The following is a 115,343-nucleotide window of genomic DNA, read 5'->3' on the forward strand; positions in this document are numbered from 1 at the left end:
CGGAACAAACGGCGAAAACGCGCACGAGGCGCCGCCGAGAAAGCGCCGTCGCCGTCGTCGTAGCAAAAGTTCGAACGGCGCGAATCCCGGCACGCCGCCGGCACCGGAAACAACCTGAGCGTTCGACGGCCAGCGAGCGTCGCCCGATTATCTGGCGAGCTCGTCGAGGAGGTGACTCACCGCTTCAACGGAGCTGAACTCAGTCACCTCTCTCTTGGCCAGCGCCGAATCCGGCTTGGAGATGGCGAAGATATGCGCGATGCCGTGCTTCTGCGCGGCTCGCAGCACCGAGTGACTGTCATCGACAAATAACGTCCGCCGCGGATCGAACGCCAGCGCCGTCTGGAGCTGCTGCCAGAACGACGGATGTTCCTTCGGCACGCCGAAACTATGCGAGCTGAACACCACGTCGAAGTAGTTCAGCAAGCCGGTCTGCGTCGCCTTCACTTTGAGCGAATCACGATGCGCGTTGGTTACCAATGCGACGCGCACGCCCTTGTCTCGTAACGCGCGCAGAAACTCCTCGGCGCCCGGAAGGAAACGCACGTGCTCGCGCACCTCGTGCTTCATTCCCGCGATGTCCAGCGACAGCGCACGGGTCCAGAAGTCGATGCAGTACCAGTCCAGCGTGCCCTGCCGATCCGCGAACATCGGCCGCAACACCTCTCGCGCGTCGGCCAGAGTCAGCCCGTGTTTGGCCGCGTAGCGCTCCGGAACCAGTTCCAGCCAGAAATAATTGTCAAATCGCAGATCGAGCAACGTGCCGTCCATGTCCAGTAACACAGTATCGATAGCCTGCCACTGCGGCAGGGGAGCCCCGGACCGGGCTGCGGAAATCATGGACGAGCTCAAGCGAAATTCTCGGTTCGTGGCGGCGGCGGGTGGCCGTATGATAGGGCAACCTTTCGCTCAGCTTGAGTCGGCAATGTCGGGGGATGTGGGTTAATGGAATTGGGTTGGGGCACCTTGGTGCTGATCGTGCTGGCGGCCGCCGGATTCTGGTTCCTGCGAGACAGCCTGGCCGCCCGTGAGCGCGCCAATGCCGCGGCCATGGAAGCCTGCCAGCGCCTGAGCCTGCAATTTCTGGATGGCACTGTCGCATTCGCGCGACTGTCGTTCGCCCGCGAGCTGGGTCAGCTCAACATCCGTAGAACGTACGTGTTCGATTACACCGCCAACAGTATCGAGCGGCGTCAAGGATTCGTCATTCTGTTCGGCCGGCGCGTGGAGTCAGTAGGTTACGCACCGGGCGAGGAGCGTCGCCGCCAGCCCGAGCCGGTGACGCCGACGCTGTCCCTGTCCGCGACGTATACTCCGCCGCCGCCTGCTGAACCTCCGGCGCCTGCGCCGGTCGAAACCGCCCAGGTATTTGATCTCGCGGATTGGCGTGCGCGCCGGCGCGGGGCCGAACAACAGCAATCACCCTCACAGCGGCGCACGGGTGTCACTGACCATGGCAATGGTCAGGATCACCATCACTAGCGCGGCTTGCGCTAAAGTACGCGCCGATGAGCGAAGCGGAAAACAACGTCGAGACTGAAACTTTCCGTCGCCTGGAGCGGCTGCGGGAGTTACGCATCGAGCATCGCGACCTGGACGATGTGATCCACCGGTTGCAGATGGACCTGTACGTCAACGAAGTGCAACTGCGGCGCCTCAAGAAACGAAAACTGATGCTGAAGGACCAGATCGCCCGCTTGGAAAGCGAGCTGATCCCCGATCTCAACGCTTGATCCCCTGACTCATGCAGGAATTGCTGCATAACGCAGGCCTGGCTCTGGAGGCTCTGCTCACTCCTACATCGCTTCTGCAACTGGCAGCGATCGTCCTGGCCATTCTGGTGGCCTGGTGGTTCGGCCGTCAGGTGCGCAATACCGAGCGAGGCAAGCTCGCGCTCGTTCAAACCGGCTTCCAGGCACGCCTGACCGAAGCGCTGCTGATCACCGCTCCGCACCTCGCGGCCTTGGTACTGATCGCCGCGTTTGGCGGCGCCCTGCATGCGCTGAAGGCCGACAGCAGGCTGGTCGATCTGGCGATCACGCTGTCCGGTCTGCTGCTGCTGATTCGCTTCGCGGTGTACGTCGTGCGCGTGTCCCTCGGCAACCGGACCAAGGGCTGGGGCAACATCATTACGTTCGCGATCTGGAGCGTGCTGGCGCTCCACGTGCTGGGCTGGTTCGATCCACTGGTGCAGGCGTTTGACAGTGTCGGCATAAACGCCGGCACCCGCCGTATCACGCTCTGGTCGGTGATCAAGATCCTGTTCACCGTCGGCGCGTTCATCCTGGTCGCAGTGTGGATCGCGCGCTGGTTCGAGCGGCGGCTCATGTCCATGCAGGGCCTCGCGCTCAGCATGCGCATCGGCATCGCCAAGTTCACGCAGGCGTTCCTGATCGGTTTGTCGATTCTGCTCGGCCTGAACGCCGCCGGCCTCGATCTCACCACGCTGAATATTTTCACCGGTGCCATCGGTATCGGCCTGGGCTTCGGCCTGCAAGCCATCACGGCGAACTTCGTCAGCGGCTTCGTGCTGCTGATGGACCGTTCCATCAAACCCGGCGACGTCATCAGCTTCACCGGCACCACCGGCACCAGCACCGAAGGCTTCGGCTGGGTGCAGGAGTTGCGAGGTCGTTACGTGGTCGTGCGCGATCGCGACGGCGTCGAGACGCTGGTGCCGAACCAGAATCTGATTACCAGTCCGGTGATCAACTGGAGCTACACCGACCCGCGCGTGCGACTCAAGCTGCCGGTGCGTGTGAGTTACAAATGCGATCCGGAGAAGGCGCTGGAGCTGTTGCTCAAAGCGGCCGACGATCAGCCTCGCATCCTGCGCGATCCCAAGCCGGTGTCGCGCATGATGGGCTTCAACGATTACGGCTTCGATCTCGAGCTGCGCTTCTGGATCGCGGACCCTCAGGAAGGCGTGAACAACATCCGCTCCGAGGTGAACCGCTCGATCTGGCGCCTGTTCAAAGCGAACAACATCATCATTCCGGTCGCCCAGCGCGAAGTCATTCTCGAAATGCGCGAGCGCGGCCCGGTCGTCGCGCGCGACGATTAGCCATGGCACTCGAGAACGAGCTGGGCATTCCGGACGAAGCCATCGACCTGCGCTTCATCCGCTCCGGCGGCCCCGGCGGACAAAACGTCAACAAGGTCGCCACCGCCGCGCAACTGCGTTGTGATTTGAAGCTGTGGCCGGCGCTACCCGAGCGCGTCCGCGTTCGCCTTCGCACGCTGGCGGGACGCCGGCTCACCAGCGACGACGTGATCGTCCTGAGCGCGCAGCGCTTCCGGACGCAGGAACATAACAAGCGCGATGCGCTGGAGCGCCTGGGCGAGATGATCGCTCAAGCCCGCATCGAGCCTCGCATCCGCAAGGCGACCAAGCCGACCCGCGCGTCGAAGGAACGGCGGCTGGAAGGCAAACAGAAACGCAGCGATGTGAAGAAAGGACGCAAGGTCAGCCACGACTGGTGACCTTTCCTAGAAGCGCTCGAACTTGCCGCGGCGATAAACAAACAAACGATCGGTGAGCGAATACGGACCGTCGGCATGCGCCTTCCTGGCCACTTCGCGAAGTTTCTTCACCCCTTCCTTGTTGTTCGAGCCGGTGAACAACAGAACGTCGCGCGTCGGAACGGCGATGACGATTTCGCCCTCGACTTTGAGCTTGTCGCCGCTCCAGATCTCATCGAGTAACAGCAGGCTGGGCACATAGTCGCTGCCCGCCGTGAGCATGGAAAAGAGCGGGCCGTTCACCGCCTCCGCTGGTGGCAGAATCCGACGCAGGTTTTCGACCGCCAGTGCGCGCAGCTTTTCTTTCTGCACGCCCGCGTCCTGCAAATCGTCGGGACCGAAGTAACGAATGTTCTGCGGCGTGTCTTCCGCATAGACGATCACCAGATCCTGGTTCAAGTCCTCAATCACCTGCAGCGCCGGGCCGTCGACACCCCGCGCCTTAGCAGCCCGCTGCATCTCTTTCGACCAGGCGCGATCCTTGATCACTGGCACGATCTGTTGCGGATTCAGCGGCCCCGATCCTTTCGTGCTCTCCGCGAAGGATGCGACGTAGCGCGCAATCAAGTCCGCCTTGGCTTTGGGATTCCCTGAATACTCGCTATAGGCGTTATCCAGAAACGCCCGCGCCGCCTCTCTTTCCGGCACCTTGATCGTGAGATGCAACGGCTCGGCGACTGTAACCGTCGCATTCGGAATCGCTGCGGCCAGCGCGGCTCGGAACTCTTCCGTGAATTGCTCGGGAGACAACACGTCCGCCGCCGCATGTACGGCCAGCGCCACCAGCAAGCCCACGAGTGCCAGGATCTGTTTCATCGCCCGTTCCTCGATTTGCCAAACATGCCCCACCTCGAGCCCGCGTCCTGAGATACTTTCCCGGCTGAACATGCCACGGACGACCCACCTTGAGGCAGCTCATCCAATCATTATCGCCCCGCGCCGAGTTCATCATGGTGATGTTGGGCGCGTTCGGCTACTTCGTGGTCGCCAGCGTCACGGCGGTCTTTTCTCCTGACATTTCGTCCGCTGCCGCCGCCCCGGTTTCCGACGCGGAGCTGCTGGGCCTGGTCACCTATGAAATCTTCCTGCTCGCCCTCATCGGTCCGTTCCTGGTCATGCGCGGCTGGCGCTGGTCGGACGTGGGGATGGCACCGACGCTTCAGGACACTGGCATGGGCCTGGTGCTCACGGCGGCCGGCTATATGGGCTACATCGCCGCATGGTCGGTCTACAGCGTCTTCATCTCACAGGATGGCGACGCCGTCCCGATAGAAACCGGCGTGCAGGCATCGACCGCAGTGCTGCTCTCGGTCGTGAACGGATTCTTCGAGGAACTGTTCGTCTGCGGTTACCTGATCAATGCGCTCAAAAAACGTCGCAGCGTGGTCTTCGCGATCAACGTGAGTGTCGCCATCCGACTGGCGTATCACTTGTATCAGGGCCCGATCGCCGTGCCGAGCATCCTTCCCATGGCGCTGATCTTCGGTTACTGGTTCGCGAAAACCGGACGACTCTGGCCGCTGGTGGTGGCGCATGCACTGATGGATTTCCTGGCACTCTCGCCCTATATCGAATGAGCGCGGCCTACAACGCCACCGCGATCCCCAGCCGTAGTTGCGAATCCAGCTTACGATTGTAATCGAGCAGGCTCTCGCCATAGCCGTTGAAGTACTGCAGGGTCAGCCAGCCGGTGAGATCGCCGCCGCTCAGCTTGGACAGCGGATAGGAAACATTCATTTCGACGCTGCCGTAGTTACTGCGCTCGCCCTTGCGGATGGTGGTCCAGAAATCCAGACCGCCCTTGGCGCCGAACCCCAGCACCCAGTCGACGTAGCCGCGATAGTTCTTGATATCGGGATTCTCGTTGTCCGCGATGTAGTTATGAATCAGCGGCGCGGCATAGAAACGCAGCCCGGCGGGATCGCCGAAGGTCAGGATGGGGCGCACGTAGAACATGTTGAAGCTGCGCGAGTCCTCGCCTTCCTTGCCGTTGGACTCGTGGCCGAAGCCGGTCTCGACGCCGAGTCGCAATTGCCCGTCGAACAAGCGCGTCAGATCGGGATTGGAATAAAACAGCCGCGGCCGATAGCTCGAGTCCTTGAAGGGCTTGGACAGATCGCCCAGATCCCACAGCGAGGTCTGCGAATACGAAAGATACAGATCGTCGATCCAGGGCAGGCGCTTCGCCAGCGGCCCGTTACCGTCGAACAACTGGTAACGCAGGCTGATTTGAAACTTCGCGTTCAGACCGCCGTCGCCGCCGACGATGAAATAGACCGGCTCGTACACCGACACGGACAGCGGCGGCGGCTTGTCGACCAGCGCCGTCGTGTACGTCTGCCTCTCAGGCTTGACCGTTTGGGCACTCTCGTTAGCCGCGACCTGCCCCGCATTGGCCGCGGGCGGCAGAATTTGCAAAGCCACTGAGTTCGACGCCAGGCCGGTCGGCACCAGCGTCGCAACCCCTTCGACCTTCGGCGGCAGCGCCCCCTGCAACTTGATGCGGGTGAAGCCGCCGGAGGCGACTTCAATGTGACCGCTGCGCTCCGGCGTCATCTCGATGACCGACAGCCCGGTGGGCGTTTCAAAGCGCACATGCAATTGGGCCGGCAAATCCACGACCAGCGGCTCCGGGTCGCTGTTGGTAATCGTCAGCTCGAGCTGCAGCGGCGTGCCGGAAACCACCTGAGCATGCGGCGTGGAGAGAATGATGTCGGCGTGCGCGCCCGCACCGATGAGCACAGCGAGCGGGAGCAACAGCTTGGAAATATTCATGACACCGGGACCGCCAACGACAGACCCGGCGAAGCCTACCGGGCCTCGACCGATCCGGCCAGGGCCGGCTCAGCGATGCGTCACCTGCAGGACGCTGTTCCGGATCTGCTCATGCAACACCAGCTGCGCATCATCGGCGACCGCCGGCAGCATGTCCGTATAGGTCAGACGACCTTCCGCGTTCACGCCGAGCACATTGCGAGCGCGTAACAGGTCGATGAAGTTCTTGAACAGCGTCTTGTCGTGGAACTCCGGCGAGTTGAGCTCGTACAGCAGCGACATCCGCTGCGCCATGAGCTGGCATTGCGACTCGAGCGCGTCCTGACTGATGCGGCCGCTGCCATGTTTCAACAGCACGGCGATGACCAGGTAGTAGCGCTCGATGATCTGCACCGTCACCTGCGCAAGGTTCGACAGCTGCACCGCTTCGGCCGAACCTGTCGGCGGACGCCGCCATTGCGCACCGGCCTCCACCGATTCAAGCAAGCCGTGATTCGCGAGGTCGTCGAGCGTATCCAGCGTCACGGCGGTCATCTCCGCCTCCGTCCAGCGCAGGAACAGCTCATCTCTCACGTACGGATAAATGCGCCACATCAGACGCTGAATGTCTTCGGTGCGCATGGTGCGATTGTTCAGGAAACAGCACGCAATCAGCGACGGCATCGCCATCAGATGCAGCACGTTGTTCCGGAAGTAGGTCATGAGCACGGAATTCTCTTCCGTCATCTGCATGACATCGCCGAGCTGATGTTTCAGGCGCTGAATCACCCCCATCCGCTCGCCATGGCGCACGATCGACGCGCCATCGCTCTCCGTGACCCAGACCAGCGGCGAATACGGCGCCTGCCTCAGCAGCGACGCGTACAACTCGAATTGCCGCGCCAGATCGCTTTCCAGCATCGACTGCTTCGGGGTCGCCAGCAACGCCGTCGCAATCAAATTCATCGGCGCCACGCAGGCGGCGCTGTTGATGTTGATCATGATGCGCGTCGACAGCTCATCCACCGCCTGAGACAGCCACGCCGGCCGCTCCTGCTTCTCGACGATGTGACGATTCTCCGGATCGTGACGTTTCAGGATCTCGTTGAGATGAATCGCCTCGCCGAAGCTCACATGCACCTTGCCGAAACGTTTTCGCAGCGCCGGCAAGGTCCGCAACATGGTGAAGATCGATTCCTTCTCCTTCGGCTTGCCGAGCATCTCATTGACGTAGGTCTTGCCTTCGATCAAGCGTTCGTAGCCGAAGTACACGGGCAGGAACACGATGGGCCGCCGTGGATCGCGCAGGTAACTGCGCAACGTCATCGACAGCATGCCGGTCTTGGGCTGTAACAAGCGGCCGGTGCGGCTGCGTCCACCTTCGATGAAATATTCGATGGAGTGGCCGCGCGCCATCATCAGGCCCAGGTATTTCATGAAGACCATGGTGTACAGCGCGTTGCCCTTGAAACTGCGACGCATGAAGAACGCGCCGCCCTTGCGCAGGAAGCGGCCGACGCCGGCCATGTTCAAGTTGATGCCGGCCGCGATGTGCGGGATCGCATAACCCTTGTAGTAGATGACGTAGGACAGCAGCAGATAATCGATGTGACTGCGGTGACACGGCACGTAGATCACTTCGTTACCGTCGACCACCTTCTGCAGCTGTTCGACATGATGCAGCTCGACGCCGTCGTAGAGCCGCGTCCAGAACCAGCTCAGCCCCTTCGCCATGAACGCGACGAAGATGTGCGAATAGTTGGCGGCGATCTCCCAAACGTAGTCCTGCGCCAGTTTCAACGCTTCGCGCCGGGAGATTTTCTTCGACCGCATCTCGTCAGCCATCGCGCGACGCACAGCGCCGGCTCGCAAGACCTGTGTCGCCATGGTCCGTCGATGCGAAAGATCCGGCCCGATCGTGGCGGCACGCTGCCGTGCCAGCATCAGACGCAAGGTGCGCGTGAGCCGTCGAACCGCGCGCTCTTTATCGGTGCCTTCATTCACAGCCGCGCGTAACGACACCGGCTCGCCAAACTGAACGAACAGATTGCGGCCGTTCACCATCAGCGACAGCATGCGACGGAAGCGCCCGACGCGCTCCCAGTTCTCCGACAGCAGAATGCGCAGCCACGAGTCCTTGCGATTCGGCGCACGGCCCCACAGGACGGTGACCGGAATCAAATCGACATCGAGTGTGGGATCGTCGAACGCCGCGGCGACCAGCGAGCGCATCGAATCGGAAATTCGATAGTCGGTGCGGTCGCCCCAGAAGCCGGCGCGACGCTCCAGGAACAGCACCGATTCGGACGGCAGCGGCTTCTTCAACGCTTGTGACGGCGCCGGCAAGCCATGCGCGGCACAGACCTTTTCGAGCACCACGAGGTCGGCGCCCGCGGACTCGTTCAAGACATAGCAAATCGGCCGCTCACGCTGCGCGTAGCGGGCACGTAAGTCTTCCGGCAGGACATGCGGTCGCGCCCACATCGAAACGGGTGCGCGCAACAAGCCCAGCCAGAGTCCACTGAGTCCGGAAAAATCAGCCATTCGTTAGCTTCGTGCCGCGTTACTGAGCGGTCGAATTCTCGTTCTGCTCGAGCGTGCGATCGAGCGCTTCCTTGTGTTCCTGCACCTGGCCCTCGACAGCCCGCGCCTTATCGACGGCACCGGCCATGTCGCCGAACGCCGTGTCCTTCACCGGCGGCGGCTCGGTGGGTTTCTGCTCCGACCCGCAGGCGGCGAGGAATGACGTGATGAACACCAGCGCCAGCACGCTGCCATTCCTGCTGTGATTGGTCATGGGGAAACTCCTGTCCGTTCGACTCCGCCACGATGCGGAGCGAATAGTAGCAGGAGGCGCAGGCTCAAGCGTTGACCAGCACCCGCCGCAGGAAGTTATCCAGCAACGCGCAGACATCGGGCACGTTGGCCGACAGCCGGTGATCGGAATCGAGAATATGCAGCGCGCTCTTGTACTGGCGCGCGTAGCGGATACTGTTCTCCACCGGGACGATGTCGTCGTTCCAGCCATGCACGATGTCCACCGGACAGGCCGGCGGCGCCGGCGTGTATTTTTCGTAGCCCGGCATGAAGAACGCCGGCGCCAGCAGGAACAAGCCCCGCGTCATGACCTGAGTCGATACCGCCGTGCATACATGCGCGCCGAGACTCGAGCCCACCAGCAGCAACTCGCCGGGCAGCTTTTTGCAAACCTCGAGCAGCCTGGTCACGCGCACGGCCGGATCGGCCATGCCGCGATAATCCACCGACTCCACCGTCAGGCCATGTTTCTTCGCGACCTCGGCCATGGCGACGATCTTCGTGCCCCAAGGCTCGCCGTCCTGACCGTGCGAGAACACGATGTATTGCTGGCTCACTCAAACAGCTCCCTGGGATCGTTCGTGACCCCGTCTTTCGGGATCGGTCGCTCGTTGAAGTCGTGACGCGTCGGATCGGCGAGGTGCGAGGGCACCACGTTACGCAGGCTGGAGAAGATCGTTTCGGTGCGACCCGGATACTGACGCTCCCATTCGCGCAGCATCTTCTTGATCTCGACCCGCTGCATGTTCTCCTGCGAGCCGCACAGCGAGCACGGAATCAACGGAAACTCACGGGCGCGGGCATAGCGCTCGATATCGGCCTCGGGAATGTAAGCCAGCGGACGAATCACGATGTGACGTCCATCTTCCGAGTGCAGCTTGGGCGGCATGGCCTTCAGCTTGCCGCCGAAGAACATGTTCAGGAACAACGTTTCGACGATGTCGTCACGATGATGGCCGAGCGCGATCTTGGTGACGCCGTTCTCCGCCGCGAATCGATACAACGCGCCACGACGCAGCCGCGAGCACAGGCCGCACATGGTCTTGCCTTCAGGAATGACGCGTTTGACGACGCTGTAAGTGTCCTGCTCGATGATGTGAAACGGCACGCCCAGCGCTTTCAAATAGTCCGGCAGCACATGCTCGGGAAAGCCCGGCTGTTTCTGATCCAGATTCACCGCGAGCAGGCTGAACTCGACCGGCGCGCTGCGCTGGAGCGACATCAGGATATCCAGCAAGGTGTAGGAGTCCTTGCCGCCCGACAGGCACACCATCACCTTGTCGCCCGCCTCGATCATGCGGAAATCTTCGATGGCCTTGCCGGCCTGGCTGCGCAGCCGGGCCTGCAGGCGCTTGAAGTTGTTCGAATAGTCGGGGGCGGCCCACATGCTCACAGTTCCAGGTACTTGCCTTCGATATAACGCAGCCAGGCGGCGGCGGACAGCGGCTTGCCGGTGGCGTTGCGGATCAGGTCGGGGGTGCTGACGCTCGCGGCCAGCGAATGTACATTCTGCCGCAACCAGTCGAACAATCCCCCGAATTGGCCTGCGGCGATTTCCTCATCGAGCTGCGGACGCTCGGAGCGCAGGCTCTCATACAACTGACCGGCGATCACTGCGCCGATGGCGTACGACGGGAAATATCCAAACGAGCCCACCGCCCAGTGCACGTCCTGCAGACAGCCTTCGGCATCGTTCGCGGGCTTCACGCCGAGCCGGTCGCCCATGCGCGTGTTCCAGGCTTCCGGCAGGTCGCGAATCTTCAGCTCGCCCTTCAGGATCTCCTGCTCCAATTCATAACGCAGCAGGATGTGCACCGGATAGGTGACCTCGTCGGCGTCGACGCGGATCAGGCTGCGACGGACGCGGGTCAGCAGTCGATACAGATTCTCGACTTCCCATTCCGGCCCGGCGACCCCGAAGGCCTTTTCCATCAACGGCTTCATATATCGCAGGAACGGCCGGTTCCTGCAGATGAGCATCTCCAGCAGCAGCGACTGACTCTCCTGCATGGCCATGCCGCGATCGCGCCCCACCGGCTGACCGCGCCACTGTTCCGGCAAACCGACGTCGTACATCGCATGACCGGTCTCATGCAGCACGCCCATCAGACCGGTCAGCGGATCGGTGGGATTGAACCGGGTCGTGATGCGGATATCGCCGGGAATGCCGCCGGTGAACGGATGCTCGCTTTCATCGAGCCGGCCGCGATCGAACGGAAAGCCCATGGTCTTCATCAGCTCGGTCGCGAGGTGCCGCTGCTTGCTGGCCGAGAACTTGCCGGTGATTTCCAGCGGCGCGTGCTTGGCCTGGGTGTCGATGGCCTCTTGAATCAGGCTCGGCAGCCGCCGACCCAGCGTAGTGAAAATGGCGTCGATCTCGGCGCTGGTCATGCCCGGGCTGAATTCATCGAGCAGGGCGTCGTAGGGATCGAGCTTGAGCGCTTTGCCCAGCAGGTCGGCCTTGTTCCGCACCAGGACCGCCACTTCTTCCAGATGCGGCGCGAACAGCGAGAAGTCGCTCTTCTGTCGGGCCTCGATCCATTTGATCTCGGCTCGCGCCGTCGCTTTGGCCAGCCGCGACACCAGGTTCTGCGGAGTGGCAATGGCGTGGTCGCGCTCCCGACGCATCTCCTTGAGGTTGGCTTGTTGCCAATCCTCCAACCCCTGCAGGTTGGCCTCCGCTCGATCAAGCAGCCGCGAGACCCGCGGCGAGGTCACCAGCGAGTGGCTTTCAGTCTCCAGTGCGGCGAGCTGTTCACCCCGCAGCTCGGAGCTGCCCCGGGGCATCATCACCGCGGAATCCCAGCGCAAAAGACTGGCAGCGCTGCGAAAGGCGTGCAGACGCCGGAATTCCTGTTCGAGTTGTTGATAAGGCGTCAAAGCCATGGCGCGATCCGAGTTTCAGGCCGCCCGCGGGGGCCAACCGACGAAAGCCGCCATTCTAGCAATGCCTGCCCCGCGCCCGGCGCGGATGGGCCACACCCGATCGGTTAATTTTCCTAATTAATGCGACAAGACACTGTCCAAATCTCGCCACGTCCATTCCAAAAATGTATTTCCGAATTACAAAATATTTAGGGAACGCGGGCTATCTGCCGTGGTCTCATACACCGTCCTCCTGCGAGAGTGGTTGTGAGCCACTCTGGGACACCGAGCCGGTATGTGTTGCAGCCTACCGGCTCCTTCTTTTTTTCGGGCGAGTGATCCGGGCATCCTGCCCGGCCCCTCGCGCGAGTACGCAAAAAGGCGTGACTTTTTGCTGCTCGCCGCCGCAGACGGCGGCGGGCACATCCATGTGCCTGGAGGCGGGTTACCGCCGCGTTCACCTCACTCCGGAGCGAGTGCCTGGAGGCGGGTTACCGCGGCGTTCACTTCACTCCGGAGCGAGTGCCTGGAGGCGGGTTACCGCCGCGTTCACTTCATCCCTCGGCTGGGCTGTACTAAGTTACGTTTGATTCGGTTGTTGCCGGAGGCGCGGCGGGCTTGGTGGCGCGCAGCTTGTCGATCATGTGGCTGATGTATTCCGGCGACTTGGTGTTTCGGGCGACGAACGCGTAGACGACCGGCACCACATACAGCGTCAACAACAACGAGAACGTGACGCCGTAGACGATCACCGAGCCGATGGTGCTGCGGCTTTCGGCACCGGCGCCCGAGGCGATCAACAACGGGACCGCGCCGAACACGGTACACAAGCTGGTCATCAGCACCGGGCGCAACCGGATCGCTGACGATTCGATGATCGAGTCGAGGAACTCGACGCCGCGGTCGCGCAGCTGGTTGGCGAACTCCACGATCAAAATACCGTTCTTGGCCGCAAGTCCAATCAGCATGATGCAGCCGATCTGGCTGTACACGTTGATCGATCGATCCGTTAACCAGAGCCCCAACAACGCGCCCGCCACCGCGAGCGGCACGGTCATCATGATGATCAGCGGATGACGGAAGCTTTCGAACTGCGCGGCCAGCACCAGGAACACGATCAGCAGCGCCAGCATGAACGTGACATACAACGCATCGCCGGAGCGCTTGAACTCACGCGACTCGCCGTCGTACTTGATGACGGCATGCGCCGGCAGCTCGGTGCGAATCAAGCTTTCCATGTAATCGAGCGCCTCGCCCAACGAATAGCCCGGCATGAGGTTGGCCGAGATCGTGATCGAGCGCAGTCGATCGAAGCGCTTCAACTCCGTCGGGCCGGCCGTCTCCTCGATGGTCACGAGATTGGACAGCGGCACCAGCTGACGCGTCGTCGCCGAACGCACATAAATATTCGTGAGATCGCTGGTCGTCGCGCGGTCCGAGTCCTTGGCCTGCAGGATCACGTTGTATTGCTCGCCGCGATCCAGATACGTCGTGACGATGCGCGAGCCCATCATCGTTTCCAACGTACGACCCACCGCCGTCAGCGACACGCCGAGGTCGCCGGCACGATTGCGATCGACCATCACGCGAATCTGCGGCTTGCGCGCGTAGAAGTCCGAATCGAGATTGGTGAGCCCGGGATTCTCAGAAGCCTTGGCGAGAATGATGTCGCGCCACTTGGCCAGCTCCTCATAGTCGCTGCCACCCAGCACCACCTGCACCGGAATGCCTGAACCGCGAATACCCAGTCCGCCCGGCATGCCGACGTTGACGCGCACGCCGATCAGATTGGACAACCGTTTGCGCATGCGAGCGGCGATCTCCTGCGCCGACTCCTCACGCTCACCCCATTCGCTCAAGTTCAGCGACACGAAGCCCGAGTTCATGTCGGTGCCACCGCCGAAGCCCGGTGCGCGCGAGTTGAAGCGACGCACGGTGCCGCGCTCCACCTCCTCCAGCACCACTTCTTCCACCTGCCGCAAGTAACGATCGAGATACTGCAGACTCGCGCCCTCGGGCGCGGTGAGCCGGATGAACACGCGCTGGCGATCTTCGCTGGGCGTGTATTCGGACGGCAGATCTTTGAACAACACAAAGGCGAGCCCGAACGCGAGCGCGCCCGCCACGACCACCACCAGCGGCGCCGCGAGCGCGCGTCGCAGACTGCGCTCATACATTCTCGACAACCATTGGAAGAAGCGATCGACCGCATGCGCCACCCGGCCGCGTACGATGCCGTTGGCGAAAATCTTCGAGCACAACATCGGCACCAACGTCAGCGAGACCAGTGCAGAGATGCCGATGGCCGCGGCAATAGTGATACCGAACTCGCCGAACAAACGGCCGACGTTGCCGGGAATGAACGAGATCGGCAGGAACACCGCCATCAACACCAGCGTGGTGGCAATGACCGCGAAGCCGATCTCGCGGCTACCGTCCACGGACGCGAGCAAGGGCGCTTCGCCCAACTCCATGCGACGCACGATGTTTTCGAGCACCACGATGGCGTCGTCGACCACCAGACCGATGGCAAGCACGGCGCCGAGCAGAGTCAGAACGTTGACCGAGAAGCCGGCGATCGCCATCACGATACAGGCGGCGATGATGGACACCGGAATCGTCACCACTGGAATGATGGTGGCACGCAAGGTGCCGAGGAACAAATAGATCACGACCAGCACCAGCAACAAGGCGGTGACCAGCGCGTGCTCCACTTCGTAGATCGATTTGCTGACGAAGATCGAGTCGTCGATGCTGATGTCGAGCTTCAGATCTTTCGGGAGTGTCTTCTGCACCTCAGCCATTTCCGCGTACACGCCCTTGGAAACATCGAGCACGTTGGCGGTGGATTGAGGAACGATGCCGAGGCTCACGCCCGGCTTGCCGTCGGTGCGGGCAATCGAGCGTAAATCTTCGGCTGCGACTTCGACGTTCGCGACTTCGCCGAGTCGCACGAGATATCCGTCGCCGCCGCGACCGACCACGAGCTGGCGGAAATCCTCCGGCGTGCGGAAGCCGGTGTCGGTACGTAACGTGAACTCGCGCTCCAGCGACTCGATACGGCCGGCGGGCAGCTCGACGTTTTCCTGTCGCAACGAATCTTCGATGTCCTGCACGGTCATCTGACGCGCGGCCAACGCCTTGCGGTCCAGCCACACGCGCATCGCGTAGCGACGTTCACCGCCGATGCGAATGGACGCAACGCCGGGCACCACCGACAACCGATCGACGAGATAACGATCGGCGTAGTCGGTCAGCTCCAGCTGTGTGCGCGTGAGACTGGTCAATGCCAGCCACATCACCGGCTCGGAAGACGTGTCGACCTTCGAGACTTGCGGCTGATCGGCCTCTTGAGGCAACTGTTGTACGACGCGCGAGACGCGGTCGCGCACGTCGTTCGCAGCCGATTCGATATCGCGATCCAATGCGAACTCGATGGTGATTCGCGATCGCTCGTCGAAGCTGGAGGAGCGCAGCGTCTCGACCCCTTCCAGGCCGGCGATCTGGTTCTCGATCATCTGCGTGATCTTCGATTCGATGACCGCAGCGGACGCGCCTCGATACACCGTATCGATACTGACGACCGGAGGCTGCACGTTCGGCGTCTCGCGCACCGTGAGCCGGCTCAGCGCCATCAAGCCGATGATGGTCAGCAGCAGGCTCACCACCATCGCGAATACGGGGCGGCGAACTGAGATTTCCGAAAGGATCATGACGCGGCCTGGGGCTGAGCTTCGGAGCGCGCGACCACCGGCGTGCCGTTGTGCACGTTCAAGGTGCCGTCGATGACCACCACGTCTTTGTCGGTCACGCCTTTGAGAATTTCGACTTCGCCCGGGCGACGGCGACCGATGGTGATTTCACGTTGCTGAGCCCGACCATCCGCGACCACGAACACGAAGTGCTTGCTGTCTTCGGGCACGATGGCCGTCTCGGGCAGCATCAGCGCCTTGCCTTCGGAACGCACCAGCCGAAGTGTCATGAACATACCGGGCCGCAGACGACTGTCGCGGTTGTCGATCAAGGCGCGCACGACGACCGCGCGCGTGGTGGGATCGACGCGCGTATCGACGCTGTCGACGCGCCCTTTGAACGTGGCATTCGGATAAGCGTTGCTCTGTGCCTCGACCGTCAGGCCGGGCTTCAGGCTCGAAAGAAACAACTCGGGCACGGCGAAGTCGAGCTTCACGATACTTAGATCGTCGAGCGTCGTGATGACACCGCCGGGGCTCACCAGTCCGCCCAAGCTCACATTGCGCAAACCGACCCGACCGTTGAACGGCGCAGTGATGAGGCGATCCTTGACCCGCGAACGGGCGGCGGCCACTTTGGCTTGATTCGACAGCATCGTCGCTTCGAGCTGATCGAGTTGCGCTTCGGACAGCGCCTTGGTCTGGAACAGCTCCTGACTGCGCTTGAACTGGCTGCGGCTGTCGCGCTCGGCGGCTTCGGCAGCGGCCAGATCGGCGAGGGCTTCGGCATTGTCGAGCTCGACCAGCACGTCGCCCTTGCTGACTTGTTTGCCTTCCTCGAAGCGGATCGCGGTGACGCGGTCGGCGATCTTGGCGGTGATGTCGACCGATTCCTTGGCGCGCACGGTGCCGAGCGCTTCGACTTCGAGCGCGAAGTCCTTGAGCTTGGGTTGAGCCGTCATAACCGGCACTTCACGCGCGCCGGCCGGGCGACCGCCCGCAGGCCCCTGGCCCGAGCCGGAGTCGGAGTCGGAGCGGCCGAAGTAATACCAAGCGCCAGCGCCGAGCACTACGGCCAGTGCCACCGCCACAATGCTATTGCGATTCACAAAGTCCGCCACGAGGTCAGCTGAAGGAAGGGCGAGCCATTCTCCCAGCTGCGCTGCAGCTTGTCTGCGCAACGTTCATGCGAAATGGAGCCGACTCGTCGCGGCCGTTGCAAAGATTCGCCAAAGTTACATGGCTACGCCCGCGACTCAGAAATTTGAACCGCGGGGCGGGCTCTGGCTGACAGAAACGTAATGTTTCAGCAGGCTCGAATCAGATCGTCGGCTCGGCGTCGGAAGCGTCGGGGATGCCTTCGAACAGTGCCGTCGACAGGTAGCGCTCGGCGGTGTCTGGCAGCATCGCCAGGATGACCGAGCCCTGCGGCGCCTTCTGTGCCACCTTCAAGGCTGCCGCAATCGTGCCGCCGGCGGAAATGCCGCAGAAGATGCCTTCCTTCGCCGCGAGCTGACGCGAGGTCTGAATGGCCTCGTCATCGGTCACCGTCAGAATCTCGTCGGCCACCTGGCGATTCAGCACGCCCGGCACAAAGTCCGGCGTCCAGCCCTGGATCTTGTGAGGCTTGAACTCGGCGCCCGCGAGCAGCGAAGCCGACGCCGGTTCAGCTGCGATGACGCGCACGTCGGGACGGGCCTTCTTGATCATTTCGCCGGCACCCGTGAGCGTGCCGCCCGTGCCCCAGCCCGTGACCCAGAAATCCAGCCGGCGGCCGGCGAAGTCGCTGAGGATTTCGGGACCGGTGGTGCTGCGGTGATAGGCGGGATTGGCCTCGTTCTCAAACTGGCGGGCCAGGAACCAGCCGTGCTTCTCGGCCAGCTCCTTCGCCTTGCGCACCATGCCCGAGCCCCGCTCGGCGGCGGGCGTGAGAATGACCTTCGCGCCGAGCAGACGCATGATCTTGCGACGCTCGACCGAGAACGTCTCGGCCATGACCGCGACAAACGGATAACCCTTGGCGGCGCACACCATCGCCAGCGCGATGCCGGTGTTGCCGGACGTGGCTTCGACGACGGTCTGGCCTGGCTTCAGCGTGCCTCGACGCTCCGCGTCCTCGATGATGGCGATGGCCAGACGATCCTTGACCGACGACATCGGATTGAAGAACTCGCACTTGGCGTACAGCGTGACATTCGCCGGCGCGAGGCGGTTGATTTTGACGATGGGGGTGCGGCCGATGGTGCCGAGAATGTTGTCGTAGATCATGGCGAGGAACTACTTGGTATTGGGGAGGAGCGGCAGATTGCGCGCGGCCCGAGTGGCCGTCAACAACCCTTTGGCATGTGACAATGCGCTTACTTTAGTTGGCCCGTCGTGCCACGCCGCCTTCGGCGGCGGGCACAGTGATGTTGCTACAACCACGCGCTTGCTTCAGTTGGCGCGGCTAAGCGCGGTCGCGCTCTCTCAGCCAGCCGGCGATCTTGTCCGGGATCTGGCGCTGCGCGGTGCCGCTCACATAAATCCCGATATGGCCGCCTTGGAACTCGTGCGTGCTGTAGTCGGTGCTGCCGGTCAACTCGCCCAGCGGCTTGCTGCTCGAGGGCGGCACCAGGTGATCCTGCATGGCGTAGATATTCAGCAGCGGCATGGTGATCTGTTTCAGATCCACGGTGCGGCCGCCCACTTCCAGCGTGCCGAGCTTCAGCCGGTTCTGTTTGACGAACAGCGTCAGGAATTGACGGAACATTTCGCCGGCCTGATCGGGGCTGTCGAAGATCCATTTCTCCATGCGCAGGAAATTCTCCAGCGCCGCGGCGCTGGTGTTGGGATCGTTGAGCTGATGCAACAGGTCGACATACTTCTGACTGTTGAGCCGGAACGGCATCAGGCTCACGAACAAGGCATTGAGCGCATCGCCCGAAACATTGCCGGTGGCCGCGACCAGCGCGTCGACATCCACATGTTTCGCCCACTTGGTCAGTAGATTCTCCGGTGTATGAAAATCCACCGGCGTCACCATCGTGATCAGATTGCGCAGCCGCCGCGGATGCAGCGCCGCGTAACACAAACTCATCGTGCCGCCCTGACAGACGCCGAGCAGATTAACCTTGTCCTGCTTGCTCGCCTTGCGCACGAAATCCACACAGTGCGGCAGATAGCGCAACACATAGTCTTCCAGCGCGAGATAACGATCCGCGCCGTCGGGATAACCCCAGTCGATGAGATAAACATCGACGCCCCGCTGCAACAGACCGCGAATCAACGAACGATCGGTCTGCAGATCCATCATGTAGGGCCGGTTGACCAGCGCGTAGCTGATCAGCAGCGGTGTGCGCACACGGTTATCGGGCGCCACGACTTCGGAGGGCCGATAGCGATACAACGTCACTTTGTCTTCAGTGAAGACGGCGTCTTTCGCGGAGCTGCCAATAGTCACATCACCCGCGTTCGCGAGTGCCGCGAGGCCTTGCGACATGCGTCGCATGAAATCGCTGGTGACAGCCGCAAGCTCCGCCGAGCCCGGCGTGGACTCGCTCATGATCGTTCCTCCCCACGCGCCGCAGCCAATTGAGCTTCCAGCGTGGCGATGCGCTCGCGCATGTCTCGCATCTGTTTATGAACCGTGTTCAACTCGGAGCGCGTCGGCAAGTCGAAATGTTTCAACGCGCGTTCCAGCACGTCCTGCTGACGCAGCTTCAAACGAATGGCTGCATTGCCGAGCTGCGCTTGCAGCTTGCAATAGGACTCGCTGTGCGCCACCTGCCCGAACACTTTCTCTCCGCACTCCACCCACAAGTTGTACAGCTCGCGATAGTCCTCGATGCCGGGCACGGCGCTTTGCTTCTCGCGGCGCTCGCGAATCGCAGCTTCGAGCATGGTCAGCGCATCGGTCTGCACCTTCGCCCACACCGTGCGCAGCTCTTGCTCCAAGTGTTGATACTCGGCCTGAGCGGCCAGCAGTTCACGCCAGGCTTCGGTTTGCTCACGCGCCAGACCCAGCGCGGGCAAGCGCGAGATCAGGTCGGCGAATTGACGAGTGGCACCTTCGCCCGCCGATGCGGCGCCGGCCCAAGTGCCTTGCCACGCATTGAGCATTTCCTCACCAAACTTCATCGGCGTTTCGCCAGTAGAGGCGCCGGCTGCGCTTCGTTGCGCGAACTGCTGCCATCCCTGCAAATACGCCTGACCCGCTTCCAGCCAGCGCATGCCCAGATCGCGATACTGATCCGTGCCCGAGGTTTTTTCGCCACTTGCTGCGCCCGCGCCCGGCATGCCGGCACGGCGCAATTGCTCGCGCTGCTGCTCGATCCAGGCCTGGATCCAGTCGGATCCGTCGTTCTTCGACTCGGTCATTGCCGCTTCCCGTCGCTCATCGACAGGGCATTATCAATGGTCTCGCCGCGAATTGCCCATATCGGCGGATGTCTGTTGCACCGCCAAATGCGCGTCGTTACAGTAGCCGGCCTCCATCCCATGCCGGAGCGCGCCGTAAGCCTGTCGAGCTGAGCATGAGCGAAGAACGACTGATCAAAAAATATGCGAACCGGCGTCTCTACGACGCCGCGCAGAGTCGTCATATCACGATCGACGACATCCGCGACATGGTGATCGCCGGTACGCGCGTCAAGGTGATCGAGGACAAGACCAACGAGGACATCACGCGCCTCGTGCTGTTGCAGGTGATTGCCGACCAGGAACAATTCGGCCGCCCCATCCTTTCGACGTCGTTGCTCGAATCGATGATCCGTTTTTATGGCAACTCCATGCAGAGCTACTTCAGCAGCTACCTCGAGAAGAGTGTCGAGACGTTCATCCGACAGCAGGAAGTCATGCAGCAGCAGATGAATCGCACTATGGGCCCGGCCAACGGCGCGCCCAATCCGCTCGCCGAGCTCGCTCGACAGAACCTGGAGCTGTGGGCCAAGATGCAGGAAACGTTACTGTCGACGTTCGCGCCGCCTCGCGAACCCAGTCGCGACACCCCGCCCACCAACAACACGAAGGGCAAGACCGGTGGCAAAGCGCCCGATAGCGACGCCGACAAGTCCTGACGCATGCCGCTGAAGATCTGTTTCGTTGCCTCGGAAATCACCCCGCTGGCCAAGACCGGTGGGCTCGCCGACGTCGCCGGCGTTCTGCCTCGTCATCTGCACGCGTTAGGTCACGACGTGCGGGTGTTCATGCCGCTGTACTCGAGCATGAGTCACGGCGCGTTAAGAGACGCGCCACCGATGGCCACAGCGCGCGACGTGTCGTTGTCGCTCGGTACGCATCGTTATACGTTCACGATTCTCGAATCGCGGCTGCCGAACTCCTCGGTGCCGTTGTATCTGGTGCACTGTCCGGAAGTTTTCGATCGACCGTCGATTTATACGTTGAGCCCCGACGAGCATTTGCGCTTCCTGGTCTTGCAACGCGCGACGCTCGATGCATGCCAGCGCATGCAGTTCGCGCCGGACATCCTGCACTGTAACGACTGGCACACGGCCCTCATGCCGATGATGCTCAAGAGCGTGTATGCCTGGGACAGCTTGTTCGCGGCGACCCGTTCGGTGCTGTCGATTCATAACATCGGCTATCAGGGCATTTTCCCGGCGGGCTCGACGTTCGATATCGGCGGCGATGTGAGTTATCTGGTGTCGCCGGAAACCTTGGCCGGCGGCGCATTCAACTGGCTGCGCGAAGGCGTGCGTCATGCACATCGGGTCACGACAGTGAGCCCGACTTACGCGAAGGAAATTTGCACGCCGCTCGGCGGCCACGGCCTCGATGGCGTACTTCGCTCACGCCCCGAGGGCGTCGTCGGCATTTTGAACGGCGTCGACTACAACGAGTGGAATCCCGCCACCGACCGCTATTTGAAACATCATTTTTCGCCGGAGAACCTGTCGGGCAAGCGTTTCACCAAGCGCTCGCTGCTCGACTGGTTGAATCTGTCGGTCGGCGACAGTACGCCCTTGATGGGCGTGATCTCGCGCATGACCGTGCAAAAAGGGTTCGACTTGTTATTCGACTCGCTGCCCCAGATTCTCGAGACGCGCGACATGAGCCTGGTGGCGCTCGGCAGCGGCGAGGCGCACTACGAAAATTTCTTCGTTCAATTGCAACAACGATTCCCGGACCGCGTGGTGTTCCATCGCGGCTACAACGAAGAACTGTCGCATCTGATCGAAGCGGCGAGCGACATGTTTCTGATGCCGTCGCAGTACGAGCCCTGCGGGCTCAATCAGATGTATAGCTTGAAGTACGGCACTGCGCCCATCGTCCGTCGCACCGGCGGCCTGGCGGATTCAGTGCAGATGTGGGACCCGGCGACGCGCCAGGGCACGGGCATCGTGTTCAACGATTTCGATGTGCCGGCGGTGGAATGGGCCATTCACACCGCGCTCGACTTCTTCAAGGATCAGGACGGCTGGACTCAGCTCATGCGCAACGGCATGGCTCAGGACTTCTCCTGGGACCGCCAGACCGGCGAGTACGTGAAGCTGTATCGCGAACTCACCGGCAAGTGGGATTAGTTCGGGCGCATCGTCGCCAGATTGACGCTACCCGTCTCCGAGAACGGAATCTTCTTCAGGAACCGGATGTCGGTCAGCAGGTCGCCCTCGATCGAGTAGTTCACCTGCGTGCGACCGTTCAGCCGCGACAGCAGGCGCCCGACGCCGCTGACGAAATTGGTCTTCACCGTCATGTCGAAGTCGATCTCACCCTTGGCCGGCACCACGAACGGCTTGTTCAACTTGCCCTCGGCGAAGCCGTCGCCTTCCAGGAACACCTTGTAGTCGAGTCCCTTGATCGGCAGCTCGCGATCGTTCGGGTTCTCGACGTTCATGCGGATCAGGAACTGCTGATTGAAAACGTCCCCGGACGTCATCGCCACCGCAATCAATGCGAGCCGCGGCGCCTCGAGCTTCGGGCGCAAGGCGCTGCAGCCATTGATGCTTACGGCCAGCGCGACAATCAGCAGGCAACGAGCGACGAGCTTATTCATCGGGTCCCCCAGGAGGATGGGGGCGAAGAATAGCAGACGGCGACGGCCAGATTATGTGACGCAGCCCGACCCTCAACCGCCTGGAGCTACGCCAGTCTCGCCAGCATGTCCCGGGTCACCAGCGCCACCCCTTGTTCGCTCATATAGAAGCGCCGGGCATCGGCCTCGCGATCGACGCCGATCTGCGTGCCGGGGGGCACGACGCCGCCGGTGTCGACGATGGCGCGCTTGATGACACTGCCAGCCCCGACCTTCACGTCGGGGAAGATCACCGAGCGCTCGATGTAGCTGCGCTCGTCGATGCGTACGTTCGAAAACAGCAGCGACTGATTCACAGTGGCACCGGAGATGATGCAGCCGCCGGACACCATGGAATTGATGGCCATGCCCTGGCGGCCCGGCTCGTCGAGCACGAACTTCGCAGGTGGATACTGGCGCTGATAGGTCCAGATCGGCCACTGCTCGTCGTAAATATTCAGCTCGGGATTGACGTAGATGAGCTCCATGTTGGCGTCATAGAAGGCATCCACGGTGCCGACATCGCGCCAATAATGTTGAACGCGCGTCTCGTTGTCCGTGAATGGATAGGCCATCACCTTGTGCGTGTGGAGCGCGCCCGGAATGACGTTCTTGCCGAAGTCGTGGGACGTGCCGGGACGCTGAGCCTGTTCCTCGAGCAATCGATACAACAAGCTGGCCTTGAAAACATAGATGCCCATGGACCCGAGCGCCATGTGCTCACGCCCCGGAATGCCTTCCGGCTCCTTGGGCTTCTCGGAAAACTTGGTGATCCGATATTCCGGATCGACGCTCATCACGCCGAACGCCGTCGCTTGCTCGCGCGGCACCTCGACCACGCCGACCGTGATATCGGCGCGCTTCGCCACATGCGACGCGAGCATCACGCCGTAATCCATCTTGTAGATGTGATCGCCGGCCAGTACCAGGATGTGCTTGGGATTGTGCAGCTTGATGATCTGCAGGTTCTGATACAGCGAGTCGGCGGTGCCGCGATACCAGGAATCGCCCATCTGCTGCTGCGCCGGAATGATTTCGACGAACTCGCCGAATTCGCCGCGCAAGTAGCCCCAGCCGCGCTGGATGTGCTGAATCAACGAATGCGATTTGTACTGGGTCATCACCTGGATGCGGCGAATGCCCGAGTTCACGCAGTTCGACAGCACGAAGTCGATGATGCGGAACTTGCCGCCGAACGGCGTGGCCGGCTTGCAGCGGAAATCGGTGAGATGCTTCAGACGCTCGCCGCGTCCGCCGGCCATGATCACGGCCAGCGTATTGCGCGTGATGCGGCTGACGTAACGCCGGGTCCGTGCCTGGGAATCGGCGCGGCGACGCGCCACTTCTTCTGTCGATCGAGCGGGCTCTGCTCTATCGTCCATATCACGAATTCTCGCTTCGCGTCGGGCAGTCCCGTCGGCACGGGAACCATCCGTTGAGTTAACCGACTTCAGTGTCGGCGACGACCGCGGCCGCTTGCCTCGCAGGCGCGGCTTCGGCATTGTTGGTTGCTCGCCATCCTCATCCTCGTCGGATCCAGGACGGTGAGGCTCCGGCGCCACAGTCTGCCGGAACCCCGCATCCAGAGTAAGCATACCGGCATGCTGCAACGGTTTTATAACGACGTCGTCCTCGCGCTTGGACATGGCTGCGGCTCCTCGCACCTTGCGGGCTGGCGTCGCTGCCTGCCCGCAATAACGATCATCTGTGGGTTAACGTTGGGACTGTCCTGCAAGGTCCATGCTCAGCCGCCCGCGGGCGCCGCTGACAACGCTAACAAGCCGGTGGCCGCAGTGGCCTGCCTGCCAGACGGGCGCGGCTCGCTGAAGGCCAGGCTGTCCGGCGCGGTGCAAGCAGAGCTCGTTTGGGGCAACGACGGCACCGAATGCACCGGGGCCGTGCGGCCGGATGGCGGCATCCGCATGCGGTTTAGTCACAAAGACGGCGTAGCAGGCGGCCGATTGGTGCTGGTCTTCGGCGCCGCCGGGTTACGCGAAGGTCAGACTGCCAGGGCACTGCCGGTCAACGTGACTGTCATACGAGAAGGCCTGGGCGAGTTTTACAGTACCCAGGGAGATAACAAATGCACGCTGGATGAGGTGCGACAGGAGCCGCTGGTCGGGATACCGCACCGCTCCCGCTCGTATCGAGTCACTGCACGGGGCTTTTGTACACATCCCGCGCGAGCCGTCCGCGGCGACGGTGTCATCCTGTTGTCACGATTCGACTATGTAGGCCGGATCGACTTCGACAGCGAGGATAAAGATGAAACGCTCGAAGGCGGACCGATGACGGCACAACGCCGAATGGAACAGCAATGATCACAATGTATGCAATCCGCCGGTTGCTTCCGGCTTTGTTGGTGGGCGTGCTCCTGGGCGGCGCGGCCCAAGGCGCCGATGCGCCGGCCAGACCGGCGGCCGCGCCCGAAGTCACCGCCAAGGACCTGGACCAGGTCTTCCGCCGCTCGACCATACAAATCGCCACGCCGGACGCGCGCCTGCATCGTTTCAACAGCTGGATCGCCGATGACGACCAGCGGCGTGCGCGCGGCTTGATGTTTATCAAGCAGCTGCGCCCCGATGACTCCATGCTGTTCATCTATCCGCAGGCCCAGCCGGTGGCCATGTGGATGAAGAACACCTACGTGCCGCTGGACATGCTGTTCGTCGCCCCCGACGGCAAGGTGATCAAGGTCGTGCAGAACACTGAACCGCTGTCGCTGAAGACCATCGAATCCGGCGGTATAGTGCTCGGCGTGGTCGAATTGCCCGCGGGCACGGCGGCGCGGCTGAAAATCGCGGCCGGGGCCCAGGTGATTCAGGCCGAACCCGCAGCGTCCCAACATTAACAAGGCGTCAAGGAAGTCTCATGCGTGCAGCCCCCGGTTTATCGATGTATTTGGGTTTATCTGTCTGCCTGTTCACCTTGATCGGATGCGCTTCGCCGAAGCCAGCGGCACCCGAAGCGGGCCCGGCGGTCGCCGCCAAAGAAACGGACGATCAGAAGGCGCAACGGCTGATCAAGTATTCCGTCGAAAGCGGCGAGCCCATCAATACCGCGGACGGCAAGAAGCTGGTCTGCAAGCAGGAATCGGTGACCAACACCCGCCTGAAAAACAAAAAGATCTGCCTGACCCCGGAACAGTGGCAGGCGCGCACCGATAACGCGAAAGAAGGCGTGCAGGATGCGACGAGATCGGGCGAGTACCTGCCGCCCAAGGGTAACTGACCAGAGCCATGCTCGACCTCCCCGGCCATCCCGTCATCGACAAAACCGCTTTGGTGGGCGGCTGCTTGCGCCTGCCAGTACGGATCGATGCGCGGCGGCTGGCGGATGAGGTCGCGGCATTACCGACGGCACTATGGGGTTCCACCGGCGGGCGCGTCGGCGTTCATAGGAACGCCGAGGCTTTGTTTCTTCGGGGTTACGCTCCAGCGCAGGGAGCGTTACCCATCGAGGATCGCGAGCCGCTGGCGTTAGTGCCGTACGCGCGCGAGATCATCGAGAAACTGATACCGGCTCCGCCGCAGCGATGTTTGCTCGCGCGTCTACCCGGCGGTGTATCCATCGACCCGCATATCGATCGCGCGCCGTATTTCGCCAAGACCCTGCGGCTGCATTTTCCGATCGAGTCGCACGAGCACGTGCATATGATCGCGGGCGAGCTCACTTATCTGATGCGGCCCGGCGAGAGCTGGGTATTGAACAACAGCTCGCCGCACGCCGTGTGGAACGCCGATCCGGAACGATCGCGCACTCACATGATCTGTGACTTCCTGCCCACGCCCGAGCTGCTACAACTCCTGGCCGCGGGCGACCGGAATCTTGGCCGATATGACGAAACCGTCGATCGGCATTTCGCCACGCACGCCGCGGGATGATCGTCACCCCTCGATTCGTCTTTCTGCACTTACATAAGTCCGGCGGCACCTTCGTCAACGCCGGCTTGGTAAGTCACATCGCGGACGCTCGGCAGATCGGATATCACCTGCCGCGATCCATGCTTCCCGCGCAGTACTCGACGCTGCCGCTGTTAGGCCTGGTGCGGAATCCCTGGAGCTACTACGTTTCGTGGTACAGCTTTCAGCGCTCGCGACCGCGACCCAACGCGTTGTTTCAAGCGCTCAGCAATGGCGGCACGCTGGACTTCGCGCCGACGATTCGAAACATGCTGAACCTGGATCGCGACCCGGCACTGCTGGATCGCGTGCTCGCGGCGTTGCCGGCAGCGTATATCAATCAAGGCCTGAATTTGCCGAACTTCGCGCTGGCACCGATTCGTGGCAGCGGCCTGGGCTTCTATTCGTTTCTGTATCGATACATGTATGGGCCAGACATCGCGGCCGTGAAGCTGGCTCGCATGGAGCAGTTGCGGACTGAAGTGCCACCACTACTGGCGTCGGTGGGCGGGCCCGTCACATCGGCGCTGCGCGATTACATGAGCACCGCGCCGGCGCTGAACACTTCAGAGCACGCACCTCATGGCCAGCTCTACGATGCTGAACTGGCGCAATTGGTTGCCGAGCGTGACGGGCTGGTCATCGAACGTCACGGCTACTCGTTCGAGCAGCCGTAACATCTCTTTACTGCGGGCCTGTGCGCGGCCGACGCTCCAGCGATTTGAGCTGGAGTTTGTTCTCTTCCTGCAACTGTTCCCATTCCCGCGCAGTCATGCATGAAGTCTTGGGACGCAGGCGCGAACCGGTCTGAGCATCGCGCCGGCACAGCAGAGTCTTGCCGTTCTCGTTCTTGATCTGATAGCCCGCCTTCTGCATGGCCATGATCTTGTCGGCGTCGATCTCACCTTCCGTCAGCGAATTCGCTTTTGCGTCGGCCGGAGCCGCGGCGGTCACGGGTGCTGTCTCACTGATTGCTTTAGCGTCCGGCGGCGGCGGCGCTGGCGTCGCGGCCTGAGGTGCGGCCGGCTTTGCGGGCTCGGCAGGCGTCACTTCCTGTGCGAACAACGGATTCGTCGCGCCAGCGATGACAGCAATCATCAACAACTTACGAAACATGACCAACTCCTTGAGCCGCACCCGATACTCGCAATCTATCCCAGGTCGCCTGAACCGACGGTAACACCGGCGCGATCTCCGCCTCGTTGGCCCGCCACTTGTCCGACGCTGGCGCGGTCAACGTATATCGAGACGGCGGCAGCGGCGCGGACAAACGTTCGGCGAGCGCTGAATCTACCTGCATTCGCAGGAACTCGCATAGCCTGGCGATGGCACCGGCCGGATCACGGAGCAATTCGTCATATTCCAGCACCGTCCAACGCTCACGACCCAACGATTGCAGGTCGTCGAGAATCTGGACATTGGTTTGTTCCCACTGCCACGCGGCGATCTCAGCCAGCGGCCGGCCGTTCATGTCGCGCCAGCCCGGCGGCAACAACATCGACCACGGTCCGTCAAAACCTTCCAGCTTGGGATAAGTGCGCCACTTACCCGAACGCCACGCCTCCATGATGCTGCTGATGTTCTCGCGCGGATCGCGCCACAGGAACACGAAGCGCGCATCGGGAAAAATATGATTGAAGAACGGAATACGCAGCGAGTTCTTCGGCGTCTTCTCCAGGAAACGACGGCTGCCCGGCTCGTGCAGCGGCTGACCGGTCTGGTCCTGGAGCCGAGACAGGATCTGTTTGCGAATGTCGTTCGCGATGACATCGGTTGCGTGCCTGGCGGTCAGCCGATTGGAATCGATGCCGGGCGCGCCGGGACGTAGCGCTTCGATGCCTTCCACCAGCCAATGCGCTTCGCCGCCGACCGTGCACAGCTGCGAACTGGCCGCCAATGTTTCAAACAGTAAGGTACTGCCCGAGCGGGGCGCGGACACGATGAAAATCGGCTCCTCGATGTTCGAGGCACGAGCGCGCGAACGTTGCACCGGCGGCGGTGCGGCCGCCGTCTGTTCGGGCAGCGACAGCATGGCGCGTAACACGCGGCCTTCGAGCACTTGATGAGCGGCAACGCGATTCGTGCGCATCATCAACCCTTGCGACAACTCCCGCGAAGCGTTGCGGACGCTGTCACGGAGTCGAACGAATTCGGGCCAGCCCTGCGGCTCATCGCCATACAGTGCATACAGCTGACGCCAATCCTTGCAGAACGCTTCCAGCACGCCGTGATATCGAATCGCCAGCGCACGCCCGTCCGGAACGTTCTCTTGAGGCACCAGCTCCGAGCGCAGATCGAGAATCAGGAAATCCACTTCGCCCGGCGTCATCACGGTCGCCAGCCTGGCGCGCTCCATGAGCGGCGTCAGCTGACGATCCGCGATGTATGGAACCTGGCGCACTTGCGCCGCCGGATTCTCACTTTGCGCGACCAGTTGCCAGAAGTTGGCACTCCCCGACGTGTCCGCGACCAGATGAATACGTTCGTCCGGCGTGAAGTTTTCGACCCGATGCGAGCGCCAGTTGTCGAACACCCACGCCTCGCCCGCCGCCATGTGCACGGATTGGTCCGCGCAATAGAAACGAACTTCCGGCCGCGTCACGATGGGAATGTGCAGACGGACGCGCGTGAACCAGTGATAGTTGATATCGGCGTGTTCGGGCACCGTCGCGCCGGGCGCGAGACGCAACAGACGCGAACGACTCCACACCACGCCCAGGCCCGCCAGAATCTGCCGAATGTAGGGAGACTGTTCGAGATGCGATGTGGCTTGCATGCGGCCGTTGACATCGTCGTTCTCACCGCCGTCGACGCTGATCAGGCGAGCCGCGCTGTTGCCCTCGATAGCATTGGGGTGTCGCACCCAGGCCTGCGCGGGTAGCGCCGCTACCTCAGCCCGCAGCCGCGCAACGTCGAAACGTAGCGGCAATCGATAGAAAGGCTTGGGCAGGCGCATTACGTAGCCTCCGACGCCTTCCGGAAATCGCCGATGGCCGGCACCAGCAATTCAATCGCGGCGCGCTCGGCTTCGGTGAGATACGGATTCCAGATGTCGAAAATCAACACCACGCGCGTGCGATCGCTGCGGTTCCAGGCTTCGTGCTCGTAGGTGTCGTCGAAAATCACCGCCCGGCCTTCGCGCCATTCGTGCACTTCACCGCCGACATTCAAAGCGCAGTCGGGCGGCACGAGCAATGGCAGGTGGCCGACCAACCGCGTGTTGGTGACGCCACGATGGGGCAACAAATGCGTGCCGGCCGTAAACACGGAGAACAAGACTTCCGGGCCATGCTCCCGCACGTGAGACAACGGCAGGAAATCGAGCGTGCTCGCGGTCGCCGGACAAGCGGCGCAGTTGTCGGCGCGACGCTCGCCGTGACGATAAAAGTAATAACCGTTCCAGCTCGGCGGTGCTTGCAAGCCGCGCAGGTTCTGTTGCTCGATGGCGTCGTTCGTGAACACGCGCTCGCGCCCGGCGCCGCTCGGCAAAAGCTGTAACAACTCCTGACGAATCGCATCGGTCTGCGCTTCGAGCCGCTCGATCCACGGGAACAACGCTCGATCCAGATAAGGCGCGGCCGGGATATCCGGAACATACAGAAACGTCGGCCGTTGCCGCGGGTCTGCATACACCGCTGCCTCCTCCTGGGAGTAGATGCGCAGGCCGCGTTCGATGCGCTGGAGCGAGTCGCCGCCGAATCGTTGTTTCAAGGGTTCGAGCAAGCGAGCGAAGGCCGCTTTGCTGTTCGCCCTCACCACGCTCACTCCATGTTCCACCATGGGCCGCAAAGCAGGTGCCGTCGTCTCGGGCCCGAGCCAGCGGCCTTGCGCCTGCGCGTCGTTGCTGGCACGAAAATACTGAAGCGCCGCCTGCTCGATCTGACCGGAGCGCTCCAGCGCGACCGCATAGTGCAGCCGGATGATGAACATGCCCGGCGCCAGTTTGAGCGCGGCACCGTGAGCGGCCATCGCCCCCTCCACGTTGCCGGCCGCATCGTGCACCCGGCCGAGATAGTGCCGGCTGAGGGCATCGTTGGGATTGGACTCGATGGCCGATTCCAGCAGCTGTTGCGCGCGTGGCAGCTGCCCACGGCGCAGAGCGATCAAGCCGAGCGCATTGAGCGCGTCCAAATCGCCTGGCCGCTGCTGCAACGACTGGCGCGCCAGCCGCTCCGCCTCATCGAGCCGGCCTTGTTGCAACAGGGTTTGCACGTCTGGTGAATTCATTTCCGCGTTACTATAGCTGCCTATGAGCCACGCAGACCTGCGCCGCTACATTCGCACCTACGATCAGGACCTGGATCCGCAGCTGTGTCAGCAGATGATCGGGTCGTTCGCCGGCCTGGAGCGCTTCCAGCTGCGCAACGGCCGCGGCGTGCGTAGAGGATTGGAGGACTCGGCCTGGACCGAGCTGAACGTCAGCCGGCTGTCGGACGAGGCCTTCCAGGGCATGTTCCGCCGGCAGATCGACCGGGCGCTGGAGCGTTACAACCGCGACATCGAGCTGGCCCTGCCCATCCCCAACTCGCCGGTGTTCTCCAACCTGACCTTGAAGCGTTACCGCGCCGGGCAACAGGAGCAGTTTCAGCTGCATTTCGATTCCATCAACCATGTGGCGAATCGTTATCTGGTGCTGCTGTGGTATTTGAACGATGTCGAGCAAGGCGGCGAAACGCGCTTCCCGCAACTGGACGTGACCATTCCGGCGCGAGCCGGCCGGCTGCTGATGTTTCCTCCGTACTGGATGTACCAGCACGAAGGCTGCCCGCCGGTCTCGGGCGACAAGTACATCATTTCCACGTACCTGCTGTTCATCGATCCGAGTAATCCCACCGGCGTAAATAAGTCTGTAGCTGAGGGATGACCGGCGCGAGGTGCCGCTCGTAAGCACGCCAGCGCCCCACCGCCTTTTGATTCACCGGCTGCACGACCTGCGAATAACTCGGCGTGCTGATGTAACCCTTGGCCCGCGCGTGCTCGGCCGGTGCCAGCATGCCGTCGTGCCAAGGCAAGCGCAGAAACTCCGCAATCTGGCGCACGCCGCGCTCGAAGTCGGCAACGAAAGTTTCGTAACGCACTTCCAGAACGGTCGGCGACAGCAGGGCCGACTGCTCGTACCAGAAGTCGAACGAGCGGCGATAGCCATCCGCCAGCGTCTGCAGATCGGAGCACAACATCACGAAATGCGGCGCGCGGAAGTGTTGCATGAAACAACTCAGCACCACGTCGCACGGATGACGGATCGCGAGAATGATGGGTGCGTTCGGAAACAAACGCTTGATGACCGGCAGCCGGAGCATGTTCAGCGGATTCTTGTCGACGACGCGCTGGCCGGGCTCGATCTTCACCTTCGACGCCGCGCGCTCGAAATATCGGGCACGAACCGCCGCCACCTGCTGTGCTGTGAGTTTCCCCATCTCCTCGGGATAGCGCACACCAGCGGCAACGATGTCGTCGAGCGCCGCCTGCACGATGGGCTGTTCGTCCATGGATTTCAGCCGGGGATGTGCATCGAGCGTTTGCTCCAGCAGCGTCGTGCCGGAACGCGGAAAGGCGACGACAAACACCGGACTGTCTTCGAGCGACGGCGCGCCGCTGTGATCCCATTGCGCGATATCGGCAGGATCGCAACCCCAGCGCGTGATGTCCCAAGTCGGCAGGCCCCGCGCGACCGCCATCGGCGCGGTCAATTCCAGATGCGCGACCTGCGATGCATGCGCTTCGGTCATCGCGGCGAACGCCTCGTCGTAACGCTTCAATGCGTCCAACGTCTTCACCAAGGGGAACAGCACGAAATGCCGGTCGTGAAATTGGGTCACGTCCGCCAGCGCCTGTTGAAACAACTCGCGGGCGCGCTCGTGATCGCCAGCTCTCTGCGCCAGTTGCGCGCGAGTGACGAGTAAATCCATGCCGAGCGATTCGGCACGGGCATCGGTGGATAGACGCTCGACCAGACGCTGCGCCTGTTCCAATCGATTGGTCCGTTCCATGATCTGCGCCAGAGTGAGCATGGCGCGTGGCTCGAGCTCGTTGGCGCCGAGCTGTGACAAGGCCCGCTCGGCGCGTTCGGTCTCGCCGAGATTCATCATTCGCTGTCCGGCTTCCGCCAGCTGCTCGGGCGTCAACCCGGAGAACTCCGTCCAGCCCTGCAACGCTGCGAGAGCTTCCTCCGTCTGCAAGGTCTCGTAACAGGCGCGGATGTATTCGGAGCGGATCAGCGCATCGGCAGGCGCGAGCTCCAACGCTTTTTTCAGTACCGCGCGAGCGGATTCAAAGTCGCGTCGATCCAGATGCGTGAGACCGACGTTGAAATAAAAATCGGCGGTGGCGCAGCCCAGCTCGGAGGCGCGCAGGTAGGCGCGCAAGGCTTCTTCGAATTTGCCTGCGCCGCGCCGGGCGGTCGCGAGATTCATCCAATGCAGGGCCGTATCGGGATCGGCTTGCACCAGCTCGCCGAACACAGTCTCGGCCTCGGCGTAGCGCTCCTGCGCGTGCAGGACGGCCCCATAGACCCCGAGCGCTCGCAAATGTCCCGGGACGCGGGCCAGCACTCGCTCGCAGAGTCGTGCCGCGGCTTCGAGCTGACCGGCATTGAATGCGGCCACCGCTTCGCGCAGCGACGCCTGCAACTCCGGGGGCAACGGTGAACGGGGACTGACAGCCATGCCTGCAAGCTAAACAGAAAAGGGCCGCGAGGTAAAAACCTCGCGGCCCTTGAAGTTACACCTGGACCTGCGCAGGGCTGTCCCCGCGCAGGCCCGGTCGATCAGAACTTCTGCGACACGCTGACGTACCAGCGACGACCCAGCAGGTCGTAGGTGGACACGTCGGTGTTCGCGTTGGTCACGTTGTTCTGATACAGCAGCGGCGGCTGCTTGTCGGTCAGGTTGATGCCGCCGACCTGCACCTTCGTGTCGGTCGGGAACGTGTAACCCACGGTCGCATCGACGTAGGTCATCGAACCGATCTCCAGCGGCGGCTCATCCGACAGACCGCCATCCGGGCCGATGATCTTGAAGCTGTGGATGTAACGCAGCGACAGCAAGCCGTCGAAGCCGCCCATCGCCCAGCCCACGCCCATCAGACCGCGCCACTTGGCGTAGTTGCCGAACTGACGATCGAACGTGCCCGCGATCTCCACCGGAGCGGCACCCGGCGACGGGGTGTTCTCGTAGCTGTTGATCTTGGTCATGTCCAACGTGATGTTGAACGAGCCGATCGGAGTGTCGCGCAGCGAGTACTTCACGCCGACGTCGAAGCCGTCGGTTTCCAGCACGCCGAGGTTGACGATGGGTTCCTGGAAGACCTGGAACTCGCCGGCGTTCGGGCTGCTGGACGGATAGCGATACAGCAGATCGCAGTAGGTTCCCGTGTCGACGCACTGCTCGACCGCGAAGTTCGGATCGAGCGGCGTGATCAGGTCTTCGATCTTGTACTTCCAGTAGTCCAACGACACCGACAGACCTTCGACGAAGTTCGGGTCGTACACCACGCCGAACGTGGTCACATCGCCGGTTTCCGGCTTCAGGTTCGGATTGCCGATGATCAGACCGGTGATCTGGCTGTTCGGCTGCTTGAAGTTGCCATTGGTCGGCACGCCCACGCAGGCACGCGCCAGGCCCGGATTGGCCGCGAGCGCCGCCGGAGTGAGCTGCGTGCAAGGATCGTTGAACGTCGGCGAGTCCTGCGACGGCGCCTTCGACAGATCGAGGATGGTCGGTGCACGGAACACCTGAGCGTACGAGCCGCGGACCAACAGATCGGAGATCGGGCGATACTCGACCTTGAACTGCGCGTTGGTGTCGTCGCCGATGCTGTCGATCGAGTAATCGGAGTAGCGCACGCCGACAGTGACGTTCAACGACTGCACGCCCGGCAGATCCTTCAGCAGGGGCACGAAGAACTCGGTGTAGATTTCGCGCACGTTGTATTCGGCCGAGGAGTTGCCGGTACAGGTTTCCTGCGCCAGCAAGCACGACAGATACAACGGTGCCTCGCCGCGCGTCAGCACGTCGGTCTCGAACACACCGCGCTGGGTGCGATATTCCGCGCCCACCGCCATCAGCACCGAGCCGGCGCCGATGTCGAACAACTCGCCGTTGGTGTTCAACGAGAAGCCGCTGCTGTCGTAGTTGTAGTCGCTACGATAGTTGGTGGAGATATCGCGCAACGCCTGGATCTGTGCCGGATCCGAGAGGTTGAAGATATTGATGGGCGTACAGCCGGCGATCAGGTTGGCCGCGTCGCTGCCGCAACGGAGCACGCCATTGCTATCGACGAAGGTCGGGCCCAGCGCGCTCTGCAGTTGCGGCTTGAGCAGATAGCCGGTGATGTTCTGATCCTGGTTCATGCGACCGAGCTGCGCGCCCAGGTCCCATTCCCAGGTGCTCTGGCCGAACTTGCCGCGCACACCGGCGGTGGCAATGATCGAATCGGTATCGACATCGCTGCGACGATTGCCCAGCGCTTCCAGACGGGTCAGGAAGTTCGGGTTCAAGCCGTCGACGCCGCCGAAGTCATTGCCGAACGGGTTGTAGGCGTTCGCGGAGGACAACACGATATCGTCGGCGTTCGCATCGAACGGCAACGGCGCGAGCTGGAAGCCCGAGCGGGTGCGGTTGTAGACCACTTCGCCGTAGGCCTCGACATCGTCGCTGATCTTGTAGTTCAGCATGGTGAAGAAGCTGGTGCGCTCGGTCGGCGTGATCAGCAGGTTGAACGGCTGATAGTTGTACGCGTCGGCACCGCCGAAGCAGTGATAGTTGGCCGGGTTGACGACATCGCCGGCAGCACCCGCGTTACGAGTGACCGACTGCGTGCCCGCGCAGTTCGGGAACAGCTCGGCGAGCGTGCCCGGAACCGGGATCTGATCCGCGTCCGGATCGTCCGGATGCGCCGGATCGTCCATCCAGTCCAGCAGGCCGATACGACCGTTCGGTGTACGGCTGGAACCGCCGACGCTCACGCCGCCGCCGTACAGATACAGCGCGCTGGAGGAGAACTGGCGATTGGCGGCGGACACCGCCTTCTGCTTGTTGTAGTTCACGCCGAACATCACGCTCATCTTGTCGCCGGTGCTACCGAGCGTCAGGCTGGCGGATTCGTGCTCGCCGTCGTTCTCGCCGGTACGGCCGTACTCGACGTTCACTTCGGCGCCGTCGAAATTCTTCTTGGTGATGAAGTTCACCACGCCGGCGATCGCGTCGGAGCCATACACGGCGCCCGCGCCTTCCTTCAGCACTTCGACACGCTCGATCATGTTGATCGGGATCATGTTGATGTCGACGGCCGAGGTCGTGCCGTTCGCGCCCAGCACGTTGATACGGCGGCCGTTCAACAGCACCAGGGTACGCTGCGCACCGAGGCCGCGCAGTTCGACGTTGGATTCACCGGTGCCGCCGCCGTTGTTGACTTGCGGGTTGGTGGCCGCGCCGGAGATCGCCGGCACGCGCATCATCAGATCGCCCATCGTCTGCACGCCGGTGTTGGCGATGGTGCTCTGATCCATGACGAACACAGGGCTCGCGGTCTCTTCGTCGACGCGACGAATGCGCGAACCGGTGATCACCACTTCTTCAATGGGGCGGGCGGCCGAGTCGGTTTCCTGGGCCAAGGCCGGCAAGGCCGGCAGCGCGGTGGCTGCACTGGCCAACAGCACGCAGTGAACTGCGTACCTCAGCGAGTTACTGGTCGATTTCATTTCTACTCCTCCTGCAAGAGGTTAAATTTGTGTCGGCATTCAGCCGCGTGAATGAGGCTATCTCGTGATCGATGCGCAACAGTCGGTGGCTTCCTCGCCGACAACGCTGGACCGAAGTGTGCGGAGCATACAACTGTTGGTTTCGCGGCAACAAGCGGATTTCTCAGAAGTTCCCGGGACCTGTCAGTTGTAAATCACTTACTTAAGTAAGGGATCTCGAGCACAAAGCGATACGCCAGGGGCGCGCGTTGTAGCGAGGCAACGCACGTTTAGCAAGTTCATTCGTGCTTTTTTGATCACCACGACCTGTAAGATTTACGCGTACAACACAAGACATGCACGAGCCGATCAAATTGAGCCCGCGACTGGACCGCCGGGCGATCGCCGGTATCTTCAAAACCCTGGGCCGCGTCCACATACCAGACGTACTGACGGCTTCGAGTGCGGACACTCTGTTCACGCAACTCGACACCCGCACGCCCTGGCAGCTGTCTCTCAATGTAGGACACAGGCACGTCGACATCGCGCATCAACAGCTGATGCTGATGCCGCCAGAGCAGAGAGAGACGATGACGCAAAAAATGCTCGAACAGTCCCGGCGCGGCTTTCAATATGTGTTCGAGAACTATCCGCTGTATGACCTTTATCAGTCAGGCGAACGGGTGCACCCGCTGCTCGCCATGCATGAGTTTCTGAATTCGGAAGAGTTTCTGCAGTTCGCGCGCGAAGTCACGGGGCTCCCGTCAATTGCCTTCGCGGACAGCCAGGCGACCAAGTATCTGCCGGGGCACTTTCTTACCGAGCACGACGACAACGTCGCCGGCAAGCAGCGGCTGGCCGCTTATGTTTTTGGTTTCACTCCCGAGTGGCGCGCCGACTGGGGCGGCATTCTGCAATTCATCGACCGCGACGGCCACGTCGCGGAAGGGTATGTGCCCAAGTTCAACGTGCTGAATCTGTTCCGCGTGCCGCAGAAACATAACGTAAGTTACGTGACGCCCGCAGCGACCCAGGCTCGTTACAGCATCACTGGCTGGTTACGCGCAGGCGATCACTAACTTTAGTTAGCGGTCAACGAAAAATAATTTCATCAACGCGGATAGCCGCCGTTGAGCTTGTCTCCGAGCAACACGCCGGAGGAATTCTTCAGCTCTTCATCGGTGATGGTGACGACGTGCGTGCCGGTCTGCGGTTGACCTTGCGCATCCAGGGTACGAGGAATGCGCGAGCCTGCAACGTAGTATTTATTCCAGGAGGGCGTCGTTGCTGCCGGAGCGGTCGCGCAGCCAGCGAGAGCGATCGTCAACGGGACGATGAGTGCACAGGTCGAAATGGATCGCGGCATAACTCACCTCGTTGTCGATCCGAGTATAGGCCTCGATATCTCGCTCGCCATGGGCCCTTGGGTCCATTGGTCGCGCCACGCGCACATTTGGCCGCGGAAAAGTCCGGCCCAATAAAAAAAGGCGGCTCGTTGCCGAGCCGCCTTTCGGATCGAAATCGATCCAATACTGCTTAGAAGCCGACCGAGATCTGACCGAAGATGCGCCGGCCGATCACGTCGTAGGTCGACGGATCGGTACCGGACTGCACGTTCGGAGAGTACGCGGGTGGCTGCTTGTCATTCACGTTGTTGACGCCGATGCGGAGCATGGACTTTTCCATGAACTTCCAGCTGGCCGACAGATCCAGGTAAGCGATCGAGGGCACGCCCTTGAACGTCTCGCCGGGGAACTGCACGGCTGCGCGGTTCTCCATGTCGCCGATCCAGCGCAGGCGAGCACTGAAAGCGAACGGCCCGATGGCGTACTGACCCGTGAGGTTGGCACGCTGCTCGGGGAAGCTCGTGCCCAGGCCCGCGCCGAAGTACGAGATGGTGCCCGCATAATCGATCGCCGGCAGACCCGGACGATCCGACTGCTTGAACGACAGCAGGTAGTTGTACGCCAGATTGACGCCAAGCTCGCCCTTCGGCAGGCCGACGCTGTAGTTCAACTGCATGTCGATACCGTCGGTCTTGATCGAGCCGCCGTTGATGCCCGGGAACACGCCGTCGTCGGTGTCGACAGAATCCACACCGAGCACGTCGCCACCGCCGCGCACGATGCCCGCGCAGAACGGATTGGTTGCACTGTAGGTCGGGTTGTCGCCGTAATAGTTGTAGCAAGCTGCCACATAGATGTTCGGCGACGGATCGATGATCGGATCGGAGATATCGATGCTGTAGTAGTCCAACGAACCCTGCAGGCCAGCCAGCGCACCTTCCCAAGGAGAAGTGAACACCAGGCCCACCGTGACGGTGTCCGCGGTCTCCGGTTCCAGATCGATGTTGCCCGCGGTCGTGATCGAGATCTGGTTACCCGGGGTCTGCACGTAGCTGTTGACGGTTGCGTTACCCGGGCCACGAGTCACACCGGTGGCGACACACAGCTCACGCATCGCATCCGCATCCGGACCGGTGCGCTTGGCCGTGGTGGCCGAGCAGGGATCGAAGTACTGAGGTGCCGAACCGCCACCATCGAACAACTCGTCGAAATTCGGCGCACGCACCGCGCGCTGATACGACGTGCGCACACGCAGACTGTCGACCGGCACCCAGCTCAGCTCGACCTTGTAGGCGTTCGAGTTCTGGCTGTCGCTCTTCAAGTCGGCGATCTCGTCCTCGAACTCGCTCTGCGAAAAGCGATAACCGAGGCTCAGCTCGAGCGACTTGGCCGCCGGCGCATCGCTCACCAGCGGAATCAGGGTCTCCAGGAACAAGTCCGTGAAGTTGTTGTTGCCCTTGGCGGGGTTCTGCGCATTCAGGCCCGACACCGGGCCCGAGCTGTTGCCCGGATCGAAGTCGTAATCGAACCAGCGACCTTCGGCACCGACCACCAGCGACATCGGACCGGCCGGCAGCTGAGCGATCTCACCGGTGACGAAGCCCTGCACGATGCGCTGTTTGAACTCGGTTGACAGCACCGTCGGAGGCACAGTGATGTAGTCCGCGCAATCCGCCGACAGCGGATTGCGACCGAAGAAGTCCAAACCGCCGTCGCACACACTGGCGCCGCTGTCGTTCATCGCGACCAGATCGATCACGCGCTGCGTATCGATGTTGCCGGTTTGCGTTTCGGTGATCTCGGTCTTGCCTTGCGACGCATAAGCTTCCCACTTCCAGCTGTCGCCGAACAACGGGCCGCGCGCACCGACCGTGTATTGCAGAACTTCGTTGTTATATGCCGACTGACGCAGGCCCGTGGTGAGCGTACGCGTGCGGATCATGATGGGCTGAGCGGCGGGAGTGAGGTAATCGATGAGGTTGGGATCGCCTTCGAACCGGCCCGTATCGGCATTGAAGGTACCCCTACGCTGAGCCAGCAGCCTGCGCAGATCATCCGGAATGGTCTGATTGTTCAGTGGGATGACCAAGTTGTTGTTGACGGTACGAGTGGGCCGTACCAATGATGAGGTCGCCTGAATCGCGGATGCCTCGCCGGGCGCTCTGGTGCCCACCGTCGGGAACGGAGTCGGCGCCAAAGCGGTGACTGAGTCGTACTCCGTGTAGCCGGCACTGGCGAACACTTCCACGCCGCCGTCGAACTCGAACTTGAACTTGCCCATCCCCGACTTGCGCTCCAGCGGCAGGGTCAGGATGTTGACAGCGTCGAAGTTGTACGAATACAGGTCCGGGAACAGGTTGGCGTTGATGTTGAGATCGTTCGGATAGCGAAAGTTCGCCACGTCGCGCGGGCTGTTGAACACGCCGCGCGAGAACAACGATCCATCGGTGTTGAAGCCGATGATGCTCGGGGTCACGTAGCCCGCCGGGTTGCTGCCATAGGAGGCCTGGCCGAACAGCGCGTCGATCTCCGTCTGGTCCGGAGGGTTGGCACCTGGAATGTACAAGCCTTCCGGCAGATACGAAGTCGTCGAAGTCGCCTGCGCCGCGAAGTCGCGCTGGCTCTTGATCATGCCTTCGCGCTTGGAATAATCCGCGCCGATCACGAAGTTGCCGCGACCGTCCGCGAAGTTCATGCCGCCGAGACCGGAAACCTGATACTCCTCGGCGTCCCAGTATTCGGTGCTGTTGGAGAAGTTATAACGAAAGTCGACGCCTTCGTAGTTCTCCCGCAGCTTGATGTTCACCGCGCCCGCCACCGCGTCCGCGCCGTACACCGCGCCGGCGCCGCCGGTCACGATCTCGATGCTCTCGATCAGCGCCTGCGGAATGGTGTTCAGGTCGACCGTCATGTCGCTCGCCGAAGGCATGGCGCGACGGCCGTCGAACAGCACGATGTTACGGTTGGCGCCCAGGCCGCGCAGGTCGATGTTCGACTGACCGCCGTTACCCGGGTTGTTGGAGGTGGTGCCGCCCGCCGGATTGACCTGCGGCAGCGTGTTCAGATAGGTGTCGAGAGTAACGTCCGCGTTCTCGACAATCTGCTCGGCCGTGCTGGTGATGACGGGGCTGTTGGCAACGTAGTCCTGACGTTGAATGCGTGAACCGGTAACCACGACCTCGGCGACCATGTCCTGGTTTTCCGCGGCCATGATCGGTAACGAGTGCGCGGCCGCTGCCGCAAAACCCGTCCACAGCGCGTACTTCACCGCGCGCCGAATCGAAATATTCGTCGACATTAGAATGCTCCTCCTGCGAGAGGGTTTTAATTAGCTCCTGACCGGCACCCGTCAGTTGCAGTTTCGGGGTGCCGGCTACGCTCCCTTCCTGGGCCGCAGCGATGGATAATTCACAACTATCGACCCAAGCGTGGCTCCGAGCATACAGCTGCAAAATCGGCAAAGGAAGTACAACTGTGCGTGATCGTCCCGACTCGGGCACGCGCGCAATCTCCATGAAATCGCCGGCATTTACGCAGGCGACCGCGTTGTGACCTCGGGCCGCGCACCGCTTCGGGGAATGTATACACGTTGCCGGCTCACAACAGCGCGTAAGGCTGGTGGCGCCTGTGTTGTTTGCTGTATTCAGGCGGTGCTGGGAAGCACGTCGGCGCCGACGGTGACTCGAGGCTCGTCCGTGGATATAGGCATGGTTCCGTGCCACATGTAGGAAGGAAACAATATCAACATTCCCGCCCGAGGTTGAATCATTCGTTCCGCGTCGACGCCGGGCGTAGAGTAACGCGGTTCTCCGAATTTGATCCAGCCGCTGCGCGCGACCACGTCGTGCGTGTCCGCCGGCGCATGCACGTAACAAGCCGAGCTCAGCCAGCCCGACGGATGCACATGGTTGAGATGATAACCACCCCGGTGCAGACGGATCGACCAGCATCCTGACAGACGCGCTTCGCCGTGATTGCGGGACAAGAGCGGATGATCCGCGGATTGCGGTAATCGCGAGCGATATTCAGCAATTGGCGTCGTCAGCAAGTCGAGGAACTCGCGAATCAGCGGATGTGGATCCGCCAACAGACTGCGCGACGTCTGCGCGCCGAAGCGCAGGCTTTGATCGAGCGGATGCATGGCAAGCTGCTGCCGCTCGGCCAGCACGCCCATCAACTCGTCGCAGAACGCTTCAATGGAAGCAAAGCCGTCCGGCCGATCCAGCATCATGGGCACGACGAAACGATCGTAGTCGTAGAGCTCCTGATACCTCGGCAGCCCAAGCATGCGAGCCGCGGTCGCCTCGCAAGCAATGTGTTCCTGATGGAGCGGAGCGAGCGCCCGGGCTCGCTGGATCAGCGGCATTGCTTCGTCGGCACGCCCCAGCGACAGCAAAATCGACTGCAAACAAGTGGACACGTGCAGATAGTCAGGCTGAGCACAAACGGCGGCCTGCGCCGGCGCCAGCGCCTGCTCGGGTATACCGGCGTCCATCGCGGTAAGCGCCAGCCCCATCAACAGCTCCGGTTGTTCGCCACAGTGAGCGATGGCTTCCTGGAACGCCGAGGTTGCTTCGGGCAGCCGGCCGGCATCGCGTAACAAGCTGGCATGGCACAGGTGTAATTGAGAATTGCGCAAATTCCCCGCAACGACGGCGCGCAGACCGCGAGTGAAATCCGCGTCGCCACGCATGAAGCGGAGCTTCGCCAGCCGCGCCTGAGTGTCGACGTGCGCCGGCGCCAGTTGCGCTGCCTGCTCGAACTCGCGCTCCGATTCTTCGAATCGGCCCAGCTGTTGTAAGGCGATGGCGCGATTCAGGCGCACGGCGTGGCCTTTCACCCCGGCCTCGATGGCTCGATCGATTTCGCGCAGGGCCTCGTCGGCTCGTTCCAGCTGCGACAGCAGCGAGCCCAGGTTGTGACGCGCGATTGCGAATGAGGGTCGGCGCGCGAGCGCCGCTCGATAGGCGGCTTCCGCTTCGGAGAATTTGCCCTGACCTTTGAGCGCGGCGGCCAGCTCGGCCCAACCTTCGGCATCGGCCGGCTCATCGTGAACCAGCGCCGCCGCTTCAACCTGCGCTCGAGGATGAGCGCCGGCCGCGTTCAGCGTGCGAATCAATCCCAAGCGGGCCGGTTTGAAACGCGCATCCGCCTGCAACGCCAGTCGATATGTTGTCTCGGCCTCCGCGACGCGCCCGCTCGCACGAAACAAGTTGGCCAGGTTGGCGTGATACTCAGCCCGCTGCGGCTGAAGTTGTACACAAGCGCGTAACAAACGTTCCGCTTCAGTGACATCCCCGAGACCTTTGCGCGCCAATGCCAGCAGCTGCAAAGCTTCGGTCAGCGTCGGCCACTGCGCCAGCAGCCGACTGCAAACATCGGCGGCCTGCGCATGCAGGCCTTGTTGCAACAGGGATTGAGCCTGTTGCAAGCCATGAGCAACCGTCGCGTTGGACGCACCGCTGACTGCCAAGGGGGTTCACGATCTGACCGGCTTCCCGCCGATTGGGATCGAGTATGCCCCACTTTTAGCAAGCGGTGCGACGTCGCTCCAACGCGGGCCTGGCGCCGGTCGCCTGCGCCCGATCGCGCAGAAACTCCTTCAGGATGCGCGCCGTGTGCGACTCGCGAGCCGACCGCAATATGTCATCCGGAGAACCCTGCACGACGACTTTGCCACCTTCGGCGCCACCTTCTGGACCCAGATCGATGATCCAGTCGGCCTCGGCGATCACGTCGAGATCGTGCTCGATGACGACCACGGTGTTGCCGGCGTCGACCAGTCGATGCAAGACGCGGATCAGCTTCTCGACATCGGCCATGTGCAAGCCGACGGTGGGCTCGTCGAGCACATACAGCGTGCCCGGCAGCTTCTCGACCACTTCGCCCGGCTCCGGCGTGCGAAGCATCCTCGACTCCCTGACTTTAGATAGCTCCGTCACCAGCTTGATGCGCTGAGCTTCGCCGCCCGACAGCGTCGGGCTCTGCTGTCCCAAGGTGAGGTAACCGAGCCCCACGTCCTGGAGCAACCGCAGGCAGTGATGAATGCGCGGATGCGCGGTGAAGAAGTCGACCGCTTCGTCGATGCTCATCATCAACACGTCGCCGATGCTTCGACCTTTGTAATGCACGCTGAGCGTGTCTTGATTGAAGCGTCGACCGCCGCAGCTGTCGCAAGACACGCGCACGTCCGGCAGGAAGCTCATCTCGATCTTGCGCATGCCCTGCCCTTCGCAGGCCTCGCAGCGACCGCCGGCGGTGTTGAACGAGAATCGGGAGGGCGTGTAACCGCGCATGCGCGCTTCCGGCGTCTCGGCGAACACTTTACGAATAGCATCCCAGAAGCCGATATATGTCGCCGGGCACGAGCGCGGCGTCTTGCCGATCGGCGTTTGATCCACTTCGAGAATGCGCTCGATCTGTTCCCAGCCGGCAATCTCTTTACAGCCGCGCCATTCGAGCTTCGCGCCCTTGCGACGGCCCAGCGCCGCGCGCAAGTTGTCATGAAGCACGTCGCGCGCCATGGTCGACTTGCCCGAACCGGAAACGCCCGTGACCACCACGAGCCGATCCAGCGGCACCCTGCATGTTTGCTTGCGCAAGTTATGCAGCGACGCGTCTTTCACAACCAGCGCCGGCGCCTTCGGCGTCACCGCACGACGATTACCGATGGGATGTTGTAACGGCTGCGCGAGCAATCGACCGGTGACGGATTCAGGCGAACGCTCCAGCTCTTCCGCTGTACCGGCCGCAACGACACGACCGCCCCGCGTACCCGCGCCAGGGCCAAGATCGAGCACGTAGTCGGCGCGACGAATCGTTTCTTCGTCGTGCTCGACGACCAGCAACGAATTGCCCTTCGCGGCCAGCTTGTCGAGCGTGTCCAGCAGAATGCGGTTGTCACGCGGATGCAGGCCGATGGTGGGCTCGTCCAGGATGTAACACACACCCTGCAGGTTCGAGCCGAGCTGCGCGGCCAATCGAATACGTTGCGCTTCGCCGCCCGACAACGTCGGTGCCGAGCGGTCCAGCGCGAGATAGCCCAAGCCCACGTCTTCGAGGAACGCCAGACGCGAATGGATTTCGGTCAGCACGTCACGCGCAATCTCACCTTCGCGGCCTTTCAGCTTCAGTGTATTGAACTGCTTGCGCATGTCGCCGACCGACTGCGCCGTCACCGTGGCGATGGACTGATCGCGGAAGCGCACGTTACGAGCAATCGGATTGAGTCGCTCGCCCTCGCAGCTTTCGCAAACTTCGGCTTCCTGCTCGAACCATTCGTTCCACCAGATCTCCTCGCCGCTCTGCTCCTCATCGAAGCCGCGGATCTGCAAGCCGGTGCCGTAACAGTCTTCGCACCAGCCGTGCTTGGAGTTGAACGAGAACAGGCGCGGATCGAGCTCGGCGAAGCTCTTCGCACAGGAGGGGCAGGCGCGACGAGTGGAGAAGATCGACAGGCCGGCGTTCGCGGCCAGGGCGGTGCTGCCCTTTGCGGCCTTCTTGGCCACCGGCGCCTTCTTCACCTTCACGCTTTCATCGAGCAGATGAACGACGCCTTTGCCAAAGTCGAGCGCCGTCGTCAGCGCCTCGCGCAGCTCACGCTCATTGCGCGCAGAAACCTGCACGGTCGCGACCGGCAACTCGATCGTGTGCTCCTGGAAGCGAGACAGGCGCGGCCAGCTCTGCGTCGGCAGCAGTTCGCCATCGACGCGCAGATTCTCATAACCCTTCTTCAAGGCCCACGCGGCGAGATCGGTGTAGAAACCTTTGCGTGCCACGACCAGCGGCGCCAGCAGGCTCACGCTCTTGCCTTTGTAGTCGCGACAGATGCGAGCAAAGATGGACTCGAAGCTCTGCGGCTCGATGGGCACGTCGCAATCCGGGCAATACTGAGTGCCGAGCTTCACGTACAGCAAGCGCAGGAAGTGATAGATCTCGGTCAGCGTCGCCACGGTGCTCTTGCGACCGCCGCGGCTGGTGCGCTGTTCGATGGCAACGGTCGGCGGAATACCAAAGATCGCATCGACATCAGGCCGCGATGCCGGCTGCACGAACTGCCGCGCGTACGCGTTGAGCGATTCGAGATAACGGCGCTGACCTTCACCGAACACGATGTCGAACGCCAACGTCGACTTGCCCGAGCCGGACACGCCAGTGACGACAGTGAACTTGTCGCGCGGCAGTTCGACATCGACGTTCTTGAGATTGTGCTCGCGAGCGCCGTGAATGCTGATGACATTCGCTTTGGTCCGATGCGAAGCCGCCAATGGCACGACGGTACGCTGATCGGCGATCTTCCAGCCGCTCTCGACTTCACGCAGCGCTTTGCCGGTGTGCGAGCCCGGCACTTTCATGAGATCCGCCGGCGTGCCGACGGCAATGACTTCCCCGCCTGCCTCACCACCTTCCGGCCCCAGATCGATGAGCCAATCGGACGCAGCGATGACGTCGAGATTGTGCTCGATCACCAGCAACGAGTGGCCGGCCGCGATCAACCGACGGAACGCGCGCAGCAGCTTGGCGATGTCGTCGAAGTGCAAGCCCGTGGTGGGCTCGTCGAATAGAAACAATTTGCCCGGCGTGGCGTCGTCGTCCGACCGCGCCGTTGCGCTCTCCGCCAGGTGACCCGCAAGTTTCAATCGCTGCGCTTCGCCACCCGACAGCGTCGGCACCGGCTGGCCGAGTCGCAGATAATCCAAGCCAACTTCGGCGAGCGGACGCAATGTCGCCAGCACTTCACGCTCGCCGGCAAAGAACTCCACTGCCTCGGACACCGTCATGTCGAGCACGTCGGCGATGCTGCGACCCGGGCCGGGGCCGCGATTCAAGGTGACTTCGAGAATTTCGTTGCGATACCGACGACCGTTACAGTCGGCGCACCGCAGATATACGTCGGACAGGAATTGCATTTCGACGTGCTCGAAACCATTACCGCCGCAGGTCGGGCAACGACCGTTGCCGGAATTGAAGCTGAACGTACCGATCGTGTAGTCGCGCTCTTTGGCCAGCGGCTCGTTGGCGAACAACTTACGGATGGCATCGAACGCGCCGACATAGCTCGCCGGGTTGGAACGCGTGGTGCGACCGATCGATGTTTGATCGACCATGACGACCGCGCTGATGTTCTCCGCGCCCTTGATACCGTCGTGCTCGCCTGGCGCTTCGGTCGGCTTGCCGAAGTGCTTCAGCAGCGCCGGGTACAACACGTCTTGAATCAACGTCGACTTGCCCGAGCCCGACACACCCGTGACGCACACGAGACGCTGCAACGGAATGGAAACGTCGATGCCCTTGAGATTGTGCTGACGTGCGCCCTTCACCGTCAGCGCCGCAGTCGGCGCTGACTGCGCGGCATCCGGAGTCACTTCGCTGACGTGCTTGCGGCCGAGCAAATAATCCGCCGTGAGCGAACGCTCGGCCTTCGCCAATTCAGCGGGCTCACCGAAGAACACGATCTCGCCGCCCTTCTCGCCCGGCCCCGGACCGACATCGATCAGCCGGTCAGCAGCCTGCATGACTTGTGGATCGTGCTCGACCACGACCAGCGAGTTGCCCGCGGCCTTCAGTCGATGCATCACGTTGATCACGCGTCCCATGTCGCGCGGATGCAGACCGATCGACGGCTCATCCAGCACGAACAAGGTATTGACCAGCGACGTGCCAAGCGCCGTCGTCAGATTGATTCGCTGCACTTCGCCCCCGGACAGCGTGCGCGACTGGCGATCGAGCGTGAGATAGCCCAAGCCCACATCGAGCAGATAACCAAAGCGACCGCGGATCTCGCGCAGGACCAGATCGCTCGCTTCGTCCAGCGGTGCCGGCAGCGCCAGGCGATCGAAGAATTGTTTGCAACGGTCGATGGGCAGCAGCATCAGCTCGTGAATGCCGATGCCTGGCAATTCCGCCAGCTGCTGGTCGCTCCATTGCACGCCATTCGGCTTGAACCGCAAGGTGTCGGGCAGCATCGCTTTCGCATCAGCCTTCGTGCCCAGACGCCAGAGCAACGCATCCGTCTTCAAACGCGCGCCATCGCACACCGTGCACGGCGTGTATGCGCGGTACTTCGACAACAAGACCCGAACATGCATCTTGTAGGATTTGGTTTCGAGCCAGGCGAAGAACCGACGGACGCCGTACCACAGCTTGTCTTCCCAGCTGCCCTCGCCTTCGAGGACCCACTGACGCTGCTCTTCGGTCAGCTCGCGCCACGGCACGTCGACGGGAATGTTTCTTTTGCGGGCGTACTTGATGAGATCGTCCTGGCACTCGCGATACGACTCGGTCTGCCACGGACGGACCGCGCCGCCCTTCAACGTTTTGCTTTGATCGGGAATGATGCGGCCGAAGTCGATGCCGATGATGCGACCGAAGCCCCGGCACGACTCGCACGCGCCCAGCGGCGAGTTGAACGAGAACAGGCTGGGCGTGGGCTCGCGATAGTGAATGTCACAATCGGCGCAGTGCAGATCCGACGAGAAGCGCCAGGTTGCCGATGTCGCCGGAGGGGCGGCGTCATTCTCGGCGTTGCGAGCGCCACCGTTCGCCTCCAGCACATGTATCGCGACCCGATCCCGACCGACGCGCAACGCCGACTCGAGCGCTTCGATCACGCGCTCGCGATCGGTGTTGTCGAAGCGGAACCGGTCCTGAATCATTTCCAGCACGACGCCGGCCTGCGGCTCGTCGGCGCTCTTGCGGCCTTTCTTCGCCGCTTTCTTTTTGCTTTTGGCCGGCTCGGCTGCGACGACGTTGGTCGTAATGCGCTGGAACAGACGCGTGTAGCCCTGCTTCTCCAGCAGGCTCAACACTTCAGCCTCGCCGAAATTCGCCGGCACCGGCACCGGGAAGGTGACGATGACGCGCGCGTCGCTGCGGCCCAGTGCTTTCAGGCGTTCGCTCAGTTCAGCATAAATACTCTGCGCCGAATCGCGCTTCACCGGCGCCGAGCACTGGCGGCAGTACACCTGCGCGGCACGCGAGAACAGCAGCTTCAAGTGATCGTTGAGCTCGGTCATCGTGCCCACGGTGGAACGCGATGTACGCACCGGGTTGGTCTGATCGATGGCGATCGCGGGCGGAATGCCGTCGATGCGCTCGACTTGCGGCCGGTCCATGCGGTCGAGGAACTGACGCGCGTACGGCGAGAAGGTCTCGACGTAACGCCGCTGCCCTTCGGCATACAGCGTGTCGAACACCAGCGAGGATTTGCCCGACCCGGACACGCCGGTCACCACGATCAGCTCGCCGGTGGGCAGCTCGAGGTGCAGGTTCTTGAGATTGTTCTGACGCGCGCCACGAATGACGATGGATTGGGACATGCTCACCGGGGGCCAGGGGCCACGAACGCTGTAGGAAAAACGCCAGGCCCGAGGACCGGGCCCGACGAATCATGGAGATGCGGATTGTAAGCGCAGCTTCAAGCGCTCGCTCACCAGGGGGCGCATTCAAGCGCCGAAAGCTGTCAATTGCTGTCTACTTAAGTCGGGATCGGGCATCCTGCCACGACCCTCCTGCGAGTCGGCAAAAGGCGTGACTTTTACCTCTCGCCGCCGCAAGCGGCGGGGTACATCCATGTACCCGGGGTGGCTTTGATTAGCCGTCTATTCCAGGCGTTACCAGCGGCGGCAACGGACAGTGGACCGTCGCGCAGACGGCCCTCAGCAGCTCAGCCTCGCCGAGCGTCAGCTTTTGATCGTGGGTCACGGTCTTGACCAGGGCCTCGACCAGCTGCTCCTTCATGATGGGCGCCAGCTGATCCAGGCGGCTCAGCGCCAGGTCCAGCGGCTGGGCCCAATGCGCCAGATTGACGAACGACGGCCGCTCCCGAGGCAGCAGGTGGTGCACGCCCGCCTCGTAGGCCCGTCGGGCGACCGCCACGTCGGTGTGCCCGTGCTGAGCCAGAACCGAGAACAGCACCTGAATATCCTTCTGTACGGCGCTCAAGGGCAGCTGCCGGGTCCGGGCGACAGGATTCAGGTCGTCGTTCAGATGCACCTGGGCCAGCTTTCGGAGCACATAGGCCTGCAACGAGACCCGACCTTCGCGTTGGAGCATGCCGTTCAACGTCGACATCAACTTCAGGCGCTCGTCGCGACTCAGCTGTCGCAGGGCCGGGATCGCGCGCAACAGGGCCGGCATGCGCTGCTCGGGCTCGAGCCCATCGACGGCGTCCAACAATTGTCCGACGCTCGCCGCGGTCTGAGGCTCGATCTGAGTCGCAATGAATTGTCCCTGCCGCTCTCGAGACTCGGTATTGGTGTCGAGCGCCAGCGCCAACAGCAATGCTCGCGCAGAATTCGGATGAGCGCCGGCGGCGACGATGGCTTCGGGTAACGATTGGCGAATGTCCCGCGCCAGCTGCATATGAACCGTGCCGGGATTGGCGACGAGGCCTGCGACCGCCGCCGCCCCTGGCACATTGATCAGCGACTCCAACCGCTCGGCAGATGTTTGTTTCGGCGTCGCTTGCGCTTTGGCTTGCTCGGCCGCGTTGATCAGCTCCGCCCGGGCACGGTCGAAATCTTTGGAAGTAAAGGTCGGATCGATGGCCTTCAGGCGATCTTCCAACGACGGATGTGTGGCGAAGAACCGGCCCATGCCCGGCGCGAACAGCATGTGCGCGACTTCTTCGACTTCGGGATTGCCGATCCTGGAACCACCGGACAGCGCACCGATTTTCAGCAACGCGCCGCGCAGGCCGGTGGGATCGCGAGTGAATTGCACTGCCGACGCATCGGCCAGCGACTCACGGCTGCGAGACACCGCCGCCTGAATCAACCGACCGAAAAACAATCCGATGTACCCAATGATCAGCACGGCCAGCGCGACCAGCACCACCGGAAACGCCTTCTTGGAATCGCGACCGCCGGAACCGAACCGGAGCACGATGCGCCCGATCATCGCAATCGCCAGCAAGCCGAACAGCAGCCCCATCAGGCGAATGTTCAGTCGCATGTCGCCATTCAAGATGTGACTGAACTCGTGCGCGATCACGCCTTGCAGCTCAGTGCGATTCAACGTCGTCAACGTGCCACGTGTGACTCCGATCGCCGCGTTCGCCGGATTGTGGCCGGCTGCGAAGGCATTGATGCCTTCCTCGTGCTCGAGCAGATACACCTCGGGCATGGGCACGCCCGAAGCAATCGCCATTTCTTCGACGACGTTGAGCAAGCGACGCTGCTGTGGATCGGTGGTGTCCGGCGAGACGCGCACACCGCCGAGCGATTTCGCGACCACACCGCCGCCACCGCCGAGCACCACGGTCTTGTACAGACTCGCCAGCCCGATGATGCCCAGGACCACCAGGGTCGTAATCATCATCGTGCCTGGATTGGCGCTCATCCATTCGCCCATCGCGGGCGCCTCACCGGTCATGTTCTCCTGACCGAGCGAGATCGCGAAGCACACGACGAAGTTCACCGCCGCAACCACCGACAGCACCGCGGCTGCGAACAGCACGACCAGCCATCGCGACATCCGTCGCGATGCTTCCTGTCGCTCGAAGAAGTTCATGGGCCGCGCCCGGCGGAAGTCGGGGTTAGAACTTCACCACCGGCACCGCGCGCTTCTCGGGCGACTCGATTTCCAGCAGCTGCGCCGGCATGAACGAGAACATGTTCGCGACGACACTGTTTGGGAACATCTCGCGAGCGTTGTTGTACGTCATGACCGCATCGTTGAACGCCTGACGGGCGAACGCGACTTTGTTTTCGGTCGACGTCAGCTCTTCCGACACCTGCATCATGTTCTGATTGGCCTTGAGATCCGGATAGGCCTCGGCCAGCGCGAACAGACGACCGAGCGCGCCGCTCAGCGCATTCTCGGCACCGGACAATTGCTGGACGGCGTTGGGATCGCCCGGATTCGCCGAAGCGTTCTTCAAGCCGGTGACCGCCGCGTTGCGAGCCGTGATGACCGCTTCGAGCGTCTCGCGCTCGTGCTTCATGTAGCCCTTCGCGGTTTCCACCAAGTTCGGGATCAGGTCATGACGCCGCGTGAGCTGCACGTCGATCTGCGCGAACGCGTTCTTGTATGCGTTCCGGCCGCCGACCAGCTTGTTGTAGATGGAAATGAAGAAAATCGCGATCAGAACGATGACGATGAAAACAATCCAGCCCATCTGACGACCTCCACGGCGAATGCCGCATCAAAGCATACCCAATGCACCGGGCTCACAGCAGCCTCGCCGGCCAACGGCCGCGAGCGACCGGCAAACGGCGTTCGCCGGTACCGGTCCTGCACATCCCTGCGCCCCCGGGCAGCTCCTGCACGTCCATGTGCCCGCTCCATTTGGGCATCCTGCCCATCACATTCGGGCATCCTGCCCAGCACCGGCCCATGACTCAGTTCACAGCTTCGCGCCTGGCTGCCGCGACCAGCGCGCTCTCCAACCATGCATTGACCGCGCCGGCGGCAATTTGGCCCTGTAACCAGGCATCGACCTGACTGCGAAGTGCTTCGTCTTTCGGCAGCAGCATCGCTTTATCACCGTGAGTGAATGTGGACGGCGTCGCGCGACACAATCGTTTGTCACGACGTGCTTGCAAGTCGACCTCGACGTCATCGGTCACCATCACATCGGCGCGACCATCCGCGACCTCAGTGAAGATCGTGCGATTGTCTGGATGAACGGTGACCTGCGCGTGACTCAGTCGGTCGCGGACAAATTGCTGATTGGTCCCGCCCGGATTCACAACGACGCGCACCTCGGGGCGATCGATTTCTTCGACGGTATCGAAGCGCGCCTCGGTGCCACAGCGAACGATGGGCGTTTTGCCGCCCTGATGATAGGGAATGGAAAACGCCGCCACTTTCGCGCGCTCGGGTGTGATGCTGACCCCGCCGAGCGCCACATCGAAGCGTCCGGTTTGGAAGTCCCGCATCAGCGTGCTCCAGCTCGTGCTCACAAACTGGGGTTGTACTCCCAGCGACTTCGCCAGCGCATCGCCCATCTGGACGTCAGCACCGGAAAGCTCGCCGCCGCGTTCCAGCGTGAAGGGCGCGTAGTCGCCGGTCATGCCGATGCGAAGGACGTTGCTGGCCTTGATGCGCTCGAGTGCCGGCATCGCCGCCGGACGCAACTGACGCACCGCTTTCAGCAGCGCAGCTGAGTCGTCCTTTTGCAGCCCGGGCATCGCGATCTTCGCGGCCTGCGCTTGATAGCGAGCGGCGAAGTCTTCGGTCATCACTTCAGGCAGGGCGAGATAAATCGCTCGCAGCAGCTCGTTGCCCAGACGGTCGAGCTCCGGGCGCAGCTCTTTGCTCAAATCACGCACCGGCTCGTTGACCGGCTTCTGCTGCTTCCAGGTCGCGATGAAATGTTCCTGGACGTCGCGAGCCATGCGGATCTGAAGCGAGAACAGCTCGCGCGCCGACGCGGCATCGATGCCGAGCCGCTGTGCCTGGGCGACGGTTGCGTCCAGCACTTGCTGCTCGCGAGCCGCGTCGGTGACGGGCACGTTATTGGCGTACTTCCAGGCGGCGACCGAGCGCATCAGCTCGAGCCGCTGCTGCATGAGATCGAACACCCGAGCCACTTCCTTCGGCCCGGCAAAATTCGCCGCCATCGCGACGCTGACCGAGAACAGCATCGCGAGCGCCAACAAGATTCGACTGTGCAGTGACATCTCACCCCCTCAAGACGCGGGAATGTAGCACTTCGTGCCACGCGCATGCGCCTCGCCGCCGCAGGCGGCGGGCGCTGACGCATGCTCGACTATCTGTGGCCACCTGTGAGCGGCGGGCCCGGCCAGGCGTGAGAGCGAGTACGTGCGGTCGTCGCGAGAAACGAAAAACCCGCCGGCTGGCGGCCGGCGGGTTTCTCGAGCAAGAAGCTGTGGCTCGGTTAGCGGCGCGGGCCGAACAAATCGAACAGGCGGCTCAGCAGTGTCGGCTCGAACACGTCGGCGTCCATGGTCGTGTGCATGACCGGCACGTCGGCCAGGTTCACGCGAATCTCATCCTCGCCTCGCGGCTTGGAGAAATCGAACACCGGCGTCGTGGCACGCGCTTGAGCTTGCGGAGCGGCCTGCTGGGGAGCACGGGAAGGCGCGGCCGTGGCGGTGCGACGGACCTGAGTCTGGGCGGGGCTGGCGGCGCTCATCAATTCCTCCATAAAACGACGGACGGGAAAGTCCGCCGCAGACTAGAGGAAGCGAGCGCGCCGTCGTGTGAGGCAAATCACGTTCGCACATCACGCAACAGCACCGTTTGTCGGACGCAACTTTATGTCGTGCGGCTGTCGCCGCCGACAGACGGCCAAGGGTCTTGCGTACGCGCTGAAAATGCACAACTTTGCGCTGCCGATCGGGCCCCATGCTCGTGGATGAACCGTGCTCTCAATAAAACAACAGCCGCTCTGGTTTAGCGCACGCCGACTTGCGTTAGCGATCGTCGCGTCACTGCTCACCGCCTGCTCGAAAGAACCGGCACCCGCGCCGATGCCGAGCACACCGTTAGTCGAACAACGCGCGGCCGATCCCGTTCAGAAGCCGACCACAGAATTCCGTGGCTCATTCGCACCGGGCGGCATCGCCGCGACTTATCGCGCCAGGTTCAGCGAAGGAAAGATTCAGAGCCTGGAAGAAACGCGCAAAGCTTCGTCGCAGACCGGCACTTATGAATTCCTCGGCGCGCGTTTGATGAAGTACCACGGCGCCGCGCTCACCTCGAACGAGACCGTCGAGCTGGAATTCGATGAGCAAGGCAAAGTGATCAAAGCGCGCGTCGGTGACAAAGAGGCGAGCACTGAGGAGATCACCGCAATTCGCGATCGCGCGCAATCATTGCGGAGTCACGCCGTGTCCCAATACGCCGTGAAGGGGCACGACAGCGTTTAGCCCCGTCGCAGCGACAGCGCATGACCAGGCTTATCCTGCCGCGCCGGCCGCGCGTGATTGGGTTTATCCCGCCGCAGCGATAGACGCATGGCCGGACCTATCCCGCCGCTGCGCCAGATCGCACGATCAAGCCTAGTCCCGTCGCAGTGGCAGACGAATCTCGACGCGTAAGCCACCGGTGGCTGCGTTCTGCGCACGCACCTGGCCTTGATACAAACCAACGACGCGCGCCGTAATCGCGAGACCGATCCCCGTGCCGCCGGAATCGCGATCGCGCGACTCAGCGACTCGATAGAACGGCTCGAAAATGTGCGCCAACTCCGCCTCCGGCACACCGGGCCCGTGATCTTCGATCACGATCAAAGCATCGCGATGCTCGCGGGTCAGTGAGACCGCGACCGCCGAGCCCGGCTTGGTAAAGCGAACGGCGTTACGCAACACATTCTCGATGGCGCTGCGCATGAGATCGTGATTGCCGTTGAGCCACAGGCTCTCGCCCGGCGCCCAATCGACATTCTTATCGGTCGCGCTCGCTTCCAGACGCGCGTCCTCGACCACCTCGTTCAACAGAGTCGTCACATCGATGGGCTCGAGCGGCAACGTCGGCTTGTAGGAGCGCAGCTGCGACAGCTGCAACATCTGACCGATCAATGTATCGAGGCGCTCGGCTTCCAGCTCGATACGATCCAGTTGTTTGACGATGTCCGCCTGCGGCCGACGCGCCAGACCCGATGCGACACGCAGCCGGGCCAACGGCGAGCGCAGCTCATGTGACATCGCCCGCAATAAATCCTCTCTCGATGCGATCAGCGTGCGGATGTGATCGGCCATCGCATCGAAGTCCTGCGCCAGCACGCCCAGCTCGTCGCGACGACTCGAGAACTCCTCGCCCACTCGTTCATCCAGATTGCCCGCCGCCAGCGAGCGAGCGCTCGACTGCAACCGTTCCAACGGTTTGCTGATATAACGCGCCAGCCACCAGCACACCAGACCGCTGATAGCGAGCGCGAACGCGAACACGACCAGCCGCACGTCGGACGCCTGCAACGGACTGATCGGCGAGCGCTGCCCGATCATCACGGTATAAACCGTGCCGTCGCGATCGGTGAACAGCGGCGTCAGCAGCAGCGGATCGTCGCGACCGTTCGGCGGCGGCTCGCGTCCGAAGAAGCCCGCGTCTTTCAGACGATTCGCGTAGCTGCGATAAGTGGGTGGCAACGGCCGCTGCAGAATGTCCTGACCATCGGGGCGCACCACATAAATATGCCGGCCGGGATAACGATCCTCGGCATTCTCGATCCAGACATACAGATCCTTCATGCCGCCGACCAGCAATCGATTCTGCGCTTCGGAGGCGAGCTGGCGAATATTGGGTGACGCAGTCTGATCGCGCTGAAAGCGATACCACGCCACCGCCGCAGTGGTGGCGAGCACCAGCAGCGTCGCTACCCAGAACGAGAGAAAGATACGAAGGAACAGCGAGCGCACAGTGTTCTCAAGCGCTCAGACACGCGACTCCGCACGCGCGTCGCTGGTAGCGATCAGCACGTAGCCGGCGCCGCGAATGCTACGAATCTCGGGCAGACCGTTCTCACCCAGGCCGAGCTTGCGACGCAAGTTACTCACATGCGTATCGATGCTCCGATCGTAAGGAGTGAGACGACGGCCCAGCACGCGCTCAGTCAGCGACTCGCGCGATTGCACTTGCCCGACCGCACGCATCAACACTTCAAGCAGGCGCAGCTCGGTGCCTGTGAGCCGCACCGACTGCCCCGACAACGTGACTTCAAAGGTCGCCGGGTCGAGGCGCAGCGGACCGACGCTCACTGGATGCGCCGGCGTATCGGCATCGCGCGGCGAGAAACGTCTCAGCACCGCACGCACGCGGGCAACCAGCTCACGTGGATTGAAAGGCTTCGAGAGATAATCGTCCGCGCCCAGCTCCAGACCGACGATGCGATCCACGTCGGCGCCATGCGCCGTCAACATGATGACGGGCACCGACAGGCTGTGACGCAGCCGGCGCAACACTTCGAAGCCGCTCAGCGACGGCAACATCACATCCAGGATCACCAGATCGAACGGGTGCGACTCGCCGGTCAGGCGCTCCAGGGCCTCGGCGCCATCGCGCACGATGGACACCTGAAACCCCTCGCCGGTCAGATACTCGGTCAGCATCTGGCCCAGCTCGCGGTCGTCGTCGACGATCAGTACAGAAGCAGGCAGGGTCATGGTTCGATCCATCGGCACTCAGCTCCGCTTGACCATGGCATATCGAGGGCGCACCGGTTGCGAAGTTTCGTCAAGTTCTGCCTACAACGGGTGCGCGAATCGCCCGGACGATACTTCGTTTTTCGCAACCCCGGAACCCCGTTTTCCGGCTCCGCGTTCAGTCCCGGCCCCGGGAAGAGAGAGACGAGACACGCCTTATTGGATTTACAAGTCGAGCAACGAGGAGACCATCATGAGCAAACTGATTGCATTCCTGGCAGCGGCCCTGCTGTCCGTGACTGCCTTCGCCGGCGACAAGGACAAGAAGGATCACTCGATGAAACACTCCGCGGCGACCTTCGATTCCCTCGATAAGAACGGCGATGCCCAGCTCAGCAAGACCGAAGCCGCGGCCGACAAGACGCTGGCCGACAGCTTTGCCTCCGCCGACACCAACGGCGATGGCTACCTGAGCAAGACTGAATTCGAGGCCCGCAGCAAGAGCTAACCCTGTTCCGTATGCGTTCAGCGACGGCCCCGCCGCACCTGTGAACGAAGGGTGCGGTGGGGCTTTGTCGTCTCTGTTACCCTAAAAGCATGCCCGTACCCTGGTTACAGATCGTGCAGCTCGTGCCGTCCATCGTCGATGTGTCGCGCGAGCTTTTGAAACGCACCAAACAACTGCCGCCGCCCGAAGTGGTGTCGGCCCCGCAAGACGTCGATGAGCTGATCCAGCGCGTGCTACGCCTGGAAGAAAACGAGCGGCGTCAGGCGGAGCTGGTCAATGAGATGGCCCAGCAGCTGGCGAACCTGACCCGAGCGGTCACGTCGCTACACCGCCAGTCGCTGTGGCTCGGCGGCACCGCGGTGGTGGCCATCGTCGTCGCCGTGATCGCGATCGGGATGGCCGCCACTCAATAAACGGTCAGTGCGCGGCCGCCTGATACAGCGGCAGGACTTTCGGCACGGTGTTTTGCAGATCGCGAATACGCGACTCGCCCGAGGGGTGCGTGCTCAGGAATTCCGGCGTCCCGCCACCGCCCGCCTTGGACATCTTCTGCCAAAGCGTGACGGCCGCGTTCGGGTCATAACCTGCGCGTGCCATCAACTCCAGACCCATGCGATCGGCCTCGGCTTCCTGCTCACGACTGTGCGGCAGCGTGAATGTCACAGCGGAGACCTGACTGGCGATTTGCATCGTCGTCGCCTCGGCTCCCGTAGCGACAGCCACGCCGGCCAACACAATCTGCTCCGCATACGCACGAGACAAACGTTCGCGCGAATGTTCACGCAAAGCGTGTGAGATTTCGTGGCCGATCACCGCGGCCAGTTCGGCGTCGGTCGGCTTGATCGCGTCGATCAACCCCGTGTAGACCATGATCTTGCCGCCGGGCATGCAGTATGCGTTCACGTCTTCGGACGTTTGCACGTTGACTTCCCAAGCCCAGCCCGGCGCGTCCGGACGGAACACCTTGGTCTGCGGGATCAGTCGCTGCGAGATCTTCTGCACCCGATCGTAGACTTGTTTGTCCTTGTTCAAGGAGCCTGCCTGGCGCGCTTTGTTCACTTCCTGGTCGTAAGCAACCTTGGCGCCCTCATCCACCTGCTGGGCCGAGACCGCCATCATCTGCTTGCGGGTGACACCGATCGCGCCGGGCTGCGTGGTCTGCACCGATTGGCAGGCGGTCACCAGGACCGCGACGGCGGCGATGAGCAGGGAACGTATACGCATGGAACTCCTCCGTACCTCGTGTAATGTCGTCATGGCTTGGAGGGTTCCTGTTTGGGCGCGGGCGCGGCCGGATTGCCGTTGGTCACGTAGCGCGCCAGACGCTGTAATTGCCCACCGAGCACTTCGTCGACGATGGGCGCCCAGTCGGCCAGCGGCCGATCGGCAAAGCCGCCGACGTTGTATGTGAACGTGACGCGCGAGCCGCCCGCCGCCGACTCGATCTGCCAGGTCATCACGCCGTTCACACCGAATTCCTGCAGTGGCCCGAGCGCGCCATTGACCCGCAATGTTTTAGCGGGCTGTGCGTACACGACGGTGCCGTGCTCGATGCCCGCATACAGACTGAGCTTCTCGCAGAAGCAGCCCCGCACATACGGCTCGAGCGACAGATTGCGGGCATCGCCCGAGTAGGTGTGCTCGGGGTCCCACCATTTCGCAATATCCGCGAGCGCGGCCCAGATGACCGGCGGTGCCACATTCGGCGTCTCGGCGATGTGTCGCAAACTGAAGCCATTCGGCCCGGCGCTGACAATCTCGGCTCGCGCCGTGCCGGCCAGCGACAGGGCGCCCAGGACCGCCGTCGCGATCAGGCGTGCACGCATTATTGTTTCCTCTAGGCAATGGGACCGCTTCAGGCGGCGCATGGTAATCCCTGCCGGTGAAGGATGGTAACCTAGCGCCCATGACCCAGAAAAAAACCACTAGAAAGAGCGCCAATGCCGCCCTTCCCGAGGCGCACGTGCAAGCCCCGACGGTGAGCGAGCAGGACGCGCGTCAAGCCGTCGAAACGCTGTTGCGCTGGGCCGGGGAAGATCCGCTGCGAGAAGGCTTGCGTGACACACCCAAGCGGGTGGTCAACGCTTATCGCGACTGGTTCTCCGGCTATCTCACCGACCCGGCCGATTACCTGCGCCGCACCTTCGAGGAGGTCGAGGGTTACGATGAAATGATCGTGCTGAGGGACATCGAGTTCGAGTCCCATTGCGAGCATCACATGGCGCCGATCATCGGCCGCGCGCACGTGGGCTACCTGCCGACCAATAAAGTCGTGGGCATCAGCAAGCTGGCTCGCGTGGTCGACGGTTATGCACGGCGCTTTCAAGTCCAGGAAAAGCTCACTGCGCAAATCGCCCGCTGCATCAACGATGTGCTCAAGCCGCGCGGCGTGGGCGTGGTCATCGACGCGATCCATCAATGCATGACCACCCGGGGCGTGCACAAGCGCGGCGTGTCGATGATCACCAGCAAAATGCTGGGCGACTTCCGCGAAGATGCGCGCACCCGCAACGAGTTCCTGCGCTTCATCGACATCTCGAACGGCTGAGATTTAACACTCGGCTTCGGGGAGTCCCGCAATTCCTCACGGGCACGCCGCGAGTGTGACGGCGTTCTCGTTAGCAACTTCGTCACAGTCCTAGCATCCGACCTGCTTCGTAGAACAACGACGGTCGGATTCCGAGGTCAGATGTGAACGCGGTGGCACAGACGATGACACAGGAGCCTCAGGCACGCCCTGTCCGCGCACGTGCCGAGCACATCTCCCTCGATACGGGTCATGACGACGCGCTCGTCACGTCCAAGAAACGTCCCCATCGCCCGACTCGCATGAGCTACACGCTTGCCAGCAAGCTGCGCGGCTGCGTCACGCAGCTGGGCTTGCTCGACGATCATTATCTGTCCGTGCAGTTGACGCGACCCGACAGCGAGTCGCGCAAGTACGATTTCGATCTGCGCTTCGCCAATGCAAAGCCGATGATCGTGCGTCACGTCGCCTGGTTCTGGGCGGCGCTCGCCGTCAGTCTGGCAGCTCTCGCCACCTGTGCGCTATGGCTGCTATGGCCAAAGAACGCTGCCGAATGGGTCAATCCTGTGCCGCTGACGGCAGTGGCCGCGCTGCTCGCATCGCTTGGCTCGGTGCTGATGTTTCTACGGCGCACGACCGAATCGCTGGAGTTCACCAGCGTACACGGCGGCGTGACATTGGTGAGTGTGACCGGCGCGGTCGGCAGCGCTCGCGAAGGGAAGAAATTCTTCATCGAGCTCATCAAGAGCATCCACGCCGCGAAAGTCGCGCGACCGCAGCCGCCCCAGACCTTTCTTCGCGACGAAATGCGCGAGCACCATCGGCTGCGCGAGCTGGGCGTGCTGACAGAAGAACAATACGAAACGAGCAAGTCGAGAATTCTCGCCTCGCATTAACCCGGCGCACGCAGCGCGAAGCGTTCGACGTCGATCTCCGCTCGCAGCGGCAGATGATCCGACGCGCGTTTGGCAAGCGGCGTGGCGTGCACTTTGATCGCCACGATGGCTTGCACGGGCCGCACCCAAATCCGGGTCAGCGCCAGAAACGGCCAGAACGACGGAAACTCCGGCGGCGCCAATGCCTCACCCAAAATCTTGTGCGCATCTCGTAATGTGCCGGCGCCCGGAAACCATTCATTCATATCGCCGAGCACGATGGTGGGATGTTCGGGAGGCGACTTTGCAATCGCCGCCAGCAGCTGCCGCCATTGAAACCGACGCTCCGATCGACTGAGCCCAAGATGCGTGGCAATCACACGCAGTGCGCGCCCGCCGACATCCAACTCGACATCGATGGCACCACGCGGCTCGAGCCATTTGCCGTAGCTCAAGTCATGTCGATGCACGCTGATGACGGGAAATCGGGTGAGCAATGCGTTTCCATACTCACCGCTATGTCGCACGATGCTCATGCCGGGAATGGCCGCCATGTGCATCGCCTCCGACAGATATTCCAGCTGCTTCGAGTCCTTGTCGTCGCCGGGCTCGTTATCGACTTCCTGCAGCGCATAGATGTCGCAATCGAGCTCCTTGAGCACGTCGGCGATGCGCGAGGGCGAGCGCTTTCGATCGAGCCCGACACAGCTGTGAACGTTATATGAGCCGATGGAAATCCGGCGCACACCAGGCGCCGGCGCCTCGACCGCGTCGGTCGGGACTTCGGCCTCAGACGGTGCGCGCGTCGCTAACGCCATGTCGAGAGGACGAAGTCGCGGCGGTCGAGATCAGCCAGCGCCGCACCAGCCAGGTGACGCCGCCAAGCAGGAACAACACGAACGCGATCGCCCAATAGTTGATACGACTGGGATCGTCCATCCAGGCCGACAGCTGATCGCTGAACACTGTGGAGGTAAGCGTGCCTGGCAGGATACCGATCGCCGTCCCTAGCAAGAATTCCCACATCCGCATGCGCATGGCACCGGCAACGACGCCTTCGACAGCGAACGGCGCCAACGGAACCAGTCTCAGCGCGGTCATCGCCAGCAAGCCTCGACGACGCAACACCTGCAGAATCTTATCCAGCTTCGCGCCGGCCATGCGTCGCACCGTCGCCGGCTCGAGCCGCTTGCCCGCGACGTAGCTGGACCACGCGGCGACTTGAATGCCGGTCATCGCAATGATGAAACCCCAGACCGGACCGTACGCGACGACAGCAAACAATGTGATGAGCGGCCTTGGAAACATCACATACGATGCCGGCGTGAAGGCCAGCACGGTCAGGATCGGCACCCACCAGTTCTGGCCGGCCTCGCGGGCCCAGCTCATGATCCGATTGCCTTCGAGATACACGGACAGCGGCGTGAACTTCCACAACGCGGTCAGTGCGACGATGCCAAGCGCGATTCCCGCCAGCTTGCCCCACGACGGACCGGTCGGCGTACCCAGCGCTTCCGACGCCTCAGCTTCCTCCGGCCGGTTCGTCACAAACGCACCGGGGTTCGCCTCCGCCATGCTGGGCTCAGTGTTTCTGGGGCTGAAGATCTGCGCCAGATCCGCGAGCCCCACCGGCTTCTCCGGATCGGCGACGCTGATGACGTTGAGCAGTGTGTCCGAAACCTGCGGCGATTCATTTAACGGTTTCAGCGTGCGATCTTCACGCTGCAGCCGATCGATGGCATCGCGTAAGTTGCCGGCGTCCGCGATCGCCTCGCTCACCTGTGTCACTTCGAAGCCCAAATGCTCCGCCAGCAGCAGCGAACGCAGACCGCGGATCTGCTCCTGAATGTCCTTGCGACCGCGCGCCTCGATGGTGAGATCGCATTCGGTGTCGAGCCCCATCGAGCGATTCGCCAGATTCGCCGAGCCGATCCGCACCACCTCGTCGTCGATCAGGATCATCTTGGAATGCACGTCGATGCAGGTGCCTTCCTGCAAGCCGCCGATGAACGGATAGTAGACCCGAAAATGATTGTATTTATCGGCGTCGCGCAGTTTCTGTAACAGCCGCGTGCGCAACGTCTGCATGGTCAGCTCTTCCAGCCAGCCATGACTCAGTTGGCGCAACACGACGATGACTTCCGGCCCGTCAGGCTCATCGAGCCGCGCGGCCAACGCATCGCCGACTTTGTCGGCGGTGAAATATTGATTCTCGATGTAGATGCTGTGCTTCGCGGCGGCGATCATGTCGACATACAGCGCTTCGATTTCCCGAACGCCGGGATCGCTGGCGGTCGGCGGCGCCGTGCGCGAGATACCCACTTCCACATCGTTGAGTTGCACCGGCAGCGACTGCGGCCAGCGCGACGTTTTCATCTCCTCCGCAGCCGCCCGACGACGAAACACACGACGCTGCTCGGCCGGCGGTCGCAACGTCTCGCCCGTCGCCTTGCGCCAGCGTTCACGCACCAGATCGCCCAAAGACCCCGCGGCCTCGCCTTCGACGGCCATCATCAAATCGTGAAACGGCGGATAGGCCGCCCCCTTCACATGACGGTGCTGGTTGTCAGGCGAATGATCGTTGGTGTCCCAGCGCCGGCAGGTCAGATCGATGCCGCCGTTGAAAGCGATGGTGTCGTCGATCACCACGATCTTCTGGTGATGCGAGCCGCCGGTGGGATGAGTGTTGTCGTAACGGAAATGCACCCGTCGATGCGGCTGCCAGCCCAGGCCGTAGAACGGCGCCCACTCGCGATCCAGTCCGAAAATCACCGGGTAGTCCCAGATCAGGATATGGATGTGCAAATGCCGATTGCGGCGCGCCAGCTCGTTCAGGAAATCGCCGAGCTCCAGCTCGCAATCCTGTGAGTCACGGCACAACAGGCGCGTACGACTATGGAAATCCCAGCCGGAAATCAGGATGGAGCGCTTGGCCTTCCGTGCGGCTTCCACGAACGCGCGGAAGTAATTGTCGCCATCGACCAGAAACGCCGCGCGCTGCGCGTTCTCCACGCGCCAGCAATTGCGGCCGGGCTGAAGCAGGGTCGATGGAACAACGGGCGCGAGCATGAGCGATTGCAAGAATGCCAAACGGAGCAATGTCGGCGAAACGCTTGCAGCGCGCGACCGGTTCCCGTTTTTCTCTCAGTACCCTCGCGCTACATCGACTACCGACAGCATCTTGTCGCCCGCCGCATATCGCTTGAGGTTCTCGCGCACGACCTGCAACGGCGCCTGGCCGCCCAGATCGGTGTCGGCGGAAACGTGTGGCGTGATGATCAGATTCGGCGCCTTCCACAAGGGGTGGCCCGGTGGCAGCGGCTCAGGATCGGTGACATCGAGCCCGGCGCCCGCGATGGTTTTATTGTTGAGCGCATCGACCAGATCCGACGTGACCACGCTGCCGCCGCGCGCGATGTTGATGAAGTACGCCGTCGGTTTCATCTTTGCGAACAACGCGGCGTTGAAGATTCCCTGGGTCTGCGGCGTCAGCGGCGCCGTGTTCACGACGACGTCGGCTTCGGAGGCGAGCTTCGGCAACTCATCCGAGAGACCCACATAGCTCACAAAGTCCGGACCGGTGCGACCGCTATTACGAGTCGCAGTGACTTTCATGCCGAGCGCATGGGCTCGCTTCGCGACTTCACTGCCGATGCCACCGAGACCGACGACCAGCATCGTCTTGCCGTCGACAGTGGTCGCGCGACCCGGCGGAAGTCGTGGAATCCATTTGCCTTGCGCCTGCGCGGGAACATACACATCGAGTCCGCGCGCCAGTCCCAACATCATCGCCATCACGTGCTCCGCGATGACGGGGCCGGCGATGCGTTGCATGTTGGTCACCAAGATGTTTCGTTCCTTGACGGCCGGAATGGACACGCAATTCTCGACGCCGGCGGTCACCAGCTGAATCCATTGAATGGACTTGCCCGCGTTGAGCGTTTCCGGATCGCACACGCCGATGATTGCGTCGACACTCGCGATCTTCGACTTGGCTTCGGGCGTACCTGCGACGATGAATTCAACCTCCGGCGCGGCGGACTGCAACTCCGCACTCAGCCGTGCCGCGAAGCCGCCGACCAGGATGCGCTTCGGCTTGCGCCAGCCTTTGCGATCTTTCACTGGAGCATCAGCCTCCTGCAGGCCGTAGTGCTCGATGACAGCGGCAGCGGAGTTTTCAGCCGCATCGATCGATGCCGCGAGTAGTACAGATGCACAGGCGGCAGCCACGAGCCAACGACACTTCATCCTGATTCCTCCGCTGAACATTATTCTTCGTTTCCTCAAGCCACGCCGTTCTTCTTGAACCAGGCCAGTGCCTTCTGCCAGGCATCCTTGGCGTCGGCTTCGACATACGACGGCCGATAGTCGGCAAAGAACGCGTGCGGCGAATCGGGATACACGACGATCTCCGACGGCACCTTCGCCTTCTTGAGCGCCGTGCGCATCTGCTCGACGGTCTCGAGCGGAATGCCCTGGTCCTTACCGCCATACAAACCGAGCACGGGCGTATTCAGATCGGCGGCGATGTTGACCGGATGTTTCGGCTGATTCTCGGTGGGGTCGCCGACCAGGCGGCCGTACCAGGCCACGCCCGCTTTGAGCTGCTTGCTGTGCGCGGCATACAACCACACGATGCGGCCGCCCCAGCAGAACCCGGTGATGCCGAGCTTCGCGACATCACCCTTGCCGGACTTCTGTGCAAACTCGACCGCTGCATCCAGATCGCCCATGACCTGCTCGTCCGGCACTTTAGCAACGATGGGACGAATCTCGTCGATGCTCTTCAGCTTGGAGACATCGCCTTGCCGGTAGTACATCTCGGGCGCGATGGCGAAATAACCCTGCTTGGCGAAACGACGGCAAACATCCTTGATGTGCTCGTGGACACCGAAAATTTCCTGCACCACCAGGATGACGGGGAACGGTCCGCCCTTGGCCGGCATGGCGCGATAACCCGGAATGGTCTGATCGCCCACCGGAATTTTTACAGCGCCGGCATCGAGACCGCTGGTATCGGTGCTGACGGTCGCGGCGCCGATGGGCTGCACAGCGAGCGCAAAGCCCGCGGCCGCGAGGCTGCTGGCCACCATGTGGCGACGGTTCAGCTCCATGCGCGAGAACACATTGGCGATATCGGTCTGCACATCCCGGCTCATGGCGTTCCCCTGTTCATGATTGCAACCGCGCCGAGTGTAACGACGCGCCCGCGGCGTGCGCAAAAATCAACAAACCCGTGCCGACCGGGCCGTCCGCGACGCAATCCGCGCCACCTCGCTTTTGACTGCGCAATGACTCGGCGTGGCGCCAAATAAGTGCACTGATTTTCTTGAAAACGAGCGCTGGAGCCTGACGCATGCATGTCTCGCATTGGCTCGAATGGCAAAAGTTTCCATGTTGACAGCGCTGGCCAATTGCCCCATGTTCGCGCCCGCTCGAACAAAGGAAGGTCTTTATCAGGGGGTCGTATCATGGATGGACGACGAGGGTCCGAAGGCGCTGTCGCGCGCTGGTTTTTTACCCTGCTGCTGGTGGTCGGCCTGGGTGTAACACCGCAGGTCTTCGCGCAAAGCGCCGGCTGTCAGATCACTTACACCAAGAGTTGGGAAGGCGGTAACGGCTTCGGTGCCAACATCGCCATTCTGAATACCGGTCCGGCTATTACCAACGGTTGGACGTTGCAATTCACATTCGCGAACGGCGAGCGCATCCAGAACGGTTGGCCGGTCACGTTCACGCAGGCTGCCGGTAGCGCGCAAGTCACAGTGGCGAGCAACGCCGCGTGGAATCAAAGCATCGGCAGCGGTGCGACGTTCACCGCCGGATTCAACGGCACCTTCACTACGACGAATTCCACACCGACCGGCTTCACACTGAATGGCACCGCGTGCACGGGCGGCGGCACAGGTAACACCGCGCCCATCGTCAGCCTGACGAGCCCGACCAGCGGTCAAACATTCGCTGCCGGTTCGACGGTGACGCTCGCCGCCACCGCCAGCGATCCAGGCGGCGCAGTGAGCCGCGTGGAATTTCGCGTCGATGGCAATCTGGTGAACTCGGACACCACTTCACCGTACAGCTTCAACGTGACGGGCCTCGCGTCCGGCAGTCACACGGCGCAGGCCACTGCGTTCGACAATGGCTCGCCCGCGCTCAGCACCGCAACGACCGCTGTGCCCTTCACGATTCAGGGAACGGTCCAGCCGACCATCGTCGCCAGCCCAACTTCGCTCACTGTTGCCAGTGGCGCGAGCGGCACATCGACGCTCCGACTGAACGCCGCACCGTCGAGCAGCGTGACCGTCACGCTCACACGTTCAGGAAGCACGGCGATCACTGCCAGCCCGACCTCGATCACTTTCAACAGCGGTAACTGGCAGAGCGGCGTGAATGTGACATTCACCGCCGCGACGGGTACCGCCGCCGCGACCTCAACGTTCACCGCTGCATCGAGCGGCTACACGTCGGCAACCGTATCGGTGACACGCAGCGGTGTCGTGACCGGTCGTGTGGACAATCCTTATCTCGGCTCCGGCGTTTATAACAATCCGCTGTGGCGTGCGAACGCAGCCGCGTCTGGCGGCAGCGCGATTTCCATGCAGCCGACCGGCGTGTGGCTGGATCGCATCAGCGCGATCGGCGGCAATGGCAGCCCGACGACGGGCACCATGGGGCTGGTCGATCACTTGAATGAAGCGCTGGCGCAAGACCAGGCGAACGGCTCCACGCCGATGGCGATCCAGATCGTGATCTACAACCTGCCCGGCCGCGATTGCGCGGCGCTTGCCTCCAACGGTGAGCTCGGTCCCAACGATCTGCCTCGCTACAAGGCTGAATACATCGACGTGATCGCCGCCATCCTGCGACGCGCGGAGTACGCGAACCTGCGCATCGTGCTGATCATCGAGATCGACTCGCTGCCGAATCTGGTGACGAACGTGACGACTCGTCCCACCGGCACAGCGGCCTGCGACACGATGTTCCAGAATCATGCCTATGTCGACGGCGTCGGCTATGCGCTCGCGACCTTCGGCGCGATTCCGAATGTTTATAACTACGTCGATGCGGGTCATCACGGCTGGCTCGGTTGGGACACCAACTTCGGCCCGTCCGTCGATATGATGCGGACGGCGGCGACCGCTTCGGGCAGCACGCTGGCCAACGTGCACGGCTTCATCACCAACACTGCCAATACGTCAGCGTTGCAAGAGCCATACATCGTTGTCGACAGCACCACGCGGCCGTCGCGCTGGATCGACTGGAATCAATTCAACGATGAGCTGACGTACGCGCAAGCGTTCCGCCAGCGCGCGGTCCAGGCCGGCTTCGATGCAAACATCGGCATGCTGATCGATACGTCACGCAACGGTTGGGGCGGCCCGAATCGACCGACCGGCCCGAGCACCGCTGCAGATCTCAACACTCGCATCGACGCGTCACGCATCGACCGTCGCATTCACAAAGGCAACTGGTGCAATGCCAGTGGTGCGGGCCTGGGCGAGCGTCCGCGTGCCGCGCCGGCCGCCGGGATCGATGCCTATGTCTGGATCAAGCCGCCCGGCGAGTCCGACGGCGCGAGCCAGGAAATTCCGAATGACGAAGGCAAAGGCTTCGACCGCATGTGCGACCCGACGTACGGCGGCAACCCACGCAATAACAACAACATGACGGGCGCGTTACCGAACGCGCCGCTGTCCGGGCACTGGTTCCCGGCGCAATTCCAGCAGTTGTTACAAAACGCCTATCCACCGCTCTAAGAAACAAGAGACCCGGCGTCGCCTCGTGCGCCGGGTCTCTTCTGACAAGCGGGGGACGGGACTTCAGATATTCAACGGAGGATGTATGAAGCTCGATGCATTACGGACGATGCTGCTCGGCGCGCTGCTGCTCATGATGAGCAGCGCCTTCGGGCACGGATTGATTCAAGACCCCCCATCGCGCAACTGGTTCTGCGGCGCGCTCACCAAACCCGATCAAGTTGCCAACGGCACCGCGCAGTATCCAGTCTGCGGCCAGGCATTCAACGCCACCGGCGTCGATCCCAATGCCGGCTATAGCTTCATGAGCGTGCTCACGCACACCACCGGCCGCTCCGGCGTCGGCGTGCGTCAGAACGTTTGCAGCTTCAACTCGGAAACGTGGAACGGCGCTGCCACGCCGTGGGATCAGCCGATCAACTGGCCGACTACGCCCATGACTTCCGGGTCGAAAGTGTTCACCTGGAACATCTCGTGGGGGCCGCACTTCTCGGACACCGACGAGTTCCGCTACTGGATCACCAAGCCCACCTTCACGTACACCGTGGGCACGCCGCTGTCGTTCAGCGATTTCGAAGACACGCCGTTCTGTGTCCTCAAGTACAGCGACGCGACGCCGAATGCGAACCCGGATGTGATTCCGAATCCCGCGGCCGCGACGTTTCAAACCCGCTGCAATGTTCCGGCGCGTACGGGCCGACATGTGATCTACGCCGAGTGGGGTCGCAACCAGTGGACGTACGAACGTTTCCACGGCTGCATCGATGCGATGTTCCAAGGCGGGAATACCCCGACTGTCGATGCGCAGATGGTATTAACGCCCGACGTAGCCGAATTCCAGGGCGCGGGCTCGATCACGCTCGATGGCCGCACTTCCACCGGCTCGAATCTGAGCTACCAGTGGACCGTCAGCTCCCAGAATCCGTCGCTCTATACGCTCACCAACCCCACCCAGTCGGTCGCGACCCTGACATTAGGTAATCCGCAGGCGTCCGCGAACGTCACTGTTTCCTTGGTCGTGTCGAGCGGCGGTGCTTCCGACAGCGCTACGCGCACGTTTGTTCATGCGCCCGCGGTCGCGTCGCAGTGGTTCGATCTCGGCCCGCTGACTTCTACGTCGCGCACGCTCACGGTCGGCGATCGCGTTTCCGTTCGTACCGTCAACGGCAGCGGCACGGACGCGTACTGGCCGGCGAGCCCGCTGGTGATCACTTCATCCAATGCGGCTGCTACCGCTTGGCCGTTGGCGCTGGGACAAGCCGTCAATGCAGGGAATGGCGCTGTTCGCATCGGTGTGCTGAATGCGCAGAGCCAAGTTGTTCCGCAGGCGAGTGCGACGGCCAATCGCGTGTATGCACTGACTTCAGCGGATATCTCCAGCGCGTTCCTGCAGGTGACTCCGGCCACTTCCGGTAATGGTGGCGTGACGGTGACACCGGCTGTCGCCGCAAACAGTCCGTACTACAACGAGCTGCAGCTTCGTGTATCCAACACGGCAGCTGTCACTGCGCTGTCGGCGACGGTCACTGTGCAAAGAACGACGGGCGTCAGCTACAGCGGCCAATACAACACGCTCGGCAGCCAGATCCAGCAAAGCAACTCGAGCACGAGCACCGCGATCACGTATCAATTCACGCTCGCTTCGGGAGTGACGCTCAGTCCCGGAACGAATCGCACCTTCGCCGCGCAATTCGGCGGCACAGGCACAGCTCATCCCACCACCGGTGACACCTACACGGTGACCTACACCAGCGGCGGGACGCAGTACACGCAAACCGGCACGTTCTGAGGCAACAGGGAGGAATGTCATGCTTCGCTTCATCGCACTTGTCATTTGTTTCCTGGCGGCGGCGCCCGGCGCATTCGCGCAGAGCGCCGGCTGTCAGATCACTTACACCAAGAGTTGGGAAGGTGGCACCGGCTACGGCGCCAACATCGCCATCCTCAACACCGGCCCGGCCATCACCAACGGCTGGACGCTGCTCTTCACCTTCGCCAATGGCGAGCGCATCCAGAACGGTTGGCCCGTGTCGTTCTCACAGCCCGCCGGTAGCTCACAGGTCACGGTGACGAGTAACGCGGCGTGGAATCAAAGCATCGGCAGCGGAGCGACGTTCAATATCGGCTTCAACGGAACGTTCACGACGACCAACTCGACGCCGACCGGCTTCTCACTCAACGGTACCGCTTGCACCGGCGGCGGCACCGGCAACACGGCGCCGATCATCAGCCTCACGAGCCCGACTAGCGGACAAACCTTTCCCGCGGGTTCGGCTGTGACGCTCGCAGCGACCGCGAGCGATCCGGGTGGCGCGGTGACTCGCGTGGAGTTTCGTGTGGATGGCAACCTGGTGAACTCGGACACGAGCTCGCCCTACAGCTTCAGCGTGACGGGCCTCGCTTCCGGCAGTCACACTGCCCAGGCCACTGCGTTCGACAACGGTTCGCCATCGTTGAGTACCGCTACCGCAGCTGTGCCCTTCACGATTCAGGGAACGCAAACTTCGTCCATCACGGCGACGCCCAGCACGTTGTCGCTGGTTGGTGGATCGAGCGGCACTTCGTCGATTCGCTTGAGCGCGGCGCCTTCAAGCGCGGTGACGGTGACGATCACTCGGTCGGGCAGCACGGCGATCACGCATTCGCCCACGAGCGTGACGCTCAACAGCTCGAACTGGAGCACCGGTGTGAATGTGACTTTCACTGCCGCCGCAGGCACGGGCACAGCAACTTCGACGTTCACCGCCGCCGCGTCGGGTTACACCTCGGCGACGATCACTGCCACGCGGACGGCCAGCTCTGGCGCAGTGTTCCGAGTGGATCCCACCGGCCGGATTACCAAGAACGGCACGGTGTTTCCGGTCCGCTGCGGGTCGTGGTTTGGATTGGAAGGACGTCATGAGCCTTCCAACGATCCCACCAATCCGAGCGGCGCGCCGATGGAGCAATACATCGGCAACACCTTCTGGGCCAATGGCGGCGCCGGCACCGGACGCACGATTCAACAAACGATGACTGAAATCACCGGCATGGGCATCAATGTGATCCGGTTGCCGGTCGTGCCGCAGACTCTCAACGCCAACGACCCGCAAGGCCGCGATCCGTACCTGAAGAATCATTCCTCGGTGCGCGTGGCCAATTCCCGGCTGGCGCTGGAACAGATCATTCAGCTGGCGGATCAAAACAACATCGAGGTCATGCTCGACGTGCACTCCTGCTCCAACTACGTCGGCTGGAGAAAGGGCCGGCTGGATGCGCGCCCACCTTGGGTCGATGCGACTCGCGACAACTATGACTTCAAGCGCGAGAACTATTCATGCGCAGCTTCTGGGAATCCAAGCACAGTGACGACCACGCATCCTTACAACCAGACGATGTGGCTGGATAACCTGCGCACGCTGGCTGGGCTGGGCACGCAACTCGGGGTGGATAACATCATCGGCATCGATGTCTTCAACGAGCCGCACGATTACACGTGGGCGGAATGGAAGTCGCTGGTTGAGTCGGCGTACACGGCGATCAACGCGGTGAATCCAAACACGCTGCTGTTCGTGCAGGGCGTGGGCACGGTGGCAGGGACACAGGATGGCACGCCGACGACGACCACACCGGTGCCCCATGGAAATGCGGCGTCCAATCCGAACTGGGGTGAGAATTTGTATGAGGCCGGGAGTAACCCGATCAATATTCCCAAAGAGCGCCTGGTGTTCTCACCGCACACTTATGGCCCGTCGGTGTTCGTGCAGCGAATGTTCATGGATCCTGCCCAGCCTCAGTGTGCCGGGCTGGAAGGCGACGCGGCTGGCGATGCGAACTGCAACATCGTGATCAACCCGACGCAGCTGGCGGCCGGGTGGGAGGAGCACTTCGGGTATCTGAAGCAGCTTGGTTATGGAATGGTGGTGGGTGAGTTCGGCGGCAATCTCGACTGGCCCCAGGGCCAGGCGAGCATCCGCGACCGGGACCGCTGGAGTCACATCACGCCGGGGGTGGATGCTCAGTGGCAGAACGCGTTTGTGGATTATCTGGTGAGTAAGAATATCGAGGGGTGTTATTGGTCGATCAACCCGGAGTCCGGAGATACGGCTGGATGGTATGGCCATGCGTATGACCCGGTATCCAACACGGCGGGCTGGGGTGAATGGCGGACGTTCGATCAGCGGAAGACGAATCTGCTGAATCGGCTGTGGGGTCGCTAAGGCATAAGAGGCATCGGAGCGTGCAAGAGTCGGCGAACAAAGGCCGGCTCTTGCACGCCGCTCCGCGAAGCTCAGGGACGGGCGACAGCCCAGTCCCGTCCCACGCTCAAATCAAACGAGAACGCGCTCAATACCGCCCGCGTTCGCCTTCTGCACGTACTCCGGCAGCCAGTTGGCTCCGAGCACATGCTTGGCGATTTCAACAACGATGTAATCCGCATCGATGTCCGCGTCATCGTTGTAGCGCTTGAGACCCTGCATGCATGACGGGCACGAGGTGAGAATCTTCACGTCACCTTTGAAGCCATCCGCCCGAAGCTTCTCCGCGCCCTTCTTCATCTCGATTTCCTTTCGGAACCGAACCTGAGTCGCGACATCCGGGCGGCTCACGGCGAACGTGCCGGACTCGCCGCAGCAGCGGTCGTTCTTCTCGACCTTGCCGTTGACCTGATCGTTGATCAGCGTATTCACGACCTTCAACGGGTCATAGCTCTTGATCGGCGTATGACACGGGTCGTGATACATGTACCTCACACCGGTCACGCCCTCGAGCTTCACATTCCGCTCCATCAGGAACTCGTGAATGTCGACGATGCGACAGCCCGGGAAGATCTCGTCGAATTTATAACCCTGCAGCTGATCGAAACACGTGCCGCAGCTGACCACCACCGTCTTGATGTCGAGATAGTTCAGCGTGTTCGCGACACGGTGGAACAGCACACGGTTGTCCGTGATCATTTTCTCCGCCTTGTCGAACTGCCCCGCGCCCCGCTGCGGATAGCCGCAGCAGATGTAACCGGGAGGCAGCACCGTCTGCACGCCGACCTTCCAAAGCATCGCCTGGGTCGCCAACCCCACCTGCGAGAACAAACGTTCCGAGCCGCAGCCAGGGAAATAGAACACGGCCTCCGACTCGCTGGTCGTACGCGACGGGTCGCGGATGATGGGCACGTAGTGCCGATCTTCGATATCCAACAGAGCGCGTGCCGTTTTCTTCGGCAGCCCGCCGGGCATCTTCTTGTTGACGAAGTGGACGACCTGCTCGCGCACCGGCGGCTTGCCGGTCGTCGCGGGCGGGTGCGCGGTCTGCGCATTGGCAACGACTTTCAACGCGCGATTCGCCATACGCTGAGCCTTGAAGCCCCACTCCAACATGGCCGTGCGCGCAACCTTGATCGTCTGCGGGTTGGTCGCATTCAAGAAGAACATCGACGCCGCAGTCCCTGGATTGAAGCGCTTCTTGCCCATCCGGCGCAGCAGATCGCGCATCGCCATCGACACGTCGCCGAAGTCGATGTTCACGGGACACGGCTTCTCGCACTTGTGACAGACCGTGCAGTGATCGGCCACATCGGAGAACTCGTCCCAGTGACGCAGCGACACGCCACGACGCGTCTGCTCTTCGTACAAGAACGCTTCGATCAACAGCGACGTCGCCAGAATCTTGTTACGTGGTGAATACAACAAGTTCGCACGCGGCACATGGGTCGCGCACACCGGCTTGCACTTGCCACAACGCAAGCAGTCCTTGATGGCATCCGAAATCGAGTTGATGTCGGACTGCTGCATGATCAGGGACTCGTGTCCCATCAGGTTGAAGCTGGGCGTGTACGCGTTGCGCAGATCGCCGCCCGGCATCAGCTTGCCTTTGTTGAAGCGACCGTCCGGATCGACGCGATCCTTGTAACGACGAAACTCCTCAGTCTCGGCGTCCGTCAGGAACTCGAGCTTCGTGATACCGATGCCGTGCTCGCCCGAGATCACGCCATTGAGCCCACGGGCAATCGCCATGATCCGCTCGACGGCGCGGTTCGCCGTCTGGAGCATTTCGTAATCGTCCGAGTTCACAGGAATATTGGTGTGCACGTTGCCGTCGCCGGCATGCATATGCAGCGCCACCCACACGCGACCCCGCAGCACGCGCTTGTGCATTTCTTCGACCGCTTCGAGGATGGGCACACACGCGCCACCCACGAACAGGCGCCGCAGATGCGCACGCACTTCCGTCTTCCACGACGTGCGCAGCGAACGATCCTGCACCAGATCGAACACGCGAACATTCGGTTCGCGATCGATGCGTCGCTCGAAATCTCCGCGCAGCGGAGCGAAGCCCAGCGTGGCCAGCTCAGGCAACGCCTCGCTAAGCGGCGTATCCAAATGTTCGGCGAGATAGGTCCAACGCGCGAGCGTGTCCGCAATCACCTGCTGAGCCTGGATCTGCCGATCGCCAAGCAACTCGGCGCGTGACACGCTGACCAGATCGGGATCGTCGACCTTGCCCAGTGGCAGCTCGGTCTCGAAGAAGTCCCGCAGCTCGCGGAGCATCTTGATCTTGTTGGCGAACGACAGCTCGATGTTGATGCGCTCGATGGCATCGGTGTAGTCGCCCATGCGCTCCAGCGGAATCACCACGTCTTCATTGATCTTGAAGGCGTTGGTGTGTTTCGCGATCGCGGCCGTGCGTGAGCGGTCCAGCCAGAACTTCTTGCGCGCATCGGGATTGACGGCGACGAAGCCCTCGCCGGCACGGCTGTTGGAAATGCGGATGACTTCAGACGTCGCACGGGCGACCGCATCTTCGTTGTCGCCAACGATGTCCCCGAGCAGCACCATCTTCGGCAAGGCGCCGCGCTTGGACTTGGTCGCATAGCCGACGGCGCGCAGATAACGTTCGTCGAGATGTTCCAGACCCGCGAGCTGCACCCCAGAGATCGCGGTCTCTTTATCGAGGAACGATTTGATCTCGACGATGGACGGAATCGCATGACGTGCGTGACCGAAGAATTCCAGACACACCGTACGCGTGTACTTGGGCATGCGATGGAGAATCCAGCGCGCCGACGTGATCACGCCGTCGCACCCTTCCTTCTGCACGCCCGGCAGGCCGCCCAGGAATTTATCGGTGACGTCCTTGCCCAGACCTTCCTTACGGAACTTGCGACCTTCGATATCGACGCGGGCAGTACGCAACACACGTGCGCGCTGCGGATTGTCGCGGCCGTCCTTCCAGACTAATTCGAACTTGGCAACCTCGACATCGTGAATCTTGCCGCGGTTGTGCTCGAGGCGGGTCACTTCGAGCCAGTTGCCGTCGGGATCGACCATCCGCCACCAGATGAGATTGTCGACGGCCGTGCCCCACAGCACCGCTTTCTTGCCACCGGCATTCATTGCGACGTTGCCGCCGATGCACGAGGCATCCGCGGACGTCGGATCGACAGCAAACACCAGACCCGCACGCTCAGCCGCGTCGGACACGCGACGAGTGACGACACCGGCGCCGCTAAAAATCGTCGACACCTTCACATCCGGCGTGCCGGGAACGTCGATGACGTCAATCGGATCCAACTGTTCCAGCTTCTCGGTGTTGATGACGGCCGAGAGCGGCGTGAGCGGAATCGCGCCACCGGTGTAACCAGTGCCGCCGCCGCGCGGAATGATGGTGAGGCCCAGCTCGATGCAATCGCGCACCAGCGCGGGAATCTCCGCCTCGGTGTCGGGAGACAGCACGAGGAAGGGATATTCGATACGCCAGTCGGTCGCGTCCGTCACGTGTGAGACACGCGCGAACGCATCGAAGCGAATGTTGTCGTCACGCGTGTGACGCTCGAGCAGACGCCGCGCCCGCTTGCGAAGCTGCACCAGTTTTTCGAAATCGTCGGCGAACGATTGGACCGCGCGCCGCGCCGCTTGCAACAGCTCGCCGACCTTGCGATCGCGCTCCGGATCGGCGTCATCGCGACGACGCTCGATCTCGTTGAGCCGGTGATGCAAGGCTTCGATCAAGAGGCGACGGCGCTTGGGATTGTCGACCAGGTCGTCCTGCAGATACGGATTACGCTGCACGACCCAGATGTCGCCGAGCACTTCGTACAGCATGCGCGCCGAACGGCCGGTCCGACGTTCACCGCGCAGCTCGTCAAGAATGGTCCACAACGACTCGCCCAACAGTCGGATCACGATCTCGCGATCCGAAAACGAGGTGTAGTTGTAAGGGATTTCGCGCAGACGAGCGGCCGGGCCCGCGACAGCGGCGTCCGGCTCCGTGGCGGCAAGCGGTAGGGACAGGTTGCGCAAGGTAGTAAGGCTTAAGAGCCCGAGGCGAGGTATGGACGGTAATTGTACGCGGTTACAGTCCGGTCTAAGAAGGCGCCAATGCCCGATAAGCCCTTGATCCTGGCAATCCTTTATATTCCCCAAACCAAACTGCATAAGCTCCGAGGCCCATGAACACGCATCTGTCCGCCCTGGAAGCCCGGTTGATCGGCTGCCTGATCGAGAAGGCCATCACCACGCCCGATCAATATCCTCTGTCGTTGAATGCGTTGCTCAACGCCTGCAATCAGAAGAGCAATCGCGAGCCGGTGCTGAGTCTCGACGAGCGCACCGTGCAGGAGAGCGTCGACGGACTGGTGAAGAAGCATCTGGTGCTGGAGAAATCGGGCTTCGGCAGCCGCGTGCAGAAGTATCAGCACCGCTTCTGTAATACGGGTTTCGGCTCGTTCGAGTTCACACCGGTGCAGACCGCGATCATCTGCGAGTTGCTGCTGCGAGGACCGCAGACGCCGGGCGAGTTGCGCACTCGCGTGCCCCGCATGGCCGAGCTGCGCGACCCCGCTGAAGTCGAATCGGCGCTCGAGGATCTGGCCACGAGACCAGACGGCCCGTTCGTCAAACAGCTGCCTCGCGAGCCGGGCCGCCGCGATTCCCGATATGCGCACTTATTCAGTGGAGAGGACGCGATTCCGCTGACGCCAGCCGAAGCCGGCGGAGGCGCGGCTGAACCGCAGCCAAACGCGCCGATGTCCGAATCCCGGGGCGCCCTGACGACGCGTGTCGACGCCCTCGAAGCGCAGGTCGCTGCCCTACGGCAGGAGTTGGAAGAACTACGCAGTAGCATTAAGTCCTCGTAATAGACGGCCTTCGCGGCAAACTTTGCTTGCGAAGGGGCGTCTTACTGGCATTGCATAGGAAACCCAACTTGGGAGGAGCCATCCATGCTTGTCAGACAGAATCGAGCCCCCTTCAATCGAGCTCGCGCGACCGTGGTTTCGGCAGCCACGTTGCTGGGTATCGCGCTGGCCGGCTGCAACGGCAGCTTCGCCGATAACAACCCGACCCAGGCGGCCGCCAGCCCGCCGCCCGCCATCGCAACGGCGTCGCCGCGCAATGTCGCAGCCGCCCTGCCCGATTTCGCCTCGTTGGTCGATCACTATGGCCCGGCCGTCGTGAACGTCGCCGTGGTCGGCAAGCAGCAGCCCATCAGCAACGAAGGGCCCGGCGGCATGTCGCCCAACGATCCCTTCCAGGATTTCTTCCGTCGCTTCGGTCAGCCCATGCCGCGCAATCAGCAGCCGGCCCGCGGTGAAGGCTCGGGCTTCATCGTCAGCGCCGATGGTTACATTCTGACCAACGCGCACGTGGTCGCCGATGCCGACGAAGTCACGGTGAAGACCACCGATCGTCGCGAGTACACCGCCAAGGTAGTGGGCTTCGACGAAGCCACCGACGTCGCCGTGTTGAAGATCGACGCCAAGAATCTGCCGACCGTGAAGATCGGCGATCCGGCCAAGCTGCGTCCCGGTGAGTGGGTGATCGCGATCGGCTCGCCGTTCGGCTTCGAGAACAGCGTCACCGCCGGCATCGTCAGCGCGACCTCGCGCTCCATGCCCGGCAGCAACTACGCGCCGTTCATTCAAACCGACGTGGCCGTGAACCCTGGCAACTCCGGCGGCCCGCTGTTCAACCTGCAAGGCGAAGTGGTCGGTATCAACTCGCAGATCTATAGCCGCAGCGGCGGTTACATGGGTCTGTCGTTCGCGATCCCGATCGATGTCGCGAGCAACGTGCAACAGCAGCTGGTCTCGAACGGCAAGGTCACCCGCAGTCGCATCGGCGTCTCGATCCAGGACGTGAATGCGCAGCTCGCCGAATCGTTCGGCCTCGATCGTCCGAAGGGCGCGCTGGTCGGCATGGTCGAAGAGAACGGCCCGGGCGCCAAGGCCGGCATCAAGGCCGGCGACGTAATCCTCAAGGTCGACGGCACCGAGATCGAACAGTCCTCGCAGCTGCCTGGTTTGATCGCTTCGAAGAAGCCCGGCAGCACGGTCAATCTCGACGTGTGGCGTGAAGGCGGCATCAAGCGCATCAGCGCCAAGCCGGTCGAGATCGTCGACAAGGGCACCAAGGTTGCGAACCGCGACGCTGTGGAATCCGATGAAACCGCCAAGCTCGGTCTGGTCGTCCGCCCGCTGCAGAAGCAGGAGAAGGCGCAGGTCGACACTCAGGGTGAGCTGGTGGTCGAAGACTCGGATGGCCCGGCGGCGGCCGCTGGCGTGCAGCGTGGCGACATCATCCTCGGCGTGAACGGCAAGCCCGTGAAGTCGGTGGACGAACTCAAGGTCGCCGCTCGCAAGACCAAGGGCAAGATCGTAGCGCTGCTGATCGAACGAGACAGCGCGCAGATCTTTGTCCCGGTGCGTATCGGGTAAGGATGTAGCTATGGTGAGCGACCGACGAATGGCGGAAACTTCCCCTCGTCAATCCCCGCTGCCTTCGTCGGTCAGCTCACCGGTTACGCGAATGAAATTACTGCTCATCGAAGACGATCTGCAGGCTGCCGAATATCTGCTCAAAAGCCTGCGGGAAATTGGCTACAGCGTCGATCACAGCCCGGATGGGCGGGACGGCCTGGAAAAAGCGACTCAACGTCATTACGACGTGGTGATCGCGGACCGTCAGCTGCCGCACATCGACGGCCTGACCATCATCACCACCCTGCGCGAGCGCAACGATCGCACCCCGGTGCTGATCCTGTCCGCGCTCGGCACGGTCGACGACCGCGTGCATGGCTTGAAAGCCGGCGGCGACGACTACCTCACCAAACCGTTCGCGTTCGCCGAACTGCTCGCGCGCATCGAGGCGCTGAGCCGTCGAGGCACCGCCCAGGCGGAATCCAGCCGACTCAAGGTCTCGGACCTGGAGCTGGACCTGCTGGCCCGCAAAGTGACTCGCGCCGGCCAGAACATCGACCTCACCACCAAGGAGTTTCAGCTGCTGGAATTCCTGATGCGCCGGCCCGGCCAGGTGGTCACGCGCACCATGCTGCTCGAAGGCGTATGGAACCTGCACTTCGATCCGCAGACCAATATCACTGACGTGCACATGAGCCGCCTGCGCAACGCCGTCGACAAAGGGTTCTCCCGGCCGCTGATTCATACCGTGCGCGGCGCCGGCTACGTACTCAAGGAATAACCGGGTTTGGACGTTGTGGCGGGGGGCGACGGAAGACGTCGTACAATGGCCGCCACTTCAACGGTTCTTCAGAGCAGCGAACGCATGACCGACTCCGGCCGCCCGGATGCCGTCGGGCCGACCACGCGCCCGCGACCGCGCATGCGACTGTCCACGTCGCGGCTCGCCACGCTGTTTATCGTGATCTTCGCCGTCGGCGTCACTCTGGTGCTGACCGCCGTTTATTTCCTGACCGCGCGCGTGCTCGACAACGAAGTCGACGCCGTCATCAACTCCGAGGTCAACAATCTGGTCGATGACTATTCGCGCGGCGGGTTATTGCAGCTCGTGGCGACGTTACATCGTCGCGCGGACGGCTGGGGTCGATCCGGGGCCGTGTATCTCTTGGTCGAAAGCAACGGGTTTCCTATCGCCGGCAATCTCGCCCGCTGGCCGCAGGTTGTGAGTCGATATAACGATTGGGTGGAATTCGATATCGACGCCAGCGAGGCCGGCGGCGCGGTCGCGCATCCGGTGCGTGCGCAGATCATTCGATTGCCCGGCAATCGTTGGCTGCTCGTCGGCACCGATATTCTGAATCGCAGCCGCCTCGCCTCCCGCCTGCGAACGGCCATGTTCTGGGGCGTCGGCGCGAGCGTGTTGCTCGCCACGTTGTTCGGTTTGAGTTACAGCAGGCGCATTCGTCGTCGCATCAAAGCGGTGGCGGCGACCTGCGAATCGATCATGGCTGGCAATTTGTCACAGCGCTTACCTGTCGAGCCCGCGCACGACGAGTTCGATGCCCTCGCCACCGCCGTCAATCGGATGCTCGAAACCATCGAGCAACAGACGGAGACGTTGCGTACGACGTTCGATAGCGCTGCCCACGATTTGCGCGCCCCGCTGTATCGCGCTCGCGTGCGCATCGAAGAATCTCTTCAACACGAAGGCCTCGCCGACAATGTCCGCGAGACGATGGACGCCACGCTTGCCGAGCTGGATCGCGTGCAACGAACGTTGGGCACTTTGCTTCAGATCGCTCAGACCGACGGCCGCGGCCGCGACGTTCCCACCGAGGATGTGGATGTCGCCGCGCTCGCGCAAGAACTGGTCGAGTTGTATCAACCCGAAGCCGGCAATAGAAACATCAACCTCGAATACCAAGGCGACGCCACCGCCTTCATTCACGGCAATCGGCAACTGCTCGCGCAGGCCGTCGTCAATTTACTGGAGAACGCGATCAAATACGTGCCCGAAGGCGGCAAGGTCGAAGCCAGCGTCCGCACCCTCGGCGACTCCCTGACTCTATCCGTCGCCGACAACGGCCCCGGCATCCCCGACGCCGACCGCGCCCGCATCCTGCAACCTTTCGTTCGGTTGGAACGGGATCGGGATCAAGTCGGCAGCGGCTTGGGGCTGAGCCTGGTCGCCGCGGTCATGCGATTGCATCGAGCGACGATTGAGCTGCTGGACAATCACCCCGGACTGTTGGTGCGCTGTGTGCTGCCGGTGAGAAAACAACTCATGGTCGGCTTTGCCAGCGACGCGGAACCCAGCTCCCGCGCCTGATCAGATCGCCATCACTCCCAGCTCCCGCTCATCCGGCATGAAGGGTTTGAGGTCTGTGCCCGGGACAGTCAACGAGCTCTTGATCTTGTTGCGAACGGTTTGATAACCGACGAACAGCGATGCCGGCACGGCGCACCCGAGCAGCATCGGGCCACTGTTAACCGCCAGGGCCTTGGCGGCGATCCGAAGCTGTTCCCTTCTTATCGCCAGCACCCCTGGCAGAACGCAGTTATCCAGGATACGCGCTCGCGCAGCCACCCGGCGCTTGAGCTCGACATCGCGATCTATTCGATCCGAGATCGCGCAGACCGTGACCAGATCGAACTTGAACAACATGCCCGCCAGGGAGTCGATCGAGTCTTGCAGCACCCGAAGATGACGATCGACGAACTCCGCCCCCTCGCCGGCGGCCCTTGAGTTTTCGATCTTCAGCAGCCGGACCTCGTCCCTCAACCGCAGCAGGTCGAGGCGCAGTTCGAGCCGCAGCGATGGCGCAATGATCGACTCATAGACGAAGTGAAGAATGGCAGCAGCCATTAAGATCAAAATGCAGTAGTACATCGCTACCCCCTACTCGACTTTATTCTCTGCAGGCCAAGGCTCCGGCTCAGCTCGACGGAGATCAGGCGGCGCTGATACCTGGCATGGACATACCAGCCACCGATTGCAACCAGCGCCAGCAAATAGCCGAAGAGCGTCCCACCCTCCAACCCATCAACGATTCGAAACACGAGCTCAGACACATCTTCAGACGGCATTCGCCAGATCAGTAACATCAGGATCAGGCCGACAATCGCCAAAGGGAACTGACCTTTGTTGATCGACGCAACCAGGATGTCTCGAACGGCGTTGGCCCACGGGCTCGATGACGAGCGACTTGCAGATGCCGGGGGCCGTTTGACCATGAAGCTGACTGTACGTCTTCACAGGTCAAAGGCCACCCTGAATTTTAAATTTAGCGCCGGTTTGCAGGCGCAGCACAGGCCTTGATCGCCGCGCTTACGGTCGGCTTCGCCAGCAAAGCGGATGCCGGCTCCCATGCATGACAGCTACGACAACAATGTCGTCAGGCTCGACTCGAAAGTAAATCGCAAATGGGAAACGCGCCATCAGAGCGCGGCGGGTGCTTCTGTGTACTACGGGATATAGCAGCGGTCGTTCGGCGACTGAGTTAAAAATCGCCATGGCTCGATCAAGGAATTGCTGCCCCAGGCCCGCGCGCTGTTGTTCATACCAAGCCGTCGCAACAGCCAGATCCTCCTCAGCCTCTCGCCTGAGTCGCGGACCGTCAGGCTCACAAGGTTTTGCGAATGTCAGCGATAACGTCTGCCGCGGGGCGGCCGCGAACACTGTCGGACTCATACGCATCCAGCCGACGGTCGAGCTCGGCCCGCTGTTGTGAGGTAAGCGGCAGCGCGCCCTGATCTGCAGCGATGCTATCCCACAGATCCTCGACCAGGCGGAGGCGCTCTTCCAGCGGTAATTTTCGCAGATCGGGGTTCATGAGGTCAGCATACCCCGGCGCACGCGGTCTGCGAAACCGCAGGTGCCGGGCACCCGAGCTGTCCATCATGCGCCTGCCCTCGAATGACGATTGTCTGATATCGGACTGTACGTCTTCGCAGCTCGAGTCCCACCCTGAATTTTAGATTTAGCGCCGGGCTCAGCGCTTCTCAACCGACTCCACATAGAACAACTCACACGCGCCATTGCCGGTGTCGGCGCGAGTGAGCGAGCTGTTCCAGGTGAAATTGTTCGGGCCGGCCACGCTGACCAGCTGGCCGTGCAGATGCACGATGTTGCCGGGCTTCACGCCCTGCAGGCGATCTTCGATGTTCCCGTCGGCGGGAATCAGATGCATGTTGGAGGCGTTCAGCAGGGCGGTCGGGATGTCGATGGCCTGCTCGTCAGGATAGATCGTGAAGAAGCGGGCCCCCTGAGTGATCCGGAAGTGAGATAGCACCGCGCTGTCGGACATGGGGCCCCAGCCGAGGGCGAAATCGATAGGCGAGAGGCGAGCCCCGCCGTCCATGCTGTATTTCTCTACCGACAGCACACGCGCTTCGACATCGAAATCGGCTAGTGGCGTTATCTGATAGTCGCCATGCGAAAACGGCGCCCGCTGTACCAGTTGCTGCCAGGGCTCGTCAGGCGCCAGCACGCCCGGCGGACGATCGACGGCACGGCCTTCCACCAGCGCGGCAACGCCAGCACCGACGGCAACCAATGCAACCACGACTCGCCAATGAGCAAACATGGCGTGCAGGTTACCGGGCCGCCGTCAGCCCTCGAAGTGCGCGCATCACATCGGATCTAACAAACATGATCCGTGCATGAGGTCACTGAGCGTCGACTTTCACCCACACCGACAGCTCGTTGCCGCCGGTGCTGTAGCTGTGACTCAGAATGCCGCTGCTATTGCTGCTCGAGGTCTCGCTGACCCCGCCGAGCTGCATCCACGAGCCCAACCGGCCGACGACCTGCGTGTTCAACGACTGCGACTGAATGCCGTTGCCGCCAACGCGCTCGTCCTGCTGTGAGATTTCCAATATGACTTGATCGCCATTGACGCGCGGCGTGACCATGAAGCCCCGCTGCAAATTACGCTGCTCGACCGCGCCCGCGACGAACGGTCGTTTGCCGCCGCCGACTGCGAAGGCCGTCACAATCGGCACCGTGGTGCCGGTGGCGATGAATGCAGAATTTCCTTCGAGCACCTGCACGCTCGACACGCTCGCGTCGTTCGTCTGCAAGTTGCGTTCGCCGGCGCGCACCCTCGCGGACACGCCATCGCGAGTGCTCAGCGTGCCCGACGCCGAGGCCTGCTCCTGTTGAATATCCAACGCTGTGCTCCGGCGCACAGAAACCAACATCTGCCGCTGTTGTTTATCCAACTGCGCCACCGCCGAGCGCAGCTGCGCGAGATTGCTGCCGCTGGTGCGAACGAACAGCTTGTAATCCTGCCCGGTGAGCGCGCCGCCCTGTTCCAGCAAGGGCTGCAATACCGGAATGAGATCTTCGGCACGTCGGTACTTCAAATCGATGACAGTCAGCGACTGCGCCCAGGTCACGGTGGCCATCAGGCAGGCGACGATGCCCAGCCACGAGCCTCGCTGCAAGCGCCGGAATAAATTGTTCATAAAGCCTCTGGAACGCGCTAAGTCCCTGTATTGCGATGACTAAACAATCGGCTAAGGCAAACGCTTAGGTGGAAACGACGCGCTTACCGAGAACCAGTCCACTCAAGCCTGGAGCGATTATGCCGAATCAGTGGCTGTGCGGCCCCTGAACCGCGTGCTGATCGTTCTTCCGGAAAATCAATGAACCTGATCCTCGGCATCGTGGTGGTGTTTGGCTGTGTGCTGGGCGGCTTCGCCGTCCACGGCGGTCAGCTGGGCGCGCTCTGGCAGCCCTCCGAGCTGCTGATCATCGGCGGCGCCGCGATCGGCGCGCTGATCATCGCCAATCCGTTCAGCGTCACCAAGAAGGTGGCCGCCGGCATTCCGGCGCTGCTGAAGGGCTCGCCGTATAAGAGGGATCATTATCTCGCGCTGTTCTCGGTGATGTACGAGCTGCTGTCGATCGCGCGCAAGGAAGGCATGATGGGCCTGGAGCGCGTCATCGAAGAGCCGGCCAAGAGCGATCTGTTCAAGAAGCGTCCGCTGATCCTCGCCGATCATCACGCCGTCGAATTCATTCAGGATTACCTGCGCCTCATCATCAGCGGCGACATGGACCAGCATCAGCTCGAAGCGCTGATGGACCTGGAGATCGAGACGCATCATCACGGCGGCGAAGAGCCGGCGCAGGCGCTCAACAAGGTGTCCGATTCGCTGCCTGGCTTCGGCATCGTGGCCGCGGTGCTCGGCATCGTGAACACCATGGGCTCGCTCGGCGGCCCGCCGGAAGAAATCGGTATCAAGGTCGCGGCCGCGCTGGTCGGTACCTTCCTCGGCATTCTGCTCGCGTACGGCCTGCTCGGCCCGATGAGCACGGCCATGGAGCGCCGCGCCCGCGACGAAACGAATTTCTATACGACCATCAAGACCTGCATCATGGGATTCCTGCAGGGTCACCCGCCGCAGGTTGCAATCGAGTTCGGTCGCAAGTCGACGCCTGCGGAACTGCGTCCGAGCTTCAAGGATCTCGAAGCCCAGCTGCGCGGCAAGAAAGCTTGATCGGCTTAGCGGACTTTAGTCATGGCTAAGAGCAGAGACGGCGAGGCACTGGCGCCGATCATCATCAAGAAGGTCAAGAAGGGCGGCCACGGTCATCATGGCGGCTCCTGGAAAGTGGCCTTCGCCGACTTCGCCACCGCGATGATGGCGTTCTTCCTGCTCATGTGGCTGATGGGCTCGACCACTCAGCAGCAGAAGGGCGCGATCTCGGAATATTTCAACAATCCTTCCGCGGTGCCGGGCACGAGCACCATGCCTTCGCCCACGTCCGTTCAAGGCCCGGGCGGCGCCAGCACCAGCATGATTCAACTGGGCGGCGGCATGGAGTTGAACGCCACCAGCGGCAATCCCGATGCGCCGGAAGCTCAGATCAATGACGATGAGGCGGAGAAGCGCGCCGAAGAGCTCGACAAGGAGCGGTTGAACTCGCTCATGCAGGAGCTGAAGGAAGCGATCGACGCGCGCGAGGCGCTGGCGAAGTTCAAGGATCAGATTCTTTTGGACATCACGCCCGAAGGCGTGCGCATTCAAATCGTCGATCACGATCGCCGCTCAATGTTCCCGCTCGGCAGCGCGAAGCTGGAGGACTACAGCACCAAGATTCTTTACGAGCTGTCCACCATCATCAACAACGTGCCGAACCGCATCAGCATCAGCGGTCACACGGACATCAAACCTTACATCGCCAACAACTACAGCAACTGGGAGCTGTCAGCGGATCGCGCTAACGCGGCCCGTCGTGCGTTGATTGCTGGTGGGTTGCCGCAGGAGAAGGTGGGGCGTGTCGTTGGCCTGGCGTCGAGTGTGCTGCTGGATACCGCGGTACCCGATAGCCCAGTGAACCGACGCATCAGCATCATCGTGATGAACCGTCGCACCGAAGAAGCGATCATGCATGAGAACGGCACGCTGCTCAGCGTGCAGCCTCCGGGCGCGACGGAGCCTGGGCAGGCGCCGGTTGCGGAGAGTGGTTCTGGTGGGGAGGCGGGCGCTGTCGCTCCTGCGGGTGATGCCGGCAGCGGCGCTGCTGTGCCTGTTACGGCCGCGGTGGCTCCGATCGCGGGCTGACAGCAGCAAGACTAGCTCCGCCGCATCCACTCCGGATCCGGGATCTCGTGAAACGCGTGCCGCAGGCTTTCGCTCCAGCGGGTGCGGATCATCCTGAAGTACGCATGGTTCTCGTCGATGTTGACGTGACTGTGAACCTTCAATTCGTCGCGCTTGATCGACAACAGATCCAGCGGCACGCCCACCGATAAGTTCGAACGGATGGTCGAGTCCATCGAGATCAGCGCGCACTTCGCGCCCTGCGCCAGGCTCGTGCTGCGGGTGACGACGCGGTCCAGAATCGGCTTGCCGTACTTCGACTCGCCGATCTGGAAGTACGGCGTGTCCGGCGTGGCCTCGATGAAATTGCCCGCCGCGTAGACGCAAAACAATCGCGGCGGCTCCTCGCCGATCTGGCCGCCGAAGATCAGCGAGGCATTGAATTCGATGTGATGATCCTTGAGCGCCTCGGCGTCGCGCTTGTGAATCTCGCGCAAGGCTTCGCCGACCGCGAGCGCCCCCTCGAACATGTTCTTGGACGTCCAGATGCCCTTGATGCCCGGCTCGTTCTCGTGCTCGTGCAAAACATTCACGACCGCTTGCGAGATCGCGAGATTGCCGGCGGTGAGCAGCACCATCACGCGCTCGCCGGGACGCTCGAAGATGGTCACTTTGCGGAACGTGCTGATCTGGTCCACGCCCGCGTTGGTGCGCGAGTCGGAAAGGAATACCAAGCCGGCATCCAGCAGCATGCCTACGCAATACGTCATAGCTACAACCGCAGTTGATGGGCGGCTCTGCCCAGGACGAACTATAAACCGATTACTGCTGCGCGGCTGTCGCGATCCTGACCGCAACCTGCATCTCTTCCGGCCCGCCGCCACGACGGACCCCGCGAACCGGGCAGGCATCGAGATAGTCGCGCCCCACCGCCAGCCGGCAATGGCGCCCGTCGGTGGGCGTGCGATGAGTCACGTCGATGGACATCCAGCCTTGGTCGCGGCCGCCCCAAACATCCACCCACGCGTGGCTGGCGATCTCGCCGTCCGGGCCTGCGTAAAAGTAACCGCTGACATAGCGTGCTGGAATGCCGGCGCTGCGACAGCAGGCTATGTAGATGTGCGAATGATCCTGGCACACCCCCGCACCCCGCGCGAACGCCCGCGAGGCGGATTCGTGAACGTCGGTGGCGCCTTTTTCATAGCGCACTTCTTCACACACCGCTTCCGCCAGCGCGAGCAGCCTGCCGGGCGACTCGTTGCCCGCTTGCAGATGAGGACGCGCGAAGTTGACGATGGCCTCGTCGGCCCGGGTCAGCGGCGTTTCGGCAAGAAAGGCCAGCGGCGAAATCCTGCCTTCGTCGGGCAGCGACATGCTGGAGTGATCCTCGGTCTCGACGATGCCGTTCACGACGATGCGAATCTCCCGATGCGGCTCGTCGAGGGTGAGCAAATGCACGATGTTTCCGTAAGCATCGACTTGCGAGCGATAGCGCCCGGGCGCAGCCATATTCCAGCTCAACGCGCGTTGCATGGGATCGCGACGAGGGGTCAGCCGCAGGTTCTGCACGCTGCGCTTCACCGGCTCGCCGTAGCGATAGAACGTTTCGTGTCGGATATGCAGTTGCATACGCTCTCTCTTAGTCGGTAGCCGACACCAGGAAGTCCCGTGACACGCGATCGCCGAGATCGCGCACCTGACCGAGGAATCGCACCAGATATTCGTGCAGCCCGATCTCGAACACACTTTCGATGCGCCCGAAATGCAGCGACGCCTGTAGCTCGCCGGCACGCCGCTCCGTTTCCGACGACTGCGCGTTCCGCACCGACTGGAGGTGCATGTGGACTTGAGACATGCATCTTCGAAGTGAGCGGGGCATGTCGTCGCGCAGGACTAGCAACTCGGCGACGCGCCTCGGTGTGATCAGATCGCGGTAGACGCGGCGATAGATTTCGAACGCGGAGACGGAGTGCAGGAGTGCGCTCCATTGATAGTAGTCGGCTGCGCCACCCGCTTGCTCACCGCGAGGGAGCAGCAAGTGATACTTCACATCGAGAATGCGAGCGGTGCTGTCGGCGCGTTCCAGATACGTGCCGAGCCACGTGAAGTGCCAGGCCTCATCACGCAACATCGTGCCTTGAATCACGCCCCGCGCGACGTGCGAGCGATACTTCACCCACTCGAAGAAATTGCCGACTTCCGCTTCGGTGGAAGAACGCAGGCTGGCCACGCGCATCTCCAGCCAGGTCGCGTTCAATGTTTCCCAAATTTCCGACGTGAGCGTGCCGCGCACCGCCCTCGCGTTTTCACGCGCGGCGCGCAGGCAGCTGTAGATGCTCAGAGGGTTGTCGCGATCGAAGGCCATGAAGGCGATGACGTTCGATGAGGTGACTGCGTCGTAACGCTGCCGGAACGCGTCCATCAAGCCGATGATGGTGAGCGTCGCGATCCAGCCTTGTTCGACGACCTCGGCGCCTTGAGGGAGCAGAGACATGCGCGAATTGACGTCGAGCATGCGAGCGAGATTTTCGGCGCGCTCGGTGTAGCGCGCCATCCAATACAGGTGATCGGCGGTGCGGCTCAGCATGCTCGTACGCCCTGCGGGCTCCCTCGCCAAGAGAGGGTTGTTTTTTTGTTTTGTCCGGAGGGAAAAACAAAAATAACAATCTGTGGCGGCGTTATGCGCAGGTCGTTCATCGCTCCAGCACCCACGTATCCTTCGTCCCACCGCCTTGCGACGAATTCACCACCAGCGATCCTTCTCTCAGCGCCACTCGGGTCAAGCCGCCAGGCACCAAGGTTACTTCCCGGCCCGACAAGACGAACGGCCGCAAATCGATGTGTCTCGGCGCGATGCCCGCATCGACGAACGTCGGGCACGCGGACAGTGCGAGTGTCGGTTGGGCGATGTACTTCTCCGGTGAGCGCAGGATCCGCTGACGAAACGCCGCCAGTTCATCCTTACTCGCCGCCGGGCCAATCAACATTCCGTATCCGCCGGCGCCATGAACCTCTTTGACGACCAGCTCCGACAGATGCGCGAGCGTGTATTCCAAATCCTCTCTGCGACGTAACACATACGTCGGCACATTCGACAGCAACGGTTCTTCGCCGAGATAGAAGCGGATCATCTCCGGCACATAGGGATAAATGGACTTGTCGTCCGCCACGCCCGTGCCGATCGCATTCGCAATCGTCACGCGCCCCGCGCGATACGCGGCCAGCAATCCTGGAATGCCCAGCATCGAATCCGGCCGAAACACCAGCGGGTCCAGAAAGTCGTCGTCGATGCGGCGATAAATCACATCGACCCGCTGCGGGCCGCGAGTGGTGCGCATGTAGAGGAACTCGTCGTCGACGAACAAATCCTGCCCCTCGACCAGCTCGATACCCATCTGCTGCGCGAGGAACGCGTGCTCGAAGTACGCGCTGTTATAAGCACCCGGCGTGAGGAGCACGACCGTCGGATCGTTCACACCGGACGGCGCGACGCTGCGCAGATTCTCCAGCAACAAATCGGGATAGTGCTCGACTGGCGCCACCGAATGCACCGCGAACAGCTCGGGAAACAATCGCATCATCATGCGCCGGTCTTCGAGCATGTATGACACGCCCGACGGCACCCGCAGATTGTCTTCGAGCACGTAGAACTCGCCGGCCCCGGCGCGCACGACATCGATGCCCGCGATGTGCGCATAGATCGAGCCCGGCACGTCGATGCCTTGCATCTCCGGCCGGTATTGACCGTTACACAGCACCTGTTCGGCGGGAATGCGGCCGGCCTGCAGGATCTCCTGCGAATGATAGATATCGTTGGTAAACGCGTTCAGCGCACGCACGCGCTGCTTCAAGCCGGCGGCCAGATGTTTCCATTCGTTGGCCGGGATGATGCGAGGGACGATGTCGAAGGGAATCAGCCGTTCGGTGCCCGCTTCTTCGCCGTACACGGTGAACGTGATGCCGACCCGATGAAACAACGTGTCGGCCTCGGCGCGCTTGTGAGCGACGCGCTCGCTGGGCGTGCGGGCCAGCCAGGAAGCGAAGGTCTTGTAGTGCTCGCGCACGTCGCCGTCGCTGGCATGCATTTCATCGTACGGAGTCGCCGACATCCAGACCTCTGTTGTAGCCGGCGGCAGCAGTGCCGCGGCTCGAGCTAGGTGTCAGGCGAAGGAGCGAAAAGCGTGCCAGCGGCGGAAGGCGCTGGTTATGCGTGAATCGTGAGCAGTTCGAGGCGGGACGCACCAACGCGAGGCCCGGCGGGCGGGCCCCACGCACGATGATGGGGCGCGGGCCCCATCATGAGGATCGATCGTCAAGGCATCTGGATCTTGCCGCCGCCGCGGCCACCGGTGATGCCGGGCATCGGGCCCTGCGGAACCACGAGCTGCGAGGCCTGTTGACGGCGCATCTCCTGGATCTGCTGCACGGTGCGCTCGATGGCCGCCTGAGCGGCCGGCGCGAAGCCGACCACGGCGTCCGCCAGCGTCTGGCCCTCGATCTCGAAGCTGATCGGCACCGGGCCCATGTTGGTCATGATCTCGGCCTGGCCGATGTACAGCACCGGCCGGCCGGGATCGGCCGAGCCATCGGCGCGCACCGGGGACAGGCGACGAATCGCACCGACCCGCCGATCGGTGAAATTTTCCTCCTGGTAGAGCCCTTCGGCGTCCATCTGCGGGTCTTGATTGCGTTCTTCGGCCATGTGAAACCTCTAATGAATTCGCCCGCTTGCGACGGACGGGTGTAAGCCTCGGTGCTTTATGACAGTAGACCAGCCGGCGCTCGCATCTTCAAGGCGGTGACAGTCTTCGTCAGGGGGCACAACGTCGTTACAATGGGGCCATCTTCAATGAGAGCAACGGGCGGTTCGCGCCCGAGTGACGCCCATGCAGGAAACCGACAACCCCTTCAGCGAAGCCTTCGGCAAGGCCGTCGATCTGGGCAACCGGATCGCCGACACGGATGACAAGGCCGACATCTGGGACATTGCCGACGGTCTGCTGGCGGGTGCCGTCCAGTACTGGTTGTACTCGCGACAACCCTGTTCGGATCCCGAATGCGAAGAATGTCAGCCGATCAGCACCGCCGAGGGCCGGATCGAGGAGCTGCGCAAGCTGATGCGCCAGTTCGCCGAAGAAAGCGAATATTTCCATTCACCCACGGACCGTAACGTTGGCCGCGCGTAAGTAGCGCGGCCGCACGCTCGCCCCCTTTCCCTCGTGGCGAAATTTTCGCCACATGCCCAGCATCATGACTGTGGTCGATTGTCAACGGCGGGCGCGTGAAATTTTCGCAGCAAAAAATACTTTGCGCGTACGTGCTTGATCCGTAATGCGGCGTAAATACAACGCGCGAATGCGAGGGCGTTTTGCGATCCAGCGCACACCGCCCGATTCGTGTCGCCCTTCACACTTTCGCCCGCGTGGCTTCTGCGGGAGACCGATGCGGTGGGAATGTTGAAGAACTTGAAGCTCAGACATCGCGCCTACGTGTGCGCGTACAACTCGTTTCGCTTCGCCGCGCGACTGCGCGGTGACTTGAGCGAGTTCGCGCCCTCGATCGCGGAAACCCTGGAGAGCGTGGGCGACGAGCTCGCCGCGCTCGCGCGCGACAGCTGCCCGACGGAGAACGAGCGTCGTCAGCTCATCGAGGGATTGGAAGGCGCGCTGCGTGCACTCGGTCTGTCCGACGCGGCGCAGGTTCATATCGTTTCTCAGCTCGCGCCACGCATCATGGCGGGTGAGCCGGCGAGCGCGAGCAAAGAAGCGTGGACGCGCATGGCGGTCTGATTTTGAACCTGAAAAACCGCTAAATGAGACATAACCTCAAGGCGATGGCAGCAGGTCACTTGTCGCCAATCCCCTTGTCTGCTGAAAGCGACCATAACGCTTGACTTATGCCGACGCGGTGCCGATGATCGAATCGTTCCAAGACGATTGCTAGATTTACTGGGCAAACTCGCCGAAAGGCGAGGACGCAAAGCTTCCGGTCTAACGGATTCATTTCCTAAGACAGCGGGGTTGCCACGGGGCCGCGACATAATGCGGCAACGGTTTCGCCACAAAAGATAACAGCGAAACTGCCGTGAACGAGCGCGATGCGCATACGCGCGCTCACTTCCCCGCCGAAATGATGTTCCGTTCAGCTTGAAGCGCGTCCACCGCAAGCGGGCGGTGTTCAGCGGCGCAACGGGTCGGGGAAGAAACGTGGAAGACAACACCAGCAAGGTCTATGTCGAGCCGGAAAGCTCACAGCCGGCGCTCGTCTCCCAGAGCTCAGGGAGCGGCACGCAGCTGTTTGTCATCAACCTGTGCGCGTCGATCGCGCCGGTGTCGACGACGGGCCGTAACATTCCCGGCCTCGAGAATTACAAGCTTTATCAGGTCGCGCGTGTCGAGGATGGACGCACGCGGCATCGTCTGCGCCTCGGCTTCTTCACCAACGAAGCGCATGCCGAACGTGTGCTCACTGTCGTTCGTCAGCAATATCCAACCGCATTCACGACCAGCCTGAGCGATGAAGATCGTCGTTTCGCTCGTGGCTATTTGCCGGCTGCGACGCCTGCGCCTGCGCCGCGTCCGACTGTTGCTGTAGTCAACACGCCGCCGCCGGCTCCCGTTGCCGCTGCTCCTGCTCCTGCCCCGAAGGCCGCGCCCGCTCCTGTCGCTGCAGCTCCCGCTCCCAAGGCTGCGCCCGCGCCCGTCGTCGCGCCGCCCGCGCAAGTTGCCGCCAAGCCCGCGGTCGCTGCGAAACCTGTTGCAGCGAAGCCCGCTCAACCTGCAAAGCCCGCTGCCAAAGCGCCGACCGACGAAATCGTCGAGATGACTTGGGAGCCGGACGAAGAGACCAAGGCCGCAGTCACGTCAGCGTCGTTGCCGAAGATCAAAGCGCTCACTGAAGCCATTGGCCTCGATGAGATGAGCTGGAACGACGATCCCACTCCTGCTCCGACGCCTGCTCCGTCGAAAGAACCGCTCGCTGTCGGTTTGTTGAGCGGCAAGTTCGCCGCACTCGACACCAGCAAGCTGAAGATCAAGACCACGCCTCCGGCCGCCGCGCCTGCGCCGGTCGCAAGCAAGCCTGTGACTCCGCCCGCGCCCGCCACCATCCCGCCAAAGCTGGATACAGCCGCGAGCGTGCGCGTGCCTGCGCTGACTTTCTCCGATCCTGAACCGACGCCCGCCGCTGCGCAGAAGTCGAACGGATCGAACGAGCCGTATCACGTCGGCAAAGGCCTTAACATCGAAGAAGTCGATGCGTTCGAGCTCGACCTCTATGACGAACCGCCGGCCAAGGCCGCCGCGCCCGCTCCGCAGCCCGCGCCCGCTGTAACAAACAAAGCCGCTGCGGCTAAACCCGCTGCTCCTGCGCCGAAGCCTGCGCCCGCTGCCGCGAAGCCAGCATCGCCGCCGCCGGCTGCAAAGAAGAACGAGCCACCTGCGAAGCCTGTTGCTCCTCCGGTGACCAACAAGGCCGCTCCGCCGATTCCGAAGCAAGTGCCGCCTGCGCTGGTTCGCGACGCTTCGAACGCGCATCCGAATCTCGACAGCACGCAGACCATCCGCGCGCTGACCAACGAAGAGATGAGCGATGCCGCGCAGGAAAAGTGGTTTGCGATTCAGCTCGCGGCGTCCGAGCAGCCGGTGAATCTGGACATCCTGCCGCACCTCGATATTTTCGAGGCCTATCGTTTGTATTCCGTCGCGACCGCCGGCAGCGGCAAGATCGTGCACTCGCTGCGCCTCGGTTTCTTCAAAGAAGCCGTGTCGGCCGAAGCGGTCACCGGCTATCTCAAGACGTTCTTCGCGTCGCCTTCGGTCCTGCGCATCAGCGTCGCCGAGCAGGCCCGCTTCAAGGATGCGCCTCAGCCGCGTCGCGCCGAGCCGGAAGAGCCGAAGAACAACGTCGTCGAGCTCAATAACGCCCGCGCCAATCGCGCGCCGGTGGTGCCAACAGTCACCATGGAAGTCGATCCGTCGGCCACCGGAGCGTTCCGTCCCAATGCCACCGGCGCGTTCCGCCCGAACGCCACGGGCTCGCTGAACTCCGCCACCGGCACGTTCAAGCCCGGCGCGACGGGTGCGTTCAAGCCCAACGCCACCGGCGCCTTCAAGCTGAATTCCACCGGCGTTCATAAAGCGCTGGATAGCAAAGTCGCCGCCAAGTCCGCCGCTCCCGCCATCAAGCGCTCCGAGCCGACACGCTCCGGCAATACCGGCAAGCACAAGCAACTCAAGCGCAGCCTGGCCGATGAGTTGATGGAAGAGGCGCGCGAAGTCGAGTTGTCGGAGAGCGGCGTTCGCAAGCTGCCGCAGAACGGCTCGCTGCTGTCGCGGCTGCTAGGCAAGAAGAAATAGCGCCGCCCCGCGCGTCTGCGGCAAACTGCTCCGTCTCTTTCCTGACGAGGCCGAGCCGTGGATATCAGAACCGCCGATCTTTGCGATCAATTCAGCGACGAGCTGGACATTTGCGAGCCGCTGTTCGGCGACTTCGGCGGCCAGATCCAGTTCGGCGGCCCGATCGCCACCATCAAGTGCTTCGAAGACAATTCCCTGGTTCGCGAGCTGACCGCTGAAGCCGGCAACGGCCGCGTGCTCGTCATCGACGCCGGTGGCTCCATGCGCCGTGCTGTGGTCGGCGACATGCTCGCCCAGAAAGCGGTCGACAACGGCTGGGCCGGCATCGTCGTGTACGGCTGCGTCCGTGACTCCGCCGCCCTCGCCGATATGCCCATCGGCGTCAAAGCGCTCGGCACGCATCCGATGAAGACCGACAAGCGCGGCGAAGGTCAGCGCGACATCGTCGTCCGCTTCGGCGGCGTGACCTTCCGCCCCGGCGACTGGCTGTACGCCGACGAAGACGGCGTCATCGTCGCTCGCCGCGCGCTGGTCAAATAACGATCATCGATAGCTCGGGGCGGCACTCAGTCGCCGCCCCGACTAGCGCGAGCTCACCGCTTCAATCCAACGACGAAATCCGCGCTCGCCACATATTCCGCAGGCGGTGGATTGTCGAGCACGATCACCTGGCCTTTGTTACTCGCCACGCAACGAGCGGTGGCCACTTCCTGACCGCTGCGCGTGTAAGCGCTCAGCGCGATCGTGAATTGTTTCGGGAAATAATCGAGCGGGCTGGCTGCGCCATCGACCACGCGAATGCGGACCTTCTTGGCGTTGGGCAGATACGTGTCGACGAATGCCGAGACGCAGGCGTCAGTCGCTTTGTGAAGCGGGCTGGCCTGAGCCAGGAACGGGGTCGAGGCCAGGATCGCCAGGCTCACGACGGCCAGGGGCTTGTGGATACTCATCGGATACCTCCGTATGCACTTTGATGACGGAGTGAGTATTGATGAGCGGCGCGGCCCACCCTTTGATCTAGATCAGTCGCGAGCCACTTTTCGGCTACAGCCGCATTTTCTTTGCATAACCTGTCATTTCCAGATAGCCGCGACCGATGGGCTTGTCGCCCTCGAATGCGCGGACGGCACCTTCCCAATAGATCGTACCGGTGCTGCCGCTGGCGTCGTTTTCCTGGTCGTCCATCAGGGGCTTCAATGTGATGACCCGATCGCCGACCGTGACTTGCCACTCGACCGGATAGCGAACACCCGTGCGAGGCGAGCGCCAATCGCGCACTGGCTTCCATTTCACCGCTTCGGGTTTATATGAAACACCTTCGTTAGCACCGGCGGCACGCGACTTGGCGGCGGCCCACAGTGCGCCGCCTTGAACGTCGCGCATTTGGAACATCATCAATGCGCCGCCGTCGTCGAGATTGAGGCCGACCCAATCCCAGCCCTGCGCACGCGCGTCCACGATGGCGCCGGACCACTCGTGATCGAACCAGGCGACGCCACGCACGGCTCGATCCTTGCCATCGACGACCAATCGTCCGGTGACGGCGAGTTGCGGCAGGCTGTAGTAATAGCTGGCCGAGCTTGGGCTCGGGCCTTTTTGACTGAAGCCGCGATCGCCTTGAAGCAACGGCGGCGCCTTGGGCTGCAGCTTCAAGTCGAGCTGCAAGTCGTCGCCCTTGGCAACCGCGATGTATGTGTCGCCGTCACGGCGCAGCTGCCAGTCATCGATGTAAACATCGAGCGATCCTTCCGCCGCATCGGCCAACCCGAAGCCGGCGCGGGCGGACTTCTCGTGATGTAACAGCGTGCCGCGCTTCGGATCGCTGATAGCAAGATGACCGAACAAGACCTGGCGCAAGGCGAAGCGCGAGGGATTGTCGTCGTCGATGCCGGTGCGGGAACGAAAGAACGTCAACTGGAACCCGACCGGTGTGTCGCCCGCGCCGTCGAGCCAGCCGGTGACATACCACCACTCGGTCTTGAACTGAGGGTGACTGCCTTCGTCGCGCGGGAACTCGAGTTCATAACCCGGGACCACGGCCGGATATTTAACGTCGGCGCGAGCGCCCGCAGTCACGAAGAACACAACCGCCAGCGACATGCATATACGCGCAGCGAATCGCGCCAGCACGCGCGACACGTCTCGCCAAGGCGCGTGGCCACCTTGCACGCAGACGACATTCCGACCGAATGCCTGGCGCATCACCAATCCTCCCTGACCGCGCGCACGACTTCGCCACCCATCGCCTGGCGGCCGCTCACGACGGCGATCAACGCCGCCGCGCCGATGAGCGCCGCACTGAGTGCCGACAGCAATCCCACCGGCGCGCTCAAATCCATGCTCCAGTGAAACGACTGCCGGTTCACGACATAGATCAAAATCAAACTGATGACCGTGCCCGCGATCAACCCGACGATCACGCCCAGCGCCCCGAGCACCGAGCCTTCGATGGCCAGCATCGTCGCCACCTGCCCGCGCGTGAACCCGAGGTGCCTGAGCGCGCCAAACTCGCTGCGCCGGGCCAGCACTTGAGCGCTGATGCCGGCGGCAATGCCGAACAAACCGATCGTCACCGCCACCAGTTCCAGCAAATAGGTAATAGCAAACGTTCGATCGAACGCCGCGAGCGACAACTTGCGCACCTCGCCGGGTGTCCGCAGGTCGTAATCCGTGCCCGGCGGCATCAAATCGCGAATGGCAGTGCCGACCTTGCTGATCTCCGCTCCGCGATCGAGCCAGAACCAAACCGTGTTGACCACGCGGTCGCCCGTGAAGGCGATGTAGTCATCGCGCCCGATAACGATGGCGCCGTTCTGATGCTCATAATCGCGCCACACGCCTCGCACGGACGCCGCAACTGTCCTGCCCGCGAGATCGAACTTGATCTCATCGCCGGCCTTGATCGCGAACAAATCCGACGCCGCCTCGCTGACCCACACCGGCACCGCGCCGCTCGGAACGTCATTGCTCGCCGTGCCCATCATCCACAACGTTTTATCGGGATGATCGCGATTCATGGAACGTGCGATCAACGTGAGCGCCGGCCGATCGGCCGACAGTTGCACTCGAGCGAGACGGTTGTACTCCACATGCTCGACGCCCGGCACTCGCGCCATCGCTTGCGCCAACGACTCATCCAGATACGACGACTGCCCCACATAGCCGACGCGCACATACAAATCCGCCGGCAGCACTTTCTGCGTCCACTGATCGAGCGAGTCCCGGAACGACGTGACCATGATGGCCATCGACGCCATCAAGCTGAAACTCACGATAATGGAGGACACACTCAGCGTCGCGTATCGCGCCGTACCCGCGATCTGCGCGATGGCGATCTCGTACGGAAGACGCCGCCAACGCGGTGCATGACGAAGCACGAAGCGCACCACCGAAGGCATCGCGACCACACAGCCAATGAGGAACAGCGCGATGGCGACGAACCCCGGCAACGGCAGCCCCGCAATCGGCGGCAGACTCACCGTGATCGCCGCCAGCACCACGAGCGTCAGCACCGTCCAGCGATGCGACCGGATCTCACCGCTGGTGATATCGCCGGCCTTCAGCGCACTGGCTGTCGGAACGCGAGCAGCATCGAGCGCCGGCCGCAACGCGCCGGCAACCGCCACACCGATGCCAAGCAACGAGAACACCGCGACTTCGGCGATATGAACATTCAATCCCGGCGCGAGCCCGCGAAAGTATCCGGCGCCTAGATCCGCCCCCAGCGCGCTCAACCCGATCCGCGCAATCATCACACCGAGCACAATGCCGAAGGCCGCCCCGAGCACACCAACGATCACGCTGCCAGAAAGCATCAAGAGCAATTGCTCTTTACGCGTGACCCCAATCGCGTGCATGACCGCGAACTCGCGACGACGACGGAGCGCGGCCAGTGACTGGGTCGAGTAAACAAAGAAGCCGCCGGTGAACAACGCCACCAATGCCAGCGCCGTGAGATTGGAACGATACGCACGCGATAACCGCAAGGCGTCGTCGGTTGCTTCACCCGGCGTCGTGACGCGAACGGAAGGAGGCAACATGTCCGAGAGCGCCGACTTCACTTGCTCAGGACTCGACCCGGTCGCGAGGCGCAGATTGATCCGCGACAACGTGCCCAGCCGTTCAAACACCCACTGAGCCGTCGCGATATCCACAACGCCGCCGAAGTCCTGCAGCGCTGCGGGTGGCAGCACCCCGGACACACGCAAACGTTCGCGTTTCACGCCCACCTGGAATTCGATGGAGTCACCGCGCTCCAGCTGCAACTCACGAGCAGCACTCGCGCTCAACAAGATCGAGCGATCGTCGGCGCTCTCCTCATCGCCGCCAGCGGACCTATCCTCATCGGAGCCACTGCCAGCCACCGTGGCAGCAAACGCAGGTTGTAACAATCGCGACCGAAAGCCATCCACGCCCAACAAGGTCAACGGCTGACGAACGCCCACGATCCGGGCGTCGACCTCCACGACCGGACTCGCCACAGCGACGCCGGGAATGCGAGCCACCCGCGGATACAAATTCTCATCGAACCCCGCCGCCCCGCCCTCGACCGCAAGATCGGCCAGTCCATACAAGCTGCGCGCCGCCAATGAAATCTCATCGGCCGCCGAACGATTGATCAGATAGATGGCCAGCCCAAGCGCCACGCCGAGCGCAATGGCGAGCACCGCAAGTAAGGTGCGCCCGGGCGAGCGCCGCATGGGCCCGGTGATCGCCGCCTCGATGAGCAGCGGCGCAATCACGATTGCAGTGAAAGAGCTGCGGCGCGCGGCGCCAATCCTTGCCGGGAAAGTTGCAAGACGCGGTCGGTGGTCGCCGCCGCCAGCTCCGAGTGCGTGACCAGAATGCCGGCCGCATTGTCACGTTTGAGTTGCGCGGCCAGCAGCTCGAGCACTTCAGCGGCGGACTCCGCATCGAGGTTGCCCGTGGGCTCGTCCGCCAGCACCAACGCCGGCCGATGCGCCAACGCGCGTGCGACAGCGACACGCTGCATTTCGCCGCCAGAAAGTTGCGACGGCGACGCGTTCGCACGTTCCAACATACCGACGGCATCCAACAACTCGCGCACGCGATCGGTGACTTCACGCCCCCGCTGACCGTTGAGCGCCAACGGCAACGCGACGTTCCTCTCGACACTCAAGTGCGGCAACAAATGAAACGCCTGAAACACGAAGCCCATGCGCGCCCGACGCAGGCGCGTGCGCGCATCGTCATCGAGCGCGCCGATGTCCTGACCATCGAGCGAAATGCGGCCGGCATCGGGCGTATCGAGCCCGGCGATCAGATTGAGCAGCGTGGATTTGCCGGTGCCGGACTCGCCCATGACGGCAACGTACTCGCCCGGCGCAAGCTGTAACGAAACGCCGCCGAGCACTCGTCGCGGCGGCGTTCCTCCGAAGGATTTGCTGATGTTCTCGACCTGCAGCATCGCGAGCGCTGATCAGTCCTCGCGATCAGAAGCCGTACGTGACGCCGAGTGCCGCCTGGTACTGCAGGAACGAATCGGACTTGGCGCGAATCGCGCAAGTGCCGCCGCTGCTATCGGACGCGCAGAAAATGTTGCCCTTGGTATCGAGCAGCGTGAGGAACGCGCGAGCATCGAAGCGCACGGCGAAATGCTTGCTGAGCGGCACCTTGAATCCACCGCCCGCCGAGAGCGCAAAGCGGGTCTCGTCACTCATCCCCGCGCCGCTCGGGCTCAAGCGCGCCGCGCCGATGGTCATGCCGAAGTAGGGAATGACCGTCTGCGCGTCCTGATAGCTGACTGTGCCGCCGATCTGCAAATACTCCACGTCCAGATCCATCGGCGTGGTGCCTTCGATGGAGGTGCCCTGCTTGACGTACATGAACTCGTAATGCCGCCATTCATCGGCGGCCGCATCCACGATCAAACCGAAGCTGTTGTCCTCATCCAGATCGCGATCCAGGCCGGTGGTCGTGTCTTCGAACGAGCCGCCGCCCATGTATCCGTAGAAAGGGGTGAACTCCCAACTCGCGTAGTCCGGCGTCGGCCCCTGCGCGGACGCCGTGGCCGAAGCCGCCAGCAAGCTCACACCGAGCGCGGCGCCCAGCCAGCTGCGCGTGGAAAATCGTCGTGGAAAGAACCACTTACCAATGTGCCAATGCATAGCCTAAAGACTCCTTCGGATGCGAGCCGGCCGACTTCGGCCCGAGCGTCGCGCCGGCTAAGTTAACATGTCGCAGGTTCGTTGCCTGAACGTTGCCCTCAACCACGCTATTCGCCCCCACGCCCGCAATCGAGTCACAATGAAGTGGTCGGCCTTTCTGGTTGCCGCCGTGTTCGCGGCGCTCACGTTCGGCCTGTGGGCCTATGTGAACCGGCCGACCGCCGAGCCGCCCTGGCCGGCGCGCGTGCAGGGCATGGCGTTCTCGCCGTTTCAGGCGGGCCAGGATCCGGTCGTGCAGGTGCTGCCGACCGAGCAACAGATCGATAGCGACCTGCAATTGTTGGCGGGCAAAGTTACCGCCGTTCGTTCGTATTCCACACTGAAGAGCCTGGGCAGGATTCCCGAGCTCGCGGCTCGCTACGAGTTGAAGGTGACGCTCGGCGCCTGGCTCGATCGCAATCTCGCCACCAACGATCAGGAAGTGGCCGCCGCTATTGAGCTGGCCAACCGGCATCCGAACGTGATCCGCCTGGTGATCGGCAATGAAGCCATCCTGCGTGGCGATCTCACAGTTACGCAATTGGCCGAGCAACTCGATCGCGTTCGCGAGGCGGTCAAGCAACCGGTCAGCACCGCGGAGCCGTGGCACGTCTGGTTGAAACATCCCGAGCTGGTCGAGCACGTCGACTATCTGGCCGTGCATCTGCTGCCTTATTGGGAAGGCATCCCCGTCAATCGCGCCATCGATTATTTGGTCTCGAACATGGAGCAGTTGCGCCGCGCGTATCCAGGCAAGCCGCTCGTGATCGCCGAAGTCGGTTGGCCTTCCGACGGTCGCACCCGTGAAGGCGCCGTTGCCTCGACGAGCAATCAGGCAATGTTTCTACGCCGGTTCCTGGAGCGCGCCCGGCACGAGGGCTACATCTATTACTTGATGGAAGCGTTCGATCAGCCGTGGAAGACGCGTTATGAAGGCGGCGTCGGCGCGTACTGGGGCATCTACGATGTGCGCCGTCAGCCGAAGTTCGCTTTCGTCGAGCCCATCGTCCGCATTCCTCAATGGCAAACGCTCGCCGCGGTCTCGGTCGCGATTTCCACGCTCATTCTCGGCATGCTCTACGTGCACAGTCTCGCGCTCGGCACGCGGGGTCGCAGCTTGCTAGCGGTCGTCGTGTACGGCGTGGCGACGACGATGGTCTGGATCATTTATGACTATTCGCGGCGTTATCTCACCATCACCAGCGTGTTGATCGGCACCTTGCTGATTTTGGGAATGCTCGGTGTGATCGCGGTTCTGATCACGGAAGCACTGGAATGGGCCGAGGCGCGTTGGGGCAAAACACGTCAGCGGCCGTTCGATTTGTCGGCGCTCGGCACGCCGGTGCTGCCCAAGGTGTCGATCCATGTGCCCGCTTATAACGAGCCGCCGGAAATGCTGATCGAGACGCTCGACGCGCTGGCGCGGCTCGACTATCCGGACTTCGAAGTCATTGTCGTCGACAACAACACGCCCGACCCTGACGTGTGGCAACCGGTGCAACGGCATTGCCAGCAACTTGGCGAGCGCTTCAAGTTCTATCACGTCGCACCGCTCAAGGGATTCAAGGCCGGCGCGCTGAACTTCGCGCTCGAGCGAACGGCCGCGGATGTTCGCGTCGTCGCTGTGATCGATAGCGATTACAAAGTGGAACCGCATTGGCTGCGCACGCTGGTGCCCGCGTTCGCCGACGAAAAGCTCGCGATCGTGCAATCACCGCAGGACTATCGGGACGCCGAAGAGAATGCATTCAAGGCCATGTGTTACGCCGAGTATCGCGGCTTCTTTCATATCGGCATGGTCGTGCGCAACGAGCGCAACGCCATCATTCAACACGGCACGATGACATTGGTCCGGCACTCGGCATTGAAGAGCGTGAAAGGCTGGGCGGAGTGGTGCATCACCGAGGATGCCGAGTTGGGATTGCGCTTGTTCGAGCACGGTTACGAAGCGCAGTACCTGCCCGTGACGTATGGGCGCGGACTCATGCCAGAAACCTTCACCGACTATAAGAAACAACGCTTCCGCTGGGCGTACGGCGCGGTGCAAATCCTGCGGGCGCATGCGGATGTTTTGTTGAGCTCCGACAAGCGACTCACCAAAGGCCAGCGCTATCACTTCATCGCGGGCTGGCTGCCCTGGTTGATGGACGGGCTGAACCTGATCTTCAACGTGTTCGCCGTGACCTGGTCGGCGGCAATGATCTTCGCTCCGCACCGCTTCGATCCGCCGCTGATGATGTTCTCGGTGCTGCCGCTCGCGCTGTTCGCATTCAAGCTCGCCAAGCTGGCGCATCTTTATTCATCGCGCGTCGGTGCAAACATTCGTCAGACACTGGCCGCCGCTCTGGCGGGACTGGCGTTGTCCCATGTGGTCAGTGTCGCTGTCGTCAAAGGGTTGCTGACCCGTCGGGAACCTTTCTACCGCACCCCCAAAGACAAACAACCTCACGCATTGATCGAAGGCTTCGCCGCCGCCCGCGCCGAGACGGCGTGGCTGCTGATTCTGGTGCTCGCGGCCGTGGGCCTGACCGGTCAATACACGATTGCTCCCGGTCTGGTCGTCGGTATTCCTGAAGAGTTGAAAGCGCCGGACGTGTCACTGTGGGTCGCGGTATTGCTGATTCAGGCAATTCCCCACGCCGCCGCCCTGCTTATGTCACTGGTCAGCGCCCTGTCGTTACCGGCGCGCTGGCTGGGCGCGCCGCCGATGAGCACCGGCATACCAGCCACGCCGCCATTTCGTGCCCAGGATTCCGCTGACTAGTTCCTGAAAGCGCGAAATCAACGCCTTGTCGCCGCGCAGGCCCCTCCTATAATGCCTGCCTAGGCAGTCATTGCCGAGGCAATCAATGGCCAAGGCCCACTACAAACCCGAGTCCTTTCACCTGCGCGACAGCATGGGGTACCTGATCAAGCGTTCTCAGCGCCTGATGCAAGAACGCATCGAAGGCCTGTTCGAACAGCAGAGCTTCACGCTGCAACAGTGGGTGGTGCTCATGTATCTGCGCGACGGTCTCGCGGTCACGATCGCTGACATGTGCCGCGACCTCCATCACGACAGCGGAGCCATGACCCGACTGGTCGATCAGCTGGAGTCGCGCAAGTTGATCGAGCGTCGTCGCAGCGCCGATGACCGACGGGTCGTCGAGCTCTCGCTCACTGCCGCCGGCACGGAAGTTCTCGATACGCTCATCCCCACCGCATGCGACGCGCTGAATATCGCGCTGGACGGTTTCACGCGCGAAGAAGTGAAGACGTTGCAGTCGCTGTTGAGGCGTCTGATCGGCCGGCTGGAAGAGCTGGTGCCTTACTCCGCGGCAACGTCGGACAAGGAGAAAGTGACATGAAGATCGGTACGGTTTCTCGCGCAAGTGCGCTCGTGCTTGGCATCGCCACGGCACTGAGCGGATGCGTGACTCCGCCGAAAACGGAGCCGCAGGTTCAATCGATTGCCGATGCAAATGTTGGCCTCGGCACAACCGCCGCGCCGGTCGTCGCCGAGCGTTGGTGGGAACAGTACGGCGATCCGCAATTCGATCAGCTCGTGACAACTGCGCTCGAGCGCAATCCCAACCTTCAGCAAACGTTGGCCCGTCTGCGCGCGGCTCAGTCACAAGTGGAGCTGGCCGTTGCCCAGCGCACGCCCGGCGTGTCGCTGAACGGCGCGGAACAGCGCGCCCGCTGGCCCGAGCAGTACATTTACCCACCGCCGTTCGGTGGCGGCACGTATTGGTCCGGTCAGTTGCTGGTGAATCTGTCCTGGGATCTGGATTTCTGGGGCAAGCAGGCCGCGCTCATCGATTCGGCCAAAGCGACCGTCGAAGCCGCCCGCCTCGACTCGGCAGCGGCACAGCTCGCGACGACCGTGGCGTTGTCACAAACCTATCTCGATTTGAATCGCGCCATCGCGCTCGCCGACATCGCACAACAGTCGCTGGTCCAGCGACAACGGATCTTAGATATCACACGCAAGCGCATCGACGCCGGGCTCGATACAAACGTCGAGCTGCGCGAAGCCGAGTCAGCGGTACCGCAGGCCGAGCTTGCGCGTTTGCAGGCCGAGGCGGCGCGTGAAGTCGCTGTGCATCGCCTGGCTGCACTGATCGGCGAAGGTGCCGATGCTTACGAGCGCATCGGCAAGCCCGCGCTGAATCTCGAAGCCGCGCTGTCGATTCCGACGGACCTGCCGGCCGATCTGCTCGGTCGCCGTCCTGACATTCTCGCGGCTCGTGCGCGTGTTGAATCGGCCACCGCCGAGCGGGCCGCGGCTCGCGCAGCGTTCTATCCGAATGTGAATCTGAGCGCGTTCGCCGGCTTCCAGGCGATCGGGCTCGACAATCTGTTCAAGGCGGAAAACCGCACGTACGGCGCGGGCCCGGCAATCAGCCTGCCGCTGTTCGAGTCGCATCGTCTGAAATCGCAATTCAACGCGGCCACAGCGCTACAAGACGAGGCTGTCAGCTCCTACAACGGCGCGGTCTTGTCCGCCGTCCAGCAGGTCGCGGACCAGTTGAGCCAGGTCAACTACAGCGCGCGGCAGTTACAGCAAGCTCGCGCCACGCTCGCCTCCGCCGAGGAAGCTTATCGGCTGGCGCAAAAGCGCTACGAAGCGGGCCTCGCGAACTATCTGTCCGTGCTGACAACCGAAACTCAGGTGCTGAATGCCCGCACCACGTTTGTCGACATCCTTCATCAACAAGCGCTCGCTCGCGTGTCGCTGCTGCTGGCCGTCGGCGGCAACTTCACCGCCGCCAGCTGATCGTTACTTTCAAACGGAATTCTTATGAGCGAACCCACTGCTCCTGCTGCCAACGGCAACGGCGCCCGCCGGCGGGGTCTGTTGATTCTCGCCGCCGTGGTTGCGATCGCCGGTATCGGCTATGCGACCTACTGGTTCACCGTCGCGCGCTATTACGAAAGCACTGACGACGCCTACGTCGCCAGCGACATCGTGCAAATCACCAGCGAAGTGCCGGGCGCCGTGCTCGGCGTGCACGTCGACGACACTCAATCCGTCGAACGCGGCCAGGTGCTGGTCGAGATCGATCCGGCCGATGCGAACATCGCCGTGTCCGCCGCCGAAGCGGAGCTGGCACGCACCGTTCGACAGGTTCGCGCGCTGTATTCGCAGGCCGAACAACTACGCGCTCAAATCGCCGAGCGTCAGACCGATCTGAAGAAATCTCAGAGCGATTACGCTCGTCGCCAGGCGCTGGTGGCCGATGGCGCGGTGTCAGGCGAAGAACTCGCGCACGCTCAAGACACGATCGCGGCGACACGCGCATCGTTGCAGGCGGCGCAACGTCAGCTCGATGCCACACTCGCACAGATCGAGGGCACGACGCTCGAAGATCATCCGAACGTATTAGCGGCCGCGGCCAAGCTGCGCGATGCGTCGCTGGCTCTGCGTCGGACGACGATTCGCTCCCCTGTGTCCGGCACGATTGCCAAGCGCGGTGTCCAGCTCGGTCAGCACGTGAGTGCGGGCGCTCCGTTGCTCGCGGTCGTGCCGCTGGATGATGTTTGGATCGATGCCAACTTCAAGGAGAGCCAGCTCCGGAGCGTGCGCGTCGGTCAGCCGGTCAGCATTCACGCCGATATTTATGGCAAGGACGTCGAGTACAAAGGCACGGTCGCCGGTCTCGCCGCCGGCAGCGGTAGCGCGTTCGCGCTGCTGCCTGCGCAGAACGCGTCGGGTAACTGGATCAAGATCGTTCAGCGCGTGCCGGTGCGCATCACGCTCGATCCCGAGCAGTTGAAGCAGAGCCCGCTGCGCGTCGGTCTGTCGATGCACGCGAAGATCGAAGTGCGCGACACGTCGGGCCCGCTGGTGGCGTCGCAGGTCCGCAATACGCCGCAACCGCTGCAGAAGAGCGTCGGCGAAGACACGGGCATCGAGCAGCGCATCGCCGAGATCATTCATCAGAATGCGACGGCGAACGGCGCGGTCGCGAGCCGGAACACTCGTGGCGCGACGGTTGCGTCGATCGAGTCCACCGGGACGCGTCAGGCCAAGCGTTAATCAACGAACGCAGTAGGAACCGCCAGTGAGCACGAACACCGCGAATGCGGCCGGGCCACCGCCCATGCAAGGCGGCCAACTCGCCGTGACCGCGCTGGCGCTGGCGCTCGGCACCTTCATGCAGGTGCTGGATACGACCATCGCCAATGTTTCCATTCCGACCATCGCCGGTAACCTCGGTGCGTCGGCGGACCAGGGCACGTGGGTCATCACGTCGTTCGCGGTCGCCAACGGCATCAGCGTGCCGCTCACGGGCTGGCTCATGCAACGCTTCGGCATCGTGCGGACATTCGTGTTCGCCGTGCTGGCGTTCACCGTCGCCTCGTTCCTGTGCGGCGTCGCTTGGAATCTGGAATCGCTAGTGTTCTTCCGCGTCCTGCAGGGCGCGGTGTCGGGACCGATGGTGCCGGGCTCGCAGGCGCTGATGTTGATGTTGTTTCCGCCCGCGAAGAAAGGGCTGGCGTTGGCGCTCTGGTCGATGACCACGCTGGTCGCGCCCATCATGGGCCCGATGCTCGGTGGCTGGATCTCAGACAACGCGACCTGGCCGTGGATTTTCTATATCAACATCCCGGTGGGCATCTTCACGTTCGCCGTCTGTTGGTTTCAGTTACGCAATCGTGAGACGCCGACTCGCAAGCTGCCGGTCGACACCATTGGCCTGTCGCTGCTGGTGGTCTGGGTCGGCGCGCTGCAGATCATGCTGGACAAGGGCAAGGACGAGGACTGGTTCTCGTCGCCGTTCATCGTCATCCTCACCATCGTGTCGGTGATCGCGTTCGCCGCCTGGCTGATCTGGGAGCTCACCGAGAAACATCCCATCGTCGACCTGTCGCTGTTCAAGAGTCGTAACTTCACGTTCGCGCTGATCCCGATGTGCCTGGGTTACGCCGTGTTCTTCGGCAACATCGTGTTGCTGCCCCTGTGGATGCAGACGCAGCTCGGGTACACGGCGACGTGGGCGGGCCTGCTTGCCGCACCCGGTGGCTTGATTGCGGTCATCGTGTCGCCGCTGGCGGCGCGCTTCCTGGCGAGATACGACGCTCGCTGGCTCACGTCGATGGCGTTCGTTGCGTTCGCTGTTTCTTATTACATGCGAGCGCAACTGACGATGGACGCGGCGCCCATGGACTTCATCATTCCGCAGCTGATCCAGGGCCTGGCGATGGGCACGTTCTTCGTCGCCATTCTCACGATCATGCTCGATCGTATCGAGCCGCAGCGTGTGCCGGCGGCCTCGGGTCTCGCGATCTTCCTGCGTACCATCGCGGCCAGCTTTGCCACTTCGATCACGACGACGTTCTGGGATCGGCGCGAGGCATTCCATCAGGCGCATCTGGCCAACAGCTCGAGTGCATACGATGCGCCCATGCAGGAAGCTCTGACGCATCTGCATTCGCTCGGCATGTCGGATAGCGCCGCGCTCGCGGCACTCAACAAACAGATGGTCGGCCAGGCCTATCTGCTGTCGTCGATCGACTATTTCTGGATCTCGTCGTGGCTGACGCTGGCGATGATCGGCCTGGTCTGGCTCGCGCGCCGGCCAAGCACCGGCGGCGCGGCGCACGTGGCCGCGGACTGATCGGTCCGTCCGCCGAACTCTTCCGGAAAAAAACCTTTTTAAAAAGAATTAAGTTCCCCCTCCCGTCTGGGAGGGGGCCAGGGGGTGGGTCTTCAGACTCGCACCGCCCGGCCGGTGCGGATCGATTCATAAATCGCCGTCATGATCTTCACATCCTGCATGCCCTCTTCACCGGGCACACTCGTCGGCCGCTTCTCGATCACACAACGCGCGAAGTCATCGAGCTCGGCTGCGAACATGTCGACCTGAGGAAACGACAGCGGCTTGCCGTCGCTGCGCACGCCTTTGATGCCGCCGTAGTAATAAGCGGGGTCCAGCTCGAACCAGCCGCGATCCGCCGTTGCGCGAAAGTTCTTGATGCCGTGAACTTTGAAACTAGCTGTGCAGTACGCGATCGCGCCGCCGGGGAATTGCGCCGTCCAGGTCACTGTCTCGTCGACTTCCGCAAATTTCACCGGATCGGTCTTGGTTTCCGTCGCCGAGACCAGCACCGGCTCCTCGCCCGTGAGATAACGCGTCGCCTGCAAAGCATAGATGCCGACGTCCATCAGCGCGCCGCCGCCTGACAGGGCTCGTTTGACGCGCCACTGATCGGCCGCGCCCACATCGATGCCGAAGCCCGCCTCGATGATGCGCACCGGGCCCAACTCCTGTTCACGCGCGATACGGATACATTCGATGTGATGTGGCTCGAACCTGCACCGATACGCCACACCGAGCATCCGATCCGCCGCCTTGCAGGCATCGATCATCTGTTTGCAACGATCCACCGATATTTCCAACGGCTTCTCGCAGAACACGTGCTTGCCGGCTTTGGCGGCCGCGACCGTGTGCTTCAGATGAAGTGCGTTGGGAGTGACGACGTAAACGATATCGATGTCGTCGTTGTCGGCCATGCGATGCATGGTGTCGTATGTATAAACGCTGCGAGCCGGCAGGCTGTATTTCTTACGCCACTCGTCCACCTTGCCACTGCTGCCGGTGACGATGCCCGCGAGTCGGCAATGCTGGGTTTTCTGCAAGGCCGGCGCGATCTGGTCGGTGCTCAGCTTGCCCAGTCCGCACAAGGCGACGCCGAGTTTCTTACCGGGACTGGTTTTGTCACGTGTGGCGGCGCTGCCGATGAACGGGGCCGCGAGCGCGGTCGCGGCCGCGCCCTGCATGAAATAACGGCGAGACAGGTCCTGCATGGTTGCTATCTATGCATCCGCGTTGGGCGTAGCATCGCCCAAGCCAGGAAAATTATCGAATTCTGAATTACAGCTCGATCGGCCGGTGACAACCGCCGCAACGAGGGGCGGACTTCGCACCGCGACGGCCCGCTGGCACAAAGGACATCGTGACGGACATCGTTGTGTGATACATGCTGGGCTCCGGCGAAGAGGTGTGCGGACGAGTGTGCACCAGCCGCTGTCACCCCGGCAAGGTGACCAAAGTCCACGAAGCACCCCGCTACTGACATGACTGTGCATCCGAGGTCCATCGCCGCCATCGTGGATGAAGCGCAGCAGCTGCCTGAGGAGGATCGGCTGCAGTTTCTCCGGCAGGCGTGCGCCAGCGATTCGCAGTTATATGAAAGCGCCGTGGCCGAATTACATTCGCGCCCGCACTCTCGACAGAACTGGTTCGACAGTGCCGGCTCCGAAGCCGAGCCGGACGCCATGTTCGAACAGCGGCGCACGCTCACCGGCGAACGTATCGGCGCTTACCGCCTGGTACGCAGCCTGGGCGAAGGCGGCATGGGCGAGGTGTTCCTGGCTGAACGCGCCGATGCGCAGTTCAAGCAGCAGGTGGCTATCAAGCTGGTGCGCCGGGGCCTGTTATCCGGCCAGTCCCAGCAACGCCTGCGCATGGAACGGCAGATTCTGGCGACGCTCGATCATCCAAACATTGCGCGCCTGTTCGATGGCGGCACCACCAGCGACGGCACCCCGTACATCGTCATGGAATATATCGATGGCGAGCCCATCGATACCTATTGCGATCGTCGCAACCTGAACATCGAAGCGCGCCTGAAGTTGTTTCAAGCGGTGTGCTCGGCCGTGCACCGCGCCCACCAGAACCTGATCGTGCATCGGGACCTGAAGCCCTCGAACATCCTGGTCACCGCCGACGGCACGCCCAAATTGCTGGATTTCGGCATCGCCAAGTGGCTCGACGACAACGGCCACATGATGCACACCATGGCGGTCACTCAGGCCGACATCCGGGTGATGACCCCGGGCCATGCCAGCCCGGAACAGGTGCGCGGCGATTTGATCACGACCGCGAGCGATATCTATGTGCTGGGCGTGCTGCTGCACGAGTTGCTGTGCGGCTTCAAGCCGTTCGTCGTGCGTGGCATTCGCATGGCCGAGCTGGAAAGAACGATTTGCGAGGACGATCCGCCCTCGCCGAGCGAAGCCATCGGCATCGCTCGCGAATCCAGCCACAGCTCGATCGATCAGGTGGCCGCTCAACGAGGCACCACGCCTGCAAAGTTACAGCGCCAGTTGCGCGGCGATCTGGACAACATCGTCGCGATGGCGATGCGCAAGGAGCCGGAGCGTCGCTATCCGTCGGTGGAACAGCTCAACGCCGACATCGATCGCTTGCAACGCGGCCTGCCGGTGATGGCGCGTCCTGATTCATGGAGTTATCGCTCCAGCAAATTCATCAAACGGCATGGCGCGGCACTCGGGCTCGGCGCGGCCTTCCTTGCTTTGCTGATCGGGTTCTCGATTACCACGCTGATCCAGTCGAAGCGCGTGGAGCGGGAACGCGACGTCGCCACCAAGGAGCGCACCATCGCGGAAGCTGAACGGGAGCGGGCCGAAGCGGTCTCGGAGTTTCTGGTCGAATCGTTCACCAACGCCGATCCGGCACGCGCGCGTGGCGACAGCATCACAGCAAGAGAAATTCTCGATGTCGGTGCGCAGCGGATCGCCAACAAGTTACGCGGCCAGCCGGAATTGCAAGCCACCTTGATGGATACGATCGGCACCGTGTACCTCGGGCTCGGCCAGCTGGATCGGGCGCAACCATTGATCGAGCAAGCGCTGTCGATCCGGCGCGCCCGATTCGGCGAAGACAACATCGATGTCGGCCGCAGTCTGTTCAATCTCAACCGAATCTACGGCGAGCGCGGCGATCTGGTGAAAGCGGAGCAACTGGCCCGCAGCAGCCTCGCCCTGGCCGAGAAACATACCGGCGCCGACAGCCTGCAGACCGCGCTGAATCTGTGTCAGCTCGGCGTCATCCTGCACCGTCAGGACAAGTGGGCCGCTGCCGAGCAATCGTTACAGCGCTGTCTCGATATTCGTATCGCCCGTCTCGGCAAGACGCACGAACTGGTCGCCGATCCGCTCGACAATCTGGCGCTGATCGCCATCGATCGCATGGATTTCGATACTGCCGAGCGGCTCGCTCGCGAAGCGGTCGCCATCGATAAGCAGGCACGCCAGGCGGACCATCCGCTCTATGCGCGTCATCTGCAAAATCTCGCCTCGGCGCTGCAAGGCAAAGGCGATCTGAAGGCCGCCGGCCCGCTGTACCGGCAGGCCATCGACCTGTTCGACCGCGTGCTCGGCCCCAAACATTTCGAGACCATCGACGCCATGAGCAACTACGGCCGCTGCCTGATGAAAGAAGGACGGCTGGACGAAGCCCAGCAGATCTTCGCCACCATGCTGGCCCGGGATCGTGAGATTCGTCCGGATCACGCCTACGTCGGTCACGACCTGGAAAGCCTGGGGCGCGTCGCGCTACGTAAACATGACTACGTGACAGCCGAGAGGCACCTGCGCGAAGCACTCGGCATCTATCGAAAGACGTTGCCGCCTGAACATGGTTACATCACGACCACGCTGACCCGTCTCGGCCGGACGCTGCTCGAGCTGAAACGCTTCAAAGAAGCGGAAGCGACGCTCGGTCAAGCCGTGGATGCATGGGCCACCTCATACGGCAAAGACAGTTCAGGTTACGCGGCGGCCAGCGCTCTGCGGGGCCGCGTATGGGCCCGTCTCGGAAATACCGGGGAGGCCGAACGTGTGTTTGCCGCCAGCTATCCCATCCTCGTTCGCTCCGAAGTGTCGCCGGATGTGATATCGGCGCAGGAACTGCACACCTGGATCGAAGAGCTGAAACAGAAATAAACAAAACTGTGACATAAGAGCGATAGCCCCCTCGTGGCACGCGTGCGTAGCATGCGGCCTCTCTCGAGCGCCCGAACGTCAGGAGACTCTCCATGTTCATATTGATCGCGGACGACTCCACTTCCCTGCCGGCTCCCCCGCCCGGCGCTTTGAAAATCGACTTGAGGAACGACCCCGAGCAGTCCGGCGCCGTCGCCGACTCCCTCGGCCTCGCGTTGTTACATCAGGGACGCGTTGAAGACGGCAAAAAGCTCATCGAAAAGGGACTCGAGATCCGGCGCGCGTTCTTCGGTGCGGATCATCCGGAGACCGCCCGATCGCTCAATAGTCATGCATGCGCATTACGTCAGTCAGGCGATGCGGTCGCCGCCGAAGTTGAAGTGCGCAAATCTCTTTCTATCAATAGCCGCGTGTTCGGCGGCAACAGTTATCCGGTCGCGCTCAATCTCAACGAGCTGGCGGTCACCCAACTGCAACTTGGACAGTTCGTGGCCGCTGAACAATCGGCACAGAGCGGCTTGAACATTCTCGAAGCGCTGCATCTGGAATGCACCGATCCGAATGTCAGCCGGCTGCTGGATGCACTGGGCCGAGTTCAACAGACGCGAGGCAATTACGAGCGCGCCGCCGAGATCTATACCAAGGTGCTCGACCTCGACCTGCGCCAGGTCGGCTACCGACATTTGAAATACGCGCTTCATCTGCTCAACTTCGCGACCGTCAAAGCCGGTGCGGGCAAGTTGCAGGAGGCCAAGGACGACATGGCCAACGCGGTTCGTATCATCCGCGAAGACGTCCAGGAGCCTTGTCATCCCGACCTGGTCGATGTGCTCGCCAATCTCGGCTCAGTCCTGCGAGCCATGGGCGATCTGCAAGGCGCGAAGGGCGTGTTGCAGGAAGCGCTCGAGCTCAACATCAAGGTGCGCGATCGGAAACATCCGTACGTCGGCAACGATCACGCCCGCATCGGGCGCGTCACTTACGATCTCAAGGACTTCGCCGGCGCGGCCGGGTCGTTCCGGGCGGCGCTGGCCATTTACGACCATAACGTCAAAGAAGGCCATCTCCCCGCCCGGCACGCCTTCATCGCCGAAGCCCAGGCGTGGCTCGGCCGGTCGCTGGTCGAGACCGAAGGGGGCGCCGAGGAGGCTGAAAAGCTGACCCGGGCGGCCCTGCCGACCTGGGAAGCGGAACTGGGCGAGCGCAGTGTCGAATTCGCGATCACCAGTGCGGTGCTCGGCCGGGCGCTGTATCTACTTGATAATTCATCGGCCGAGGCCCGGGAGCGGCTGAGCAAGGCCTATCCCATCGTGGTCGCCGCCCGGGGTGCCGAGAGTCCCGTCGCAAAACTGATTCTAAGCTGGCTGCAGGCCGCGGATGGCTCTTCATCCTGCACCAATGGGCATTGAACCCGCCCCTAGCCCGCACGTACGATGCTCCCGGGATGGCGATGGACCGCCGCACGTCGGTGGCGTGTCCATTGGTGGGATGTCTGGTTTCGGGGAGCAGTGTCATGAAAATCCTCATCGTCGATGACCATCCGTTGTTTCGTGCCGGTTTCCATGCGGTGCTCGAGCAGAGCGACCTGGATGCCGGAGTGCTGAGCGTGTCCTCGGTGCCCGAGGCGCTGCAGGCTCTGCAAACGGACGGTGACATCGGCCTGGTGCTGCTCGACATCCACCTGAAGGGCGACGACGGTTTCAACGCGCTGAAGATCATCGGCGAGCGCTTCCCGACCACCGCCTGCATCATGATTTCCGGCGACGATCAGCAAGCTGTCGCGGCCCGCGCCGTGGCCGCCGGCGCTTCCGGTTTCATTCCCAAATCGTTCACCGCCGACGAGATGATCGCGTCGATCCGCAAAGTGCTCGCCGGTGAAGTGTTCGTTCCCGAGACGACCAACCTGGCCGCCGCCACCGAGCAGCCGAACGGCCTGACCCTGCGTCAGCTCGAAGTCATCAGCATGCTGGGCCGCGGCTTCTCCAATAAGGAAATCGCCCGGGCTCTGGATGTTGCCGAGCGCACGGTGAAGGCGCACGTGAGCGCGGTGTTCGAAGCGCTCAATGTTCGCAATAGGACGCAAGCGGTGCTGGTCGCGCAGAAGCGGGGCTTCCTGCCGTCCGCGCCTGCTGCTTACGCCACCGCGCGCTAACTTCCTTTTCTAACAAGCCCGTCTCCACATGGACGCCGCACTGTTGCGACGCGTTGAGCAGCAGCGCGTGGAAATGTTGTATGGGAATGCGTTAGCCGTCTCCGGCTCCGCATTGCTCATGGTCGCGATGATTGCGGTCATCACCTGGCCGCACACCGAGCACACTCGAATCATCGGCTGGTCGATTGCGACGCTGCTCGTGCAGGTCGGCAGCCTGGCGCTCACCTCCCGCTATCGACATGCCGACAATCGCGCGACCGCGTCGAGCTCCTGGGGCTGGCGTTTCGCGGCGGCCTCGGGCATCGCCGGCCTGGTGTGGGGCTCGTCGGCATTCGTGCTGGTGGATTCGAATCAGTCGCTCACGCTGGCGTTGATCGCGGCATGTCTTGCGGCTCGCGC

General features: G+C 62.3%; 96 protein-coding genes, 1 pseudogene and 1 riboswitch (2 of these 98 cut by a window edge). Of the genes and pseudogenes, 43 read left to right on the forward strand and 54 right to left on the reverse strand.

The annotated features are described in order from the left end of the window. Positions 1 to 118: the 3' end of a DEAD/DEAH box helicase gene (locus tag ACFPN2_RS10600; RefSeq protein WP_380596575.1), read on the forward strand. It extends 1,412 nt beyond the left edge of the window; only the last 118 of its 1,530 coding nucleotides appear in the window; its start codon lies off the left edge, out of view; it ends in the stop codon at positions 116 to 118. Between the two features lie 29 nt (positions 119 to 147). On the opposite strand, the gene yrfG is transcribed toward ACFPN2_RS10600, so the two are convergent. Beyond that, positions 148 to 840, reverse strand: coding sequence for a GMP/IMP nucleotidase (gene yrfG / locus ACFPN2_RS10605; protein ID WP_380600099.1), 693 nt, complete (start codon positions 838 to 840; stop codon positions 148 to 150). A gap of 105 nt (positions 841 to 945) precedes the next feature. Between yrfG and ACFPN2_RS10610 the strand changes: the two genes are divergently transcribed. From ACFPN2_RS10610 to arfB, 4 genes are read left to right on the forward strand one after another with little or no spacing between them, the layout of a single operon-like run. Then, entirely contained in the window at positions 946 to 1,482 is a 537-nt protein-coding gene (locus ACFPN2_RS10610; protein WP_380596576.1) for a DUF3301 domain-containing protein, read from the forward strand. A gap of 26 nt (positions 1,483 to 1,508) precedes the next feature. Beyond that, complete coding sequence (locus tag ACFPN2_RS10615; protein ID WP_116808299.1) at positions 1,509 to 1,733, forward strand: YdcH family protein; 225 nt, start codon at positions 1,509 to 1,511, stop codon at positions 1,731 to 1,733. An 11-nt stretch (positions 1,734 to 1,744) separates the two neighbouring features. After that, positions 1,745 to 3,064 (forward strand): mechanosensitive ion channel family protein, encoded by a 1,320-nt coding sequence (locus tag ACFPN2_RS10620; RefSeq protein ID WP_380596577.1) that lies wholly within the window; start codon positions 1,745 to 1,747, stop codon positions 3,062 to 3,064. A 2-nt stretch (positions 3,065 to 3,066) separates the two neighbouring features. Beyond that, entirely contained in the window at positions 3,067 to 3,483 is a 417-nt protein-coding gene (gene arfB, locus ACFPN2_RS10625; RefSeq protein WP_380596578.1) for an alternative ribosome rescue aminoacyl-tRNA hydrolase ArfB, read from the forward strand. A 6-nt stretch (positions 3,484 to 3,489) separates the two neighbouring features. Here the strand turns inward: arfB and ACFPN2_RS10630 are convergent, their stop codons facing one another. Beyond that, complete coding sequence (locus ACFPN2_RS10630; protein ID WP_380596579.1) at positions 3,490 to 4,338, reverse strand: DUF1444 family protein; 849 nt, start codon at positions 4,336 to 4,338, stop codon at positions 3,490 to 3,492. A gap of 134 nt (positions 4,339 to 4,472) precedes the next feature. Between ACFPN2_RS10630 and ACFPN2_RS10635 the strand changes: the two genes are divergently transcribed. Beyond that, on the forward strand, positions 4,473 to 5,099 hold the full coding sequence (locus ACFPN2_RS10635; RefSeq protein WP_380596580.1) for a CPBP family intramembrane glutamic endopeptidase: 627 nt from the start codon (positions 4,473 to 4,475) through the stop codon (positions 5,097 to 5,099). A gap of 7 nt (positions 5,100 to 5,106) precedes the next feature. On the opposite strand, the gene ACFPN2_RS10640 is transcribed toward ACFPN2_RS10635, so the two are convergent. From ACFPN2_RS10640 to ACFPN2_RS10690, 11 genes are all read right to left on the reverse strand, one after another. Continuing rightward, positions 5,107 to 6,297, reverse strand: a complete 1,191-nt coding sequence (locus ACFPN2_RS10640) for a phospholipase A (RefSeq protein ID WP_380596581.1) — start codon at positions 6,295 to 6,297, stop codon at positions 5,107 to 5,109. Positions 6,298 to 6,366: 69 nt separating this feature from the next. Then, positions 6,367 to 8,820, reverse strand: coding sequence for a glycerol-3-phosphate 1-O-acyltransferase PlsB (plsB, locus tag ACFPN2_RS10645; protein ID WP_380596582.1), 2,454 nt, complete (start codon positions 8,818 to 8,820; stop codon positions 6,367 to 6,369). A 19-nt stretch (positions 8,821 to 8,839) separates the two neighbouring features. Next, positions 8,840 to 9,073 (reverse strand): hypothetical protein, encoded by a 234-nt coding sequence (locus ACFPN2_RS10650; protein ID WP_380596583.1) that lies wholly within the window; start codon positions 9,071 to 9,073, stop codon positions 8,840 to 8,842. A gap of 64 nt (positions 9,074 to 9,137) precedes the next feature. Then, entirely contained in the window at positions 9,138 to 9,650 is a 513-nt protein-coding gene (locus ACFPN2_RS10655) for an alpha/beta hydrolase (RefSeq protein WP_380596584.1), read from the reverse strand. Next, positions 9,647 to 10,480 carry a tRNA 2-thiocytidine(32) synthetase TtcA gene (ttcA, locus tag ACFPN2_RS10660; protein ID WP_380596585.1) on the reverse strand — a complete coding sequence of 278 codons (834 nt, stop codon included), beginning with the start codon at positions 10,478 to 10,480 and terminating at the stop codon, positions 9,647 to 9,649. Before ttcA ends, ACFPN2_RS10655 begins: the two co-directional genes overlap by 4 nt. Positions 10,481 to 10,482: 2 nt before the next feature. Then, positions 10,483 to 11,979, reverse strand: a complete 1,497-nt coding sequence (locus ACFPN2_RS10665) for a carboxypeptidase M32 (RefSeq protein ID WP_380596586.1) — start codon at positions 11,977 to 11,979, stop codon at positions 10,483 to 10,485. A 554-nt stretch (positions 11,980 to 12,533) separates the two neighbouring features. Further along, positions 12,534 to 15,671, reverse strand: a complete 3,138-nt coding sequence (locus ACFPN2_RS10670) for an efflux RND transporter permease subunit (RefSeq protein WP_380596587.1) — start codon at positions 15,669 to 15,671, stop codon at positions 12,534 to 12,536. After that, on the reverse strand, positions 15,668 to 16,759 hold the full coding sequence (locus ACFPN2_RS10675; RefSeq protein ID WP_380596588.1) for an efflux RND transporter periplasmic adaptor subunit: 1,092 nt from the start codon (positions 16,757 to 16,759) through the stop codon (positions 15,668 to 15,670). Before ACFPN2_RS10675 ends, ACFPN2_RS10670 begins: the two co-directional genes overlap by 4 nt. 211 nt (positions 16,760 to 16,970) lie before the next feature. After that, the gene (gene cysK, locus ACFPN2_RS10680) at positions 16,971 to 17,918 is read right to left on the reverse strand and encodes a cysteine synthase A (protein WP_380596589.1); all 948 of its coding nucleotides are present in this window, start codon (positions 17,916 to 17,918) and stop codon (positions 16,971 to 16,973) included. A gap of 178 nt (positions 17,919 to 18,096) precedes the next feature. Next, positions 18,097 to 19,191, reverse strand: a complete 1,095-nt coding sequence (gene phaC / locus ACFPN2_RS10685) for a class III poly(R)-hydroxyalkanoic acid synthase subunit PhaC (protein WP_380596590.1) — start codon at positions 19,189 to 19,191, stop codon at positions 18,097 to 18,099. Further along, on the reverse strand, positions 19,188 to 20,006 hold the full coding sequence (locus tag ACFPN2_RS10690; protein WP_380596591.1) for a poly(R)-hydroxyalkanoic acid synthase subunit PhaE: 819 nt from the start codon (positions 20,004 to 20,006) through the stop codon (positions 19,188 to 19,190). The genes phaC and ACFPN2_RS10690 overlap by 4 nt, the downstream gene beginning before the upstream one ends. A 155-nt stretch (positions 20,007 to 20,161) precedes the next feature. Between ACFPN2_RS10690 and phaR the strand changes: the two genes are divergently transcribed. Both phaR and ACFPN2_RS10700 read left to right on the forward strand, forming a co-directional pair. Next, entirely contained in the window at positions 20,162 to 20,704 is a 543-nt protein-coding gene (phaR, locus tag ACFPN2_RS10695) for a polyhydroxyalkanoate synthesis repressor PhaR (RefSeq protein ID WP_380596592.1), read from the forward strand. A gap of 3 nt (positions 20,705 to 20,707) precedes the next feature. Next, complete coding sequence (locus ACFPN2_RS10700; RefSeq protein ID WP_380596593.1) at positions 20,708 to 22,171, forward strand: glycogen synthase; 1,464 nt, start codon at positions 20,708 to 20,710, stop codon at positions 22,169 to 22,171. Here the strand turns inward: ACFPN2_RS10700 and ACFPN2_RS10705 are convergent. Together ACFPN2_RS10705 and glgC are read right to left on the reverse strand one after the other, a co-directional pair. Beyond that, entirely contained in the window at positions 22,168 to 22,644 is a 477-nt protein-coding gene (locus ACFPN2_RS10705; protein WP_380596594.1) for an LEA/WHy family protein, read from the reverse strand. The genes ACFPN2_RS10700 and ACFPN2_RS10705 overlap by 4 nt on opposite strands. An 86-nt stretch (positions 22,645 to 22,730) precedes the next feature. Continuing rightward, positions 22,731 to 24,044 (reverse strand): glucose-1-phosphate adenylyltransferase, encoded by a 1,314-nt coding sequence (gene glgC / locus ACFPN2_RS10710; RefSeq protein WP_380596595.1) that lies wholly within the window; start codon positions 24,042 to 24,044, stop codon positions 22,731 to 22,733. A 126-nt stretch (positions 24,045 to 24,170) separates the two neighbouring features. Here glgC and ACFPN2_RS10715 point away from each other — a divergent pair, with 126 nt between their 5' ends. Genes ACFPN2_RS10715 through ACFPN2_RS10735 form a run of 5 tightly spaced genes read left to right on the forward strand, consistent with a single transcriptional unit; the run spans position 24,171 to position 27,241 of the window. Next, positions 24,171 to 24,983, forward strand: a complete 813-nt coding sequence (locus ACFPN2_RS10715; RefSeq protein ID WP_380596596.1) for a hypothetical protein — start codon at positions 24,171 to 24,173, stop codon at positions 24,981 to 24,983. A gap of 41 nt (positions 24,984 to 25,024) precedes the next feature. Further along, the gene (locus ACFPN2_RS10720; protein WP_380596597.1) at positions 25,025 to 25,513 is read left to right on the forward strand and encodes a DUF192 domain-containing protein; all 489 of its coding nucleotides are present in this window, start codon (positions 25,025 to 25,027) and stop codon (positions 25,511 to 25,513) included. 20 nt (positions 25,514 to 25,533) lie between these two features. Beyond that, positions 25,534 to 25,893, forward strand: a complete 360-nt coding sequence (locus tag ACFPN2_RS10725; protein ID WP_380596598.1) for a hypothetical protein — start codon at positions 25,534 to 25,536, stop codon at positions 25,891 to 25,893. A gap of 8 nt (positions 25,894 to 25,901) precedes the next feature. Beyond that, the gene (locus tag ACFPN2_RS10730) at positions 25,902 to 26,546 is read left to right on the forward strand and encodes an aspartyl/asparaginyl beta-hydroxylase domain-containing protein (RefSeq protein ID WP_380596599.1); all 645 of its coding nucleotides are present in this window, start codon (positions 25,902 to 25,904) and stop codon (positions 26,544 to 26,546) included. Beyond that, positions 26,543 to 27,241: a hypothetical protein gene (locus ACFPN2_RS10735; protein WP_380596600.1), complete on the forward strand. Its 699-nt coding sequence runs from the start codon at positions 26,543 to 26,545 to the stop codon at positions 27,239 to 27,241. The genes ACFPN2_RS10730 and ACFPN2_RS10735 overlap by 4 nt, the downstream gene beginning before the upstream one ends. 7 nt (positions 27,242 to 27,248) lie before the next feature. Here the strand turns inward: ACFPN2_RS10735 and ACFPN2_RS10740 are convergent, their stop codons facing one another. The 3 genes from ACFPN2_RS10740 to ACFPN2_RS10750 are packed head-to-tail and all read right to left on the reverse strand — an operon-like array spanning position 27,249 to position 30,791. Next, positions 27,249 to 27,680 carry a hypothetical protein gene (locus ACFPN2_RS10740; RefSeq protein ID WP_380596601.1) on the reverse strand — a complete coding sequence of 144 codons (432 nt, stop codon included), beginning with the start codon at positions 27,678 to 27,680 and terminating at the stop codon, positions 27,249 to 27,251. Next, complete coding sequence (locus tag ACFPN2_RS10745) at positions 27,670 to 29,520, reverse strand: sulfotransferase (protein WP_380596602.1); 1,851 nt, start codon at positions 29,518 to 29,520, stop codon at positions 27,670 to 27,672. Before ACFPN2_RS10745 ends, ACFPN2_RS10740 begins: the two co-directional genes overlap by 11 nt. After that, entirely contained in the window at positions 29,520 to 30,791 is a 1,272-nt protein-coding gene (locus ACFPN2_RS10750; protein ID WP_380596603.1) for an aspartyl/asparaginyl beta-hydroxylase domain-containing protein, read from the reverse strand. Before ACFPN2_RS10750 ends, ACFPN2_RS10745 begins: the two co-directional genes overlap by 1 nt. Before the next feature lie 22 nt (positions 30,792 to 30,813). On the opposite strand from ACFPN2_RS10750, the gene ACFPN2_RS10755 reads away from it, so the two are divergent. Further along, positions 30,814 to 31,428, forward strand: coding sequence for a 2OG-Fe(II) oxygenase (locus tag ACFPN2_RS10755; RefSeq protein WP_380596604.1), 615 nt, complete (start codon positions 30,814 to 30,816; stop codon positions 31,426 to 31,428). On the opposite strand, the gene ACFPN2_RS10760 is transcribed toward ACFPN2_RS10755, so the two are convergent. After that, positions 31,376 to 33,229 (reverse strand): tetratricopeptide repeat-containing sulfotransferase family protein, encoded by a 1,854-nt coding sequence (locus ACFPN2_RS10760; RefSeq protein WP_380596605.1) that lies wholly within the window; start codon positions 33,227 to 33,229, stop codon positions 31,376 to 31,378. The two genes, ACFPN2_RS10755 and ACFPN2_RS10760, sit on opposite strands and share 53 nt — an antisense overlap. Positions 33,230 to 33,330: 101 nt before the next feature. Next, positions 33,331 to 36,264, reverse strand: coding sequence for a TonB-dependent receptor plug domain-containing protein (locus ACFPN2_RS10765; RefSeq protein WP_380596606.1), 2,934 nt, complete (start codon positions 36,262 to 36,264; stop codon positions 33,331 to 33,333). Between the two features lie 569 nt (positions 36,265 to 36,833). On the opposite strand from ACFPN2_RS10765, the gene ACFPN2_RS10770 reads away from it, so the two are divergent. Further along, positions 36,834 to 37,322 carry a 2OG-Fe(II) oxygenase gene (locus ACFPN2_RS10770; protein WP_380596607.1) on the forward strand — a complete coding sequence of 163 codons (489 nt, stop codon included), beginning with the start codon at positions 36,834 to 36,836 and terminating at the stop codon, positions 37,320 to 37,322. A gap of 32 nt (positions 37,323 to 37,354) precedes the next feature. On the opposite strand, the gene ACFPN2_RS10775 is transcribed toward ACFPN2_RS10770, so the two are convergent. The 8 genes from ACFPN2_RS10775 to ACFPN2_RS10810 form a co-directional block, all read right to left on the reverse strand. Continuing rightward, entirely contained in the window at positions 37,355 to 37,609 is a 255-nt protein-coding gene (locus tag ACFPN2_RS10775) for a hypothetical protein (RefSeq protein ID WP_380596608.1), read from the reverse strand. 170 nt (positions 37,610 to 37,779) lie between these two features. Further along, positions 37,780 to 40,887: a TonB-dependent receptor domain-containing protein gene (locus ACFPN2_RS10780; protein ID WP_380596609.1), complete on the reverse strand. Its 3,108-nt coding sequence runs from the start codon at positions 40,885 to 40,887 to the stop codon at positions 37,780 to 37,782. A 345-nt stretch (positions 40,888 to 41,232) separates the two neighbouring features. Then, the gene (locus ACFPN2_RS10785) at positions 41,233 to 43,062 is read right to left on the reverse strand and encodes a 2OG-Fe(II) oxygenase family protein (RefSeq protein ID WP_380596610.1); all 1,830 of its coding nucleotides are present in this window, start codon (positions 43,060 to 43,062) and stop codon (positions 41,233 to 41,235) included. Positions 43,063 to 43,117: 55 nt separating this feature from the next. Beyond that, the gene (gene uvrA, locus ACFPN2_RS10790; protein WP_380596611.1) at positions 43,118 to 48,907 is read right to left on the reverse strand and encodes an excinuclease ABC subunit UvrA; all 5,790 of its coding nucleotides are present in this window, start codon (positions 48,905 to 48,907) and stop codon (positions 43,118 to 43,120) included. Positions 48,908 to 49,181: 274 nt separating this feature from the next. Further along, a complete protein-coding gene (locus ACFPN2_RS10795) occupies positions 49,182 to 51,101 on the reverse strand; it encodes a M48 family metallopeptidase (RefSeq protein ID WP_380596612.1) in 1,920 nt (639 codons plus the stop codon). Positions 51,102 to 51,126: 25 nt separating this feature from the next. Beyond that, on the reverse strand, positions 51,127 to 51,708 hold the full coding sequence (locus ACFPN2_RS10800) for a LemA family protein (protein WP_380596613.1): 582 nt from the start codon (positions 51,706 to 51,708) through the stop codon (positions 51,127 to 51,129). Between the two features lie 223 nt (positions 51,709 to 51,931). Then, positions 51,932 to 53,215 (reverse strand): gamma subclass chorismate mutase AroQ, encoded by a 1,284-nt coding sequence (gene aroQ / locus ACFPN2_RS10805; RefSeq protein ID WP_380596614.1) that lies wholly within the window; start codon positions 53,213 to 53,215, stop codon positions 51,932 to 51,934. A 218-nt stretch (positions 53,216 to 53,433) separates the two neighbouring features. Next, a complete protein-coding gene (locus tag ACFPN2_RS10810; RefSeq protein ID WP_380596615.1) occupies positions 53,434 to 53,691 on the reverse strand; it encodes a hypothetical protein in 258 nt (85 codons plus the stop codon). Positions 53,692 to 53,920: 229 nt separating this feature from the next. Here ACFPN2_RS10810 and ACFPN2_RS10815 point away from each other — a divergent pair, with 229 nt between their 5' ends. After that, positions 53,921 to 54,427 (forward strand): hypothetical protein, encoded by a 507-nt coding sequence (locus tag ACFPN2_RS10815; protein ID WP_380596616.1) that lies wholly within the window; start codon positions 53,921 to 53,923, stop codon positions 54,425 to 54,427. Between the two features lie 132 nt (positions 54,428 to 54,559). Here the strand turns inward: ACFPN2_RS10815 and ACFPN2_RS10820 are convergent, their stop codons facing one another. Together ACFPN2_RS10820 and ACFPN2_RS10825 are read right to left on the reverse strand one after the other, a co-directional pair. Beyond that, a complete protein-coding gene (locus ACFPN2_RS10820) occupies positions 54,560 to 55,915 on the reverse strand; it encodes an ATP-binding protein (RefSeq protein WP_380596617.1) in 1,356 nt (451 codons plus the stop codon). Between the two features lie 15 nt (positions 55,916 to 55,930). Next, positions 55,931 to 56,659 carry a response regulator gene (locus ACFPN2_RS10825; protein ID WP_380596618.1) on the reverse strand — a complete coding sequence of 243 codons (729 nt, stop codon included), beginning with the start codon at positions 56,657 to 56,659 and terminating at the stop codon, positions 55,931 to 55,933. 232 nt (positions 56,660 to 56,891) lie between these two features. Here ACFPN2_RS10825 and ACFPN2_RS10830 point away from each other — a divergent pair, with 232 nt between their 5' ends. Both ACFPN2_RS10830 and ACFPN2_RS10835 read left to right on the forward strand, forming a co-directional pair. After that, the gene (locus ACFPN2_RS10830) at positions 56,892 to 57,146 is read left to right on the forward strand and encodes an EF-hand domain-containing protein (protein ID WP_380596619.1); all 255 of its coding nucleotides are present in this window, start codon (positions 56,892 to 56,894) and stop codon (positions 57,144 to 57,146) included. Between the two features lie 89 nt (positions 57,147 to 57,235). Continuing rightward, complete coding sequence (locus tag ACFPN2_RS10835) at positions 57,236 to 57,559, forward strand: hypothetical protein (protein WP_380596620.1); 324 nt, start codon at positions 57,236 to 57,238, stop codon at positions 57,557 to 57,559. Positions 57,560 to 57,563: 4 nt separating this feature from the next. On the opposite strand, the gene ACFPN2_RS10840 is transcribed toward ACFPN2_RS10835, so the two are convergent. Together ACFPN2_RS10840 and ACFPN2_RS10845 are read right to left on the reverse strand one after the other, a co-directional pair. Beyond that, positions 57,564 to 58,370, reverse strand: coding sequence for a M48 family metallopeptidase (locus tag ACFPN2_RS10840; RefSeq protein ID WP_380596621.1), 807 nt, complete (start codon positions 58,368 to 58,370; stop codon positions 57,564 to 57,566). 29 nt (positions 58,371 to 58,399) lie between these two features. Next, a complete protein-coding gene (locus tag ACFPN2_RS10845) occupies positions 58,400 to 58,972 on the reverse strand; it encodes an SRPBCC family protein (RefSeq protein ID WP_380596622.1) in 573 nt (190 codons plus the stop codon). An 80-nt stretch (positions 58,973 to 59,052) separates the two neighbouring features. Here ACFPN2_RS10845 and folE point away from each other — a divergent pair, with 80 nt between their 5' ends. Then, the gene (folE, locus tag ACFPN2_RS10850; protein WP_380596623.1) at positions 59,053 to 59,694 is read left to right on the forward strand and encodes a GTP cyclohydrolase I FolE; all 642 of its coding nucleotides are present in this window, start codon (positions 59,053 to 59,055) and stop codon (positions 59,692 to 59,694) included. A 164-nt stretch (positions 59,695 to 59,858) separates the two neighbouring features. Beyond that, positions 59,859 to 60,569, forward strand: coding sequence for a hypothetical protein (locus ACFPN2_RS10855; RefSeq protein WP_380596624.1), 711 nt, complete (start codon positions 59,859 to 59,861; stop codon positions 60,567 to 60,569). Here ACFPN2_RS10855 and ACFPN2_RS10860 read toward each other — a convergent pair. The 4 genes from ACFPN2_RS10860 to ACFPN2_RS10875 all read right to left on the reverse strand — a co-directional run bounded on the left by ACFPN2_RS10860 (position 60,566) and on the right by ACFPN2_RS10875 (position 65,707). Further along, a complete protein-coding gene (locus ACFPN2_RS10860; RefSeq protein WP_380596625.1) occupies positions 60,566 to 61,366 on the reverse strand; it encodes an endonuclease/exonuclease/phosphatase family protein in 801 nt (266 codons plus the stop codon). The genes ACFPN2_RS10855 and ACFPN2_RS10860 overlap by 4 nt on opposite strands. Further along, the gene (locus ACFPN2_RS10865; protein ID WP_380596626.1) at positions 61,338 to 63,617 is read right to left on the reverse strand and encodes a VTT domain-containing protein; all 2,280 of its coding nucleotides are present in this window, start codon (positions 63,615 to 63,617) and stop codon (positions 61,338 to 61,340) included. Before ACFPN2_RS10865 ends, ACFPN2_RS10860 begins: the two co-directional genes overlap by 29 nt. Positions 63,618 to 63,692: 75 nt before the next feature. Then, a complete protein-coding gene (locus ACFPN2_RS10870; protein ID WP_380596627.1) occupies positions 63,693 to 64,796 on the reverse strand; it encodes a D-2-hydroxyacid dehydrogenase in 1,104 nt (367 codons plus the stop codon). A gap of 35 nt (positions 64,797 to 64,831) precedes the next feature. Continuing rightward, complete coding sequence (locus ACFPN2_RS10875) at positions 64,832 to 65,707, reverse strand: dienelactone hydrolase family protein (protein WP_380596628.1); 876 nt, start codon at positions 65,705 to 65,707, stop codon at positions 64,832 to 64,834. A 312-nt stretch (positions 65,708 to 66,019) separates the two neighbouring features. Between ACFPN2_RS10875 and ACFPN2_RS10880 the strand changes: the two are divergent. The 4 genes and pseudogenes from ACFPN2_RS10880 to ACFPN2_RS10895 form a co-directional block, all read left to right on the forward strand. Next, a pseudogene (locus tag ACFPN2_RS10880) lies at positions 66,020 to 66,427 on the forward strand (cellulose binding domain-containing protein); the annotation flags it as partial. A gap of 51 nt (positions 66,428 to 66,478) precedes the next feature. After that, a complete protein-coding gene (locus tag ACFPN2_RS10885; protein ID WP_380600101.1) occupies positions 66,479 to 68,305 on the forward strand; it encodes a glycoside hydrolase family 6 protein in 1,827 nt (608 codons plus the stop codon). A gap of 85 nt (positions 68,306 to 68,390) precedes the next feature. Next, the gene (locus ACFPN2_RS10890; protein WP_380596629.1) at positions 68,391 to 70,094 is read left to right on the forward strand and encodes a lytic polysaccharide monooxygenase; all 1,704 of its coding nucleotides are present in this window, start codon (positions 68,391 to 68,393) and stop codon (positions 70,092 to 70,094) included. A 19-nt stretch (positions 70,095 to 70,113) separates the two neighbouring features. Beyond that, the gene (locus ACFPN2_RS10895; protein WP_380596630.1) at positions 70,114 to 72,504 is read left to right on the forward strand and encodes a cellulase family glycosylhydrolase; all 2,391 of its coding nucleotides are present in this window, start codon (positions 70,114 to 70,116) and stop codon (positions 72,502 to 72,504) included. 111 nt (positions 72,505 to 72,615) lie between these two features. Here ACFPN2_RS10895 and ACFPN2_RS10900 read toward each other — a convergent pair whose 3' ends face one another. Next, entirely contained in the window at positions 72,616 to 76,572 is a 3,957-nt protein-coding gene (locus tag ACFPN2_RS10900) for a DUF3683 domain-containing protein (protein ID WP_380600103.1), read from the reverse strand. Between the two features lie 158 nt (positions 76,573 to 76,730). Between ACFPN2_RS10900 and ACFPN2_RS10905 the strand changes: the two genes are divergently transcribed. The 4 genes from ACFPN2_RS10905 to ACFPN2_RS10920 all read left to right on the forward strand — a co-directional run bounded on the left by ACFPN2_RS10905 (position 76,731) and on the right by ACFPN2_RS10920 (position 81,306). Beyond that, the gene (locus ACFPN2_RS10905; RefSeq protein WP_380596631.1) at positions 76,731 to 77,417 is read left to right on the forward strand and encodes a YceH family protein; all 687 of its coding nucleotides are present in this window, start codon (positions 76,731 to 76,733) and stop codon (positions 77,415 to 77,417) included. A gap of 84 nt (positions 77,418 to 77,501) precedes the next feature. Beyond that, positions 77,502 to 78,995 carry a DegQ family serine endoprotease gene (locus tag ACFPN2_RS10910; RefSeq protein WP_380596632.1) on the forward strand — a complete coding sequence of 498 codons (1,494 nt, stop codon included), beginning with the start codon at positions 77,502 to 77,504 and terminating at the stop codon, positions 78,993 to 78,995. Between the two features lie 91 nt (positions 78,996 to 79,086). Further along, a complete protein-coding gene (locus ACFPN2_RS10915; protein WP_380596633.1) occupies positions 79,087 to 79,758 on the forward strand; it encodes a response regulator in 672 nt (223 codons plus the stop codon). 84 nt (positions 79,759 to 79,842) lie between these two features. Next, on the forward strand, positions 79,843 to 81,306 hold the full coding sequence (locus ACFPN2_RS10920; RefSeq protein ID WP_380596634.1) for a sensor histidine kinase: 1,464 nt from the start codon (positions 79,843 to 79,845) through the stop codon (positions 81,304 to 81,306). On the opposite strand, the gene ACFPN2_RS10925 is transcribed toward ACFPN2_RS10920, so the two are convergent. The 6 genes from ACFPN2_RS10925 to ACFPN2_RS10950 form a co-directional block, all read right to left on the reverse strand. Further along, on the reverse strand, positions 81,307 to 81,867 hold the full coding sequence (locus tag ACFPN2_RS10925; RefSeq protein WP_380596635.1) for a hypothetical protein: 561 nt from the start codon (positions 81,865 to 81,867) through the stop codon (positions 81,307 to 81,309). 2 nt (positions 81,868 to 81,869) lie between these two features. Next, entirely contained in the window at positions 81,870 to 82,211 is a 342-nt protein-coding gene (locus ACFPN2_RS10930) for a hypothetical protein (protein WP_380596636.1), read from the reverse strand. Between the two features lie 94 nt (positions 82,212 to 82,305). Further along, positions 82,306 to 82,674 (reverse strand): type II toxin-antitoxin system RelE/ParE family toxin, encoded by a 369-nt coding sequence (locus ACFPN2_RS10935; protein ID WP_380596637.1) that lies wholly within the window; start codon positions 82,672 to 82,674, stop codon positions 82,306 to 82,308. Continuing rightward, positions 82,601 to 82,810, reverse strand: coding sequence for an addiction module protein (locus tag ACFPN2_RS10940; protein ID WP_380596638.1), 210 nt, complete (start codon positions 82,808 to 82,810; stop codon positions 82,601 to 82,603). The genes ACFPN2_RS10935 and ACFPN2_RS10940 overlap by 74 nt, the downstream gene beginning before the upstream one ends. 159 nt (positions 82,811 to 82,969) lie before the next feature. Then, entirely contained in the window at positions 82,970 to 83,563 is a 594-nt protein-coding gene (locus tag ACFPN2_RS10945; RefSeq protein WP_380596639.1) for a hypothetical protein, read from the reverse strand. Between the two features lie 82 nt (positions 83,564 to 83,645). Further along, positions 83,646 to 84,446: a secretin N-terminal domain-containing protein gene (locus ACFPN2_RS10950; protein ID WP_380596640.1), complete on the reverse strand. Its 801-nt coding sequence runs from the start codon at positions 84,444 to 84,446 to the stop codon at positions 83,646 to 83,648. Positions 84,447 to 84,626: 180 nt separating this feature from the next. Between ACFPN2_RS10950 and motA the strand changes: the two genes are divergently transcribed. Together motA and motB are read left to right on the forward strand one after the other, a co-directional pair. Next, on the forward strand, positions 84,627 to 85,484 hold the full coding sequence (gene motA, locus ACFPN2_RS10955; protein ID WP_380596641.1) for a flagellar motor stator protein MotA: 858 nt from the start codon (positions 84,627 to 84,629) through the stop codon (positions 85,482 to 85,484). A gap of 21 nt (positions 85,485 to 85,505) precedes the next feature. Then, a complete protein-coding gene (gene motB / locus ACFPN2_RS10960) occupies positions 85,506 to 86,552 on the forward strand; it encodes a flagellar motor protein MotB (RefSeq protein ID WP_380596642.1) in 1,047 nt (348 codons plus the stop codon). Positions 86,553 to 86,563: 11 nt separating this feature from the next. On the opposite strand, the gene ACFPN2_RS10965 is transcribed toward motB, so the two are convergent. The 5 genes from ACFPN2_RS10965 to ACFPN2_RS10985 form a co-directional block, all read right to left on the reverse strand. Then, positions 86,564 to 87,301 carry a proteasome-type protease gene (locus ACFPN2_RS10965; protein WP_380596643.1) on the reverse strand — a complete coding sequence of 246 codons (738 nt, stop codon included), beginning with the start codon at positions 87,299 to 87,301 and terminating at the stop codon, positions 86,564 to 86,566. 52 nt (positions 87,302 to 87,353) lie between these two features. Next, complete coding sequence (locus ACFPN2_RS10970) at positions 87,354 to 88,160, reverse strand: transglutaminase family protein (protein WP_380596644.1); 807 nt, start codon at positions 88,158 to 88,160, stop codon at positions 87,354 to 87,356. A gap of 10 nt (positions 88,161 to 88,170) precedes the next feature. Next, a complete protein-coding gene (locus ACFPN2_RS10975) occupies positions 88,171 to 89,118 on the reverse strand; it encodes an alpha-E domain-containing protein (protein WP_380596645.1) in 948 nt (315 codons plus the stop codon). A 106-nt stretch (positions 89,119 to 89,224) separates the two neighbouring features. Further along, positions 89,225 to 90,640, reverse strand: a complete 1,416-nt coding sequence (locus ACFPN2_RS10980) for a circularly permuted type 2 ATP-grasp protein (RefSeq protein ID WP_380596646.1) — start codon at positions 90,638 to 90,640, stop codon at positions 89,225 to 89,227. A 203-nt stretch (positions 90,641 to 90,843) separates the two neighbouring features. After that, entirely contained in the window at positions 90,844 to 91,233 is a 390-nt protein-coding gene (locus ACFPN2_RS10985) for a hypothetical protein (RefSeq protein ID WP_380596647.1), read from the reverse strand. A gap of 184 nt (positions 91,234 to 91,417) precedes the next feature. On the opposite strand from ACFPN2_RS10985, the gene ACFPN2_RS10990 reads away from it, so the two are divergent. From ACFPN2_RS10990 to rraA, 4 genes are all read left to right on the forward strand, one after another. Continuing rightward, positions 91,418 to 91,717, forward strand: coding sequence for a hypothetical protein (locus tag ACFPN2_RS10990; RefSeq protein ID WP_129781435.1), 300 nt, complete (start codon positions 91,418 to 91,420; stop codon positions 91,715 to 91,717). A 267-nt stretch (positions 91,718 to 91,984) separates the two neighbouring features. Next, positions 91,985 to 92,320 (forward strand): hypothetical protein, encoded by a 336-nt coding sequence (locus ACFPN2_RS10995; protein ID WP_116807049.1) that lies wholly within the window; start codon positions 91,985 to 91,987, stop codon positions 92,318 to 92,320. A gap of 152 nt (positions 92,321 to 92,472) precedes the next feature. After that, positions 92,473 to 92,559, forward strand: a riboswitch (cyclic di-GMP riboswitch). A 178-nt stretch (positions 92,560 to 92,737) separates the two neighbouring features. Further along, entirely contained in the window at positions 92,738 to 94,888 is a 2,151-nt protein-coding gene (locus tag ACFPN2_RS11000; RefSeq protein WP_380596648.1) for a hypothetical protein, read from the forward strand. 57 nt (positions 94,889 to 94,945) lie between these two features. Next, a complete protein-coding gene (gene rraA, locus ACFPN2_RS11005; RefSeq protein ID WP_380596649.1) occupies positions 94,946 to 95,428 on the forward strand; it encodes a ribonuclease E activity regulator RraA in 483 nt (160 codons plus the stop codon). 53 nt (positions 95,429 to 95,481) lie between these two features. Here the strand turns inward: rraA and ACFPN2_RS11010 are convergent, their stop codons facing one another. The 5 genes from ACFPN2_RS11010 to ACFPN2_RS11030 all read right to left on the reverse strand — a co-directional run bounded on the left by ACFPN2_RS11010 (position 95,482) and on the right by ACFPN2_RS11030 (position 101,016). Further along, the gene (locus tag ACFPN2_RS11010; RefSeq protein WP_380596650.1) at positions 95,482 to 95,838 is read right to left on the reverse strand and encodes a hypothetical protein; all 357 of its coding nucleotides are present in this window, start codon (positions 95,836 to 95,838) and stop codon (positions 95,482 to 95,484) included. A gap of 94 nt (positions 95,839 to 95,932) precedes the next feature. Further along, entirely contained in the window at positions 95,933 to 97,090 is a 1,158-nt protein-coding gene (locus ACFPN2_RS11015; protein WP_380596651.1) for a lipocalin-like domain-containing protein, read from the reverse strand. Beyond that, entirely contained in the window at positions 97,090 to 99,630 is a 2,541-nt protein-coding gene (locus tag ACFPN2_RS11020; RefSeq protein ID WP_380596652.1) for an FtsX-like permease family protein, read from the reverse strand. Before ACFPN2_RS11020 ends, ACFPN2_RS11015 begins: the two co-directional genes overlap by 1 nt. Continuing rightward, positions 99,627 to 100,316 carry an ABC transporter ATP-binding protein gene (locus tag ACFPN2_RS11025; RefSeq protein ID WP_380596653.1) on the reverse strand — a complete coding sequence of 230 codons (690 nt, stop codon included), beginning with the start codon at positions 100,314 to 100,316 and terminating at the stop codon, positions 99,627 to 99,629. The genes ACFPN2_RS11020 and ACFPN2_RS11025 overlap by 4 nt, the downstream gene beginning before the upstream one ends. Positions 100,317 to 100,341: 25 nt before the next feature. After that, entirely contained in the window at positions 100,342 to 101,016 is a 675-nt protein-coding gene (locus ACFPN2_RS11030) for an outer membrane beta-barrel protein (RefSeq protein ID WP_380596654.1), read from the reverse strand. 139 nt (positions 101,017 to 101,155) lie between these two features. Between ACFPN2_RS11030 and ACFPN2_RS11035 the strand changes: the two genes are divergently transcribed. From ACFPN2_RS11035 to ACFPN2_RS11055, 5 genes are all read left to right on the forward strand, one after another. Further along, a complete protein-coding gene (locus tag ACFPN2_RS11035) occupies positions 101,156 to 103,819 on the forward strand; it encodes a glycosyltransferase (protein WP_380596655.1) in 2,664 nt (887 codons plus the stop codon). A gap of 85 nt (positions 103,820 to 103,904) precedes the next feature. After that, positions 103,905 to 104,402: a MarR family winged helix-turn-helix transcriptional regulator gene (locus ACFPN2_RS11040; RefSeq protein WP_380596656.1), complete on the forward strand. Its 498-nt coding sequence runs from the start codon at positions 103,905 to 103,907 to the stop codon at positions 104,400 to 104,402. After that, complete coding sequence (locus ACFPN2_RS11045) at positions 104,399 to 105,814, forward strand: efflux transporter outer membrane subunit (protein ID WP_380596657.1); 1,416 nt, start codon at positions 104,399 to 104,401, stop codon at positions 105,812 to 105,814. The genes ACFPN2_RS11040 and ACFPN2_RS11045 overlap by 4 nt, the downstream gene beginning before the upstream one ends. 24 nt (positions 105,815 to 105,838) lie before the next feature. Continuing rightward, complete coding sequence (locus ACFPN2_RS11050) at positions 105,839 to 107,077, forward strand: HlyD family efflux transporter periplasmic adaptor subunit (protein WP_380596658.1); 1,239 nt, start codon at positions 105,839 to 105,841, stop codon at positions 107,075 to 107,077. A 64-nt stretch (positions 107,078 to 107,141) separates the two neighbouring features. Then, positions 107,142 to 108,659, forward strand: coding sequence for a DHA2 family efflux MFS transporter permease subunit (locus tag ACFPN2_RS11055; RefSeq protein WP_380600105.1), 1,518 nt, complete (start codon positions 107,142 to 107,144; stop codon positions 108,657 to 108,659). Positions 108,660 to 108,751: 92 nt separating this feature from the next. Here the strand turns inward: ACFPN2_RS11055 and ACFPN2_RS11060 are convergent, their stop codons facing one another. Continuing rightward, positions 108,752 to 109,849, reverse strand: a complete 1,098-nt coding sequence (locus tag ACFPN2_RS11060) for a Gfo/Idh/MocA family protein (RefSeq protein ID WP_380596659.1) — start codon at positions 109,847 to 109,849, stop codon at positions 108,752 to 108,754. Positions 109,850 to 110,119: 270 nt separating this feature from the next. On the opposite strand from ACFPN2_RS11060, the gene ACFPN2_RS11065 reads away from it, so the two are divergent. From ACFPN2_RS11065 to ACFPN2_RS11080, 4 genes are all read left to right on the forward strand, one after another. After that, a complete protein-coding gene (locus ACFPN2_RS11065) occupies positions 110,120 to 112,792 on the forward strand; it encodes a tetratricopeptide repeat protein (RefSeq protein WP_380596660.1) in 2,673 nt (890 codons plus the stop codon). A 92-nt stretch (positions 112,793 to 112,884) separates the two neighbouring features. Beyond that, entirely contained in the window at positions 112,885 to 114,201 is a 1,317-nt protein-coding gene (locus tag ACFPN2_RS11070) for a tetratricopeptide repeat protein (RefSeq protein WP_380596661.1), read from the forward strand. 104 nt (positions 114,202 to 114,305) lie between these two features. Continuing rightward, the gene (locus ACFPN2_RS11075; RefSeq protein WP_380596662.1) at positions 114,306 to 114,944 is read left to right on the forward strand and encodes a response regulator transcription factor; all 639 of its coding nucleotides are present in this window, start codon (positions 114,306 to 114,308) and stop codon (positions 114,942 to 114,944) included. Positions 114,945 to 114,972: 28 nt separating this feature from the next. Beyond that, positions 114,973 to 115,343, forward strand: partial view of an ATP-binding response regulator gene (locus ACFPN2_RS11080; RefSeq protein ID WP_380596663.1) — the 5' end (the start) only. The gene runs 1,393 nt beyond the window's last position; only the first 371 of its 1,764 coding nucleotides appear in the window; the start codon lies at positions 114,973 to 114,975; the stop codon falls past the right edge of the window.

The organism is Steroidobacter flavus, from assembly GCF_042651805.1.
Classification (GTDB): domain Bacteria; phylum Pseudomonadota; class Gammaproteobacteria; order Steroidobacterales; family Steroidobacteraceae; genus Steroidobacter; species Steroidobacter flavus.

Bases quoted from the DNA above. Each gene is read 5' to 3' on its own strand.
- yrfG (WP_380600099.1), bottom strand. From the start codon at position 840: ATGATTTCCGCAGCCCGGTCCGGGGCTCCCCTGCCGCAGTGGCAGGCT.
- ACFPN2_RS10610 (WP_380596576.1), top strand. From the start codon at position 946: ATGGAATTGGGTTGGGGCACCTTGGTGCTGATCGTGCTGGCGGCCGCC.
- ACFPN2_RS10615 (WP_116808299.1), top strand. From the start codon at position 1,509: ATGAGCGAAGCGGAAAACAACGTCGAGACTGAAACTTTCCGTCGCCTG.
- ACFPN2_RS10620 (WP_380596577.1), top strand. From the start codon at position 1,745: ATGCAGGAATTGCTGCATAACGCAGGCCTGGCTCTGGAGGCTCTGCTC.
- arfB (WP_380596578.1), top strand. From the start codon at position 3,067: ATGGCACTCGAGAACGAGCTGGGCATTCCGGACGAAGCCATCGACCTG.
- ACFPN2_RS10630 (WP_380596579.1), bottom strand. From the start codon at position 4,338: ATGAAACAGATCCTGGCACTCGTGGGCTTGCTGGTGGCGCTGGCCGTA.
- ACFPN2_RS10635 (WP_380596580.1), top strand. From the start codon at position 4,473: ATGGTGATGTTGGGCGCGTTCGGCTACTTCGTGGTCGCCAGCGTCACG.
- ACFPN2_RS10640 (WP_380596581.1), bottom strand. From the start codon at position 6,297: ATGAATATTTCCAAGCTGTTGCTCCCGCTCGCTGTGCTCATCGGTGCG.
- plsB (WP_380596582.1), bottom strand. From the start codon at position 8,820: ATGGCTGATTTTTCCGGACTCAGTGGACTCTGGCTGGGCTTGTTGCGC.
- ACFPN2_RS10650 (WP_380596583.1), bottom strand. From the start codon at position 9,073: ATGACCAATCACAGCAGGAATGGCAGCGTGCTGGCGCTGGTGTTCATC.
- ttcA (WP_380596585.1), bottom strand. From the start codon at position 10,480: ATGTGGGCCGCCCCCGACTATTCGAACAACTTCAAGCGCCTGCAGGCC.
- ACFPN2_RS10665 (WP_380596586.1), bottom strand. From the start codon at position 11,979: ATGGCTTTGACGCCTTATCAACAACTCGAACAGGAATTCCGGCGTCTG.
- ACFPN2_RS10670 (WP_380596587.1), bottom strand. From the start codon at position 15,671: ATGATCCTTTCGGAAATCTCAGTTCGCCGCCCCGTATTCGCGATGGTG.
- cysK (WP_380596589.1), bottom strand. From the start codon at position 17,918: ATGATCTACGACAACATTCTCGGCACCATCGGCCGCACCCCCATCGTC.
- phaC (WP_380596590.1), bottom strand. From the start codon at position 19,191: ATGAGCGAGTCCACGCCGGGCTCGGCGGAGCTTGCGGCTGTCACCAGC.
- ACFPN2_RS10690 (WP_380596591.1), bottom strand. From the start codon at position 20,006: ATGACCGAGTCGAAGAACGACGGATCCGACTGGATCCAGGCCTGGATC.
- phaR (WP_380596592.1), top strand. From the start codon at position 20,162: ATGAGCGAAGAACGACTGATCAAAAAATATGCGAACCGGCGTCTCTAC.
- ACFPN2_RS10700 (WP_380596593.1), top strand. From the start codon at position 20,708: ATGCCGCTGAAGATCTGTTTCGTTGCCTCGGAAATCACCCCGCTGGCC.
- ACFPN2_RS10705 (WP_380596594.1), bottom strand. From the start codon at position 22,644: ATGAATAAGCTCGTCGCTCGTTGCCTGCTGATTGTCGCGCTGGCCGTA.
- glgC (WP_380596595.1), bottom strand. From the start codon at position 24,044: ATGGACGATAGAGCAGAGCCCGCTCGATCGACAGAAGAAGTGGCGCGT.
- ACFPN2_RS10725 (WP_380596598.1), top strand. From the start codon at position 25,534: ATGCGTGCAGCCCCCGGTTTATCGATGTATTTGGGTTTATCTGTCTGC.
- ACFPN2_RS10730 (WP_380596599.1), top strand. From the start codon at position 25,902: ATGCTCGACCTCCCCGGCCATCCCGTCATCGACAAAACCGCTTTGGTG.
- ACFPN2_RS10735 (WP_380596600.1), top strand. From the start codon at position 26,543: ATGATCGTCACCCCTCGATTCGTCTTTCTGCACTTACATAAGTCCGGC.
- ACFPN2_RS10740 (WP_380596601.1), bottom strand. From the start codon at position 27,680: ATGTTTCGTAAGTTGTTGATGATTGCTGTCATCGCTGGCGCGACGAAT.
- ACFPN2_RS10745 (WP_380596602.1), bottom strand. From the start codon at position 29,520: ATGCGCCTGCCCAAGCCTTTCTATCGATTGCCGCTACGTTTCGACGTT.
- ACFPN2_RS10750 (WP_380596603.1), bottom strand. From the start codon at position 30,791: ATGAATTCACCAGACGTGCAAACCCTGTTGCAACAAGGCCGGCTCGAT.
- ACFPN2_RS10755 (WP_380596604.1), top strand. From the start codon at position 30,814: ATGAGCCACGCAGACCTGCGCCGCTACATTCGCACCTACGATCAGGAC.
- ACFPN2_RS10760 (WP_380596605.1), bottom strand. From the start codon at position 33,229: ATGGCTGTCAGTCCCCGTTCACCGTTGCCCCCGGAGTTGCAGGCGTCG.
- ACFPN2_RS10765 (WP_380596606.1), bottom strand. From the start codon at position 36,264: ATGAAATCGACCAGTAACTCGCTGAGGTACGCAGTTCACTGCGTGCTG.
- ACFPN2_RS10770 (WP_380596607.1), top strand. From the start codon at position 36,834: ATGACGCAAAAAATGCTCGAACAGTCCCGGCGCGGCTTTCAATATGTG.
- ACFPN2_RS10775 (WP_380596608.1), bottom strand. From the start codon at position 37,609: ATGCCGCGATCCATTTCGACCTGTGCACTCATCGTCCCGTTGACGATC.
- ACFPN2_RS10780 (WP_380596609.1), bottom strand. From the start codon at position 40,887: ATGTCGACGAATATTTCGATTCGGCGCGCGGTGAAGTACGCGCTGTGG.
- uvrA (WP_380596611.1), bottom strand. From the start codon at position 48,907: ATGTCCCAATCCATCGTCATTCGTGGCGCGCGTCAGAACAATCTCAAG.
- ACFPN2_RS10795 (WP_380596612.1), bottom strand. From the start codon at position 51,101: ATGAACTTCTTCGAGCGACAGGAAGCATCGCGACGGATGTCGCGATGG.
- ACFPN2_RS10800 (WP_380596613.1), bottom strand. From the start codon at position 51,708: ATGGGCTGGATTGTTTTCATCGTCATCGTTCTGATCGCGATTTTCTTC.
- aroQ (WP_380596614.1), bottom strand. From the start codon at position 53,215: ATGTCACTGCACAGTCGAATCTTGTTGGCGCTCGCGATGCTGTTCTCG.
- ACFPN2_RS10810 (WP_380596615.1), bottom strand. From the start codon at position 53,691: ATGAGCGCCGCCAGCCCCGCCCAGACTCAGGTCCGTCGCACCGCCACG.
- ACFPN2_RS10825 (WP_380596618.1), bottom strand. From the start codon at position 56,659: ATGACCCTGCCTGCTTCTGTACTGATCGTCGACGACGACCGCGAGCTG.
- ACFPN2_RS10830 (WP_380596619.1), top strand. From the start codon at position 56,892: ATGAGCAAACTGATTGCATTCCTGGCAGCGGCCCTGCTGTCCGTGACT.
- ACFPN2_RS10835 (WP_380596620.1), top strand. From the start codon at position 57,236: ATGCCCGTACCCTGGTTACAGATCGTGCAGCTCGTGCCGTCCATCGTC.
- ACFPN2_RS10840 (WP_380596621.1), bottom strand. From the start codon at position 58,370: ATGCGTATACGTTCCCTGCTCATCGCCGCCGTCGCGGTCCTGGTGACC.
- ACFPN2_RS10845 (WP_380596622.1), bottom strand. From the start codon at position 58,972: ATGCGTGCACGCCTGATCGCGACGGCGGTCCTGGGCGCCCTGTCGCTG.
- folE (WP_380596623.1), top strand. From the start codon at position 59,053: ATGACCCAGAAAAAAACCACTAGAAAGAGCGCCAATGCCGCCCTTCCC.
- ACFPN2_RS10855 (WP_380596624.1), top strand. From the start codon at position 59,859: ATGACACAGGAGCCTCAGGCACGCCCTGTCCGCGCACGTGCCGAGCAC.
- ACFPN2_RS10860 (WP_380596625.1), bottom strand. From the start codon at position 61,366: ATGGCGTTAGCGACGCGCGCACCGTCTGAGGCCGAAGTCCCGACCGAC.
- ACFPN2_RS10865 (WP_380596626.1), bottom strand. From the start codon at position 63,617: ATGCTCGCGCCCGTTGTTCCATCGACCCTGCTTCAGCCCGGCCGCAAT.
- ACFPN2_RS10870 (WP_380596627.1), bottom strand. From the start codon at position 64,796: ATGAAGTGTCGTTGGCTCGTGGCTGCCGCCTGTGCATCTGTACTACTC.
- ACFPN2_RS10875 (WP_380596628.1), bottom strand. From the start codon at position 65,707: ATGAGCCGGGATGTGCAGACCGATATCGCCAATGTGTTCTCGCGCATG.
- ACFPN2_RS10890 (WP_380596629.1), top strand. From the start codon at position 68,391: ATGAAGCTCGATGCATTACGGACGATGCTGCTCGGCGCGCTGCTGCTC.
- ACFPN2_RS10895 (WP_380596630.1), top strand. From the start codon at position 70,114: ATGCTTCGCTTCATCGCACTTGTCATTTGTTTCCTGGCGGCGGCGCCC.
- ACFPN2_RS10905 (WP_380596631.1), top strand. From the start codon at position 76,731: ATGAACACGCATCTGTCCGCCCTGGAAGCCCGGTTGATCGGCTGCCTG.
- ACFPN2_RS10910 (WP_380596632.1), top strand. From the start codon at position 77,502: ATGCTTGTCAGACAGAATCGAGCCCCCTTCAATCGAGCTCGCGCGACC.
- ACFPN2_RS10915 (WP_380596633.1), top strand. From the start codon at position 79,087: ATGAAATTACTGCTCATCGAAGACGATCTGCAGGCTGCCGAATATCTG.
- ACFPN2_RS10920 (WP_380596634.1), top strand. From the start codon at position 79,843: ATGACCGACTCCGGCCGCCCGGATGCCGTCGGGCCGACCACGCGCCCG.
- ACFPN2_RS10925 (WP_380596635.1), bottom strand. From the start codon at position 81,867: ATGTACTACTGCATTTTGATCTTAATGGCTGCTGCCATTCTTCACTTC.
- ACFPN2_RS10930 (WP_380596636.1), bottom strand. From the start codon at position 82,211: ATGGTCAAACGGCCCCCGGCATCTGCAAGTCGCTCGTCATCGAGCCCG.
- ACFPN2_RS10935 (WP_380596637.1), bottom strand. From the start codon at position 82,674: ATGCGTATGAGTCCGACAGTGTTCGCGGCCGCCCCGCGGCAGACGTTA.
- ACFPN2_RS10940 (WP_380596638.1), bottom strand. From the start codon at position 82,810: ATGAACCCCGATCTGCGAAAATTACCGCTGGAAGAGCGCCTCCGCCTG.
- ACFPN2_RS10945 (WP_380596639.1), bottom strand. From the start codon at position 83,563: ATGTTTGCTCATTGGCGAGTCGTGGTTGCATTGGTTGCCGTCGGTGCT.
- ACFPN2_RS10950 (WP_380596640.1), bottom strand. From the start codon at position 84,446: ATGAACAATTTATTCCGGCGCTTGCAGCGAGGCTCGTGGCTGGGCATC.
- motA (WP_380596641.1), top strand. From the start codon at position 84,627: ATGAACCTGATCCTCGGCATCGTGGTGGTGTTTGGCTGTGTGCTGGGC.
- motB (WP_380596642.1), top strand. From the start codon at position 85,506: ATGGCTAAGAGCAGAGACGGCGAGGCACTGGCGCCGATCATCATCAAG.
- ACFPN2_RS10965 (WP_380596643.1), bottom strand. From the start codon at position 87,301: ATGACGTATTGCGTAGGCATGCTGCTGGATGCCGGCTTGGTATTCCTT.
- ACFPN2_RS10970 (WP_380596644.1), bottom strand. From the start codon at position 88,160: ATGCAACTGCATATCCGACACGAAACGTTCTATCGCTACGGCGAGCCG.
- ACFPN2_RS10975 (WP_380596645.1), bottom strand. From the start codon at position 89,118: ATGCTGAGCCGCACCGCCGATCACCTGTATTGGATGGCGCGCTACACC.
- ACFPN2_RS10980 (WP_380596646.1), bottom strand. From the start codon at position 90,640: ATGTCGGCGACTCCGTACGATGAAATGCATGCCAGCGACGGCGACGTG.
- ACFPN2_RS10985 (WP_380596647.1), bottom strand. From the start codon at position 91,233: ATGGCCGAAGAACGCAATCAAGACCCGCAGATGGACGCCGAAGGGCTC.
- ACFPN2_RS10990 (WP_129781435.1), top strand. From the start codon at position 91,418: ATGCAGGAAACCGACAACCCCTTCAGCGAAGCCTTCGGCAAGGCCGTC.
- ACFPN2_RS10995 (WP_116807049.1), top strand. From the start codon at position 91,985: ATGTTGAAGAACTTGAAGCTCAGACATCGCGCCTACGTGTGCGCGTAC.
- ACFPN2_RS11010 (WP_380596650.1), bottom strand. From the start codon at position 95,838: ATGAGTATCCACAAGCCCCTGGCCGTCGTGAGCCTGGCGATCCTGGCC.
- ACFPN2_RS11015 (WP_380596651.1), bottom strand. From the start codon at position 97,090: ATGCGCCAGGCATTCGGTCGGAATGTCGTCTGCGTGCAAGGTGGCCAC.
- ACFPN2_RS11025 (WP_380596653.1), bottom strand. From the start codon at position 100,316: ATGCTGCAGGTCGAGAACATCAGCAAATCCTTCGGAGGAACGCCGCCG.
- ACFPN2_RS11030 (WP_380596654.1), bottom strand. From the start codon at position 101,016: ATGCATTGGCACATTGGTAAGTGGTTCTTTCCACGACGATTTTCCACG.
- ACFPN2_RS11035 (WP_380596655.1), top strand. From the start codon at position 101,156: ATGAAGTGGTCGGCCTTTCTGGTTGCCGCCGTGTTCGCGGCGCTCACG.
- ACFPN2_RS11040 (WP_380596656.1), top strand. From the start codon at position 103,905: ATGGCCAAGGCCCACTACAAACCCGAGTCCTTTCACCTGCGCGACAGC.
- ACFPN2_RS11045 (WP_380596657.1), top strand. From the start codon at position 104,399: ATGAAGATCGGTACGGTTTCTCGCGCAAGTGCGCTCGTGCTTGGCATC.
- ACFPN2_RS11050 (WP_380596658.1), top strand. From the start codon at position 105,839: ATGAGCGAACCCACTGCTCCTGCTGCCAACGGCAACGGCGCCCGCCGG.
- ACFPN2_RS11055 (WP_380600105.1), top strand. From the start codon at position 107,142: ATGCAAGGCGGCCAACTCGCCGTGACCGCGCTGGCGCTGGCGCTCGGC.
- ACFPN2_RS11060 (WP_380596659.1), bottom strand. From the start codon at position 109,849: ATGCAGGACCTGTCTCGCCGTTATTTCATGCAGGGCGCGGCCGCGACC.
- ACFPN2_RS11065 (WP_380596660.1), top strand. From the start codon at position 110,120: ATGACTGTGCATCCGAGGTCCATCGCCGCCATCGTGGATGAAGCGCAG.
- ACFPN2_RS11070 (WP_380596661.1), top strand. From the start codon at position 112,885: ATGTTCATATTGATCGCGGACGACTCCACTTCCCTGCCGGCTCCCCCG.
- ACFPN2_RS11075 (WP_380596662.1), top strand. From the start codon at position 114,306: ATGAAAATCCTCATCGTCGATGACCATCCGTTGTTTCGTGCCGGTTTC.